The 114,784-nt window shown below is 62.6% G+C and carries 104 protein-coding genes, 1 tRNA gene, 1 other RNA gene and 1 other annotated feature (2 of these 107 only partly in view); of the genes, 46 read left to right on the forward strand and 60 right to left on the reverse strand.

What is annotated here, in order from left to right; all coding sequences use genetic code 11:
• Both H8S62_RS11105 and H8S62_RS11110 read left to right on the forward strand, forming a co-directional pair.
• On the forward strand, positions 1-1,587 hold the 3' portion of the coding sequence (locus H8S62_RS11105; protein WP_186919366.1) for a glutamine--tRNA ligase/YqeY domain fusion protein. 96 nt of this gene lie to the left of the window's left edge; only the last 1,587 of its 1,683 coding nucleotides appear in the window; its start codon lies off the left edge, out of view; the stop codon is at positions 1,585-1,587.
• A 92-nt stretch (positions 1,588-1,679) separates the two neighbouring features.
• Complete coding sequence (locus H8S62_RS11110; protein WP_155149601.1) at positions 1,680-2,726, forward strand: threonine aldolase family protein; 1,047 nt, start codon at positions 1,680-1,682, stop codon at positions 2,724-2,726.
• 89 nt (positions 2,727-2,815) lie between these two features.
• Here H8S62_RS11110 and H8S62_RS11115 read toward each other — a convergent pair whose 3' ends face one another.
• From H8S62_RS11115 to H8S62_RS11130, 4 genes are read right to left on the reverse strand one after another with little or no spacing between them, the layout of a single operon-like run.
• Positions 2,816-3,055, reverse strand: coding sequence for a hypothetical protein (locus H8S62_RS11115; protein ID WP_186919368.1), 240 nt, complete (start codon positions 3,053-3,055; stop codon positions 2,816-2,818).
• Between the two features lie 57 nt (positions 3,056-3,112).
• Positions 3,113-3,454, reverse strand: a complete 342-nt coding sequence (locus H8S62_RS11120; protein ID WP_155149606.1) for a hypothetical protein — start codon at positions 3,452-3,454, stop codon at positions 3,113-3,115.
• 37 nt (positions 3,455-3,491) lie between these two features.
• On the reverse strand, positions 3,492-3,902 hold the full coding sequence (locus tag H8S62_RS11125) for an MmcQ/YjbR family DNA-binding protein (protein ID WP_279287759.1): 411 nt from the start codon (positions 3,900-3,902) through the stop codon (positions 3,492-3,494).
• Positions 3,903-3,941: 39 nt separating this feature from the next.
• Positions 3,942-4,727 carry a hypothetical protein gene (locus tag H8S62_RS11130; protein WP_186919371.1) on the reverse strand — a complete coding sequence of 262 codons (786 nt, stop codon included), beginning with the start codon at positions 4,725-4,727 and terminating at the stop codon, positions 3,942-3,944.
• 479 nt (positions 4,728-5,206) lie between these two features.
• Here H8S62_RS11130 and wsfD point away from each other — a divergent pair, with 479 nt between their 5' ends.
• The 7 genes from wsfD (at position 5,207) to H8S62_RS11165 (ending at position 13,732) form a co-directional block, all read left to right on the forward strand.
• Positions 5,207-7,384: a glycan biosynthesis hexose transferase WsfD gene (wsfD, locus tag H8S62_RS11135; RefSeq protein WP_186919373.1), complete on the forward strand. Its 2,178-nt coding sequence runs from the start codon at positions 5,207-5,209 to the stop codon at positions 7,382-7,384.
• Positions 7,385-7,488: 104 nt separating this feature from the next.
• Positions 7,489-8,031, forward strand: a complete 543-nt coding sequence (locus tag H8S62_RS11140; protein WP_173023930.1) for a sigma-70 family RNA polymerase sigma factor — start codon at positions 7,489-7,491, stop codon at positions 8,029-8,031.
• A complete protein-coding gene (locus tag H8S62_RS11145) occupies positions 8,028-9,446 on the forward strand; it encodes a DUF4179 domain-containing protein (protein ID WP_186919375.1) in 1,419 nt (472 codons plus the stop codon). Before H8S62_RS11140 ends, H8S62_RS11145 begins: the two co-directional genes overlap by 4 nt.
• 157 nt (positions 9,447-9,603) lie before the next feature.
• Positions 9,604-10,158 (forward strand): RNA polymerase sigma factor, encoded by a 555-nt coding sequence (locus H8S62_RS11150; RefSeq protein WP_341481051.1) that lies wholly within the window; start codon positions 9,604-9,606, stop codon positions 10,156-10,158.
• Entirely contained in the window at positions 10,151-11,530 is a 1,380-nt protein-coding gene (locus tag H8S62_RS11155; protein WP_186919376.1) for a copper amine oxidase N-terminal domain-containing protein, read from the forward strand. Before H8S62_RS11150 ends, H8S62_RS11155 begins: the two co-directional genes overlap by 8 nt.
• 205 nt (positions 11,531-11,735) lie before the next feature.
• A complete protein-coding gene (locus H8S62_RS11160; protein ID WP_155149616.1) occupies positions 11,736-12,290 on the forward strand; it encodes an RNA polymerase sigma factor in 555 nt (184 codons plus the stop codon).
• On the forward strand, positions 12,275-13,732 hold the full coding sequence (locus H8S62_RS11165; protein WP_155149618.1) for a hypothetical protein: 1,458 nt from the start codon (positions 12,275-12,277) through the stop codon (positions 13,730-13,732). The genes H8S62_RS11160 and H8S62_RS11165 overlap by 16 nt, the downstream gene beginning before the upstream one ends.
• A 120-nt stretch (positions 13,733-13,852) precedes the next feature.
• Here the strand turns inward: H8S62_RS11165 and rpoD are convergent, their stop codons facing one another.
• The 11 genes from rpoD to H8S62_RS11220 all read right to left on the reverse strand — a co-directional run bounded on the left by rpoD (position 13,853) and on the right by H8S62_RS11220 (position 29,443).
• Entirely contained in the window at positions 13,853-15,178 is a 1,326-nt protein-coding gene (gene rpoD / locus H8S62_RS11170; protein WP_173023590.1) for an RNA polymerase sigma factor RpoD, read from the reverse strand.
• A 4-nt stretch (positions 15,179-15,182) separates the two neighbouring features.
• Entirely contained in the window at positions 15,183-16,985 is a 1,803-nt protein-coding gene (gene dnaG, locus H8S62_RS11175) for a DNA primase (RefSeq protein WP_186919378.1), read from the reverse strand.
• 160 nt (positions 16,986-17,145) lie between these two features.
• Positions 17,146-18,150, reverse strand: coding sequence for a deoxyguanosinetriphosphate triphosphohydrolase (locus H8S62_RS11180; RefSeq protein ID WP_155149620.1), 1,005 nt, complete (start codon positions 18,148-18,150; stop codon positions 17,146-17,148).
• 249 nt (positions 18,151-18,399) lie between these two features.
• Positions 18,400-19,044, reverse strand: coding sequence for a YigZ family protein (locus tag H8S62_RS11185; RefSeq protein WP_155149621.1), 645 nt, complete (start codon positions 19,042-19,044; stop codon positions 18,400-18,402).
• On the reverse strand, positions 19,041-19,625 hold the full coding sequence (locus tag H8S62_RS11190; RefSeq protein ID WP_155149623.1) for a GNAT family N-acetyltransferase: 585 nt from the start codon (positions 19,623-19,625) through the stop codon (positions 19,041-19,043). The genes H8S62_RS11185 and H8S62_RS11190 overlap by 4 nt, the downstream gene beginning before the upstream one ends.
• Before the next feature lie 37 nt (positions 19,626-19,662).
• Entirely contained in the window at positions 19,663-20,934 is a 1,272-nt protein-coding gene (gene hflX / locus H8S62_RS11195) for a GTPase HflX (protein WP_155149624.1), read from the reverse strand.
• Between the two features lie 85 nt (positions 20,935-21,019).
• The gene (locus tag H8S62_RS11200) at positions 21,020-21,526 is read right to left on the reverse strand and encodes a flavin reductase family protein (RefSeq protein ID WP_186919379.1); all 507 of its coding nucleotides are present in this window, start codon (positions 21,524-21,526) and stop codon (positions 21,020-21,022) included.
• A gap of 145 nt (positions 21,527-21,671) precedes the next feature.
• Positions 21,672-21,875, reverse strand: a complete 204-nt coding sequence (gene rpmE / locus H8S62_RS11205) for a 50S ribosomal protein L31 (RefSeq protein WP_155149628.1) — start codon at positions 21,873-21,875, stop codon at positions 21,672-21,674.
• A 126-nt stretch (positions 21,876-22,001) separates the two neighbouring features.
• On the reverse strand, positions 22,002-22,253 hold the full coding sequence (locus H8S62_RS11210; RefSeq protein WP_186919381.1) for a hypothetical protein: 252 nt from the start codon (positions 22,251-22,253) through the stop codon (positions 22,002-22,004).
• Positions 22,254-22,307: 54 nt separating this feature from the next.
• On the reverse strand, positions 22,308-25,961 hold the full coding sequence (gene addA, locus H8S62_RS11215) for a helicase-exonuclease AddAB subunit AddA (RefSeq protein WP_186919383.1): 3,654 nt from the start codon (positions 25,959-25,961) through the stop codon (positions 22,308-22,310).
• Between the two features lie 143 nt (positions 25,962-26,104).
• Positions 26,105-29,443, reverse strand: coding sequence for a PD-(D/E)XK nuclease family protein (locus H8S62_RS11220; protein ID WP_186919385.1), 3,339 nt, complete (start codon positions 29,441-29,443; stop codon positions 26,105-26,107).
• Between the two features lie 101 nt (positions 29,444-29,544).
• On the opposite strand from H8S62_RS11220, the gene H8S62_RS11225 reads away from it, so the two are divergent.
• The gene (locus H8S62_RS11225; RefSeq protein ID WP_186919387.1) at positions 29,545-29,763 is read left to right on the forward strand and encodes an RDAC family protein; all 219 of its coding nucleotides are present in this window, start codon (positions 29,545-29,547) and stop codon (positions 29,761-29,763) included.
• A gap of 52 nt (positions 29,764-29,815) precedes the next feature.
• On the opposite strand, the gene H8S62_RS11230 is transcribed toward H8S62_RS11225, so the two are convergent.
• The 7 genes from H8S62_RS11230 to H8S62_RS11260 form a co-directional block, all read right to left on the reverse strand.
• A complete protein-coding gene (locus H8S62_RS11230; RefSeq protein ID WP_155149638.1) occupies positions 29,816-30,610 on the reverse strand; it encodes a cell wall hydrolase in 795 nt (264 codons plus the stop codon).
• A gap of 528 nt (positions 30,611-31,138) precedes the next feature.
• A complete protein-coding gene (locus tag H8S62_RS11235; RefSeq protein WP_186919389.1) occupies positions 31,139-31,603 on the reverse strand; it encodes a hypothetical protein in 465 nt (154 codons plus the stop codon).
• A gap of 284 nt (positions 31,604-31,887) precedes the next feature.
• Positions 31,888-32,307 (reverse strand): hypothetical protein, encoded by a 420-nt coding sequence (locus tag H8S62_RS11240; RefSeq protein ID WP_186919391.1) that lies wholly within the window; start codon positions 32,305-32,307, stop codon positions 31,888-31,890.
• A gap of 95 nt (positions 32,308-32,402) precedes the next feature.
• Entirely contained in the window at positions 32,403-32,621 is a 219-nt protein-coding gene (locus H8S62_RS11245) for a hypothetical protein (RefSeq protein WP_186919392.1), read from the reverse strand.
• A gap of 180 nt (positions 32,622-32,801) precedes the next feature.
• Positions 32,802-34,277, reverse strand: coding sequence for an IMP dehydrogenase (guaB, locus tag H8S62_RS11250; protein ID WP_155149640.1), 1,476 nt, complete (start codon positions 34,275-34,277; stop codon positions 32,802-32,804).
• Between the two features lie 146 nt (positions 34,278-34,423).
• Complete coding sequence (locus H8S62_RS11255) at positions 34,424-35,179, reverse strand: acyl-[acyl-carrier-protein] thioesterase (RefSeq protein ID WP_207723510.1); 756 nt, start codon at positions 35,177-35,179, stop codon at positions 34,424-34,426.
• 53 nt (positions 35,180-35,232) lie between these two features.
• Positions 35,233-35,838, reverse strand: coding sequence for a hypothetical protein (locus H8S62_RS11260; protein WP_155149644.1), 606 nt, complete (start codon positions 35,836-35,838; stop codon positions 35,233-35,235).
• A gap of 307 nt (positions 35,839-36,145) precedes the next feature.
• Here H8S62_RS11260 and spoVAD point away from each other — a divergent pair, with 307 nt between their 5' ends.
• Positions 36,146-37,159: a stage V sporulation protein AD gene (gene spoVAD, locus H8S62_RS11265; protein ID WP_155149646.1), complete on the forward strand. Its 1,014-nt coding sequence runs from the start codon at positions 36,146-36,148 to the stop codon at positions 37,157-37,159.
• Between the two features lie 38 nt (positions 37,160-37,197).
• A complete protein-coding gene (gene spoVAE, locus H8S62_RS11270) occupies positions 37,198-37,566 on the forward strand; it encodes a stage V sporulation protein AE (protein WP_155149648.1) in 369 nt (122 codons plus the stop codon).
• 174 nt (positions 37,567-37,740) lie between these two features.
• Here spoVAE and H8S62_RS11275 read toward each other — a convergent pair whose 3' ends face one another.
• From H8S62_RS11275 to H8S62_RS11300, 6 genes are all read right to left on the reverse strand, one after another.
• Complete coding sequence (locus H8S62_RS11275; protein WP_186919394.1) at positions 37,741-38,322, reverse strand: DUF6434 domain-containing protein; 582 nt, start codon at positions 38,320-38,322, stop codon at positions 37,741-37,743.
• A gap of 13 nt (positions 38,323-38,335) precedes the next feature.
• Positions 38,336-39,076, reverse strand: coding sequence for a class I SAM-dependent methyltransferase (locus H8S62_RS11280; protein WP_186919396.1), 741 nt, complete (start codon positions 39,074-39,076; stop codon positions 38,336-38,338).
• A 397-nt stretch (positions 39,077-39,473) separates the two neighbouring features.
• Positions 39,474-39,686, reverse strand: coding sequence for a hypothetical protein (locus tag H8S62_RS11285; protein ID WP_155149652.1), 213 nt, complete (start codon positions 39,684-39,686; stop codon positions 39,474-39,476).
• A 181-nt stretch (positions 39,687-39,867) separates the two neighbouring features.
• The gene (locus H8S62_RS11290; RefSeq protein WP_186919397.1) at positions 39,868-41,865 is read right to left on the reverse strand and encodes a bifunctional metallophosphatase/5'-nucleotidase; all 1,998 of its coding nucleotides are present in this window, start codon (positions 41,863-41,865) and stop codon (positions 39,868-39,870) included.
• Between the two features lie 53 nt (positions 41,866-41,918).
• Positions 41,919-45,794 (reverse strand): PAS domain-containing protein, encoded by a 3,876-nt coding sequence (locus H8S62_RS11295; RefSeq protein ID WP_186919399.1) that lies wholly within the window; start codon positions 45,792-45,794, stop codon positions 41,919-41,921.
• Entirely contained in the window at positions 45,794-46,156 is a 363-nt protein-coding gene (locus tag H8S62_RS11300; RefSeq protein ID WP_155149659.1) for an Hpt domain-containing protein, read from the reverse strand. Before H8S62_RS11300 ends, H8S62_RS11295 begins: the two co-directional genes overlap by 1 nt.
• A 352-nt stretch (positions 46,157-46,508) precedes the next feature.
• On the opposite strand from H8S62_RS11300, the gene infC reads away from it, so the two are divergent.
• The 3 genes from infC to rplT are packed head-to-tail and all read left to right on the forward strand — an operon-like array spanning position 46,509 to position 47,712.
• Positions 46,509-47,069: a translation initiation factor IF-3 gene (gene infC, locus H8S62_RS11305; protein ID WP_173023869.1), complete on the forward strand. Its 561-nt coding sequence runs from the start codon at positions 46,509-46,511 to the stop codon at positions 47,067-47,069.
• Positions 47,070-47,111: 42 nt separating this feature from the next.
• Positions 47,112-47,315, forward strand: coding sequence for a 50S ribosomal protein L35 (gene rpmI, locus H8S62_RS11310; RefSeq protein ID WP_155149661.1), 204 nt, complete (start codon positions 47,112-47,114; stop codon positions 47,313-47,315).
• Positions 47,316-47,355: 40 nt separating this feature from the next.
• Positions 47,356-47,712 (forward strand): 50S ribosomal protein L20, encoded by a 357-nt coding sequence (gene rplT / locus H8S62_RS11315; RefSeq protein ID WP_155149663.1) that lies wholly within the window; start codon positions 47,356-47,358, stop codon positions 47,710-47,712.
• 1,036 nt (positions 47,713-48,748) lie between these two features.
• Here the strand turns inward: rplT and H8S62_RS11320 are convergent.
• The 4 genes from H8S62_RS11320 to H8S62_RS11335 form a co-directional block, all read right to left on the reverse strand.
• The gene (locus tag H8S62_RS11320; RefSeq protein ID WP_186919401.1) at positions 48,749-49,261 is read right to left on the reverse strand and encodes a GNAT family N-acetyltransferase; all 513 of its coding nucleotides are present in this window, start codon (positions 49,259-49,261) and stop codon (positions 48,749-48,751) included.
• A 79-nt stretch (positions 49,262-49,340) separates the two neighbouring features.
• A complete protein-coding gene (locus tag H8S62_RS11325; RefSeq protein ID WP_186919402.1) occupies positions 49,341-49,865 on the reverse strand; it encodes a ClbS/DfsB family four-helix bundle protein in 525 nt (174 codons plus the stop codon).
• A gap of 119 nt (positions 49,866-49,984) precedes the next feature.
• Positions 49,985-50,542 carry a GNAT family N-acetyltransferase gene (locus tag H8S62_RS11330; RefSeq protein ID WP_186919404.1) on the reverse strand — a complete coding sequence of 186 codons (558 nt, stop codon included), beginning with the start codon at positions 50,540-50,542 and terminating at the stop codon, positions 49,985-49,987.
• A gap of 193 nt (positions 50,543-50,735) precedes the next feature.
• Positions 50,736-50,993: a hypothetical protein gene (locus tag H8S62_RS11335; protein WP_155149667.1), complete on the reverse strand. Its 258-nt coding sequence runs from the start codon at positions 50,991-50,993 to the stop codon at positions 50,736-50,738.
• Positions 50,994-51,237: 244 nt separating this feature from the next.
• On the opposite strand from H8S62_RS11335, the gene H8S62_RS11340 reads away from it, so the two are divergent.
• The 3 genes from H8S62_RS11340 to H8S62_RS11350 all read left to right on the forward strand — a co-directional run bounded on the left by H8S62_RS11340 (position 51,238) and on the right by H8S62_RS11350 (position 53,150).
• Positions 51,238-52,023: a copper amine oxidase N-terminal domain-containing protein gene (locus H8S62_RS11340; protein WP_173023533.1), complete on the forward strand. Its 786-nt coding sequence runs from the start codon at positions 51,238-51,240 to the stop codon at positions 52,021-52,023.
• Between the two features lie 69 nt (positions 52,024-52,092).
• Complete coding sequence (locus H8S62_RS11345; protein WP_186919406.1) at positions 52,093-52,764, forward strand: RodZ family helix-turn-helix domain-containing protein; 672 nt, start codon at positions 52,093-52,095, stop codon at positions 52,762-52,764.
• Between the two features lie 128 nt (positions 52,765-52,892).
• A complete protein-coding gene (locus tag H8S62_RS11350; RefSeq protein WP_186919407.1) occupies positions 52,893-53,150 on the forward strand; it encodes a hypothetical protein in 258 nt (85 codons plus the stop codon).
• A 128-nt stretch (positions 53,151-53,278) separates the two neighbouring features.
• Here H8S62_RS11350 and H8S62_RS11355 read toward each other — a convergent pair.
• Positions 53,279-53,365: transfer RNA gene (locus H8S62_RS11355), tRNA-Leu, on the reverse strand.
• A 178-nt stretch (positions 53,366-53,543) separates the two neighbouring features.
• Here H8S62_RS11355 and H8S62_RS11360 point away from each other — a divergent pair.
• From H8S62_RS11360 to H8S62_RS11390, 8 genes are all read left to right on the forward strand, one after another.
• A complete protein-coding gene (locus H8S62_RS11360) occupies positions 53,544-53,996 on the forward strand; it encodes an AlbA family DNA-binding domain-containing protein (RefSeq protein WP_186919409.1) in 453 nt (150 codons plus the stop codon).
• Positions 53,997-54,240: 244 nt separating this feature from the next.
• Positions 54,241-54,534, forward strand: a complete 294-nt coding sequence (locus H8S62_RS11365; protein WP_341481052.1) for a hypothetical protein — start codon at positions 54,241-54,243, stop codon at positions 54,532-54,534.
• A 322-nt stretch (positions 54,535-54,856) separates the two neighbouring features.
• Positions 54,857-54,997 carry an ATP-binding protein gene (locus tag H8S62_RS18545; protein ID WP_341481053.1) on the forward strand — a complete coding sequence of 47 codons (141 nt, stop codon included), beginning with the start codon at positions 54,857-54,859 and terminating at the stop codon, positions 54,995-54,997.
• 67 nt (positions 54,998-55,064) lie between these two features.
• A complete protein-coding gene (locus H8S62_RS18550) occupies positions 55,065-55,295 on the forward strand; it encodes a response regulator (RefSeq protein WP_341481054.1) in 231 nt (76 codons plus the stop codon).
• 414 nt (positions 55,296-55,709) lie between these two features.
• A complete protein-coding gene (locus H8S62_RS11375) occupies positions 55,710-57,077 on the forward strand; it encodes a dihydroorotase (RefSeq protein WP_173023532.1) in 1,368 nt (455 codons plus the stop codon).
• A 47-nt stretch (positions 57,078-57,124) separates the two neighbouring features.
• Complete coding sequence (locus tag H8S62_RS11380) at positions 57,125-57,892, forward strand: SDR family NAD(P)-dependent oxidoreductase (RefSeq protein WP_155149677.1); 768 nt, start codon at positions 57,125-57,127, stop codon at positions 57,890-57,892.
• Positions 57,893-57,973: 81 nt separating this feature from the next.
• On the forward strand, positions 57,974-59,254 hold the full coding sequence (locus tag H8S62_RS11385; protein WP_186919411.1) for a cytosine permease: 1,281 nt from the start codon (positions 57,974-57,976) through the stop codon (positions 59,252-59,254).
• 70 nt (positions 59,255-59,324) lie between these two features.
• On the forward strand, positions 59,325-60,161 hold the full coding sequence (locus tag H8S62_RS11390; protein WP_173023530.1) for a nitrilase-related carbon-nitrogen hydrolase: 837 nt from the start codon (positions 59,325-59,327) through the stop codon (positions 60,159-60,161).
• A gap of 167 nt (positions 60,162-60,328) precedes the next feature.
• On the opposite strand, the gene H8S62_RS11395 is transcribed toward H8S62_RS11390, so the two are convergent.
• The 8 genes from H8S62_RS11395 to H8S62_RS11430 form a co-directional block, all read right to left on the reverse strand.
• Positions 60,329-60,652: a hypothetical protein gene (locus H8S62_RS11395; protein WP_186919412.1), complete on the reverse strand. Its 324-nt coding sequence runs from the start codon at positions 60,650-60,652 to the stop codon at positions 60,329-60,331.
• 3 nt (positions 60,653-60,655) lie between these two features.
• A complete protein-coding gene (locus tag H8S62_RS11400; RefSeq protein WP_186919414.1) occupies positions 60,656-63,499 on the reverse strand; it encodes a glycoside hydrolase family 3 N-terminal domain-containing protein in 2,844 nt (947 codons plus the stop codon).
• A 12-nt stretch (positions 63,500-63,511) separates the two neighbouring features.
• Positions 63,512-64,651 (reverse strand): hypothetical protein, encoded by a 1,140-nt coding sequence (locus tag H8S62_RS11405; RefSeq protein WP_186919416.1) that lies wholly within the window; start codon positions 64,649-64,651, stop codon positions 63,512-63,514.
• Positions 64,652-64,907: 256 nt separating this feature from the next.
• Entirely contained in the window at positions 64,908-65,969 is a 1,062-nt protein-coding gene (locus tag H8S62_RS11410; protein ID WP_186919418.1) for a sensor histidine kinase, read from the reverse strand.
• 253 nt (positions 65,970-66,222) lie between these two features.
• The gene (locus H8S62_RS11415; protein WP_186919420.1) at positions 66,223-66,924 is read right to left on the reverse strand and encodes a LytR/AlgR family response regulator transcription factor; all 702 of its coding nucleotides are present in this window, start codon (positions 66,922-66,924) and stop codon (positions 66,223-66,225) included.
• Positions 66,925-67,046: 122 nt separating this feature from the next.
• Positions 67,047-67,331 carry a metalloregulator ArsR/SmtB family transcription factor gene (locus H8S62_RS11420; protein WP_186919422.1) on the reverse strand — a complete coding sequence of 95 codons (285 nt, stop codon included), beginning with the start codon at positions 67,329-67,331 and terminating at the stop codon, positions 67,047-67,049.
• A complete protein-coding gene (locus H8S62_RS11425; protein WP_186919423.1) occupies positions 67,279-67,908 on the reverse strand; it encodes a 4Fe-4S binding protein in 630 nt (209 codons plus the stop codon). The genes H8S62_RS11420 and H8S62_RS11425 overlap by 53 nt, the downstream gene beginning before the upstream one ends.
• Positions 67,905-68,111, reverse strand: coding sequence for a 4Fe-4S dicluster domain-containing protein (locus H8S62_RS11430; RefSeq protein WP_186919425.1), 207 nt, complete (start codon positions 68,109-68,111; stop codon positions 67,905-67,907). The genes H8S62_RS11425 and H8S62_RS11430 overlap by 4 nt, the downstream gene beginning before the upstream one ends.
• A 632-nt stretch (positions 68,112-68,743) precedes the next feature.
• Between H8S62_RS11430 and H8S62_RS11435 the strand changes: the two genes are divergently transcribed.
• On the forward strand, positions 68,744-69,787 hold the full coding sequence (locus H8S62_RS11435) for a DMT family transporter (protein ID WP_186919426.1): 1,044 nt from the start codon (positions 68,744-68,746) through the stop codon (positions 69,785-69,787).
• A 114-nt stretch (positions 69,788-69,901) separates the two neighbouring features.
• Positions 69,902-72,724: a molybdopterin-dependent oxidoreductase gene (locus H8S62_RS11440; protein WP_186919427.1), complete on the forward strand. Its 2,823-nt coding sequence runs from the start codon at positions 69,902-69,904 to the stop codon at positions 72,722-72,724.
• Positions 72,725-72,778: 54 nt separating this feature from the next.
• Here the strand turns inward: H8S62_RS11440 and H8S62_RS11445 are convergent, their stop codons facing one another.
• The 7 genes from H8S62_RS11445 to H8S62_RS11475 all read right to left on the reverse strand — a co-directional run bounded on the left by H8S62_RS11445 (position 72,779) and on the right by H8S62_RS11475 (position 88,950).
• The gene (locus H8S62_RS11445; RefSeq protein ID WP_155149699.1) at positions 72,779-73,858 is read right to left on the reverse strand and encodes a tetratricopeptide repeat-containing glycosyltransferase family 2 protein; all 1,080 of its coding nucleotides are present in this window, start codon (positions 73,856-73,858) and stop codon (positions 72,779-72,781) included.
• Between the two features lie 117 nt (positions 73,859-73,975).
• Entirely contained in the window at positions 73,976-75,610 is a 1,635-nt protein-coding gene (locus tag H8S62_RS18770) for a BclA C-terminal domain-containing protein (RefSeq protein WP_480175898.1), read from the reverse strand.
• Positions 75,611-76,198: 588 nt separating this feature from the next.
• Entirely contained in the window at positions 76,199-85,432 is a 9,234-nt protein-coding gene (gene pbp4b / locus H8S62_RS11455; protein WP_186919430.1) for a penicillin binding protein PBP4B, read from the reverse strand.
• A gap of 181 nt (positions 85,433-85,613) precedes the next feature.
• Positions 85,614-86,486 carry a MurR/RpiR family transcriptional regulator gene (locus tag H8S62_RS11460; RefSeq protein ID WP_155150736.1) on the reverse strand — a complete coding sequence of 291 codons (873 nt, stop codon included), beginning with the start codon at positions 86,484-86,486 and terminating at the stop codon, positions 85,614-85,616.
• Positions 86,487-86,512: 26 nt separating this feature from the next.
• The gene (gene ptsP / locus H8S62_RS11465) at positions 86,513-88,132 is read right to left on the reverse strand and encodes a phosphoenolpyruvate--protein phosphotransferase (protein WP_186919432.1); all 1,620 of its coding nucleotides are present in this window, start codon (positions 88,130-88,132) and stop codon (positions 86,513-86,515) included.
• 16 nt (positions 88,133-88,148) lie between these two features.
• Positions 88,149-88,406 carry an HPr family phosphocarrier protein gene (locus tag H8S62_RS11470; RefSeq protein WP_155150742.1) on the reverse strand — a complete coding sequence of 86 codons (258 nt, stop codon included), beginning with the start codon at positions 88,404-88,406 and terminating at the stop codon, positions 88,149-88,151.
• A gap of 19 nt (positions 88,407-88,425) precedes the next feature.
• Positions 88,426-88,950 (reverse strand): PTS sugar transporter subunit IIA, encoded by a 525-nt coding sequence (locus H8S62_RS11475; protein ID WP_186919434.1) that lies wholly within the window; start codon positions 88,948-88,950, stop codon positions 88,426-88,428.
• A 486-nt stretch (positions 88,951-89,436) separates the two neighbouring features.
• Between H8S62_RS11475 and murQ the strand changes: the two genes are divergently transcribed.
• From murQ to H8S62_RS11495, 4 genes are all read left to right on the forward strand, one after another.
• Complete coding sequence (gene murQ / locus H8S62_RS11480) at positions 89,437-90,333, forward strand: N-acetylmuramic acid 6-phosphate etherase (protein WP_279233758.1); 897 nt, start codon at positions 89,437-89,439, stop codon at positions 90,331-90,333.
• A gap of 118 nt (positions 90,334-90,451) precedes the next feature.
• Entirely contained in the window at positions 90,452-91,876 is a 1,425-nt protein-coding gene (locus H8S62_RS11485) for a PTS transporter subunit EIIC (protein ID WP_155150748.1), read from the forward strand.
• Positions 91,869-92,915 (forward strand): MupG family TIM beta-alpha barrel fold protein, encoded by a 1,047-nt coding sequence (locus H8S62_RS11490; RefSeq protein WP_243255614.1) that lies wholly within the window; start codon positions 91,869-91,871, stop codon positions 92,913-92,915. The genes H8S62_RS11485 and H8S62_RS11490 overlap by 8 nt, the downstream gene beginning before the upstream one ends.
• A 148-nt stretch (positions 92,916-93,063) precedes the next feature.
• Positions 93,064-93,906 (forward strand): HAD family hydrolase, encoded by an 843-nt coding sequence (locus H8S62_RS11495; protein ID WP_186919437.1) that lies wholly within the window; start codon positions 93,064-93,066, stop codon positions 93,904-93,906.
• Positions 93,907-93,975: 69 nt separating this feature from the next.
• On the opposite strand, the gene H8S62_RS11500 is transcribed toward H8S62_RS11495, so the two are convergent.
• The 6 genes from H8S62_RS11500 to H8S62_RS11525 all read right to left on the reverse strand — a co-directional run bounded on the left by H8S62_RS11500 (position 93,976) and on the right by H8S62_RS11525 (position 99,374).
• Complete coding sequence (locus tag H8S62_RS11500) at positions 93,976-94,170, reverse strand: YwbE family protein (RefSeq protein ID WP_155150755.1); 195 nt, start codon at positions 94,168-94,170, stop codon at positions 93,976-93,978.
• A 147-nt stretch (positions 94,171-94,317) separates the two neighbouring features.
• Entirely contained in the window at positions 94,318-94,599 is a 282-nt protein-coding gene (locus tag H8S62_RS11505) for a DUF503 domain-containing protein (RefSeq protein ID WP_155150757.1), read from the reverse strand.
• 73 nt (positions 94,600-94,672) lie between these two features.
• Positions 94,673-96,031, reverse strand: coding sequence for an MATE family efflux transporter (locus H8S62_RS11510; RefSeq protein ID WP_186919439.1), 1,359 nt, complete (start codon positions 96,029-96,031; stop codon positions 94,673-94,675).
• 207 nt (positions 96,032-96,238) lie between these two features.
• Positions 96,239-97,465 carry an aspartate kinase gene (locus H8S62_RS11515; protein WP_155150761.1) on the reverse strand — a complete coding sequence of 409 codons (1,227 nt, stop codon included), beginning with the start codon at positions 97,463-97,465 and terminating at the stop codon, positions 96,239-96,241.
• A gap of 169 nt (positions 97,466-97,634) precedes the next feature.
• Complete coding sequence (locus H8S62_RS11520) at positions 97,635-98,846, reverse strand: homoserine dehydrogenase (RefSeq protein WP_155150764.1); 1,212 nt, start codon at positions 98,844-98,846, stop codon at positions 97,635-97,637.
• 87 nt (positions 98,847-98,933) lie between these two features.
• Positions 98,934-99,374 (reverse strand): ACT domain-containing protein, encoded by a 441-nt coding sequence (locus tag H8S62_RS11525; protein ID WP_155150767.1) that lies wholly within the window; start codon positions 99,372-99,374, stop codon positions 98,934-98,936.
• A gap of 185 nt (positions 99,375-99,559) precedes the next feature.
• Between H8S62_RS11525 and ytvI the strand changes: the two genes are divergently transcribed.
• Positions 99,560-100,630, forward strand: coding sequence for a sporulation integral membrane protein YtvI (ytvI, locus tag H8S62_RS11530; RefSeq protein ID WP_155150770.1), 1,071 nt, complete (start codon positions 99,560-99,562; stop codon positions 100,628-100,630).
• 232 nt (positions 100,631-100,862) lie between these two features.
• On the opposite strand, the gene H8S62_RS11535 is transcribed toward ytvI, so the two are convergent.
• On the reverse strand, positions 100,863-103,697 hold the full coding sequence (locus H8S62_RS11535) for a transglycosylase domain-containing protein (protein WP_243141872.1): 2,835 nt from the start codon (positions 103,695-103,697) through the stop codon (positions 100,863-100,865).
• Between the two features lie 201 nt (positions 103,698-103,898).
• Between H8S62_RS11535 and H8S62_RS11540 the strand changes: the two genes are divergently transcribed.
• From H8S62_RS11540 to H8S62_RS11565, 6 genes are all read left to right on the forward strand, one after another.
• The gene (locus H8S62_RS11540; RefSeq protein WP_243255616.1) at positions 103,899-104,237 is read left to right on the forward strand and encodes a DUF1292 domain-containing protein; all 339 of its coding nucleotides are present in this window, start codon (positions 103,899-103,901) and stop codon (positions 104,235-104,237) included.
• A 142-nt stretch (positions 104,238-104,379) separates the two neighbouring features.
• Positions 104,380-104,571: non-coding RNA, 6S RNA (ssrS, locus tag H8S62_RS11545), on the forward strand.
• Between the two features lie 273 nt (positions 104,572-104,844).
• On the forward strand, positions 104,845-106,488 hold the full coding sequence (locus H8S62_RS11550; RefSeq protein WP_186919441.1) for a peptidylprolyl isomerase: 1,644 nt from the start codon (positions 104,845-104,847) through the stop codon (positions 106,486-106,488).
• A gap of 242 nt (positions 106,489-106,730) precedes the next feature.
• Positions 106,731-107,450 carry a tRNA threonylcarbamoyladenosine dehydratase gene (locus H8S62_RS11555; RefSeq protein WP_186919442.1) on the forward strand — a complete coding sequence of 240 codons (720 nt, stop codon included), beginning with the start codon at positions 106,731-106,733 and terminating at the stop codon, positions 107,448-107,450.
• A 54-nt stretch (positions 107,451-107,504) separates the two neighbouring features.
• A complete protein-coding gene (locus H8S62_RS11560; protein ID WP_243141870.1) occupies positions 107,505-107,867 on the forward strand; it encodes a sulfite exporter TauE/SafE family protein in 363 nt (120 codons plus the stop codon).
• Positions 107,867-108,238, forward strand: coding sequence for a sulfite exporter TauE/SafE family protein (locus H8S62_RS11565; RefSeq protein ID WP_186919444.1), 372 nt, complete (start codon positions 107,867-107,869; stop codon positions 108,236-108,238). The genes H8S62_RS11560 and H8S62_RS11565 overlap by 1 nt, the downstream gene beginning before the upstream one ends.
• A gap of 171 nt (positions 108,239-108,409) precedes the next feature.
• Here the strand turns inward: H8S62_RS11565 and ruvX are convergent, their stop codons facing one another.
• The gene (gene ruvX, locus H8S62_RS11570; protein WP_186919446.1) at positions 108,410-108,829 is read right to left on the reverse strand and encodes a Holliday junction resolvase RuvX; all 420 of its coding nucleotides are present in this window, start codon (positions 108,827-108,829) and stop codon (positions 108,410-108,412) included.
• A complete protein-coding gene (locus tag H8S62_RS11575; protein ID WP_186919447.1) occupies positions 108,810-109,184 on the reverse strand; it encodes an autorepressor SdpR family transcription factor in 375 nt (124 codons plus the stop codon). Before H8S62_RS11575 ends, ruvX begins: the two co-directional genes overlap by 20 nt.
• A 360-nt stretch (positions 109,185-109,544) precedes the next feature.
• Here H8S62_RS11575 and rpmG point away from each other — a divergent pair, with 360 nt between their 5' ends.
• The 7 genes from rpmG (at position 109,545) to rplL (ending at position 113,269) form a co-directional block, all read left to right on the forward strand.
• Positions 109,545-109,709 carry a 50S ribosomal protein L33 gene (rpmG, locus tag H8S62_RS11580; protein ID WP_173023872.1) on the forward strand — a complete coding sequence of 55 codons (165 nt, stop codon included), beginning with the start codon at positions 109,545-109,547 and terminating at the stop codon, positions 109,707-109,709.
• Positions 109,710-109,756: 47 nt separating this feature from the next.
• Positions 109,757-110,083: a preprotein translocase subunit SecE gene (gene secE, locus H8S62_RS11585; protein WP_155150790.1), complete on the forward strand. Its 327-nt coding sequence runs from the start codon at positions 109,757-109,759 to the stop codon at positions 110,081-110,083.
• Between the two features lie 10 nt (positions 110,084-110,093).
• Positions 110,094-110,618, forward strand: coding sequence for a transcription termination/antitermination protein NusG (nusG, locus tag H8S62_RS11590; protein ID WP_155150793.1), 525 nt, complete (start codon positions 110,094-110,096; stop codon positions 110,616-110,618).
• Between the two features lie 190 nt (positions 110,619-110,808).
• Positions 110,809-111,234, forward strand: coding sequence for a 50S ribosomal protein L11 (rplK, locus tag H8S62_RS11595; RefSeq protein WP_155150796.1), 426 nt, complete (start codon positions 110,809-110,811; stop codon positions 111,232-111,234).
• Positions 111,235-111,253: 19 nt separating this feature from the next.
• Entirely contained in the window at positions 111,254-111,946 is a 693-nt protein-coding gene (gene rplA, locus H8S62_RS11600; RefSeq protein WP_155150799.1) for a 50S ribosomal protein L1, read from the forward strand.
• 145 nt (positions 111,947-112,091) lie between these two features.
• Positions 112,092-112,222 (forward strand) — a sequence feature (ribosomal protein L10 leader region).
• A gap of 74 nt (positions 112,223-112,296) precedes the next feature.
• Positions 112,297-112,842, forward strand: a complete 546-nt coding sequence (gene rplJ, locus H8S62_RS11605) for a 50S ribosomal protein L10 (protein WP_186919449.1) — start codon at positions 112,297-112,299, stop codon at positions 112,840-112,842.
• Between the two features lie 55 nt (positions 112,843-112,897).
• Positions 112,898-113,269 carry a 50S ribosomal protein L7/L12 gene (gene rplL, locus H8S62_RS11610; protein WP_155150804.1) on the forward strand — a complete coding sequence of 124 codons (372 nt, stop codon included), beginning with the start codon at positions 112,898-112,900 and terminating at the stop codon, positions 113,267-113,269.
• Between the two features lie 84 nt (positions 113,270-113,353).
• On the opposite strand, the gene H8S62_RS11615 is transcribed toward rplL, so the two are convergent.
• From H8S62_RS11615 to H8S62_RS11625, 3 genes are all read right to left on the reverse strand, one after another.
• The gene (locus tag H8S62_RS11615; protein ID WP_186919450.1) at positions 113,354-113,971 is read right to left on the reverse strand and encodes a class I SAM-dependent DNA methyltransferase; all 618 of its coding nucleotides are present in this window, start codon (positions 113,969-113,971) and stop codon (positions 113,354-113,356) included.
• Positions 113,961-114,527, reverse strand: a complete 567-nt coding sequence (locus tag H8S62_RS11620; protein ID WP_155150810.1) for a phosphatase PAP2 family protein — start codon at positions 114,525-114,527, stop codon at positions 113,961-113,963. Before H8S62_RS11620 ends, H8S62_RS11615 begins: the two co-directional genes overlap by 11 nt.
• A 168-nt stretch (positions 114,528-114,695) precedes the next feature.
• Positions 114,696-114,784: the end of a DUF4330 domain-containing protein gene (locus H8S62_RS11625; protein WP_155150813.1), read on the reverse strand. 460 nt of this gene lie beyond the right edge of the window; 89 of the gene's 549 nt are visible here — the last part of the coding sequence; its start codon lies off the right edge, out of view; the stop codon is at positions 114,696-114,698.

Consider the following 114,784-nt stretch of genomic DNA (forward strand, 5'->3'; position numbering starts at 1 on the left):
GTTCACACCCGGTTCCCGCCCGAGCCCAACGGGTATCTCCACATCGGCCACTGCAAGGCCCTCATCATCGACTTCGGCACCGCCGAGAAGTACGGCGGGCTGTGCAACCTCCGCATGGACGACACCAACCCCACCAAGGAGGACGTGGAGTACGTGGAGGCCATCAAGGAGGACATCCACTGGCTGGGCTTCGACTGGGGCGACCGCTTCTACTTCGCCTCCGACTATTTTGATAAGATGTACGAGTACGCCGTGGAGCTCATCAAAAAGGGCCTGGCCTACGTCTGCGAGCTGACCCCCGAGGAGTTCAGGGCCCACCGGGGCGACGTGGGCACCCCCGCCACCTCCCCCTACCGGGACCGGCCCGTGGAGGAGTCCCTGGACCTCTTCGAGCGGATGAAAAACGGCGAGTTTGAGAACGGGCGCATGACCCTGCGGGCCAAAATCGACCTCGCCAGCGGCAACTTCAATATGCGCGACCCGGTCATCTACCGCATCAACCATATGCACCACCACCGCCAGGGGGACAAGTGGTGCATCTACCCCATGTACGACTTCGCCCATCCCCTGGAGGACGCGCTGGAGGGCATCACCCACTCCCTCTGCTCCCTGGAGTTTGAGGACCACCGCCCCCTCTACGACTGGGTCATCCAGAACTGCCCTGTGCCCGCCAAGCCCCGGCAGATCGAGTTCGCCCGGCTGGGCATCAACTATACCGTCATGAGCAAGCGCAAGCTGCGCCAGCTTGTGGAGGAGGGGCGTGTCTCCGGGTGGGACGACCCCCGTATGCCCACCCTCTGCGGCCTGCGCCGCCGGGGCTACACCCCCGCGTCCATCCGCAATTTCTCCGAGCGCAACGGCGTGGCCAAGGCCGCCTCCACCGTGGAGTTCGGCTTTCTGGAGCACTGCCTGCGGGAGGATTTGAACGAGACCGCCCGGCGCGTCATGGCGGTGCTGCGGCCCATTAAGCTCACCGTCACCAACTACCCGGAGGGCCAGAGCGAGACCTTCACCGTTGAGAACAACCCCAACCGTCCCGAGGACGGCACCCGGGAGATTACCTTCTCCCGCACCCTCTATATTGAGGCGGACGACTTCCTGGAGACCCCGGTGCCCAAGTTCAAGCGGCTCTACCCCGGCGGCCCCGAGTGCCGCCTCAAGGGGGCCTACCTCGTCACCTGCACCGGCTGCGTGAAGGACGCGGACGGCAACGTGACCGAGGTGCTGTGCACCTACGACCCCGACTCCCGCGGCGGCGACCCCTCCGACGGCCGCAAGGTGAAGGGGGCCACCATCCACTGGGTGGACGCCGCCACCGCCGTGGACGCGGAGGTCCGGCTGTACGACAACCTCTTTGCCGACCCGGAGCCCGACGGGGGCGACAAGAACTTCCTGGACTGCCTCAACCCCGCCTCCCTGGAGGTCCTCACCGGGGCCAAGGTGGAGGCCGGCCTGGCCGGCGCGCAGGCCCCCGCCTCCTTTCAGTTCATGCGGCTGGGGTACTTCTGCGTGGACAGCAGGGACTCCCGGCCCGGGCAGCTGGTCTTCAACCGGTCGGTATCGCTGAAGGATTCCTTTAAATTCTAAGTCATACGCGGCAAGCCGTGTCCCCGCGCTCCGTTTCGGCCCGCGCGGGGACACGGCTTGTTTGACGTGCACTTTTATATGGGGTGAACATCATGTACAACTTCCGCAACGACTACTCCGAGAGCGCCCATCCCGACGTGCTCGCGGCGGTATGCGCCACCGCCGGGGCCCATGTCACCGGCTACGGGGCCGACGAGTACTGCGCGCGCTGCGCCGACCTCATCCGGGAGCAGTGCGCCTGCCCCCGGGCCGACGTGCAGTTCATGGTGGGGGGCACCCAGGCCAATTTCACCGCCGTTGCCGCCTTTCTCCGCCCCTGGGAGGCCGTGATCTGCGCCCGGTCCGGCCACCTGAACGGCCACGAGGGCGGTGCGGTGGAGGCCGCGGGACACAAGCTCCTCCTGGCCCGGACCGGCCCCGACGGCAAGCTGACTCCCGCCCATGTCCTCCCCATCGTGGAGGAGGGCGGAAACGACCACGTGACCCTCCCCCGGCTGGTCTACGTCTCCGACGCCACCGAGACCGGCGGCGTGTATACCAAAGCGGAGCTGACCGCCCTCTCCGAGTGCTGCAGGGCCAACGGCCTTTACCTCTTTTTGGACGGCGCCCGGCTGGCCGCCGCCTTCGGCTCCGGGGAAAACGACCTCACGCTGCCGGACCTGGCCCGGCTGTGCGACGTGTTCTACATCGGCGGCACCAAGAACGGCGCGCTGATGGGCGAGGCGCTGGTCATCGTGAATCCTCAGCTCCAGCCCTATTTCTTCCGGGTGAAGAAGCAGCGCGGCGCGGTGCTGGCCAAGGGCTGGCTGCTGGGCGTGCAGTTCGACGCGCTGCTGCGCGGCGGCCTCTACTGGGAGCTGGGCCGCAATTCCACCGCCATGGCCCAGCGGCTCCAGGCGGGGCTGGCCGGGCTGGGCGTTCCCATGCTCTCCCCCTCCCCCTCCAACCAGATTTTCCCTCTGGTGCCCGACGGGCTTCTCCCCGCGCTGGACCGCCTGTGCACCTATGAGTTCTGGAGCAAGCCCGACGCACACCATACCGCCGTCCGCCTCGTCACCTCCTTCGCCACCACCCAGGCCGACGTGGACGGCTTCCTGGCGCAGCTGCAAAAGGTCCTGCAGCGCCCGGAGCTTGGCTGAACGACGAAAGAATCCCTGCACCTTTCCGGTGCAGGGATTCTTTTCTGCTTCCATGGCATGATACCAAGAAGGTGAACGATGCAAAGTACTCATAATATACAATCAATGATGATATGCTCCCATATCTCATTGATATTAACCTTTTGTAGCATCGTATTTTTAATCAATTCCTGCGGAGAAGAAAAATGCTGGGTATATTTTTCTTCTTCACAATAGATAAACCAATCAGTTTCGGTGCGTCTGCTTTCAAAATAATGCTGACCACAGTAGCTGAATTCAATTTCTCTCCCCATAAAAACCGCATCTATAAATTCCTGCTTAATATTCATGGGAGCACCTCTCGTTAGACAAATAATCTGTTGTCCGCCTTTTCCGCCTCATGCGTATCAGTCCAATAAGGCGCAGTCGTTGATAAAATCAAAAACAGAATGGTTTTGTGTACCGTCTGGTGAGAACACAGAAAATGTAGTTTCAGATTTCCATTGGCAATGAGATGGCCCGCTACCTAGATAATGCCACTGTGAAAACAATGAGTTTTCCCTTACATAATAATTACCACTATACCCAAAGCCGCCTTTGTCTGTCAACCAACCCAATATTTGATAATCCCCGCCGGGAGAATCGATATGCCAAAATGTTGTTCGCAAACAGAATAGCAAAGCAACCGTCATAAACAGTATAATAAAAGCAATGATTACAGTTTTAAAACGTATCTTTGCCTTTTTCATACCTGTCTCTCCCTATTTACCGCTGCTCACGCTGCTTTTATGTCCTCGCCCACTGCCTATCAGTCCCGTAAGGCGTACTTAAACCGGCCCGCTGAACTGCAACGTAGCGTACAATCTTTTTCTTCCCTTTTGCCGCAGCAGCGGCAAAGCTCATTTCCAACAGCATTTTGATGTTCTCATCCGATACCCTGCCGTCCAATGCGGTGGTAATCCAGCTCTCCTTGTTCATGGCAGGAAAAAAGCCCGGCTCGGTATGCACGGCGCCTATGAGAACCCGGTCGCACTTCACGTTGACAGCATCCAGGGTATCCTCCTCTTGCAGGCCCAGCTTGGGTTTCGGAACACTCATAACCAGAGCAAACCACTTCTTGCTCGCGTAATGGCGAAATACCTCATATTCCGGATATTTCATCCACGGATGGTCCGACTCCGCACGATAGGTCTCCAGAACGCTGCGCGCCGGGTTATCGCGCCCTGCGGTGTGCTGTCATTCGGAACGGGTGCGCACACCGGGGCCCGAGGGGTCCCAGATCTGTCCGTCCAGTCCATCCACCATATCGATCTGTACGATCACATCCTCTTTTGTGAGGAATAGGATCGAGCGGTCATTACCTTCGGGTGCATAGACATAGCAGCTGTCGTGAGTCGCATTGCCGTAGTCCGGATCATTGTCCGTCCAATACCCCTCGTGCTTCTGAAGTTCCGGATAGGCCTCCTTCAGCTCCGTCAGCGTGTTGCCCGGGTGAATGCCCCGCGGCGTTTCACAGTCAGGCTGGGTGGTGGAAATATAGTATGTGACGCTGTATCCCGGCTCGTCCGGCCGGTCACCGTAAAAGTCAGTGAAAACCGTGGTTGAAAATCCGTCGAAGTAGCGGTGCTCAACCGTTCCAAAACTCAGCGCCGCCAGATCCTGCGCCGGTTCGGAGACATAATCAACGCCCTCATAGGGTACGCCGAGCGTTGCCTCGTAAGCGTCGCCCAAACCCACATGCCAAAAATCCCCGCTCACCTCGCGCCATGGCATCGTCATGGCCCATTGCGCATCATACGCCCAGGCTTTCTTGATGCTTTCTATTTCCTCCGGCGACAATTTGGGCGCAGCGTCCGGGGACGCGGAAGGCTCGGGGCCTGGGGTCGCCGCAGGAGGAGCGGGGGGCGTCGTGACCGGCGGCGGAGCTGTTGGGGCAGACGGCTGCGCCGGCTGGGGCGCGCAGGCTGTCAGCATCAGCAGACATACACACAGCAGCAGCGGCAGACGACCTTTTCTTTTCATATAATACGCCTCATTCCATATTAAGCAATTCACATCAAATATGAGCAGTCCCTTGCGCGCCTTTCCCGCCGATTGCGTAACCGTCTAACAAGGCGCGCTTGACTCATCCTGAACGCGAGGTTGAACGTTACGCAAACTCAACAAGGTTTGCTAAACGCTCTGGAACTTTATTTTTACTGCTTAATTCAAAATCACCATAGGGCGTGACAAGGGTATTAGGCGCCAAAGCATCAAAAAACGGCTGTTCCAAGTTCTTTAATCTGGGGAAAATTCAATGTACACAAGGGATTTCACAGTCCGGGGCTTTTTGACACAGCAAATTCAAATACCACTATTGATATACTAACACACCGCACTGTTCTTCTCAAGTCCGTCCGCCGCCCTCGCCTATCCCCCCGGGGCGCCTCCGGTCTCCCTTGAAAAACGGCGCTTTTCATAGTAGAATGGTTAAAAATCATCATGGAAACGGAGCTGTCGTAATGCAGGAAACGCCGCAAACCGCGCCGCCGGCGCGCTTTTATGAAAAGCACGGGGCGCTCTGCCTCGCCCTGGCGGCGGCCGTCCTTATGGGACTGGTCCTCTTCGCCGGGGACGGAGTCGGCCTCTCCAACAACGGGGACTACGGCCGGGTGATGTCCACCAACTCCCTGACCTACGCCGATTCCACCGGCTCCTTCGTCTATGAGGACACCTTTCGCATGGTCTTCGAGGGCCCCTCCGCGGTGGGCAAGCTCTGCCGCCTCCTCTTCTCCCTGGAGAACACCGGGGCCTACCCCTCCGTCCACCTGGTCTTCGTCCGGGCCTCCCTGGCGGGGAACCTGGCGCTCAACCTGCTGACGGGCCGCCCGCTGGATACCTACCATATCCAGGTGCTGGGCCTCATCTATCTCCTGTGCTATGCCGGCCTGCTCTTCCTCCTCTTCCGCTCCTTCCGGCTGCAAAGGCCCTGGATGGACCTGCTCGTCAAGCTGCTGATGGTGGCGGTCCTCTGCGACGAGGGGTACATCGCCTACTTTAACTCCCTCTACAGCGAGAGCGTGCAAATACTGGGCCTGCTGGCCATGGCGGTCTTCGCCCTGCGGTGCCTCACGGGCCGGGGGCGGCTCGTGGTGAACGCCCCCCTCTTCTTCCTCTCCTGCGTGGTGTACGGCTGGAGCAAGTTCATCAACATCCCCGTGGCCGTTCTGTGCATTCTGGGCCTGGGGGCGGTGCTCCTCCTCCGCTCCGGCGGGCGGCGGCGGAGGTGGCTTGTCGTCAGCGGCGTGCTCTGCATCGCCGTTCTGGGCGCGGTCTATCTCTCCCTGCCCGGCTGGATGGACTACGAGACCAACTACAACTCCGTCTTTTACGGCGTGCTGAAGGATGCCTCCCCCGAACAGCGGGAGGAGTACCTCGCCGACCTGGGCCTTCCGGCGTACATGGTGGAGTACGCGGACTCCAACTACTATATGGACCGGGCGGCCTCCGCCCGGGAGAGCGCCGAGTTCCGCGCTGACTTCTCCCAGATCTCCAAGTTCGACCTTCTCTTCTTCTACCTGAGGCACCCCGGCCGCTTCCTCCAAAAGCTGGACGTGGCCATGGCCCACAGCGGGTTTATCCGGCCCTACTACCTCTCCAACCTGGACGCCGGCCACCCCCGGCTCACCTTCGCAAACCGCTTCGGCGGCTGGTCCTACGTCCGGGGGCAGCTCCCCTTCAACACCTGGGCCTTCAGCGGCCTCGTCACGCTCGCCGGGTGCCTCTGCCTCTGGCGGCTGCTGAAGGGCGGCAGAGGGGACAAAAAGCGCGGGCTCCAGGCGGCCGTTCTGGTGCTCACCCTCCTGGGCTCCATGGCCTACCAGTTCCTCATGCCCATCGTCACCAACGGCGAGGGGGATCTGGCCAAGCATATGTTCGCCTTCGCCCAATTTATCGATCTGCTGCTCCTGCTCCTGCTGGTCCGGCTGGGGGCGGCGCTGTGCCGCATGAAGCGGCTCAAATACCCCACCCCCGTCCTGGCGGGCGGACTGGCCGCCGTGCTGTGCCTGGGCCTGCTGGTCCCCGCCGTGCTGGGCGCCGCCAGGACCGGCGAGACGGTGGTCCTGGGCAGCTGGGAGGGGACGCCCATCACCTGGCAGGTGGTCTCCCGCGGGGATGGGAGGGCCGCCCTTCTGGCCGACCGCCCCGTGGCCCTTCTCCCCTTTTCGGAGGGCGGCGGCGACGGCCTGGGCAGCAACCTCTGGTCGGACTCCTCCCTGCGCGCATGGCTCAACGGGGAATTTCTGGAGGAGGCCTTCACCGCCGACGAACGCGCCCTCCTCCTCAGCGTTGAACACCGGGTCCTCCTCTCGGGGGCCAACAAGGCCCTGGCGGACAGCGGCTATAACGACTTCTTCGCCTTCCACGTCCCGGCGTACAGCGACCGGGGCACGGACGCCGCCCTGGCCGAGACGGTCTCCGACGCGGTGCGCCTGCCCGATATCGGCCTCATGGCGGATCTCTCCCGTTCCGGGCGGCTGGGCGGGGCCCCCTGCTGGATGGAGACCCCCTACTACAACAACGCCTCCATGCTCCGCATCCTGGGGAGCGACGGGTACTTCTATATGCACGACGCCGCCGACGCCTGGGGCGTGCGCCCTGTGATTGTGGTGGAGGAGGCCGCCCTCGCGCCCTCCTGAAGCCGCCGCCTGAAAACGGCCCGCTGTGCGGGCCGTTTTTTCTGCCACCTTTTTTCGGCTGAGCCGTATATACCGGTAGAAGCGCTTCGAGAGGGGGGCCGCCCGTGGACGAAAAAAAGCTGATACAGCGCCTGCAAAAGCGCAGCCGTGCCGCACTGGAGCAGGCCATCGAGCAGTATACGCCCTATGTGAGCACGGTGGTGTGGCGGACGGCGGGGAGCGCCGCCGCCCGGGAGGACCTGGAGGAGGCGGTCTCCGACGTGTTTCTGGCCCTCTGGACCCACGCGGGGGAGCTGGACCCTGAAAAGGGCCTGCGGCCCTGGCTGGGGACGGTCGCCCGGAACAAGGCCGTGGACCGCCTGCGCCGTGCAGGGGCGTCCCTGCCCCTCCCGGAGGAGGCGCCCGCCCCCGGCCCCGGCCCCCAGGAGGCGGCGGAGCGGATGGAACAGGCGGAGGTACTCTGGCGGGCGGTGGAGGCCCTGGGCGAGCCGGACAGCGCCCTCTTTCTCCGCCACTACTGGTACGGCGAGAAGCTGGGGGACGCGGCCCGCGCCCTGGGCCTGAGCACCGTGGCGGCCAAGACCCGCCTCTCACGGGGCCGGAAGAAGCTCAAGGACATTTTGACGAGAGGAGGGGAGCGGATATGAGCACACAGTTGAGCGCCCTCTGGGACGAGCTGGATCTGGGCGGCGGATGCCCCCTGCCCGACGCGGCGGCGGTCAAGCGCAGGGTAAACGCCGCCCTCAACGCCGACCCCTCGGAAAGGAAGCTGTATATGAGACAGAAAATCCGGTTTGCGGCAATCCTCATCGCCGCGGTCACGGCCCTCGCGGGCACCGCCCTGGCGGTGGGGAGCAACTGGGACGCGGTGGTGAAGGCCCTGGGGGCCTACGCGCCCTACGCCCAGGAGGTGACGGGGGTCTCCGTCACGGACCGGGGCGTCAAGGTCACGGTGGAGGCCGTGCTGGCCGACGAGGGCAGGGCCGTCGCCTACGTCTCGGTGGCCGACCTCACCGGCGACCGGCTGGACGAAAACACCGTCCTCAACGGGAAGTCTGCCGCGAAATGCATCAGTTACGACCCAGACTCCCGTACCGCCCTGTTCGCCATTACCGTCCGGGAGCAAAACTACAATGAGGACGACACCATTACACTGAGCATCAGCAGCATCCAGCCCGGCACGCAGGAGCTCTACGGCCTGGGCTTCCCCCAGCAGCTGCTGACCGACCGGACGCTGGAGACCCGGACGCTGCCCGCCGGCGAATTCGAGCGCGGCGGCCGGCAGGATGACGCCCCCGCCGTGGTGCTCCTCCCGGACCAGACTCCCGCCCCCCTGGAGGGGACCGACCTTGTGTGGGTCTCCTCTGCGGGCTTTGACAAGGAGGGCGTCTTCCACATACTATATGAGATGGCCGAGGGCGTAAATTGTTACCTGTGGCCCTACTTCCAGACCATCGAGTTTGACGACAGGGAGAGTCCAAGCTCCTATTTCTTTTCTGAGGTCCGGTTCGGCGGCGGAAAATATATCGACATTAGCTATCCGGCTTACAGCGACGACTATGGAAACAACGATCCCGCCCTCGTCACCCGGGAGAATGTCTCCCACCTGACTCTTACCGACGCCCAGACCATCCTCTATACCCGGCCCGAGATTGCGGGCGACTGGTCGGTTTCCTTCTCAACCGGCGCCCTGCCCCAGCGGACCCTCGCCGTCGAGGACACTCTGAGCGGGATGCACCTCACCGCCTGGACCCTCTCCCCCATGACCGTGCGCCTCGCCGTGGACAGCAGCGGCGGAACCCCCGCCTATTATCCCCTCAGCCTCCATCTGGCCGACGGGACCACCGTCTCCGTTCCCCACCGCGGCCTCATCGAGATGAAGGAGCCCTCCGCCATCTCAACCGACGGCAGGCACCGCTACGATTTCGTGATCACCTGGACCCTGGACGCCCCCATCGACCCGGAGCAGGTGACCGGCGTCTCCCTGGGCTACCGGATGTACCCCGTGGACGGCACATCCGCCGGGCCGGGGTATTGGCTGGACAAGCTGCCGGGGGAGTAGGACCCCGGCCCTCAAACCCGCTGATTTGCGGCCCGGACCTCCGGGCCGCAAATTTTTTTGCCGGAATCTGAAACCCTTTCCGTTTTTTCGTGTATCCTTAGATAGAAACACATCGCGCGGTGGTTTCCGATATGGAAGAGAAGAGTGGTGAGGGCCGGTGGCGGACGACTCCAAGCTGATACGCCGGATGCGCAGGGGCAGCACAGCCGCCCTGGAGCAGCTGATCACGCGCTACACGGCCTATGTGAGCGCGGCGGCCTACCGCGTCCTGGGCCCCTCCGTCCCCAGGGAGGATCTGGAGGAGGTGGTGGCGGACGTGTTCGTGGCCCTCTGGCGCAGCGCCGCGGAACTGGACCCGGAGCGGGACTCCCTGCGTCCCTGGCTGGGCACGGTGGCGGCCAACAAGGCCAAGAACGTCCTGCGGTCCCTCTCGCCCACCCTGCCCCTCAGCGAGGACGCCGCCGCCCCGGACGACCCCGCCAGCCAGACGGAGCGGCGGGACGCGGCCCGGACCCTGTGGGAGGCGGTGGACGGTCTGGACGAGCCGGACCGCACCCTTTTTCTCCGCTACTACTACGAGGGCGACAAGCTGCGGGATGTCGCCGCCGCCCTGAATATGAACCTCTCCACCGCCAAGACCCGCCTGTTTCGCGGCAGGAAAGTCCTGGCCGCGCGGCTGGGCGGAGAGATGGGAGGGATGGCGCATGAATAGAAGACTGGACCGGCTGAGCCGGGACCTGGGCCTGCCCCCCGCCCCGCCCCCCTTCCCGGCGGACGCGGAGGAGGTCTGCCGCGGGGTACGCGCCGCCCTGACGGCCCACGAGAGAGAAAGGAAGCTCTATATGAGACAAAAACTGCGTTTCGCGGCGGTACTCGCCGCAGTGCTCATCGCCCTTTGCGGTACCGCCCTGGCGGTGGGGAGCAACTGGGACGTGCTCCACGCCTGGTTCGAGGGGGACACCTCCCCCGCCGACTCCCTGGTGGACCGCGAGGTCCGCTCGGTCAGTGACAAGAACTATACCTTTACAGTGGACAGCTCGGTCTCCGACGGGCAGACCGCCTTCCTGCTCATCCGTGTCGACGCCCTCAGCGAGGCGGGCAAAGCCCGGCTCTTCGCGCCGGACTTTGAGGGCATCGACACCTTCAGCATCTACCCCCTGGTGGAGGAGCCGGAGACCGGCGATCTGGTCCACCCCAGCAGCAGCTCCACCGGGATGCGGGAGATGAAGGAGGTCCGCACCGAGACCTCCCGCACCTGGCGGGTGGACGTGAGCCTCCCCAAGACGGAAAAAGCCGTGGCCATCCACGCCCGCCTGGGCTACATGGACAAGGGGCTGTCGGTAGAGGTCCCCCTCGCCCCCGCCGAGGCGATTGAGGTCGCCATCGGGGCCACGGGCCGGGGCTACCCAAACCTGCATAACACCTACGGCAGCTCCGCCACCCTGGAGCGGGCCGTGGTCAGTCCCTTCACCCTGGCGCTGGACATCTCCTGGCCCGAGGACCAGGATGATCCCCCCATCCTGCCCGTGGTCTTCCGCATGACGGACGGCACCCTGCGCAGCTTCTGTCAGCTCACCGACGGGATCTCCCGGGGCGGCGGCTGGTCGGGCAGCGTCAGGCGCAGCACCTTTACCTACAATTTCCGGGAGGTGCAGGACCTCAAGACCCTCTCCGGCATCGTGGTCTGGGGGAAGGAGTACCCTCTGGACGGCGGCGCGCCCAGGGACGTGGAGGTGGACGAGCACCTGCTCCCCTTTATGATCTCCCTCATGCCCGGCCTCAGCGACGACAACCCCAACTCCATGTCAGTCCGGGAGCTCTGCGACGGTCTGGGGGCCTCCTGCGTGTGGGACAACGCCGCCAAAACCGCCACCCTTACCTACCGGGACAGCACCGTGGTCCTGACCTGGGGCAGCAAGACCGCCCTGGTGGACGGCGAGGCCGTCGAGCTGCGCAACGCCCCCGACGCAAGGGACGGCAAGCTCTGCTACGACGGCTCCATCCACGATCTGTGGAACCTCTACACGCTCGCCCCCTTCAACGAGGACCGCACCGACCGCATCGGCTTTTTGGTGATCCCCTGAGCAGAGCCCTCTTGCCTCCCTTGGTAAGGGAGGCACCCCAGTGCGCACACTGGGGCGGAGGGATTTCCCCCGTCCCAGTAAAAACCCGCGCGCCCATTCCGGGCGCGCGGGAACTTTTTTTCCGCCAATGTCACACTTTTCCCGTTCCATCGTATATCCTGATAGAAGCGCTTCGACAGACCTGACAAAAAAGGGGGTGCGGCCCATGGAGGAGAAAAAGCTGGTCGAGCGGCTGCAAAAGCGCAGCCGCTCCGCGCTGGAGCGCGCCATCGACCGGTATACGCCCTACGTGGGGGTGACGGTCTGGCGGGTCCTGGGCGGCACGGCCAGCCGGGAGGATTTGGAGGAGGTGGTCTCCGACGTGTTCCTCTCCCTCTGGCTCCACGCCGGCGAGCTGGACGCGGACCAGGGTCTGCGGCCCTGGCTGGGGACGGTGGCCCGGAACAGGGCCATCGACCGCCTGCGCGCCCGCCCCGCGCCCCTGCCCCTCTCGGAGGCCGACGCCGCCCCCGGCCCAAGCCCGGAGGAGGCCGCCTGCGACCGGGACCAGGCGGAGCAGCTCTGGCGTGCGGTGGAGGCCCTGGGCGAGCCGGATACCACCCTCTTTCTCCGCTACTACTACTATGGCGACAAGCTGGGCGACATCGCCGCCGCCCTGGGCCTCAAGCTGCCCGCCGCCCGTGCGCGGCTCTCCCGGGGCCGCAAAAAGCTGAAATTACTATTGACGGAAGGAGGGGACGCGCTATGGACGCAAGGATGAGACGTCTGCAAACGGAATTGGCGCTGGACCGGGCCGCGCCCGCGCTGGACGCCTCCGCCATCCGGCGGCGGGTCAACGCCGGTCTCAACGCCGACCCCTCGGAAAGGAAGACCTATATGAGACAGAAAATCCGATTTGCGGCGGTCCTGATTGCCGCCATTTTGGCCCTCACCGGCGCCGCCCTGGCGGTAGGCGGCAATTGGGACGCGGTGGTCAGGGCCCTGGGCAGCTTCACGCCCTACGCCCAGGAGGTGGCGGGGGTATCCGCCACCGACGGCGGCCTGCGGGTCAGCGTGGAGGCCGCGCTCTCGGACAAGGGATACACCACTGCCTACGTCTCCGTCACCGACCTCACGGGGGACCGGCTGAGCGAGGGGACCGTCTACAATGGCTATATCGGCAACGAATGCGTCAGCTACGACCCGGAGACCCGCACCGCCCTCTTCGCCATCCCCCTCTGGCAGCGGGACTTCAACGACGACGGGACGGTCACCCTGGTCTTCAGGAGCTTCCAGCCGGGCATTAAAAAGCTGTTCGGCCTGGGTCTGTCGGATGACGCCCTCTCCGGCGAGACGCGGGAGAGCCGCTTCCTCACCGAGGCCGAGCGGGAGGGCAACCGCTGGAACAGCGGCACCGAACCCGTGGTGCTCCTCCCGGACCAGAACCCCTCGGCCCTGGAGGGGACCGACCTCATCTGGATCTCCTCCTCCGGCTTTGACGGAAACGGCGTCTACCACGTCCTCTTCGAGACCGCCGACGGCATGACCTGTGAGAGCAGCCCCATGCCCTATCTCAGCTTTGACGACCGGGAGGCCCCCAGCAGCTATCATGTCAACACCCTCCGCTTCGGGGACGGCAGATACCTGGACGTGAGCTATCCCGACCGCGTCACACGGGAGAACTTCCCCCATCTGGTGCTGAATAAAAAGGAAACGCCGGACAGCGGGCATGTAGACGCCCTGCTGTATACCGTCGGCCCCATCCAGGGCGACTGGACCCTGACCTTCACCCCCGAAACCCTGCCCGAGCGGTCCCTCGCCATCTCCGACACCCTCAGCGGCATGGAGCTGACGAGGGTGGGCCTCACCTCCATCAGCCTCCGCCTGGAGCTCACCAGCGCCGGCGGCACCCCCGCCTATTACCCCATGAGCGTCTTCCTGGCCGACGGCTCCCGGATCGACTTCACCGGCTGGGCCGATATTGAGGACGTCGACTCCGAGCGGAGCATGGAGAAGGTCGTCCTGGAGGACGGCAGCGTGATGTACCGCGTGGACGCCAGTAAAGAAGAGCCGGTCCGGCGGCACTTCGCCGTCACCTGGTCCTTCCCCGCCCCCATCGACCCGGAGCAGGTCGTCGGCTTCTCCCTGGGCTACCGGATGTACCCCATCAGCGGAGATTCCGCCGGGCCCGGCTCCTGGCTGGACAAGCTGCCCACCGAGTAGGGATCGCATCCATGCGCGACCCGTGTCCCTTGGCCCCCTTAACTACGGGGGCTTCTTCGACAAGCTGAAATACCCCCCGGCCCGTGCTTCCGCACCGGGCCGGGGGGTATTTATCACTGTTTAATTCAAAAAGTCCTTGAGCTTCTTGGAGCGGGAGGGGTGGCGCAGCTTGCGCAGGGCCTTGGCCTCGATTTGGCGGATGCGCTCGCGGGTGACGTTGAACTCCTTGCCCACCTCTTCCAGGGTGCGGGTGCGGCCGTCCTCGATGCCGAAGCGGAGCTTGAGCACCTTCTCCTCGCGGGGGGTCAGGGTCCCCAGCACGTCCACAAGCTGCTCCTTCAAAAGCGTGAAGCTGGCGGCCTCGGACGGCTCGGAGGCGTCCTCATCTGGGATGAAGTCGCCCAGGTGGGAGTCCTCCTCCTCGCCGATGGGGGTCTCCAGGCTGACGGGCTCCTGGGCAATCTTCAAAATCTCCCGCACCTTGTCCACGGGCATGTTCATCTCCTCGGAGATCTCCTCCGGGGAGGGGTCGTGGCCCAGCTCCTGGAGGAGCTGCCGGGAGACGCGGATGACCTTGTTGATGGTCTCCACCATATGAACGGGGATGCGGATGGTGCGGGCCTGGTCGGCGATGGCCCGGGTGATGGCCTGGCGAATCCACCAGGTGGCGTAGGTGGAGAACTTGTAGCCCTTGGTGTAGTCGAACTTCTCCACGGCCTTAATGAGGCCCAGATTGCCCTCCTGGATGAGGTCCAGGAAGAGCATGCCCCGGCCCACGTACCGCTTGGCGATGGACACCACCAGCCGCAAATTCGCCTCGGCAAGGCGCTGCTTGGCGTGCTCGCCCCGGCGCATGTCCCTCTTGAGCTCCTGCTCCTCCTCGGGGGTCAGCTCGACGATCTCGCCCTCCCTGCGGGCGTTCTCAATCTCCTCCATCCGGGCCTTGGCCGCGTCGCCCAGACCCATGTCCTGGGCCAGCTGAACCTCCTCGTCGGGAGTGAGCAGGTTCACCTTGCCGATCTCCTTGAGGTACATCCGCACCGGGTCGTCGATGCCGAAGGAGTCCACCAGGGTGTTGGGGTCCACGATCTCCTCCTCGGGGATCTCCTCCAGCTCCTCCAGGGGGGGCACGGTGTCGTCGGCCAGCTCGGGCAGATAGTCGTCGCCCACGGTGTCGATGCCCAGGTTCTCCAGGGTATCGTAGATTTTATCCATCTGCTCGCTGTCCAGGTCCATATTTTCCAGGACGTCGGTCAGCTCGGAGGCCGACAGATTGCCCTTCTTTTTACCGCGCTCGATGAGGTCGCCCAGCTTATCCGCGCCGGTGACCCCTTCCACCACCTTGAGGACCTCGGCCTTGCCCTGCTCCATTTTCTCCTCGTTGGAGAGCTGGGGCTTGGTCTCCTCCTTGATGTTCACGGCGGCGGTCACTTTCTTCTCACTCATGCGGTCATCCTCCATATGCTTTCTTCTGTCTGTATTTCTCCTGGGCCGCCAGCAGGGGGTCCACGCCCTCCATCCGTTTTGCCGCCTCAGTCTCGATGATATCTATGTAGTCCGCCATGGCCTTTTGGCTGTGGGCGGGTGATTCCGGTTCGTTCAAAACCCCGGCCAGGTGGCTCACCTGCTCGGCGGTCAGATTTTCCCCCAGGCTGTCCGGGTCCAGGCTCAGCCCCCCGCCGTGCCGCTCCCGCAGGAGGGCGTACACCTGAGCCAGGAAGGGAGAGGAGAAGGACCCGGCGCTCAGCCCCTCCGTCATGGGGAAGAGGCTGGCGTCCCGGACCAGGAGGCGGATAACCCCCTCCTCCGCCCGGGCGGAGCGGACGTTCTCGTACCGGATGCTGCGGTCCCTGGGCTGGAGCTGGGCGGCGGGCATCAGGTCCTTCTTCTCCTGCCTGCGCTTCTCCCGACGGAAGCGATCCCTGCGGAAGCGCTCCACCTCCTGGGCGAAGGCCTCGCCCGAGATCCCGGCGGCGGCGGCGGCCTTGTTGCCGAAAATCTCCCGCTCAATGGGACTCTGGAGGGCGGCCACGGTCTCCACCGCCCTCTTCAGGTACGCCAGCCGCTGGTCCTCGTCGGTGAGGTCGAACTCCCCCTGGAGGGCGTCCAGCCGGTAGTCGTTCTGTCCGGCGCTGCCGCTGAGATACTTCTCAAAGGCGGCGGGGCCGAAGCGCTTGATGAAGTCGTCCGGGTCCTGCTTCATGGGCTGGCCCTTCTCGTCCAGCAGCACCCTGCCCGCGGCGTCGGCGGCGTTGGGGAGCTGGAGCACCCGGACGTTTACGTCCACGTTCCTCAGCTCCCGCAGCGCGCCCTCGATGGCCTTTTTGCCCGCGGCGTCGTTGTCGTAGCAGATCACCAGCTCATGGGTGGCGCCGCCCAGGATGCGGGCGTGGTCGGCGGTAAAGGCGGTGCCCATGGCGGCCACGGCGTTGTCGAACCCCGCCTGGTGCAGGGAGATGACGTCGATATTGCCCTCCACCAGTATGAGGTTGGGCCGCTTGGTCCGCCGGGCGATGTTCAGGCCGTAGACCAGCCTGCTCTTTTTAAAGACCACCGTCTCGGGGCTGTTGAGGTACTTCGGCCCGTCGTCCCCGGGCAGGATGCGGCTGGTGAAGCCGGGCACGCTGCCGTTGGTGTCGATGACGGGGAGCATGAGGCGGCTGCGAAACTTGTCGTAGACGCCGCCGTTCTTGCCGGCGGCGGCAAGGCCCGCGTCGATGAGCTCCATCTTGGTAAAGCCCTTGTCCGTCAGGAATCTGGTCAGCGCGTCCCACTCCGCCGGGGCCGCCCCCAGGCCGAAGCGGGTGACAATCTGGTGGGAGAGCCGCCGCTGCTGGACATACTCCCGCACCCGCGAAGCGCCGGGGCTCTTCATCAGGTAATCGTGGTAGAACCGGGCGGCCGCCTTGTTGGCGTCCAGCGCCCGGGCCTTCCGGCGCAGGGCGTCCCGGTCCTCGCCGGTCTCGGGCATCTGCATCCCGGCCCGCTGGGCCAGCAGCTTTACCGCGTCAACAAACTCCAGATTCTCAATCTCCCGGATGAAGTTGATGACCCCGCCGCCCTTGTGGCAGCCGAAGCAGTAGCACATCTGCTTCTCCGGCGAGACGGAAAAGGACGGGGACTTCTCGTTGTGGAAGGGGCAAAGCCCCCAGTAGTTGCTCCCCTTCTGGGTCAGGTGCACGTAGGAGCCCACCACGTCCACGATATCGCTTCTGGCTTTCAGCTCCTCCAGAAATTGTTCCGGTATGGCCACGGCGGCGCCCCCCTTCGGTCTAGTTTTGACGAAATTTCAAACCAACATACCTTTGTGCGTGAAAAATGAGAGGCAATGCGTGATCAGGCGGTGAAAATGCCGCCTCCCGCCCTGTCTTGGACGCCTGCGGCCCATTCGCCGCCGCTTTGCCGCGCGGGCCCTACTTCACGCTCCACGCCATGGGGATAAAGAGCTCCCCGAACTTCTCCACCGCGTACTTGTCCGTCATGCCCGCGATGTAGTCGCAGACGGCGCGCTCCACGCCCTCCTTCACCCGGATGTCCTGGAACTCGTCGGGGAGCTCGTCCGGTTCTTTCTGATAATATGCAAAGAGGCGGCGCAGCATATCCTGGGCCTTGACCTCCTCCCCCTTGGCACGGGGGTTGGTGTAGACGAAGTCGAACATAAAGGCCCGCAGCTCCAGCATTGCGTCCCGGCAGGCGGGGGACTGGACAATCTCATTCCTGCCCGCGCTCTGCGCGATGACGTCCACCGTGAGGGTGTTGATCCGCTCCGAGTGGGTGAAGCCCAGCACCTGGGAGATGGCGATGGGGATGTCGGTGGGGAAGATGATCTGGCCCCGCATGGCGTCGTCGATATCGTGGTTGATGTAGGCGATCTTGTCCGCCAGGCGGACAATCTGCCCCTCCAGGGTCTCGGCCCGGTCGGGCCCGGTGTGGCAGAGGATGCCCCGCCGGACCTCGTAGGTGAGGTTCAGCCCCTCGCCGTCCTTCTCCAGCGCGTCCACCACCCGCAGGGACTGGACGTTGTGCTCAAAGCCCGCCGGCATCAGCTCGTTCAAAACCCGCTCCCCGGCGTGGCCGAAGGGTGTGTGCCCCAGGTCGTGGCCGAAGCAGGCCGCCTCGGTCAAATCCTCGTTGAGCCGCAGGCCCCGGGCGATGGTCCGGGCAATGCGGGAGACCTCAATCGTGTGGGTCATGCGGGTGCGGTAGTGGTCCCCCTCCGGCTGGAGGAAGACCTGGGTCTTGTGCTTGAGGCGGCGAAACGCCTTGGAGTGGACGATGCGGTCCAAATCCCGCTGGAAGCAGGTGCGCACCGGGCACTCCTCCATGGGCCGCGCCCGGCCCCGGGACTCCGCGGCGGGGCAGGCATAGGGTGAGAGTATCTGCCGCTCAATCGCTTCCGTCTGTTCCCGAATGGTCATTGCCGCCGCCTCCCAGAGCCAGTCTCGTTTATCTGTAAACTATATACACTTTCTAAATTAAAAATCCTGCAAAAAGTAAAAAATTTTTTGTCGTTTTCCCTATTCGACAGAAGCGCCGGGGCAGGGGCTCCCGTTTTTCGGCAAAAGCGACAACGCCCGCCCACGAAAGCCGCCTGTCCCGGCGGTGTTTGAGGAATGCACGATATACAAGGAGGCCGCGGGCCGTGCTTGCCATTTACCAGGCAAGGACTAGGTCCCGTTTTCTTCCCGCCTCGGCGCGGCCCGACAGCACTCCCCCAGCACCAGCACCTCCGTCCCCCCGGAGGTGAGCTCGGTCATGCGGTGGGTAAAGTCCTCCACCTTGTCCTCCGGCAAAAGGGCGTGGACGGTCACGTCGGCGGCGTACTCCACCTCGCCCAGGACGCCGCCCTGAGCCTCCACCTCCAGCTTCACCCGCTCAAGAAAGGAGTAGGGGCAGGGCACGGCGGCCTCCACCCAGCGGCGGACCACCGAGATTCCCGCCCCGTCCAGGGCATCCTTGGCGGCCTGGGTGTAGGCCCGGACCAGCCCCCCGGCCCCCAGCAGAATCCCCCCGAAATACCGGGTGACCACGCAGCACACGTTCTGCACGCCCTCCCGCTGGAAGACGTTCAGCATGGGCTGGCCCGCCGTGCCCTGGGGCTCGCCGTCGTCGGAGCAGCGCTCCACGCCCCCCTCCCGCAGCCGAAAGCACCAGCAGTGGTGCCGGGCGTCGTAGTGCTTTTTCCGCACCGACTCGATGCACGCCCTGGCCTGCGCCTCGCAGGTCACGGGGAAGACATGGCCGATGAAGCGGGAGCGCTTTTCCACCAGCTCGGCCTCGTTCTCGCCGGTGGGGACGAAATAAGTCGTCATGGGAAGGCGTACCTCCTCATTCTATCAATTTCCCCCGCGGGAGTCGGGGCGGCGGCCGCCCACTCCGCCCGGGTGAGGGCATAGTGAAGCTCCGTGCGGCGCTCCCCCAGCAGGGGCACGTCCGCCTGCTCAGTGAAGCGGTAGCGGAAGCCGCACTTCTCCACCACCCGGCGGGACCTGGCGTTGAAGTCGTAATGCCCGCACCAGATCGTCTCCAGGCCCAGGTCCTCAAACCCGCAGCGCAGCAGCTCCCGCACCGCCTCTGGCGCCAGCCCCCTGCCCCAGCAGGCCGGGTTCAGGGCGTAGCCGATCTCGTCGTCCGGACCGGGCAGAAGGTCGTAGTGCCGGTCCACCAGCCCGGCGGAGCCTATCATCTTCCCGCTCTCCTTCAGCACCAGTCCAAAGGTGTTGGGCGCGCTGAAGACCGAGGCGATGATCTCCCTGCTCTCCTCCAGGCTCTTGTGGATGCTCCAGCCCGCGTCGGGCCCCACCCTGGGGTCCCGGGCGTACTCGTACAGATCCTCCGCGTCCCCCGCCGTCATGGGGCGGAGAATCAGGCGGGGCGTCTCCAGCATGGTCATTGCCACTCTCCTCACCGCGGCGGGAACTGCCGCCGCCCTATACGATATAGTCCGAGACCTGCCCCAGAACCTTCGGCGTGCACACGGCGGTGATCTCGATGGTGTCGGCGTACTTCACCGCCTCCACCCTGGCCTCCCGGTAGAGCATGTCCAGCACGCCGCCCCTGTCGTAGGGCAGGTGCAGCGTGACCTTGTGGGCGCCGTTGTCCAGGCGTGCGCCGATCATCTCCAGGAGCCTGTCCAGCCCCCGGCCGGTTTTGGCCGAGATGGAGACGATCTCCTCCCCGTGGGGCATGATGTCCCCCGCGTAGAGGTCGGACTTGTTGAACACGTCAATTCGGGGCGTCTCCGCCGCCCCCAGCTCGGAGATGAGCTTCTCCACCACCGCGGCCTGGCTGCGCCATTCGGGGTTGGACGCATCGATGACGTGGAGCACCAGGTCCGCGAAGGTCAGCTCCTCCAGCGTGGCCTTAAAGGCCTCCACCAGGTGGTGGGGCAGCTTGGCGATAAAGCCCACCGTGTCGCTGAGAAGCACCGTGCACGTATCGGAGATCTCCAGCGTCCGGGTGGTGGTGTCCAGGGTGTCGAAGAGGCGGTTGTTGGCCGGAATGTCCGCCCCGGTGAGGGCGTTTAAAAGCGTGGACTTGCCCGCGTTGGTGTACCCCACGATGGCCACCACCGGGACCTCGTTTTTGATGCGCCGCTCCCGCTGGGTGGCCCGGACCCGCCGAACCTGGGTCAGGTCCTCCTCCAGCTTGGCGATTTTCTTTCGGATGTGCCGCCGGTCGGTCTCCAGCTGGGTCTCGCCGGGGCCGCGGGTCCCGATGGGCGACTTGCCGCCCGAGGCGGTCTGCCGGACCAGGTGGCCCCACATGCCGGTCAGGCGGGGCAGCAGATACTTGTACTGGGCCAGCTCCACCTGGAGGCGGCCCTCCCTGGTCCTGGCCCGCTGGGCGAAGATGTCCAGGATGAGGGCGGAGCGGTCCAGCACCTGGACGCCCAGCTCCTCGGTGAGCACCCGCTGCTGGGAGGGGGACAGTGAGTTGTCGAAGATGACCATGTCGGCCTCCTCGGCCTCCACCAGGGCCCTGATCTCCTCCAGCTTGCCCTCGCCGATAAAGGTGCGGGGGTCGGGGGCGTCCCTGTTTTGGAGGGCCATGCCCACGCTCACGCCCCCCGCCGTCTCCAGCAGGGCGGAGAGCTCCTCCATGGAGCTCTCCGTGGCGTTCTCCTCCGCCCCCAGACAATAGGCCGACAGGCCCGCAAGCACCGCCCGGTTGATTTTTTCTTCCGTTGACTTTTCCACCATAGATGATCCCATGGGCCCCCCTGTCCGCCGGGGTTCCCCTTATCCTTTTCCTAATTTTGCCCCAGGGTCTTTTCGCAGGCGGACCCTAGCCCTTTTTGAGGCACTCCACGATTTCGCCCACATACATGATGTGGAAGTCGCCGCCGGGGTAGTTCTTTTCAATCAGGCTCCCGTCCAGGAAGCAGCCGGGCTCCATGGGCTGCCGGTAGAGCTTTCTGCACACCAGCACCAGCCCGGCCTCCTCAAAATAGGGCGCGCCGCTCTCGCCGGCGGTCACGGTAAAGCCGCACTCCTTAACCTTGTCCACGTCCCTGCCGCTGTTGGCCCCGCAGTAGGCCAGGGCCTTGCGGTGCTCCTCCCCGAAGAAGGCCAGGGTGAAGCAGTCCTCCGCCTCCATAAACTCCCGGGTGTACCGCTGGGGGCGGATGTAGCAGGTGGCCACGCATCTGTTCCACAGGATGCCCAGGCCCCCCCAGCTGGCGGTCATGGTGTTGCACCTGTCCGCCGTCCCGGCGCTCACCAGCATCCACTTGTCGTGGATGAGGGAAAAGACGTTTTCGTCCAGGGTTTTCGGATCGATTTTTTGAAACATTGCGATACCTCCCATATGTCGTTGCCCCTATTATATGTGATTTTCCTCCGGAATGGAACGGGGGAACGCAAAACTTCACGCGCAGGCCCTGCGCATAGAAAAAGCCCGTACCGAAACCGGTACGGGCTTTCCAAACAAATCCAGCTTACTTGTCCAGACCAAACTTCTTGTTGAAGCGGCTGACACGTCCGCCGGTATCCACCATCTTCTGCTTCCCGGTGAAAAAGGGGTGGCACTTGGAGCAGACTTCGACGCGGATGTCCTGCTTGGTAGAGCCGGTTTCAATGACGTTACCGCAGGCACACTTGATAGTCGTCTGCTTGTAGTCGGGATGGATGCCTTCCTTCATACTGTTTCACCTCTTTCTCGTTCAGGGTAAAGCGGCGCAGCAAACCTCCACGCCTTATAAACGCATTTGATATAATAGCACGCCCGGAGCGAAAATGCAACAGTTTTTTCTAAAAACCTGGCCGGCTCATTTGGTGGTCGTCATCTCATGCCTGCGAAAGGCGCTCTCCAGGTTTTCCACCCACTGGGCCACATAGTTGGTCCCGCCCTGGCTCTCTTCCACGGAGACCTTGAGCAGCCGGATGTCCGTCTGCATCGTATCAAGACGCTCGTCCATCGCCCCAAGGCGCATGTCCACCGTGTCCAGCCCATCGCAGACCGGCTGGAGCTTTGCGTCCATCATTCGGTCCATGGCCTGCAGCAGTTCCCGATCCGTCATCTCAACGCCCCCGGCTGAATTTCTTTTGAGTATAGTCAAGGCCCGAGCGGACCCCTATACCTCCACCGCGGTGCCCGTGGCGAAGAACCACAGGCACCGGCGGACCACCTTTTTTCCCGTAACGGCCTCCAGCGCCCGGGAGTAGGCCGCGAGCTGGGGGCGGTACTCCTCCGCCCGGTCCCGGACGGTCTCCGGCGTCACCCGGTCGGTCTTGAAGTCCACCACCGTAATCCCCTCCAGTGTCTCGAAGCAGCAGTCCACCACGCCCTGGAGGAGCACCTGCTCCCCCTCCCCGGCGGCGGCGTAATAGTCCGACGCGCTCACCAGGATGGAGAACTTGAACTCCCGCCGCAGGCTGGCCGAGGCCATCAGCTCCCGCCCCAGGGGCGATGCGAAGAAGGCGTGAATCCGTGCCGGGTCCACCGCCTCCCCCTGCTCCCTGGTGATGAACTGCCGCGCCGTCAGGCGGGCGATCTCCTCCGCCACCTGCTCCACGGTGTCGGTCCGCTCAAAGTCGATATACTGCATTACCAGATGGAGGGCCGTCCCCTTCTGGGCCGGGGTGAGGCCGAACTCCTCCTCGGCGAAGCGGGGACGGCGGATAGAGGGCGCAAGCTGTCCGGGCGCGGCCGCCGGGGCCGGGGCGGCCTGGGCCACCTCCGCGTCGATATCCCGGCCCTTGAGCTGGGTGGCCGTCAGCTTGGAGGGGATGTCCACGTCCCCGGCTCGGGGATAGGTCCAGAGGAGCCGCTCCAGAACCTCCGGGTCGAACGCCTCCTGCGGCGCCTCCGCCGCCGCGGCGCGGGCGCGGCCTTTGGGCGCCTGCCCGCAGGCCGCGCCGTCAATCCAGCGCACGTCCCAGGCGGGACCGTAGTCCGCCGCCGGGACGAAGAGATCGGCCTGGGCCGCCACCCGCAGGGGCAGGGCCTCCGGGCGGCAGAGGGCGCTGAGCAGCACCCACTGCCCCACCGACGCACAGGCGGCCAGGGCCTGGGGGTCCACGGGGCAGTCCGCGTCCTCCGCCAGCTTCTTCAGCTCCGCCGCCCCCCTTGTGAGGGCGCAGGAGAGTATCAGCTTCTCCCGCGCCCGGGTCATGGCCACGTAGAGCAGGCGCAGCTCCTCCGCCATCATCTCATACTCCAGCTGCCGGGCCACCGCCCGACGGGCCAGGGTGGGGTACTCGATCATCCGCTCGGTGTCCAGCCGCTTGGGGCCCACGCCCAGCTTGGGGTGGAAGAGGATGGGCCGCTGCATGTCGTCCCGGTTGAGCCGGCGGGTCAGGCCCGCCAGCAGCACCACCGGGAACTCCAGCCCCTTGGACTTGTGGATGGACATGATCCTCACGCCGCCCCCCTCCCGGCCGGGGGTGGGGACTGCCGGCATGCCGCCGTTCTCCCGCAGGCGGCTCAGGTAGGAGAGGAAGCCGAAGAGCCCCTTGTGCCCCGCCCCCTCAAACCGCCGGGCCAGCTCGCACAGGGCGAGCAGGTTCCCCTGCCGGGTCTCAGCGTCGTCCATGGCCCCGAAAATACCCGGCAGGTTGGTCCGGTCGTAGATGTGCCAGATGAGCTGGTGGCTGTTCATGTCCCCCGCGCAGCTTCTCAGCTCTGAGAGCTCCCGCAGGAAACCGGCGCAGTCCTCTCCGCCGTCCGCCGCCCCACGCTCCAGCGCGGTATAGAAGTCGGTGCCCGGCGAGGCGGCGCGGAGCTGGGCCAGCCGGTCCGCGGAAAATGCGTACACCGGGGAGCGCAGCGCCGAGATGAGGGCCACGTCCTGCCGGGGGTTGTCCACCACCTCCAGCAGGGAGAGGGCCACGGAGATCTCGGTGGCGGCGAAGAAGTCCCCGCCGCCGTCGGCCTCCCAGGGCACGTCCCGCTCCCCCAGGGCCCGGGCGTACTGGTGGAGCACAGCGCCGGGGGAGCGCAGGAGCACGACGATATCCCCGTACCGGACCGGGCGCGTCCCGCCCTCCCCGTCGGAGACGGGGAATTTCCCGTCCACCAGGTCCCGGATGCGCCCGGCGAGGAAGCGGGCCTCCAGCAGGTCCCGGGCCGTCTTTTCCGCGTCCTCGTCCTCCCCCTCGATCTCTCCGGCCAGGTCCAGCGCGTCCAGCTCCACGGCGTAGGCGCTCAGGCGGCAGCCCCCGCGGGGGCCCGAAGCGCCGTCTCCGGGCGCCGCCTCCCCCTCCTCAGGGTAGACCGCGCCCGGATAGAGGGCCTCGTCGGCGGTGTAGTCCATCTCGCCGAACTCGGTGGACATGATGCTGCGGAAGACGTAGTTGGCCCCCTCCAGCACCGTGGCCCGGGAGCGGAAGTTCCTGCCGAGGATGATGCGCCGGGGCTCCCCCTCCGCCGCCTCGGTGTGGGGCCTGAAGGCGCGGTATTTGCCCAGGAAGATGGTGGGGTCGGCCAGGCGGAAGCGGTAGATGGACTGCTTCACGTCCCCCACCATAAAGAGGTTGGTCCCCTCCCTGGAGAGGGCGGAGAAGATGGCGTTCTGGACCTCGTTGGTATCCTGGTACTCGTCCACCATAATCTCATCGTAGCGGCCGCTCCACTGCCGGGCCAGCCCGGTTGGCTTTCCCCCGGCGTCCACCAGCAGCTTCACCGCCAGATGCTCCAGATCGGAGAAGTCCAGCAGGCCCCTGCGCTCCTTCTCGGCGGCGTAGGCGCGCTCGAAGTCCTTCACCAGGGCGAAGAGGCCCCGGACGGCGGGATGGACCGCCCGCATGTCGGCCAGAAGGCCGGCGCTGTCGTCCTCAAAGCGCTCGCCCAGCCTGTCCAGCCGCTTCTTGCACTTGTTGCGGATGGTCTTGACCTGCTCCGCCGCGTCGGGGTCCATTGTCATCTTCTTCCGCCCCGCGGTGGGGAAGCGAATGGGCAGCGCGGCGGCCGCCGCGTCCCAGCCCTCCGCCGCCGCGGCCAAAAAGGCGCGCAGGCCGTCGATGCTGGCGGAGATGCTGGGGCCGTAATTCGCCTCCAGATTGGCGTCCCGTCCGCACAAATCCAGGGCCCGGGCCAGCTCCCCCAGCCAGTACTCCCCCTGGCGGCGGGCGTCCTCCAGCAGGAGGCGGCCCCAGGGAGTCTCCCCCGCGTCGGCCACGCCCTCCAGGGCAAAGGCCCTCTCCTGCTCGTCCAGCCAGGCGAAGGGGGCGGGGTGCGCCTGGACCCGGCCCCGGATATCCAGGACGATCTGCATGAGGCGGGCGTCGTCCCGCCCGGCGGACATGGTGTCCACCAGAAGGGCAAAATCACTCCCCTCCTCAATGTCCTCATACCGGGCGTCCATCACGTCGTTGAGGGACCGGAGCATGAGCACCCCCGCCTCCCCCTCGTCGCAGAGGCGAAAGTCCGGGTTCAGGTCCAGAAGGTGCCCGCACTCCCGCAGGAGCTGGCCGCAGAAGGCGTGGACGGTGGAGATCTGCGCCTTGTAGACCAGGGTCTGCTGCCGGCGCAGGTGCCTGTCGGCAGGGGCCTCCGCCAGCCGTTGGGACAGCTCCTCCACGATGCGCTGCCGCAACTCGGCGGCGGCGGCCTTGGTGTAGGTGATGACCAGGAAACGGTCGATGTCCAGCCCCTCGCCCTGCACGCGGCCCAGCAGCCGCTCCACCAGCACCCGGGTCTTGCCCGAGCCGGCGGCGGCGGACACCAAAAGGCCGCCGCCGCGGTCGTTGACCACAGCGGCCTGATCAGGAGTCAGCGCAAAGGCCATTGTATCACCTCAATCATCCTATCGTTTCTCGTTCAGCCGGTTTCAAAGCGGAGAGCGGCGCGGGGCCCGGCGGGCATGAAAACTGCCGCGCCTGTACAGGCGCGCAAAGGCCGCCCGCGGCGGCGCGGCAGTCCGTCCCCCGTTCAGTCCCCCTCCCGCTCCTCCAGCTGCGCCCAAAACGCCTCCGCCTTCACCCCCGGCAGCCAGCGGCGGCGGTCGCCGCCCCGGCCCTCCTCAAAGTGGCAGGCCTCGGCGTAGTCGCAGTATTTGCAGGCGTTCTGCTCCGGCCCCCGCCAGTAGGGGTCGGCGGCGATCTTCCCCGCCGCCAGCTCCCCGCCGATGTCCCGCAGGACGGCGCGGATGTGCCGGTCCAGCTTCCCCAGCCGCTCGGCGGAGACCAGGGCCTCGCCGGAGATGGCTCCGGTCTTGGCCGAGACCTTGACGGGCAGGAAGCGGACCCCCTCCCCGCCGGGCCGCTCCATGGCCGCCAGCACGTCCGGGTTGTCCAGCACCAGGCCCTTCCGGCGCAGCTCCCTGTCCACTGCCTTCCGCCGGGCCTCCTCGGTCATGCCGCGGCTGCCCGCGATCACCGCGTCCCGGGCCGGGAGATACAAAACCCCCGCGGGGACAATCTCCTTCCCGCCGAAGAGGGCCTTCCCCTCCCGCTCCAGGGTGAAGAGGTACAGCAGCATCTGAAGCCCCAGGCCGTTCCAGATATCCGTCAGGTCAAAGGACTTACGCCCGGTCTTATAGTCCACCACCCGCAGGTAGAGCCTGCCGTCCTTCTCCCAGCCGTCCACCCGGTCCACAAACCCGGTGACGCTGACGGTGACGCCCCCCTCGGTGAACTCCACCGGGGGCAGCTCCCCACCGCCGCCGAAGCCCAGTTCGAAGGCGATGGGTTTGAAGTCGGACCGTGACAGCTCCTCCGCCACGTTCTCCACCACGGCGTAGACCGATTTCAGCAGCCGCCGGAAGAGGTACCGGAACCGGGGCGTCTCGTGCTCCAGCCCCCCCAGCTCCTCCTCCGCATACCGGTCCACCGCCTGGCGGGTCCACTCCCTGAGGGTCTCCCGCGGGATTGGCTCCTTTTGACCGCGCAGCTCTTCCCTCTGCAGAACGTGCTCCAGCACATAGTGCACAAAGGTCCCGTACTCCGGCGCCTGGAACCCGGCGCTCCTGCGGGGCTCGGCCTTCAGGCCGTACTGCATGAAATAGGAGAAGTGGCAGGACTTGTACTTGTCCATCCTTGAGGCCGACATGGGCACCCGGGCGCCGTAGAGCGCGTCCACCGCGCTTCGGGTAAGGCTCCCCCGCTCCAGCCCTGCCGCGCGCTCCATCCGCGCCACCAGGGGCGCGTAGTCCGGCAGCCTCCGCAGGGCGGCGCCCGCCTCCCGCCGCCGCCCGGCCAGCTCCAGGGCGGGGCGAGGTGCGGCCAGGCGGAAGGTCCCGTCCAGATTTCCCTCCTGAATCAGCTTCGCCCTGGGGAACAGCCGGCGCAGCCTCCCCACGAAAAAGGCGGGCCGCTGCTCCGTTCCCTCTGCTCCCGCCGCCGCCCAGCTCACGCTGAGCCGCTCCGCCGGGAGGGAGAGTGTCTCATAGACGATGGTGTTTTCCCGGTAGAGCTTGTCGGTGAGGGTGGGGGCCAGCTCCAGCCCGTAGGAGGCCAGCAGGCTCCTATCGTCGTCGTTCAAAAGCCCCGGCGAGGGGCTGGCCTGGGGGATGGAGGCGTCGTCCGCACCGAGAAGGAAAAGTACTTTACAGCTTTTGTGCGCAAGCCGTGGCATCTCACCCGCCGTGACCCGGTCCAGGGACACAGGGATGGAGCCCACGTCGTACTGGGAGAGCACCAGCTGGAAGAGCCGTGCAAACTCGTCGGTCTCCAAAGGCTTGTCCCCCAGTATCTGCGCGCATTGCTCCAGGCCGCCGCAGAGGATGTCCCAGAGCTGCTGGTACTCCTCCGCCAGGGCCGGCTCCCCCCGCTCCCGCAGGGCTGCGGTTCGCTCCAGAAGCTGCCCCGGCAGGCCGATCTCCTCCAAAAAGCTGTAAAGGGCTATCGCCTGCCCCCTTCCGGTCCGGTCCGGGTTTCTCCGCAGGGCCTCCAGGGGGGCCACCACCCGGCGGCGCAGGGCGTCCAGCCGCTCCAGCAGCGCCCGGTCCGCGTCCAGGAGGGGCAGTCCGTATCCCCGGGGGTGCATGGTCCAGCCGTTCTTCTGGGTCCAGCGGCTCCCCCGCAGGTCCCACTTGAGGGCGTAGTTCTCCAGCAGATCGCACTCCTCCCAGGTAATGCCCGCAAGGCCGGTCTTCAGGTAGCGGAAGAGGTCGTCGTACTGGTAGTTCCCCGCCGCGGCCGCCAGGGCGGAGGTCACCAGGGCGAAGACCGGCTTCTGGAGCACGTCGCTCATCTTCGTCAGGAAGACGGGCACCCCGTACCGGGCGAAGACGGTCTCGATGAGCTCGCCGTACCCCTCCATGGAGCGGGCGGAGACGGCGATGTCCCGAAAGCGGCAGCCCCCGTCCCGCACCAGGCGAAGAATCTCGGCGGCAGTCCACTCCACCTCCGAGTAGGGGGTATTGGCCTGGAATAGGGAGAGCTCCGGGGCCTCCTCCTCATAGGGGGTCCCGCCCGGCGCAAAGAGCCGCGCCTCCAGCGCGGCCAGGGCGGGCGCCCGGGCGCGGCTGTCCCCCACCGCCGTCTCTATTTCCCAGGTAATCCCATTTTCCTGTGCCATCCGCATCAGGGACCGGGCGGTCCGCCGGGCCGGTGAGAAAATTCCCGCCCCCTCCTCGTCCTCCTCCGCCTTGTCGCAGGTAAGGGCCACGGTGACGCTGCGGGCCTGGGACAGAAGCTGCCGCAGGACCAGCCCCTCCTGGGGCGTGAAGTCGGTGAAGCCGTCCAGGTAGATATCCGCCCCCGCGGCCCAGCGGCTCTCCCTGAGCCCCTCCGCCAGCCGGGTCACCCGGTCTCTGGGGTCGGAGCCCTGCCGGGCCGTCATGGCCTCGTAGGCGCCGTAGATGAGCGACAGGTCCAGCAGCTTGTCCCCCTCCGGGCCGTCAGCCTCCTCCCCCGCCGTCCAGAGGTGCCCCGGGCTGACGCAGCAGCTCTTCAGCTCGTCCACCGTGGCCAGCAGCCCGGCCAGGAACTCCGGCTTTTGGGAGGGTCTGCCGTAGACCCTGAGCTGGCTGGACACCCCCTGGAGGGCGGTATACATCAGCAGCAGACGCCCGCCCGCGTCCAAGGCGGGGGCGGCCAGCCCCCCGGTGACCGAGAAGACCCGCCCCGCCATGCGGGTGAAGGAGAGCACCTCCGCCCAGCCCGAGACCCGGTTGCCCGCGATGGCGCAGAGGCGGCGCTCCATGTCGTGGGAGTGCTGCTCCGGGACCACCAGCACCTGGGGCCGCGCCCCGCCGCTTGCGGCGATGGCGCGCAGTACGGCGGTGGTCTTCCCCGTCCCCGCCCGGCCCAGCAGCAGCTTCAGCATGGCATGGCACTCCCCTCTCTGAATGGATGATTTTATCTATTATAGCATTGGCAGGCCGGCCGGGCAATGTTACAATATAGAAAAACGGGGAGGTGCTTTCCATGCTTCTGACACTGAGCGAGGTCTCCGCCCTCAAGGCCGCCATGGCGGAAAAGGGTATTGCCGTCCATTTCCACAATACCTGCGGCAGCCAGTACTTTACCCTGGATGAGCCCGGCGAAGCCGTTAAGGCCGCGATTGAGGACTACTTTGCCGCCCGGCCCGGCGCCGCGCCGGTCTTCCAGGACGACGGCATGGGCTTCTACGTGCCGGATCGGTAAGCCCGGTAAAAAAGCAGGCGTCCCGGCGGGACGCCTGCTTTTTTCATGTCTGTTAACCGTAAAATGCGTGGCCGCCGATGACGGCGACGGTGGCCTTGTTGCGGGAGGCCCAGCAGGGCTCATCCGCGCCGTTGAACCAGTATGCGCCGGGGACCGCGTTGGCCCCGTCCAGGCAGAGCTTGGCGGCGATGACCGACTCCGCGTTGGGCGTGCAGTCAGTCGCGCCGGGGAACTGGCCCTTCTGGTAGACGACCTCGTACACCGTATCGGGGAAGGAGGGGCTGGCCACCCGGTTGAGGATGACGTTGCCCACGGCGATTTTGCCCAGCAGGGGCTGGTTGCCGCTCTCGTGGCCGATGACGCGGGCGAGGAGGTCCAGGTTCCCGGCGTCGTAGTACTCGTCTCCGGAGGAGAGGGGCGCGCCGGAGGTGGCGTAGGTCACGCCCTTGTCCCAGCCGATCTCCGCGCCCAGGGCGCGGGCCAGGGTGCGGGCGGGCACCAGGGTGTCCCCGGTCTCGTCGCATTTCACCCCGTCGGGGACGTAGAGATAGCGGCCGTTTACCACCATGTAGTTCTGGCCGATCCGGGCGGACATGGTGAAGTCCTCAGCCCGGGCCACAAGCTGGTTGTCCTCCCACGTGACGACCGCGTCGGGGCGGAGGGCCAGGGTCACGCCGTAGAGGGAGGTATAGGTGGTGCCGCCGTAGAGGACGGCTTTAAAATTTGTCATTGGTACGCCGTCGATGATGACGTCGGCGGTAACGTTCGCCTCCTCGGCGGCGGCGTGGACCGTAAGGCCCATCAGCAGTGCCAGGCAGAGGACGGCGCAGGAGATACGCTTCTTCATCGGGTCACTCCTTCTCGTTGTATCCGCTTGGAAACTTTTTGTTACCACATTGTAACCTATCCCGGCGCAAAAATCAAGAGGAACCTTTGTCGAGGACGGGCAGGCGGTTTGAGAGCCGGCCCAATTCTGAATGACTGGTGAACGGGAAACGCTTCACTTCCACGATATTGGTCTGGCCCCCAAATCTTTTTCTCTCCACAGCCCGCCCGCGCAAAAGAGCGCCGCGGGCGGTGTCCACGTCACCAGGAAAACGGTATAATTGACACCAATCTTGTCCCCCTCTCCTCGGGCCCGAGGGGTTGTCCTTGTCACGCGGACAAATCGAATCTTCAGAGCACTATGCAAGGGGGCAGGCCCGCCGTATCGCCGCGCTAAGGCCATCGTATCGCACGTCAGAAAGGGGCTTTACCGCACCGCCGGATCCCCCTCCCCTGTTTGCACGCCTAGGGCAGCCTCAACAGGCGCATAGGGTGGCATTAGACCCACGGGACAGCCTGCCGGGAAAGCGGCTGTGGAGCATCACGGCAGTTATAGCTTCTCTATGAGGCTCAGGTCGATTTGGCCGTCCTTGCCCGGATGGAAGGTCCGTATCCACTTGTTTTCCTGGATTTCGCCCGGGCGTCCCTCTTCTATTCCGGCCAGCATCTTGTTCTCCCTTACGGGAGGAATATACTCCGCAAAAACACACCAGCAGGTACAGTATCCCTGCTCAAAATGTTTTTCCATATAGTCCCACAGCCAATCATTTGACTGCGGGGCCCGCTCACCGCCCCACCAAACAAAACAGCTTCCAGCCAGCCACGTTTGCTTCTCTTCGCAGAGCGGTTCGCTTATCACGACTATCTTCTTTAAGCAGCCTACCTCATATACATTAAGCCCAATATAGTCAAAGCCCTCTTTAGAATCATCTTTGGCGGCTCTGTTGAGCAGCGTACACAGCTTTGTCAGCTGTTCTTTCCCGTCACAGAACAAAAGACTTTCTTGGTGTCCCATCATCTCTTCCTTTCAGCTTTAGGTATTTGGGGTTCTGGTGCTCTCACTTCGGAACTAAGAACCTAATCCATGCGAAAAGCCCCTCCCCTACCACGCGTTATGGTAAAACCTTTATAGGACGTGGAAAAGAATGCTTGCTATTTCGCTCAGGGCACCCCTCTCCTGTTTATGTACTCAAAAGGTGCCCTGACGGGCTCTGGGGCGGCTCAGGAGGCGCTTTGCGCTACGGTTGGTGCTTGGGTCCTCAGAGCAGCGGGAAGGGCTTCCTGCGGCGCTATGGCAGGTCATTTGACGTAGATATGGAGGTAGAAGTTGTAGTCCTTGGGCAAGTCGAGGAAGGTGACCCAGTAGTTGGCCGCTTCCCCCTCCAGGTAGAAGTTGTAGCGGTTCCGGGCGCCGTCCTTCTGGACTGATTCGGGGTAATCGGCACAGAATTTCAGTATGCCGGGGATGCCCTGGACCACCGGCTCCGTCTCCAGGATGTCCGCGGCCAGCCGCTCAAACTCCTCCTTGATGGCATCGGTCATGTACTCCGGATGGACCGGGAAATAGTCATGGTACCAGTGGTGGCCGTCGTGGTCGGCTCGGCAGTACCCTACTTCTTTCACCGGACGCGGAGACGTGCCCAGGAAGGCTGGGCATATTTCTGTCTCCTGCCACACATCTTCAAACGTGCGGGCAGTCGATAGCGTGAACTCTTTCATTCAGGACCCTCCATTATCGTATCTGTCAGCCTCTGTTAGGCGCCACGGTTGGGACTTAGGCCCCCTTTGCGGCCGGGAAAGGGGGCCTGCGGCGGTCAATCCAGCTCCTCGATGTGCCAGACCCAGTGGCCGGTCCCCTCGAAATCTATCTCGGCGTCAAACTCGGTGCATTCGTTCATGGTGGGCTTCATGCCGTCCATCTCATCGCCCAGGACAGCCTTGTACTCGCTGTCCATCTGTTCCTTCGCCTGGAGGTATTCAGGATGCTGGTCTACCTTGAGGGCGCCAGCCTGGTAGCTTACTAATACATACATTTGGGTTTCTCCTTATGATAAATCAAATGACACCACTATCCGCGGTGGTATTGTCTTTCTGTGAGAAACAAAAAAGGGCCCGAGGTACAAGTGAATGTACCTCGGGCCCTCTGAGAGGGTGACAAAATTGGTGTCAATAGGTCTATTTTATTGGTGACGGGAACAGGCGGGCGGCAGGCCTTACTGCGCGCTGATGGTGTAGTTGGGGGCCTCCTTGGTGATGTACACATCGTGGGGATGGCTCTCACGCAGGCCCGCGGAGGTGATCTGAAGGAACTGGGCCTTTTGCTGGAGGGACTCGATGTCCGGGCAGCCGCAGTAGCCCATGCCGGCCCGCAGGCCGCCCATCATCTGATAGATCGTGTCGGAGGTGGCGCCCTTGTAGGGCACGCGGCCCTCCACGCCCTCGGGGACCAGCTTCTTGTTGTTCTCCTGGAAGTAGCGGTCCTTGGAGCCCTTGGCCATGGCGCCCAGGCTGCCCATGCCGCGGTAGACCTTGAACTGTCGGCCCTGGTAGACCTCGGTATCCCCGGGGGACTCCTCGCATCCGGCCAAGAGGCTTCCCAGCATGACCACGGACGCGCCGGCGGCGATGGCCTTGGCGATGTCGCCGGAGTACTTCACGCCGCCGTCGGCGATGATGGGGATGCCGTACTCCGCGGCCACGCAGCACGCGTCGTAGACGGCGGTGATCTGGGGCACGCCGATGCCGGCCACCACGCGGGTGGTGCAGATGGAGCCGGGGCCGATGCCGATCTTCACGCAGTCCGCGCCCGCCTCGATGAGGGCGCGGGTGCCCTCGGCGGTGGCGACGTTCCCGGCGATGAGCTGCACGTCGGGGTAGAGGGCCTTGATGCGCTTGACGCACTCAATGATGTTGTGGCTGTGGCCGTGGGCGCTGTCCAGGGCCAGCACGTCGGCCCCCGCCTCCACCAGGGCGGCCACCCGGTCCAGCACGTCGCTGGTCACGCCGATGGCGGCGCCCACCAGCAGGCGCCCCTTGCCGTCGCGGGCGGAGTTGGGGTACACGGTGGCCTTCTCAATGTCTTTGATGGTGATGAGGCCCTTGAGGCGGAACTCGTCGTCCACGATGGGGAGCTTCTCAATCTTGTGGCGGCGGAGAATCTCCTTGGCCTCCTCCAGGGTGGTGCCCTCCTTGGCGGTGACCAGATGGTCCTTGGTCATCACATTGTCGATGAGCTGGGACATGTCCACCTCGAACTTCATATCCCGGTTGGTGATGATGCCGATGAGCTTGCCGTTGTCGCAGATGGGTACGCCGGAGATGCGGTATTTGGCCATCAGCTCGTCGGCCTCGGCCAGGGTGTGGCCGGGGGCCAGCCAGAAGGGGTTGGTGATGACGCCATTCTCGCTGCGCTTGACCATGTCCACCTGCTCGGCCTGGGCGCCGATGGACATATTCTTGTGGATGATGCCGATGCCGCCCTCACGGGCGATGGCGATGGCCATGCGGTACTCGGTGACGGTGTCCATGGCGGCGCTCATGAGGGGGATGTTCAGGCGGATTTTCCTGGTGAGCTGGGTGTGCAGGTCGATGTCCGCGGGGAGCACGTCGCTCTCCGCCGGAACCAGTAGCACGTCGTCAAAGGTGAGGCCCTGGCCCTTGAACTTGCTGGCGGCGTCGGTATTGACCATATCGCATCTCCTATCTTTCTATTGCGTCCACCCCGCCTGTCCGGCGCTCCCGGCGGGAGCGCCGGACCCGCTCAGCGGCCGGTGGGGTTTTCGGCGTAAAAATAAATTTTTCCTATTCTATTACGATGGCTCATGCTTGTCAAGCCCTATTTCTGTCCGTCCCAGCCAGACACCGTGAGGGCCGCGTCGAAGCGGGCCTTCCCCTCCTCCCCCACGCCGCGGACATAGCGGCAGCCGTCCCGCCCGGCGGTGGACAGCGCGATGCGCTCCCCGGGGCGGCACTCGGCCAGATAGCCCAGCTGGAGCTGGGAGACAAACGCCTCCCGGCCCAGGTTCTCCAGGTGCAGCGCGTCGCAGGCGAAGTCGGCGTACCGGGCGTTGTTGACGTGGCCGTTGATGTCGCAGTCGCTGTAGCGCATAAGCCGCCGCTCGGTCTCGGCAAGCGCCAGCCCCTCGGGCAGCTTGGGCTTATGAAGCAGCTTATCTTTACACAGTTCCCCGCCGTCGGTGCCCTCGAACTGCGCCACGCCCGACAGGCGGAAGAGCTTGCGGGTGTCCATATCCGCCAGGACCCAGGTGGAGACCGCCTCGCCCACGCGAACGCCGTCCACCCTGAGGTCGAAATCCCGGTACATGGCCGCGCCCCGGCCGCCCCGGTGCCAGGTGCGCACCTCCACCTTCTCGCTCCAGCGGAGGGGCCGGTCCAGGGCGTACCAGATCCGGGCCAGCATCCAGAAGACGTTGTAGCGCTCGATCATCTCCGCCCGGGAGACGTGGAGCGCCACCGCCGCGGAGGTGGCCGCCTCCTGCAGAATTCCCAGCACGGCGGACGGACGGCAGTGGTTGGAGGGGTCCACGTCCCGCGAGTCCACAAGGTAGGTATTTTCGTAAAAGACGCTCAAATTATCAGTCCTTTTCCCGCCGCCGCACGGCGCGGCTGAGTCTTTCTCACGGCCTATTTGCCGTGAATGACCATCGTGTTCCTGCAGCAGATATCGTCGATGTCCGACGCGGTGGCGGCGGGGATGCGCATGGCCGCGCCGCAGTCGGCGCAGAAGAGGTCGATGGAGCTGTAGTTCACCTGGAGCTTCCACTTCCGGGACCCGCAGGCGCAGGAAATTCCGTCCCGCTGGGCGATTTCCTTCAGTTCGGAGAGAACCTCGTGCATGACGAGCTCGTCCAGAAAGGCCCCCTTCTCCCCCGCGTCCCGCTCCAGCTTGTCCACCGCCTCCTCCAGCCGCTTCATGGCGGCGAAGACCGGGGCCTCCTCGCCCGCGTAGCAGCAGTCCAGGCCGGAGGCCGCGCAGGCGAAGGCCAGCGTCTTCTCGTGGAGAAACGCCTTGGAGGAACAGGCCACGGTGTGGTCGCTCTCGCAGAACAGGCAGGGCACGGTGAGCTTCACCCGGTCGCCCATCATCTCCACCCGGAGGGCGGATTTGCCGCAGGGGCAGGGGATGGCGTTGGCGGAGGCCGCCAGCTGGAACACGCTGCGCTCGGCGATGACCGCCTGACGGCAGGACGGGCAGATATAGGCGAGGGTACGTTTTGATTCTTCTACCATAAATACCTCTCCTGAGCGGAAAATGAAACGTGAAAAGTGAAAAAGCGTGCCCTGCCCGGCGGCCCGCCGGCCTCTCAAAGCGTCCCGCCGGCAGCACGTCCAGCCGCTTTTTCATTTTTCACGTTTCACTTTCTGAATTTCTGTGCTTTATTATACCTCAAATGTCTCATTTTGACCAGCCTGACGGCCCACAAAAAGCGCGCTCATATTTCCGCCGAATTTGTTCAAACTAAGGGACGATTCCATTTTTAGATATCTTTCACCGAAAATTACAAGCGCCGTTTCGCGCACGGACACGGAGGTTATTATGACCACAAAAAAGAAAGGCAAACAGACCGTCGCCTTTGCCAATCCCCCCTCCATCGCCGGCCACGCCTGTGTGGTGGGCAAGAAGGAGGGCGACGGCCCCCTGGCCGGCAGCTTCGATCTCATCGAGCAGGACGACACCTTCGGCGAGGCCAGCTGGGAAAAGGCCGAGAGCGCCATGCAGAAGATGGCCCTGACCGCCGCGCTGGACAAGGCCAAGCAGGCGGCCAGCACCATGGACTACCTCTTCGGCGGCGACCTTTTGAACCAGTGCATCGGCACCGGCTTCGCCGTCCGGGGGCAGGACATCCCCTTCTACGGCATCTACGGGGCCTGCTCCAACATGGCGGAGTCTCTCTCCCTGGCGGCCATGATGCTGGACGGCGGCTTCGGCGAGTGGGCGGCGGCCGTCACCTCCTCCCACTTCTGCTCCGCCGAGCGGCAGTACCGCACCCCTCTGGAGTACGGCGGCCAGCGCACCCCCACCGCCCAGTGGACCGTCACCGGCGCCGGCGCGACCGTACTGGCCCGGGAGGGGGACGGCCCCTACGTGACCCACGTCACCACCGGCAAAATTGTGGACAAGGGCATCAAGGACGCCAACAACATGGGCGGAGCTATGGCGCCGGCGGCATACCAAACGATTAAGGCCCACCTTGAGGACCTCAACCGCAAGCCCTCCTACTACGACCTCATCGTCACCGGCGACCTGGGCAGGCTGGGCAAGGAGATTGTGCTGGACTTCTTCCACAGGGACGGCATGGACCTGGCCAACTTCGACGACTGCGGCACCCTGGTCTACGACCTGGAGAACCAGGACGTCCACTGCGGCGGCTCGGGCTGCGGCTGCAGCGCCGTGGTGCTCAACGGCTATCTGCTCAACGGGATGCGTGCGGGCAGGTGGAATAAAATTCTCTTCTGCGGCACCGGGGCCCTCCTCTCCCCCACCTCCACCCAGCAGGGGGAGAGCATCCCCTGCATCTGCCACGCGGTGGCCGTGGAGACAAAAAAATAAAGGAACTGTTTCGGTTCACCCAACAAAGGAGTCTGTTTATGGAAATTTTCTGGGAATATGCCCGCGCATTCCTCTGCGGCGGCATTCTCTGTCTGATCGGGCAGGTATTGATCGACAAGACCCCCCTCACCCCGGCCAAAATCCTGGTGATTTACGTGGTGTCCGGCGTGGTGCTGGGCGGCCTGGGCGTCTACAAATACGTGGTGGAGTTCGGCGGGGCGGGGGCCACCGTGCCCCTCACCGGCTTCGGCTACCTCCTCGCCAAGGGTGTGGAGAAGGCCGTCCGGGAGCAGGGTATTCTGGGCGCGCTCACCGGCGGCATCACCGCCGCGGCGGGCGGCATTGCGGCGGCCATCTTCTTCGGCTATTTGGTGGCGCTGATCTTCAAGCCCAAATCCAAGAGCTGAATTTCCCGGTAAAAAGTGCGGCGGACAATAGTCCGCCGCACTTTTTGTACCTTTTGAAAGCCCCTCCGCAGAGAACGCCCCCCAGAGCCGCGCCGTCCACGGACGACGGAATAAGGTGAATATCCGCCGTGCGGCTTTCTCTCGAACAAGTCCGGCCGGACTTGTTCGAGAGCCCTACTCCAGAGCCGCCAAATCCGCGTCCTCATAGCGGTTGTGCCCCGGCAGGCTCTTCTTGCGCCTCCAGCAGCGGATCGCCTCGTCCAGCGGCCTTCCGGGGTTGGCCTCAAAAAAGGCCCGGATATAGGCGTTGTATTCAAATTGGCGGCCGATTGCCGTCTTGTCCCGCTTCTTCTCCTCCTGAATCCGGCGGTAGGCCTCCACAGCCTCCCCGTAGGTCCTGCCGGCATTGGCCTTCAGCCACTTCTGGAAGGCCACGTTGAAGGAGAAGCCCCTGCCGAGCTGCGCCCGGAAGAACGCCCGGTGGACCTCGGAACAGACGAAATCCGGCTCGATGCGCCGCTCGGGCGTCAGCTCCCCCGCCGCCGCCGGGCAACGCCCGTGTCTGGCGGGCGCCGGCTCCTCCGGGGCCTCGCCGTGGTCCAGAAACCAGGCGATACGCTCGGTCAGCTCCGCCTTTCCGCCCGTGGCCCGCAGCCCGCTGGCCCGGCAGAAGGCCGTCAGCTCCTCTTTCAGATAGTAATAGCTGCGAAATACGCCGCTTGTCAGACGGGTGCTGAGCTCCGGCCGCTCTTCCACGGTACGCCCCCTCTCAAATTCGGTCCGGCTTCTTTGCCGAGACCAGCAGCATCATGGGCCGGCGCAGCTCGTCCGCCATGCCCGGCACGTCCATCAGCCGCGGGTCGGGCCGGGGCTCCACCAGCCCGGTGAGGACGAAGCCGGCCTTCAGCAGGGTGTTCACGTAGGTGGTGACGGTTTTGTGGTATTTGGTCACGTCGCAGCCCAGGAAGTGGGCCGTGCGCGCCCCCTCCATGAAGTAGTGGTCCACAGGCCAGTGAAGTATTTCTCCTTTACTGTCGCAGTACCAGTCCTGGCTGCCCTCGGCGGTGAAGACCGGATGCTCGCAGGAGAAAACGAAGTCCCCGCTGGGGGCGAGGCAGTCGAAAACCTTGCCGCACACCGCGGGGAAGTCCTCCACATAGTGAAAAGCTAAACTACTTAACACGATGTCGAAGGACTCCGGGGGGTAGCCGATGTCCTCCATGGCTGTCTGTTCGTAGAAAATGTTCGCTCCGCCGTTGCGCGCGCGGGCGCCCTCCAGCATTTTTGCGGAGATGTCGGCGCCCACCACCCGGGACGCGCCGTGCTCGGCGGCGTACCTGCAGTGCCAGCCGAAGCCGCAGCCCAAATCCAGCACCCGCCTGCCCCGGAAGTCGGGGAGCAGCCGCTCCAGCTCGTGCCACTCGCCGGCGGCCCGGAGGCCCTCCATGGAGCGGGGGAAGCGGCTGTAGGCCTCAAAAAATCGCTCGTCGTCGTATTTGTTCTCTCTCATATCTGAAAACACTCCTGATGTTTGTAATTCCTTTGCCCAAAAGGCACAGAAAAAAGCCGCGGACGAGGCGCCATCCGCGGCTTCCATCCCTCCCGGAGGCAGCAACAGGCCGGGGCATGGGATTCCATGTCCGTCCGGCGCCATATGCCTCCGATGAGGGCGGGCAGACGCTCTGCCCGATTTCGCTCCGCGCAGTGTCTCACCGATTGTCCAGCTGTGCGGAGCCGAACTTCCTTCGCATTTCCAGCGTACGGATGATGCACATGGCCGTCACGCCTCCCTTTGCACCCAGCATACTACAAACCCCTTTCCGCTGTCAATCCAATTGCGGACGGACGGAAAAGGGGGCGGCAGCATAAATGCCGACCCCTTTTCTCATCCGGTCCTCCGGCCCGGGCTATTCCGGCCCGTCCTCCCGGCGCTCCAGCTCCTCCGCGGAGTACCAGCCCGTCTTTCCGTCCCTGAGGCGCACGCGGTACATCGCGTTTTCGTTGACTGCCACCACAATGCCCTCCGGCGACTCCACGGGGCGGCAGTTGACGCTCCCCTGCCCCCGCAGCGTCACGCGATCGAACACCCTGAACGTCCGGCCTGTCTTCTTCTTCCGCATCGCAAGCACTCCCTTCCGCGCGCAGCCTGTCTCCGCCTTCCCTTCCTCGGTTTTATTTTACCACCTTTGCGCCCCTGGCGCTATGATTTTCATCTCCTTTTCCCCCCTTCCTTCGCACCCGCCCGGGCGGGAGAAAAAGGGAGCGGGCCGCCCTGACGGGGCGGCCCGCTCCGGGCGGTTCCTATTTTCCACGGTAGCTGCGGTAGCTCCGCCCGCCCTGGCGCTGGCTCCTTCTGAGCCGGCGGCGCTTGCGGGTGGCCACCCGGTAGACGATGAAAACCACCAGGGCGATCAGGAACACCGCCACCGCCAGCACCAGCAGCGTGACCCAGTTGGGCTGCCGGAGCAGGGCCACGGGGCTCCAGCTCTCCACGCTCACCTTCCGTCCCTCGGGGCCGGCATACCGGGCGGGGACCTGGGGCACGCCGCCCTCCGACGGGAAGGAGGCCAGATAGGTGGCCAGGGCGTACCACTCCTTCAGCTCGGAGCCGTTGTCCAGGTGGATGATGTGGGCCTCATAGTCGGTGATGGGGTTGCCCTGGGCGTCCTTGGGCGTGACCTTCAGGATGCCGAAGGACTTCTCCGTCACCAGACCCAGCATCTGGCTGGAGTAGAGGTTGGTGACGATGCGGTAGAGCTTGTTGTCGTCCAGGGGCGTCTTGGTGCCGTCGGAGGCCATAAGGGAGGGGTCGGTCATGCGGTTGAAGATCATGCGGTTCATATTGAACTGGTAGCTCACGCCGGAGGCGTAGAGCTGCGCGCCGGAGAAGATGGGGCCCACCGAGGGGTCCACCTCCAGGACGTTTTTGATCTCCCTGCCGGTGAGCCACACGTCGATGAGGGGATAGCCGGGGGTGCCGTCCGCCCCGGAGCCGATGGAGCTAACGTCGAAGGCGTTGGAGACGGTGATGTCCCCCTTGGAGAAGGTGGCCCGGATGACGCCGGAGTTGACGAAGGCGGCGGTAATCGGGGTGCCGCTTGTCCCCTCCACCTGCTTCACGGCGTAGATGTAGGCGTCGGTGATGAGGTTGCCCAGACTGTCCTCCTCCTGCTCCCGGGCGAATTGGGAGAGGGGCGTGAAGTCAAAGGAGGTGTGGGCCAGGACCTGGTCATAGGTCATGCCGAACTGGGAGAGGTACTCGGACTCCACAAGCTGCTTGTACCCCGCCACGGTCTTTGCCATCGCGGGGTCCTCTTTCACATTCTCATCAATGGGGATGAGCTGGTAGTCCAGGACGGTGTTATTGCCCTTCCCGTCCTTTTGGATGGTCACCTTGCCCAGGTTGGCGCAGTACTCGCCCACGCAGCCGATGACGGTGTTATTGACAATTTTGGGCTCCTCCAGGGTGGAGTGGGTGTGCCCGGAGACGATGAAGTCGATGCCGTCCACCGCCTTCGCCAGCTGCTCGTCCTCCGACTTCTTGGGGTCGGGATTGGTGCCCGAGTGGGAGCAGCAGAGGATGAAGTCGTAGTCCTCGTTGGCCTTGATCTCGTCCACCACCCGCTGGGCGGCCTGGGCGATGGGCTCCAGCACCATGCCGGACATGGGCGCGCAGTCGTCGGCGTCCTGGCCCAGCACGCCGAACACCGCGAAGCGGACGCCGTCCTTCTCCACCATGGTGTAGTCGGTGACGCCGTAGTCGTCCAGCGCCCTCCACACGGCGGCGGAGGCCTCGTCGTAGCCCTCCTCCCCCTCCCTGGGGGGCAGATAGTTGGCCTGGACAATCCTGGGCAGGGGGTCGCCGCTTCTGAGCGCCGCCTCCAGCATCAGGGCGATGCCCTCGGCACGGTACTCGTACTCGTGGTTGCCGAAGGTGGTCACATCGAAGCCCATGGCCCCCAGGCTGCGCAGCTCGGTGGCCTCGGAGGTGTAGACCGTCTGAAAGAGGGAGCCCATGGCGAAGTCGCCGCCGTCGATGGTGATGGAGGGGATGCCGGCGGCCCTGGCGGCGTCCCGCTCCCCGGTGAGGGCGGTCATCAGGCGGGCGAAGCCGCCGTACTCGCCGCCGCCCTCCCTGGGGGCGGGCAGCAGATGGGAGTGCATATCGTGGGTAAAGAGGATGGTCGCGGTCTTGCCTGCGCCCGGAATCTCCGCGGCGCTCGCTCCCAGGGCCAGCGCGCCCATCAGCAGCAGGCAGGCCAGCAGGAGCGCGGCGCCCCGTTTCAGCAGTCGTCTCATGTGTTACCTCCCGAATCAGAAGGGGCGGCCGCCCCTCCGCTCTATTGCCACCATTATGACACAAATCCCTTCTGAATGGAAGAGGGATTTGCACGAATTGCACAAACCCGGAAAGCCCAATCCAAAAACCGGGGGCGCGGCCCCCCGCCCCGCCCCCCGGGGGGGCACTCCTCCAGCCGGCTTTTCTTGTAGCAGGTAATATCGTGGCAGGTCAGCAGGCAGGCCTCCCGGCCCTCCCAGCGGATCAGCGCCGCGTCGGCGGAGGACCAGACGTTAAGAATCCGGTTGTAGATCTCCATGGTGCGGTTCACCGACGTGCGGATATTGCGGGCCGGGCACTGCTCGCAGGGCCCGCTGCGGCCGAAGAACGCCCTGTAGCAGCACATCCCCACCTCGGCCTCCGGCGCGATGGCCCGGGTTTTGGCGTTGATGAAGAGCATCTCGTAGGTATCCGGGTCGACGACGTAAATCCAGGAGTTCTGGTTGTCCAGCGCCATCAGCAGACCTTGGGCGGCGGTCTCGGTCTTCTCCTGGGCCCGCATCTTCAGCAGGAAGACGGACAGCAGCTCGGCCACGAAGGTCAGCGCGTCAATCTGGTCCTTGGTCCAGAGGCGGTTTTCGCCGTTCTCGTCGAACCCCACCCAGCCCCGGAACCGCCCGTTGTCCCGGATGGCGCACTGGAGCATGGATTTGATTCCCTGGGGGACCAGTATGTCCTGCTGCGCCTGGGGCAGCTCGGAGATGTCGGGACAGTAAAAGATACCGTTCTCGTTGAAATTCTCCATGTATCCGCCGCCCAGGTCCTCAAAGCTCACGCTCTGGAGCTTGTCGATCTGGGGCTCAATCCCCGTATTGCACCACTCAAAGGTATTGGTGCTGTGCCGGTTCTCCCCGTCGTTTTCAAAGATGTAGGCCCGGCTCACGTCGAACTGACGGCCCGCCATCTCCAGGATGGACTCCACCGCCTCCTCCACATTGCCCGCCCTGTATAATATCTGGAAGACATACTGGATGAAGCCGGAAGTCTTGGTGGCGCCCCGCTCGTCGGAGTCGATGCGGGCGCCCAGCGCGCTCCCCGCCGGGGCCAGGTCCTCAAAGCTCTGGTCCATCCACCTGCCGTCGTAGGCCACGAAGCAGTTCTTTCCCTGGCTCTTGGCCTGGTAGAGCGCCCGGTCCGCCCGCTGGAACAGGTCCTGATAGCACAGTCCGTCCTCCGGGGCGTAGGCGATGCCGATGGAGCAGGAGAGCGGGCACTTGTCCAGCTCCCCCTCGAAGAGCTCCCGGAAGCTCTCCACCAGCAGGCCGGCCCGGTTCTCCGCCACCTCCCGGTTGGGCAGCCGGGGCAGGAAGACCATAAACTCGTCGCCGCCGATGCGGCCGATGATGTCCCCGCCCCGGAAGAGCTCCCGGATGCGGTCTGAGATCTGGGTGAGCACCGCGTCGCCGAACATATGGCCGTAGCTGTCGTTGATCAGCTTAAAATTGTCCACGTCCAGAATGAGCATGGCCCCGATCTCGCCGCTCTCCCGCTGCTCCAGGTACTGCTCCACCCGGCGGTGCATGGCGGCCTTGTTGCACAGGCCCGTGAGGGCGTCCATCTCCGCCTTGGCCTGGAGGGCGCGGGTGCGGCTCTTCTCGCTGTCCACGTCCAGAATCACGCCCACCGCCTTGATGGGTCTGCCGTTCTCATCGTACTGGGCCGAGGCCCGGGTGCGGCACCAGAGGTACCGCCCGTCGGCGGCGGCGATGCGGTACTCCGCCTGGGCGTAGGACGTGCCGGCGGCCAGCTTGTCGATGAGCTCCTCCAGCGCGGGCCGGTCGTCGGGGTAGATGTGGGAGGAGGAGGCCATACCCATGGCGCTGCGCTCCCCGGCGGGGGGATAGCCGAATTTTTTCTCCCAGTTCTGGGAGTAGCTGATCTGGTCGGTGAGCATGTCCCACTCGAAGATGATGTCGTCGGTCTGGTCCATGATAATCTGGTGGCGCTCCAGGGAGAGGCGCAGCTCCTCCCGGGCGCGCTTGTCCCGGGTCACGTCCACAAGCACACAGTAGAGGTATTCGTCGCCGTCCTCCTCCACCACCTGGCCCTTGTCCAGAACCCAGACGGTGGAGCCGTCCTTGCGGCGGACGCGGTACTCAAGCTCTACGGCGTTGCCCGCCTGAAGCTGTTCGCGCACCTGAGCCGCCGCCTGGGCCCGGTCGTCGGGGTGGAGCATGGCGAGCAGGCGGTTCTGGAACCGCTGGGCGATCTCCTCCTCGTTGTAGCCGAACATGGCGGTGAGGCCCGCGCCGGCGCGGACCATCGTAAGCTGGCTGTCGTTCCGGCACTGAACGATGCCGCCGGGGATGTTCCGGGCCAGCGCCACCACGCCCTGCTCCGTCTTTTCTCCGTCCTCGCTGCGCCGGAGGGACAGCTCCCCGCCGATATCCCGCCAGATCATCATGGCCCGGTGGCGGTGGGGGTCCTCGGTATCGATGCGCAGGAGCGTGGCCCGATACCAGTGGTAGTCCCCGGTGCTGCGGCGGAAGACCCGGTACTCCCGGGAGCGCTTCATCAGCCCTTCCTCAAAGAAGGTGCCCAGGTAGTTCTCCATGGTCTCCTCCACCCGGCGGCGGTCGTCGGGGTGGACGCTGCTCTGGACGAAGGCGTGGAAGCACTGGCGGAAGCTGCCGCCGGAGCGGAGCTGGTCGAAGTCGTCGTTGGGGGCGTAGACCATGTGGTAGATGTCCGCGTCCAGGTCCACCTCCAGCACGGGCACGTTGAGGTAGCGCAGCACGGTAAAGTACTTGGTCTGGGTGAGCTGGGCGGTATCCACCTCGTGGAGGAACTCCGCCTCCGGCCGCGGCTGGAAATCCGCGCTTGGGGAGCGGCCGTCGGCGTACTCCCGGGCCAGCACGCGAAACTGCTCGCCCACGTTTTTCAGGCACTCCAGCAGCTTGGGCGAGAAAGCGCCGCATTCCCCGTTGAGAATCATGTTCATGGCCTTCTCGTGGGAGTAGGCCTTCTTGTAGACCCGGTCGGTGGTCAGCGCGTCGTAGCAGTCGGCGATGCCCGCCACCTGGGCGCAGATGGGGATGTTGTCCCCCTTGAGCTTGTCCGGGTAGCCCCTGCCGTCCCAGCGCTCATGGTGGTAGCGGCAGATGTTGTAGGCGTAGCGCAGGTACTCCTGATCCCCCAGCCGGGAGAGTCCGTCCAGCATGGCGCAGCCCTTGGTGGTGTGGGTCTTCATGATCTCGAACTCCCCGTCAGTGAGGCGTCCGGGCTTGTTGAGGATGGAGTCCGGGATGGCGATCTTGCCCACGTCGTGCATGGCGGCGGCCCGGGTGATGCTCTCGATCTTCCGCTCGTCCAGACCGTACTCCCGGCAGTTGCAGGCCACGTCGTGGAGCAGAATTTTGGTAAACATGCGGATGCGCAGGATGTGCTGGCCCGACTCCATGCTCCTGTACTCGATGACGGAGGAGAGGGCGTCGGTAATAATCTCGTTGGACTCCCGCAGGCTCTGCGCCTGCTCCTCCACCAGGTCCTCCAGGTGGAGCTTGTGGAGGTTGAGCTCGATGATGTTCTGCACCCGCCGCCGGATGACGTGGGGCTCAAAGGGCTTCATCACGATATCCGAGGCCCCCAGGTCGAAGGCCCGGACCTCGCTCTCAGCGGAGCCCTCCGCCGTAACCATCACCACGGGGATCTGGTCCAGGAAGCCCCGGGCGCTCATCTCCTTGAGCACCTCGTAGCCGTTCTTCACCGGCATCACCACGTCCAGCAGCATGACGGCGATGGCGCTGCGGTACTGCTCCACCAGGAGCATGGCCTGCTCGCCGTTCTCCGCCTCCAGGATGTGGTACTCGTCCTCCAGCACGCCCCGGAGGATGGCGCGGTTGATCTCCATGTCATCCACGATCAGAATGACATTTCTCTTCCCGCTCATCAATTCCCGCCCCCGGCCAGCAAAGCCGTCACGGCGCGGTAGGCCGCCTCCGCCGGCGCATAGGACGCCCTGGCGCCGTCCAGGTCCCCGGCGCGCAGGAATTCCACCAGCACGCACACCGCTTCGTAGAGGGCGGTGAACCCCAGGTTCCCCGCGATCCCCTTCAGGGTGTGGGCGGCCATAAAGCCCCCCTCCGCGTCCCCCGCCTCCAGGGCGGGGGCGATGGCGTCGAAGGTCTTGTCGTCCATGAATTTCAGGAGGAAGCGCTCGTAAAACGCCTCGTTGTTCATAAAGCGCCTCAGCGCGCCCTCCGTGTCCGCCCCCAGCTCCGTCAGAGCGTCAATCAGTCTGCTGTTGCTCATATCCCCCACGTCCTTCCACGGCGGCAAATTTCCCAGCGCGCGTCGGCCCCTGTCAAAACAAAGTCCATATTGATTTAAGTATATCGCGTCCGGCGTAAACAGTCAAACAAAACCGCCCGTTACCGCCGGATTTTCTCCCACGTACCGCACCCGCAGTTTTAAATTAATGCTTGACATCCGCGTTTTATGCTGATATACTATCACAGCACAATAAAGCAGGAACGGTACCTTCCGTCCTCACCTCCCGCCAGCGGCGCAGGGGTCAACATGGAGTCAGGTCGCACCGGCAGCGGTGCGCTCTGTCGTGTTGGACGCGGGTACCGATTCGGTAGCCGTTTTTTTTGCGGTTAAAGTGAATTGGAGGTGCTTTCGTATCAGCAACAAGGGTCATCAGCTCAATGAGGAGATTCGGGACCGCGAGGTCCGTCTGGTCGCCGAGGACGGCGAGCAGCTTGGCATCATGTCCGCCCGGGACGCTTTGGAAAAAGCCATGGACCAGGGTCTGGACCTGGTGAAGATCTCCCCCACCGCCAATCCCCCCGTATGCAAGCTCATGGACTACGGTAAGTTCAAGTTCGAGCAGCAGAAGCGGGATAAGGAGGCGCGCAAGAACCAGCACGTGGTCGAAATCAAGGAAGTGCGTATGTCTCCTGGCATCGACGTCAACGACTTCAACGTCAAGCTCCGCAACGCCCAGAAGTTCCTCTCCGAAGGCGACCGGGTCAAGGTCACCGTCCGCTTCCGCGGCCGTGAAATGGCCCACACCAGCATCGGCCGGGACCTTCTGCTCAAGTTTGCCGAGCAGTGCGCCGAGGTGGCTACGCTTGACAAGGACCCCAAGCTGGACGGACGGCATATGTCCATCTTCCTGTCCTCCAAAATCAGCAAGGACGCCAAGGACGGCAAGAAATAAACGATTCCTTCGCGGAATGAAACAGTAAAGGAGAACACTACAATGCCGAAGCTCAAGACTCACAGCGGCGCCAAGAAGCGCTTTAATCTCACCAAGAGCGGCAAGGTCAAGCGCGCCCAGACCAAGAAGCGTCATCTGCTCAACGGCCATGGCAAGACCACCAAGCTCAAGCGCTCCCTGCGCGGCGCCACCTATGCCGACAAGACCAACGAGCCCGCCATCAAGCGCATGATTCCTTACAAATAAGAATCTTTCTTTCACTCACAACATAGGAGGCTAATCTACAATGGCTAGAGTTAAAGGCGCGATGATGACGCGCAAGAGAAGAAATAAAATCCTCAAGCTCGCGAAGGGCTACTGGGGCGCCAAGAGCAAGCACTTCAAGATGGCCAACGAGCAGGTCATGAAGTCCCTCAAGTACGCCTACACCGGCCGCCGCCTGAAGAAGCGCGACTTCCGTTCCCTGTGGATCACCCGCATCAGCGCCGCCTGCAAGATGAACGGCATGAACTACTCCACCTTCATGAACGGCCTGAAGAAGTCCGGCATCGAGATCAACCGCAAGATGCTGGCCGAGATGGCCGTCAACGACAAGGCCGCCTTCACCCAGCTCACCGAGATGGCGAAGGCCAAGCTGGCCTGACGCCCGCCGCCGCGGACAGAAAACTCCCCCCGCTATGATATGCTCCCTTCATGAGAGACAGTGAAGCTTAGAACTGTCATCATGGAGGGAGCATTGTCATGTCAGGAAGAGAGAAATGATGCCCGAAAAAAAGATGGAGACAGTTCTCAGACGCCTCAGCGGAGAAAGCAGTATAAGCGGAGTACCTCAACACGGCGAAATCGATATGAGGAAGATGCGGACCTGCTGTGCGTGGCCATACTGGCTTTGCCGGGCGAAGCACTGAGACTCCCCCGCCGCAATCATATGGCGGATCAGTCTCTTTTCTAAGTTCTGTACAGCCGATAGGTACAGTATGATTGCGTCTCCGGCTGTCCTTCAGGATATACCGAAATAAACTTTACGGAAAAAATATTACAGGTGGTTTCCACGCCGGTACACGGGTCACGAAGTACAAAATAGCTGGGTCCGACATTAGCGAGAAAACCAGACATCGTCTTTACTGACTGTGTGCCGATCAGAAAATCGCATATTACAAATCGTCCCTTAGCGGTATATAAAAGCTCCTGCAAAGAGCGCTTATCAATAGGAGAAGCTACAGTTTTATGAAGCTGAGGGACTTGAACTTCATATGGCTCCCAGTTGGGATTCGGTATCGCAGCCATATCATGACTCATCATTTCACCTCCACAGGCGGCATTGGCTTGTTTTCAGGCCGCCTATATCATTATTCTCCTTATCGAAAAACGTCACATGAGCGTGTAAGATAGAGCCATGTGTGACTGGCAGCGCCTGCGGCCGGGGGTTCCGTCTGCATTAAACGCCCAGCACAAGCTGCTGGACAGGAAAAACTATTCTCCCTTTTAAGTTAATTGTGGCTGGTGCTTAATTCCCTAAATTTGGTGTAAGTTTATCCATTAGGGGACATAAAAAGCGGCCAGAGGTGGCGTTCCTCTGGCCGCTTCTCTCTTAATGTAGTTTACTTATAGGGTGATAAATCAGCAAGTGCGACTTATACCCAATAAGGCGTAGCTAAATCAGCCCAGTAGACTGGAAACTATATTTCTGTTTTCAGTAGTGAATACATCTTCATGTCGATAACTTCGCCGTTCTTTACAGCGTTACTTCTTAATGTACCTTCGTATTGAAACCCTGCTTTTTCAAGCACACGGCAGGAAGCGGCATTGTATGCAAACGGTTCTGCATAAATGCGGATTATATCGCTCTTGTCAAAAACATACATGCAGATTTGTCTTACGGCTTCAGTCATAATTCCTTTGCCCCAATATTCTTCTGCAATGTAATATCCCAATTCGGCAGTCTGCCTGTGAATGTTTCCTTGACGAAAAACACCAATACTACCAATTACTTTTCCGTCTACCGTAATAGCAAATGCAAACGTTTCGTTTTCATCTGCGGAGAGCATAGCAGAAATAAAATCCACTCCGTCTTGCTCTGTGTAAGGGTAAGGTAATCCGTCCCGAAGATTATCCTGTATTTTTGTATTGGAAAGAGCCGATGCTACAGCTTTTGCGTCCGATAACTTCCATTCCCTTATTTTGCAAGTCATTTTACACATATCTCCTCGCTAACTTCCGATTTGTTGAGTTCGCCTTTTCCGCCTAAGACGTTCTTTACTAAAAAGAGGGTCATGTCGAAATAGTTGCACGGAGCTTTTTCCACTTGCGAATTTTGCTTCTAAAGGTCTTAAAGGGTGCAGCTGTATTGATGTGAACCCATTTCCAGATTGGCCAATTAGACGGAGTAGACTGCGCCCACTTTCGTCCTCCCGGCTGAAAAAGCTCGTCAGCAGAAAAACCTTGTAGCCAGTCAATCAAGCTGGAAACGGCTTCTTTATACAGTTGCTTTAGCTCTGAAAGGCTCTGCGTGTTGTAGGTGGCATAAAAGCCCTCATAAATCGCACCCATTTGGTTCCACTTATATCCGGGCGCGGGCGTAATCACTTCTTTCCCGGCCAGTTCATCGCTATCCCAGCCGCGAATGAGACCCATCCATCCAAGCTGATAGGCAATCATCTCACGGGGCGTTCTGTCCACGCCCTCTAATCTTAAATCAATATCCTTATCCGCTACATCATCAAATTCCACAATAAATAGAGTAGCTGTCTTATTTATTTCCTCGGCAAGCGCCTCTTTACTTGTGTATTCCTGCATGATACACCTCCATTTTTTCTTTAATTATACCAATATAATATGACAACTGCTTGTCAGCTTTTAGACGGAATATCCGCCAAGTGCGTAACTTACCAAATAAGACGTACTGGAACTAGAATCTATGAAACCGCATAGGTAAATACATTCAAATCTACAATTTCTTTACCGCCCCAGTGCTTCTCTTGAACAGTATCGGGATCTTTTATAAAACCATTTTTTATCAGTACTTTTTCAGAAAATACATTTTCAGGCATGACAAATGCTTTCAACTTTTGAACGCCCAAATCATTACAGAGGTAATCCATTATAAGCCTTACTGTATCAGTCGCAATCCCTCTGTGCCAATACGATTCGTTTATGCGGTAGCCAATCGTTATTTGGTTCATTCTTTTTTTATAATCAAACAGCTCTGCAAGTCCTATGAGCTTATCAGGTTCATCGCACAGATAAATACCTGCAATAATCAGTTTCTTTTTATCGAAATCTCTCCCGCCGAGGTTTCTAATTGCAGCTAGCAAACTTCCCTTGCTTTTTCTATACAGGAATGGAGGTACATATTGATAGACGTTAGGATTGTTCGTAATTTCCATAAGGTCGTCCACGTCACCTTCAACCATTTTCCTGATGATAATATGGTCATTTCTTAGGTATGGAAATGTTTCAAACAGCTCTGCCATTGTATCACCGCCTTCGTTCGTCTTATCCGCCAAAGGCGGCACTCAATTTTTATTGTATAATACCATAGCGGCTTGTTACTCGCAACGCCGTCTGGTGAAATCGACGGAGTTTTTTACATACACACTTATCTACAACAGGGACTGTATTTATTCGATGATTATTCCAGACACATTTAGCTTGAACAGGGAGAAACTATTTAAACTGAAACTGCTTTATGATGCCTGCCGCCATGAAAGTAATCTCATATTGAGCGGGTTGAGTATCCAGCTCGTGTCCTATGCCGTCTACGCTGGCCGCATCAAAAAGAAAAACCTGCATATACATGAACGCCCAAAATATTTTGCTTCCCCATGAATCTATACAAGCTCTAAACAGAAAAAATTGCCTCTCGGTAAATGTGTACTCATCGTTGAGCATCAGGCGGTCTTGCTTCCAGTTTAATGATGTCAATTTCTTTCTCCTGACAGGGCGCAGAAATCTGAGAAGAAATCAAAAAATGCCCCCCTCCGTCAGAAAATTTAGAGAAAGTATTGATACATGTTAGAGAATCATCTAAAATATGAACTACCATGATTCGGCCCAGGATCCAGGGTCCCTTTTGGAGCTTGCAGCGCGGTTGCTCCGCGGTAAGGTTATCGCTGCTTAAAGCACCCACAGCCGTCGGATGACGGTAATTATAAGAGGAGGAAAAAATATGAAGCAATGGAAGGGGTTCATAACCGGTATCCTGGTTACTCTCCTGGTCCTCGGATTGGGCGGGGCTGCTTTTGCCGCAGTCGCTCAGAAGCAAGCTACGCTTGATTACAACGACATCAAAATCACACTGAACGGCAGCGCAGTCACCCCCACTGACGCCAACGGGGCCGCCGTGGAGCCCTTCGCCATTGACGGCACCACCTATCTGCCCGTTCGCGCCGTCGCAAACGCGCTCGGCCTTGGTGTCGAATGGGACGGCGCCACAAAGACCGTTAAGCTCACCAGCGAAGGAGCCGCCGCTCCAGCCGCGCCCTCTATTCCCGGAGCGTACAGCCGCACGAACCCCGCCCCGATTGGGACGGCGCAGAGCGTCAGCCTTGAATCCTATTCTTACGGCAAGTACAGTGTGACTGCGGTCATAGAGGAATCTATCCGGGGCGATGCTGCCTGGAAAAAGATTCAGGCTGCCAACCAGTTCAACAGCCCCGCCCCGGAAGGGCAGGAATATGTACTCGTAAAACTCAAGGTCACCCTTGATTCCTCTGAACAGGATAAAGCTGTAAGCTTTTCCGACTTTAGTTTTGTGCCATACAGCTCTACCAGTGCCGAATATAAAGATGTTGTTGTCGTTTCCCCGGACCCTGGTTTCGGTGGCTCCGTATACGCAGGCGGAACACTTGAAGGATATGCAGTCTATTGCGTAGACAAGACCGACACGGCCCCTAAGCTAGTGCTTGGCGCCGGATATGACGGTTCGGGCGGTATTTGGTTCTCTATGGTATAATTATGAAGCAGTCTTGTGATGCCGCACCCAAACCGCCGGAGGGCGGAAAACAAGAGGAGAGGGTCTGAAATGAAAAGAAAAGTAATCTCTGCAATGCTATCCCTGGCGATAGTCGTGTCACTCGCCGCCTGCTCCAACGGTGAAGCTCCCAGTTCGCCAACGCCGGCCGATTCTACACCTGCAAGCCCTGCACCGACAGCTACCACGCCGGTAGAGCCCGCCCCAACCAACAGCGCGCCCGCAGAAACGCCCAGTGGCGGAGTAGAGGTGGACGAAGGTCTGCTGTCGGTAGAAATTACCCTTCCCGCCTCTCTCTTCGAGGGAACGGACATGACCGCCTTTGACCCGGATAATTACGCGCAGGAGCAGGGCTTTGCCGCAGCTGTACTCAACGATGACGGGTCCGTTACAGTTAAAATGAGCAAGGCGAAACACAGCGAGCTTTTAGCCGAGATGTCAAAGCAGTATGATGAATCCTTTGCCGCCATGGTAGAGGCAGAAGACAGCCCATATATTAAGTCCATTACCCATACAGACGACTTCAGCGCCATCACAGCTCAGGTAGACCGCACGGCCTATGAAGCCGAGGTCATCAACCTTACGCCATTTGTATTGGGTATGTCCGGAATGATGTACCAAGCCTTTACCGCCGGCACCCCCCGGGTCGAGGTAATCATCGAAGACGCCGACACTGGTGATATCGTGACCTCCTATGTTTTCCCCGATGATATGAATGGATAAATAAAAACCCGCCCCCAGGTCCAGCACACCTGAGCGCGGCAGTAGCCAAGGCCCCCGAATCATCAAGGCGCCTCTATGCCCTTTGATTGTAATCGGCAGGGCATGGAACTGTAATAGGAGAAGGGGTGATGCCGCCCAAAGGCGGCGAAACCCAAAAAAGAAGCCGGTGCATCACCCGCCGCAAGTGCGGCGTCCCAAGCATTTTTGCCTTCGGCAAAGATCTTGATGCCGGGCGGATTCACTCCGCCCGAGCAGATAAAATAAACCCGGTATCCAAAAAAATGACCACACCTTTCGGTGTGGTCATTTTTTTGACAAGGAGAGTCAAACCCGAAGTCGGAGAAAAAATCCGCCGCGAGTGCGGCGTGTCAAGCATTTTTGCATAGCAAAAATTTTGATGCCGGGCGGATTTATTCCGCCCGAGCAGATAAAATAAATAGGGTGGAGCCGCCCAAAGGCGGCGGAACCCCAAAAAGAAGGACAGGAAAGATAAAATCTTTCCTGTCCTTCTTTTTGGTGCGGATGGCGGGACTCGAACCCGCACGTCCAATTGGACACTAGCACCTCAAGCTAGCCAGTCTACCAGTTCCAGCACATCCGCAAAAGTGCGGCCTAACGAAAGACCGCTTGATTATTATAGCGGGACAGGCCGCATTTGTCAACTGGATTTTTCGCTTTTTTCCCACCGGTTCCAAAATTGTCATTTGGGCCCCCTCTGCCTTGTATCTGTCCCGCTTTTTTTGTATAATAGGTGGCAACAAAGGGGCTGGAGGCGCGTCATGCTGGACATCACCAAAATCGGCACATACCGGGAGAACAACCGCCTGGAGGCCAAGCTGGCCACCGGCGGCCTGCCCGAGAGCCTCTGGGAGACCTATTCCGCCTTTGCCAACACCTATGGAGGCGTCATTTTGCTGGGGGTGGAGGAGCTGCCGGACAAATCTCTGCGGATTCAGGGTCTGCTGGACGCGGAGGAGATGGCCGCCCGGCTGCGCACCATGCTGGACGACCCGAGCGTCGCCAGCGAAAACCTGCTCTCGCCCGGCCAGCTCCGGGTTGTGGACACGGATTCGGGGCGGATTATCGTCATGGAGGTGCCCCGGGCAGACCAGCGCCTGCGCCCGGTCTATGTGGGCGGCGGGCTCTACACCGGCTCCTACCGCCGCTGCGGCGACGGCGATTACCGCCTCACCCGCGCCGAGGTGGACGCCATGCTGGCCGCGCGCCGTTAGGCCGCGCCAAAATAAAGCGGGCCTCGGACGGAGAGGCAGACAGTACACAATTAAAAACGGAGGAGGAACCGGCGTATGGATCATTTTTTTTGAAGCGCTGGCAAGCGGGGAGAGACATCAGGCCCTGCCCGAAGAGTATGACTATTTTGGAAAGCTGATTGGCAGCTGGAACATCGACTATGTCGACAGCCGCGATTCCCGCGTGCTGAAAGGCGAGTGGCATTTTTCACGGGTTCTGGAGGGGATGGCGGTACAGGATGTGATTGTTCTGCCCGGATTTGAATACGGGACCACCCTGCGCGTCTACAACCCGGGCACCCACACCTGGGACATCGCCTACTGTTACACAGGACGCATTATGCGGTTTGAGGCGAGAAAGCAGGGCGACATCATCGTCCTTACGGGTGTTGAGGACGAGAGGAGAAAATGGGTCTTCGCCAAGATCGAGGACGATTATTTTCACTGGCAGGATGTCACTGTAACAGACGACGGGGAATGGGAGGTCCGCTTTGACCTGCACGCCCGGCGCATGGGATAAGGACTTTTCCGCCTGCCCGGTCTGTGCAGGCGGTATGCTCTGAAGCGCCTGCTTTTCCGGGCGGCAGGCGGTGGAATTTTTGCTGCCCCCGCCCCCGGACACGAATGAGAAGCGACCCAGGTATGGCAGTGGAACCGTTAAAAACGCGTTTTTAACGGTTCCACTGCCATACCTGGTTTTTTTGTCTATGAGCTCATCCAGGGCGCTCCTGCATTCTTTTGTATTTCGCAATGTCAATGCAGCTTCAACCTGGAGCGTGTGGCGGAGTCCATCTCCTCCATCATCTATCCCCGGGCCACGGAGAAGGGGGATCGGCTCCACCATGCCCCTGGCGGGCCTCACCGATACCGTACTGGCGGGCGACTCCCTGCGGCTGAGTCAGGTGCTGCGGAATCTGCTGTCCAACGCCCTCAAATTCACCCCCTCCGGCGGCTCTATCCGGCTGGAGATCCGCCAGCTTTAGAAGAAGAACGGCCGGGTGCGCCTGCGCTTCACGCTCATCGGCATGAGCGGGGAGATGTGTGGAGGCGGTGCTGGCTTCCCACACAACCGGCGAGGATTACGACGTGTGCCTCGTCGACTGGAAGATGCCGGACATGGACGGCATTGAGGTAACCCGCAGGGTCAAGGAGTACGTGGGGCCGGACGCCACCATCGCGGCCATGACGGCCGACGCCGTCCACGAGGACGTGGTCAGGGCCGGCGAAGCCGGTATGAACGTCCACCTGGCCAAGCCCATTGACCCCGAACATCTGTTTTAGATGATAGAGACATCCGTCGCCGGAGCAGCGCCAGCAGCCTGCGCCGGTTGAAAACACGGCCTGCCGCCAAAAAAAGCTGCGGGTCGTCCGTACACGCATTATAGTTAAAATTCGGCTTTTGTTCATCTCAGATTTGCATAGAGCGTCACAACACGGGAATTGTGTCCCAAGAAAGCAGGCGTCCTCCGGTCCTCGCTCCGTTTGAAAAAGCCTCCGGCCGCGGCGCCCGGCGTCGGACAGACCGCGCCCTCCCCCGCTACAATATGATTGTTGTGGATGAGGCTCGCTTTAACTGTTTTACTAATTTTTTGGTCCTTTATATAATAAACGCATCGGTTACAGACGATTTTATGTATGTGATGACCGAAAAAACAAAGCAGTTTGCGGATGGACCGAAAAGGAGGGGTCTCAGCTATGAGCGTAGATCTATTGCTGAAAAACGGAATCATTGTAACGCCTTCAAAATCCTTCAGAGGAAACATTGCGGTGAAAGACGGCAGGATAGCCGGTATCGGCGGCGAGGAATTTTCCGTGGAGGCGGACGAGGTCGCCGATCTGGGCGGCAAGCATATCCTGCCCGGCGTAATCGATCCCCATGTCCATATCGGCTGGCCGAGCTGGGATTGGGAGGAGGACTGCATCTGTACCACCAGAACGGCTGCCGTTGGCGGCGTCACCACGGTGATTCACTTCCTGAATGAGCCGCTGCCGCTCCATGAGGAGCTCTCCATCGGCATTGAGCGTTTTGAGCGCAATGCCTATGTGGACGGCTCCTTCCACGAGGGCATTTTCACCCAGGGACAAATTGATGAGATCCCGGATATGGTGGAGACCCGGGGCGTGAATACCTTTAAATTTTATCTGCCCTATAAGGGCGCCGAGGCCGTGCCGCCTCTTGTCGGGATCGACGACGGAATTATTTACGCGGGTTTTAAGGAGATCGGTAAGCTGAAAGAGAAGGCGCGCGCGCTCATCCACGCGGAAAACATCGAAATCTTTTATAAAATCAAGGAGCAGATGCAGGCGAGCGGCGAAGACGCCTCGGCCTACTGGACGGATACCAGGCCAAACTGGGTCGAGGTGGAGAGCATCCGCAAGGTTGTCGCCTTCGCCAAGGGGACCGGCTGTCCCCTGTATCTGGTACATCTCACCACAAAGGAGGCGAAGGAGGAAATCCTGCGGGCCCGGGCCGAGGGCGTGGACGTGATCGGCGAGACCTGCCCCCAGTACCTGGTTCTCAACGTGGAGAATACGGACCGGGTAAAGAGCAAAGTCAATCCCCCCCTGCGGCACAGGGAGGATAACGAGGCCATGTGGCAGGCGATTCAGGAGGGCGTGATTACCTGTATCGGCACGGACCACGCCAGCGTGGCCCTGAAGGATAAGCAGGATTTCTGGGATGGCATCGTGGGCTTCGCCGGCCTGGAGACCACCCTGCCCGTGCTCCTGAGCGAGGGCGTCAACAAGGGGCGTATTTCCATTGAAAAGGTGGCCGAGATTACCAGTTACAATGTGGCGAAAACCTTTGGCCTGTACCCCCAGAAGGGCAGCATCGAGGTGGGGGCCGACGCTGATTTCGCAGTGGTGGACCTGGAAATGGAGAAGGCGTACTCCGTCAGGGAATCCCCCAATATTACCGACTACTCCCCCTATGACGGCATGGTCTTCAAGGGCTGGCCGATCCAGACCTACCTCCGGGGCAGGCTGATCTTCGACCACGGCACGATTTTAGGCGAAAAGGGAGCCGGTAAATTCATTCCCCGGTTTTCCGCTCAAAAATAGCGGCCGGGCTCTCATGGGCGGATATAAATATGATAGGAGGAAGAAACATGGGTAAGTTGGACGGAAAGGTAGCGGTCGTGACAGGCGGCTGCCGGGGAATCGGTATGTACATCTCCCTGGACTGCGCCAGGGCGGGCGCAAAGGTCTGCGTGAACTACACCTCTGCCGGCAGCAGGGAAAAGGCCGACGCGGTGGTGGCGGAAATCGAAAAGGCCGGCGGGCATGCTTTCGCATATCGCGCGGATGTCACCGACCCCGCACAGGTCCGGGCCATGTATGAGGAGACGGTGTCCAGATATGGCCAGCTGGATATTCTGGTCAATAACGCCGGCATCCTTCTCCAGGGACTCTTGATTGAGCAGGCCTATGAGGATATCCAGGAGATGCTGCGGGTCGACCTGTTCGGCTGCTTCGTTGCAATTAAGGAGGCCTTCCCCTATCTGGTGAAGGCCAAAAGCGGCCGGGTGATCAATATCGCCTCCCAGCTCGGCCAGAAGGGCGGACCGGAGCTGTCCGCCTACTCCGCTGCAAAGGGCGGCGTGATTGCCCTGACGAAGGCCCTGGCCCTGGAGTTTGGGGCACTGGGTATGAAGACCAATATCCTGGTGAATGCCGTGGCCCCCGGACCGGTGGACTGCGGTGTGACGGAGCATGTCTCAAAGGAGTGGCGGGCCGCCAAGGAGCTGACGCTGCCCCTGGGGCGCTACTGCGACGGCAGCGAGGTCTCTCCCGCCGTGGTATTCCTGGCCAGCGACGACGGCAGCGCCTTTATCGGGCAGACCATCAGCCCCAACTGCGGAGACACCATGCTGTGATATTAGCAGCATAAGACAGGAAGGCTCGCCCGCCGTATGCGGCGGCGGACCGGATAAAACGAAAGGGATCGGAGGATGGGCATGGAAAAAAACAACAAAACGGCTAACTCCAGCGATTTTGAGGTAACCGCAGTCCCTCAAAGCGGCAGAAAATCCCTGTGGACACTTGCGTTCATCTTCGCCGGCTGGGGTTTGAACTCTTCCGAGATTATCTCCGGGGGCACCATCGCGGCGCCGCTGGGCCTGACGAAGGGCGTCGTCGCGATTATCATTGCCACCGCGGTAAACTGTGCGCTGGCGGTTCTTCTGGCGGTTCCGGGCGCGAAAAAGGGCCTCGGCTTTGCCCTGATGACCCGGCATACCTACGGCAATATCGGTTCCAAAATCCCCTCTGTCGTCATTTCCGTCGTGCACTTCGGCTGGTACGGCATCCTGACCGCGCTCCTGGCAAACGTGGCCATTCAGGTGATGCCGTCCCTGAACTTTAAAATCGTGGCAATCGTTGCCGGGCTGGCGATTGCGGTGGTGGCGGCGGTTGGAATCAAGGCCACGGCAATCATCGGCTATCTGGCGGTTCCGTGTGTGCTGATTGTCGGTCTGATCGGCGTCTTCAAGCTCACCGGCAGCGCGTCAACCTTTATGCCGGGCACAGGCGGCTCGACCATCCCCATGGGCATCTCCCAGGGCGTGGGCGCCTTCGCGGTGGGCTCTCTTCTGGCCTGTGATATCGCGCGTTTTTCACGGACGAAGGGTCAGGCGGCGCTGGGCGTCTGCATCGGTCTGTTTATCGGCCTGGGATTTGTGCGTGTTCTGGGCGCGATGAGCGTCCTGACCACCGGCCAGCCGGATATCGTCCTGGCGTTCGCGGCGCTGGGCATGGCGGGCGCCGCGTTCCTGTTCCTGTTTTTAAACATTGTCTCCACAACGGACAATATTTTGTACTCCACCGGCTTATCGCTTTCAAACATCTTTCGCTGGAACCGGGTATATTTGACGCTGATTGCAGGCGTTTTGGGCACCGTCGTGGCAGTTATGGGTCTGGACAAGTTCTTTGGAGCGTGGCTGAACTTCCTGGCCTCCATTATACCGCCCATGGGCGGCGTGGTAATCGCGGATTACTACTTTGTCAAGAGGAGGGACTTCTGCGAGCTCGAAGATATCAAACGTCCCTTCAACGTCTTCGCCCTAATCGCATGGGCCTGCGGCATCGCGGCGGCCATGCTGAACATCTGGTGTCCGGCTATCGACGGCCTGATCGCCTCCATCCTGGTGTACGTGATTCTGATGTATGCGGTGAAGAAAAGCAGGCCTGAGTATTACTGCAGGCTGACAAATACTCAGGCGAAGATTTCTGCGCAGTAAAATGATGCAGAGAAGGGCGGCGGGCGCTCACCCTTCTCTGCGGCACTGCGGTAGAAAGGAGAGATCTGGTGTGCTCAACAGCGTGAAGGTTGCGGCGGCTCAATTTGACGTCCATATCCTCGACAAGGCATATAACCTGGACAAAATGGAGGAGATGTCCAGACGGGCCAAAATGCTGTACGGCGCCGATCTGGTGGCTTTTCCCGAGGCGTCGCTTGCGGGCTACTGCTTTGAAAGCCGGGAAGAGGCCCTGTCCGCCGCGGAGGCGTTCGACGGGCCCTCTGTCCGCCGGATGAGCCGCCTGAGCGGAGCACTGGGCATGACCATTGTCTTTGGGACGGCGGAAACAGCCGGGGACCGGCTCTATAATTCCGCCGTATGCTGCCTGCCCGACGGACAGGTGCGGTGCTACCGAAAGACTCATCTGCCTCTTTTGGGTCTGGATCGTTTTGCCGACCCGGGGGACGCGCTCTGTGTTGTAAATGCGCCCTTTGGCAAGCTGGGGCTGCTTGTCTGTTACGATCTGCGTTTCCCGGAGCCAATGAGGGAGGAGGCGCTGCGGGGAGCGGAGCTGGTGGTCCACATTACGAACCTCCCCCCTGCCGGGAATGCCTACCCCGACTTTTTTAGCCGGGCCAGAGCCTGTGAGAACCGGGTTTTCCTGTTGTCCTCAAACCGCATCGGTACGGAACGGGGCTTTCAGTTTATCGGCCGTTCTCAGATCCTCGATCCCACGGGCGCCGTCCTGGCCGAACTGACGGACTGCGAGGGCATAATTGCCGCGGATATCAACCTTCGGCAGGCCGGGGAAAAGGACATCATCGTAAGGCCGGGCGTGCATGAGATGCATCTGTTCCGTGATCGCCGGCCCGAGCTGTACGGGAACATCGGTGCAGCCATCCTGTAAACAGCCTATGGCAGACATGACAGCCTCCGGGAATCGGCAGATTTTAAAATGGGGAGACCACAGCTTAATGTGGTCTCCCCATTTTTTCTTCGCCGGCGGCGGCGTCATGTTTCTGCAAAAGGAGTGTTTGGCCCGACGCCTCCCCCTCCGCGTGAGCGCCCGCGCCCTCAGCCGTTGGCCGGGAAAAGCACCGGGAATGTGATGCTGCACACCAGCAGAATAACGGCAAAGAACATCGCAACGATCATCAGGATCGCCTCGGCGTCCAGGGCGATGCTGCTGATGCCCAGCCTTTTGGACATTGCTTTCAGGGGAAAGTGGGCAATAAAGCCCGCGGCGATCATGGCGATCCCCACATACAGGACGGCAGGCAGGCTGAAATTGAAGCCGATGGCTGTGGTCCTTGACATCACGGCGCCCACGGATTCCACTATCATGCCGAGCGCAATGACGGACATGACGATGATACACGGCAGTTCCTTCTTCTTCATCGCTTAAGCCTCCTTCTTCTTCATGTTCCTGACGGTCCTGCGGATATTGAGCGCCAGTCCCGCCAGAGCCCCGCCGATGACCGCCACATTGGCCGCAACAAGCCACATCACCCAGGGAGGCGTGATATTCACGATGCGGGTGCTGTTGGAGATGCCGTTCATGCCGTTGGAGTTGGCTGTGACATACAGGATGTGATGAGCCGCCTCCCGCAGCTCATTCATCATGGTGGGGCTGCCGCGGACCTCGGTCTCGTCCAGAGTCTGGGCGCTCAGGAACATATCCGTACCGGCCCAGACCGCGGTGTCGTTGATATCGGCGCCGAAATTGCCCTGGGTGTCGGTGTTGATCATGCCCTCGAAGCCCCACTCACCCCGGACGATGTTGTCCAGCAGGTTTCTGTGGTGGCCCACCCAGGTCATGCCGATGCAGTTCATGGAGAGCATCATGGTGTTGCAGCCGTAATCCCGGACCGCAATCTCAAAGGGCCGCAGATAGATCTGTCTGGCCGCCTGTTCGTTGGAGAAGGTGTTGATTTTCACCCGGTTGGTCTCCTGGTCGTTGAGGGCGAAGTGCTTCAGATAGCAGTAGACACCCTTTCCGCCGGCGCCGGCCACCACCGTGCCGGCAAATACGCCGGAGAGGAGGCTGTCCTCGGAGTAGTACTCAAAGTTCCGGCCGGAGAATGCGGATCGGTGGATGTTGCAGGCCGGGGCATACCAGCCGGAGACCATGGTAAACAGGGAGTCCTCCCCCACCAGCTCGCCCTGGCGCCTGGCGAGGTCCTTGTTCCAGGTGGAGGCCAGCAGGACCTCCACGCCGTATCCGTAGCCCTTGGCGCCCACGCCCAGGCTTGCGGTGATTCCGGCGGGGCCGTCGCTGTCGGTGAGGGCGGGCTTCATGACGGAGCCGACGGCGGCGTTGCTGAAGTTTGCCGTCAGAAGTCCGGTCATCTCCTGGAAGGTCAGCTGGTCCAGCAGGGTCTCCCACAGGGGATGGCCGTACTCCAGGCCCCGCATATCCACCAGGGCCAGGCCGTTGGCGGCCCCCATGGCGGGCATCACGGCGTCCGGGTCGGACTCGGGGTCGGGCACTGCGTTGTCGGTGAGCATCTGGTCGGTCACGGTCAGCTCATAGGTCCCGGTGGGAACGGTGCCCGCCCAGTCCTTCCGGGTCATGTAGACAAAGGCGGGGTCGTAGTTCTGGATGTTGATATCGCCCAGCTCGTTGATGATGGCGAAATCATCCTCGCCAACCGCGTAGGCCGCGGTATCCAGGGCGGCCTGGGTAATGCTGCCGGCCAGCGCCGCGCTGCCCTCTGCGGTCATGCCGTCGGCGGCGGTATACCCCTGGGCAGCCAGGATATTGTTCAGGGCGTCATGGGCGCTCTTTCCAACGGCAAAGTAATAGTCGCCCGCGTCGACGACGTAGGTCCCCGCGCCGTTGGCGTCATAGGCGCGCATATACTCCTTGGGAACAGTCATCTCCACCGTCTCGGAGGCGCCGGGCTCCAGCATCCCCGTCTTGGAGAAGCCCGCCAGCTGAACCGCCTCTTTCTCGATATCGTTGTCCCGGTCATACTGGGTGTAGGGGGACTGCATATAGAGCTGCACCGCCTCCCTGCCCGCCGCGCCGCCGCTGTTGGTGACTTTCACGGAGACGGTCACGCTGTCCTCCGCCTCGGTCAGGCGGTAATCCGAGTAGTCAAAGGCGGTGTACGAAAGGCCATAGCCGAAGGGATAGGTGACGACGCTCTGATAGTCGTAATTCCCTGCGTTGGCGGCGCCCGTCACCACGTCGGCATACCGGGTTTCATAGTACCGGTAGCCCACATAGATGCCCTCCTGATAGACCACGTAGGTGCCGGTGGCGTCGCCGGAGCTCCAGCGCATATCGCCCTGGTTCTTTACCGCGGGGTCGTTCTCCAGCATGTCGTTCACCCAGGTGTCCACCAGGCGGCCGGAGGGGTTGACCGCGCCGTTCAGCAGGGCGGGGATGGCCTGCGCGCCCTCCTCGCCCGCGCCGCCGACCCAGAGGATGCCCAGATTCTCATAGCCCAGCACGCTCTCCAGCTCAATGGCCTGCATGGTGTTCAGCAGCAGGACCACCTGGCCGAAGCCGGCCTCCTCGCAGGCGAAGCGGATGAGGTCCAGCTCGTTCTGAGAGAGTTCCAGGAAGGACTTGTCCGGGTCCTCCTCGGTGGTGGTGGGCATGTCGGTGCCCTCCGCACCGGGGCGGCTGACGACCACAATGCCGATATCGCCGTACCCGCTCACATCCCGCAGGCCCGCGGGCATGCTGCTCAGGGGCTGCTCGCCGATCCGCTTGTTGCCCAGTGAGCGGGTCCCGACGCCCGCGCCGTTGTTGTAATAGTCCCACATGGCGGGGTTCACGGCGTATCCGGCCTGCTCAAAAATCTCCTTCAGGTTCAGGGCGTTGACAGTGCTGATACCCCCTGATCCTCCGCCGCCGTACAAGAATCCCATTTCATTGTTGTCTGCGCAGCCCGCGCCCAGCAGGGTCACGCCGCCGCCGGAGGCGATGGGCAGTCCGCCCTGCTTCAGCAGAACCGCGCCCTCCCCCTGTACCTGGAGCGCAAATTCCCGCTGGGCCGCCCGCAGGGCCCGCTGGTCGTAGTCAAACTCGGACTTATAGTACTGGGCGTCCACCGCCTCGCCGCCGGGCGCCTCCTCCACCTTGTAGGTGATCTGACCCAGATTGTTGGAGATCACCAGATAGAAGGCGCCGGCCACCGCGTCGCCCGCCGCCATGATGACCACCAGCAGGATGCAGGCGATGCTGATGACGATGTGCTTGGCCAGGTTGACGCGCTTTGCTGTTTTGCTCATATTGTCTCCTCCTTACGCTTCCGGGTTATAGACGCCCTGCGCCAGGCTGTATTTGCCGTTGCATACCGACCAGGTGAGGCTGTAGTCGCCGGTAACCGGGTCGTACGCGGTGGCGCACTCGGGCAGGAAGTTCAGTGAGCCGTCGTCCATCACATAGTAGCAGACGTCGGGCAGGCTCTTATAGTCGTCGGGGTTGTTGCCCCGGCTCAGGCCGCTGACCAATTCCTCCAGATTCGGCAGGTCTTTCACGCTGATGTCATAACGTCCAGTCTCCGCATCATAGGTACAGCCAGACTTGTAGGGCTCGTTCAGCGGGATGGCGCTCTCTTTAGAGATGGGGAGATCAAAACACACTGGGTCCGCCGCTGTGAGATAGCAAAATTGACGCTCATTAGATGTCGAACCATCATCTACTTTATTAAAGCCGCAGTATCTGCCCTGTCCATCGGCCTCGTTGCCTTCAAAAGCCAAATTATACGAAGTGTCGGGGGCAAAATGGAAAAGGTATTGGTCGGCAGATTCGTCGTAGTCCCAGGTTCCGGAGCGAGAGCCGGTATATTTGCTGGTGCTGCTTGTGGTAAATGTGCCGTCCTCACCGCACACCAGGGTAACCGTTCCGCTGCCGACACCCCCTACCGTGCCGGTGAAGGTGGGCGGCGTGCGGCCCAGGCCCTCGCCGTCATACTCGGCCGCAAACGCCTCGTCCTGACAGGTAAACGCAATCCGTGCGCTGCCCAGGGAGCCCGCGTCCAGCGTGTACTTGAAGGTGAACGCGTTGTCCTCCGGCTGGAACCGGGTATACACAAAGGCGGAGGAGGCGTCCTCGAAGTAGAGCTTGTAGCCCTTGCCCTCCACGAAAACGTAGTGCCCCTCAATCAGAATCTGAGGGAACTCCACCACCCGGAGCTCAAGGGAGCAGGCCTCGTCCCTGAGCCCGCAGATACTGACGTTCATGGTCCTTCCTCCCTCAAAGTCAGAGGAAGCGCCCGTGAACACAAATTCGTACTCGGAATTATCCGCCGCTTGCGCAGTGGTGGGCGTGGGGGCGGAAACGCCGCCGACCGGCTCCTGGGAGGTACAGCCGCCCAAAACCAGGGTCAGTGCCAGAGACAGCGCCAATGCGATGGTTCTCACATAATGTTTGGACCTCATAAATATCCTCCTTGCTTTTTTGAATCTGCGGTTTTCAGGCTGAGACGCCGTCGGTCCCCCTCTCCCCTCGTGTGGCTTCAGGTTTCGTCCTGAGTGGCTCCATTATAGCGTGCCCGGGCCCGCTCGCCGCTTTTTTTGCTTATTTCATCTGAAACTGCGGCAGTCTATCAATCTATGCAAAAAAACAGCCAAATTACGCAATGCCAGAGCATAAAAAAGCTTCCGCCGATGGCGGAAGCTTTTTTATGCGCGGCCCCTATGCGGCCTGTGTGTGATTGGATAAAAACATGATATTCAGAGAAAAGCGGCCCTCCGACTGGGAGATTTCCATCGTTCCGCCGTATTTCTCTACGATATAGCGGATGCTTTTGACGCCGAAGCCGTGGCGCTCCGCGTCCTCCTTGGTGGTAAGGGGGAGGCCGTCCCGGAATGCGGCGGCGCGGGCGCAGGAGTTTTCCAGGCTGATACTGGTGAGGTTGCCGCGCCGTGCGATGTTGAGGCAGATGACCCGGCCGGTGCTCAGTGGGACCTGCTGGGCGGCCTCGATGGCGTTGTCCAGCGCGTTGCCGAACAGCGTATAAATGTCCAGCGCACTGATGCCGCTCAGGCCGCCGGCGTCCGCCAGCACAGTCAGGGCAATATCCTTCTGCACGCAAAGAGTCTGCTTTTCGGCCAGCAGCACGTCCAACGTGTCGTTTCCGGTCTTGTAGAGCCGCTCAAAGGTGTGGACGGTCTCCTCCAACTCCCGGATATAGTCCTCCCGCTGATCCTCCGGCGCCAGGCGCAGGGCCGCAATCTGGTGCTTGAGGTCATGGCATTTGCGGTCCAGGCTCTCCGCGTTCTCCATGGCCGCCCGGTGCTTAGATTCCGACTCCGCGATGATCCGCTCCAGCATATAGGCCTCTGACCGGAGCTGAGCCCGTGAGAATACGCCGTACAAAATCATCAGGAGAAAGAGGCTGGCGGCAATGTCGTAAAAATAAATAGCCAGATTTAAATAATCGTTCGTCGACGTGTAGTTGTAAAGAAAATTGATCATAAGCTGCGCAAATACGGAGAAGATCAGCAGGAACCTGTCGCCTGTCAGCGTCCTCCGTTTCTCAAAGTATCGAGCGAGTCCGAAATAGGTGGCCAGCATCATCCCATCCGCGAGGAAAAAGCGGATGACGTTTGCAATATGTATCTCATACTCCCATTCAAAGACCATACAGAGCAGCAGCATGATGCTGGACCAGATATGCTGCATGGTGTGGGCGACAATGCCCACAAACAGCGTCTCATTCCATCGGATTTCAAATCCCACGCACAAAATCAGCATGGACAGCAGCCACATAAAGAAAAAGCCAAACGTCACATTGCCGAAAAACACGAAACCCGGGAGGCTGTGAAAATCCGGTATCATGCGCGGAATTACCACATAGGCGGCAGACAGCAGGAGAAACAGAGGGAACCACCGTTTTCTCAGGCGGAAGCAGCGGATACAGAACAAGACCTCACACGCCAATATGAAGGTCTCAAAAAATCCCCAGCACTGCACAATGAGCGCCCAAACCTCTCGCACAGCCGTCACCTCACCTCTTCATGTACTGCATCATCGCGTGGTAGAATCCCTTTTTTCTGGGGCCGCTGATACGCAGGCGGTCGCCCCGGACCACGGCGCTGTCCTCCTCCACGGCGGAGACATAACGCAGATTGATGAGATAGCAGGAATTGCAGCGGTAAAATCCGTCGTGCTCCAGCCGGCGCTCGGCCTCGGACAGGGCGCCCCAGACGGACAGGACGCCCCGGGCGGTGTGGTACCGAAGCTCGTGCCCCGTCACCTCTATATAGTAGATATCCTGAACGTCCAGATACACAAAGCCGTCTCTGGTCTTGACCGACAGACTCTTGGACTCGTTCAGGGCCACCCGCTCCAGGACGCGCTTCATCTTGAAGGCGAACACCTCATACGTCACCGGCTTCACCACATAGTCCATGGCGTCCACCTCGTACCCGGCGATGGCGTACTGCGCCATATTGGTGATAAACACCAGCGCGCAGACGCTGTTGCTCTGCCGCAGGTTCCTGGCCGTCTCAATCCCGTTCATGTACGGCATCTCCACATCCAGGAAGACGATGTCAAAGTTCAACTGCTCCTCATTCAATAGGGCGATGCCGTTTTTAAAGGACCGGACAAAAAAGTCCACCCCGCAGCCCTTCCCGTACTGCCTGAGATACTGCTCCAGCTCGGCCCTGACCTGCGCTTCATCGTCAACAATTGCAACGCGAATCATGCATACTCCCCCCATCGGCAGCCCCGCCGTCGCTTTTTTCGACAAATTCAGTATAGCCGAGGTTGGTTCAGCCGTCAACAGCCGGGCGCTGCTACACGCCCGGCTGCGGCCGCTCTCCTATATCATCCCGGGCAGTAGTGTTCCTTTATCGCGCCTATCAGCGCCGCAGCCCGCTGGTCCCGAATGCTGTAAACGACGTTCATGCCCCGCCGTTCCGACTCCAGAATACCCGCATGCTTCAGCTGGTTCAGATGCTGGGAGAGGGCGGACAGCGTGATATTCGGCGTATAGGTATGGAGCTCTCCCACTGTGAGCGGCCCCTTCATCAGCGCGCAGAGCACCAGCAGGCGGTGCTCATTGGCCAATATTTTTAAAAGCTCCGCAATTTTCTTCGCCTGTTCTTCCACAGCCGGCACATCCCTTTCCCTGTTTCAGTCGACAAATTCCCTGGGTCATCGTCCCCATGGGACAGTACACACACCACGACCGGGGCCGGAACAGCACCATCGTGGTAAGCCCCAGCACGGTGGACGTCAGCATCACGCCGAAAAAGCCGAAGGCGAACTGCGCTGCCCAGGGCGCCGCCATATCCACCCGCGCCCACTGCCACGGCAGCTTGAACACCCACAGAAGAGTGACGGTCTGCCGCAGCGGCGCGCCGGTAAACACCTGATAAGTGCTGAACACCATCAGCGCAAACATGGTCATAAAAAACGCCAGAAAGCCGTACCGGAACCAGCGGCTGCGCAAAAACCGCGGGGGCGGCACATTGCGCGAGAGCTTCAGCCTGCCCCCCAGAAGTCCCAGCAGCTGCCCCCGCCCGCAAAAGCGGTTGCAGTACGCCTTACTGCCCCCGATCACCGCCACCAGCAGCGGAATGGCGAAGAAGAGCATCCCCAGCCAGGCAAAGAGAATATTGCACAGGCCCAGCGCCAGATAGAGCAGCTCCGCAACCCACAGGTAATCATACCACCTCTTTTTCATACCGCAGCCTCCCGCACCGTGAGGCTGATGACGGCGGCCGGACATGCCTTGGCGCACTTCCCGCAGCCGACGCATAGTTCGCCGTCCACCCGGGCGGTCACGCCGGAGTCAATCCTCACGGCGCCCATGGGACAGGCCGCCGTGCAGCACCCGCAGGCCACGCACTCCCTCCCGATTTGAGCAAGCTTCCGCGCTTTGTTCATAAAGACCTCCATAATAAGTAATTAAGGTATATCTAATATACTTTATTCTATTGTGCTTGTCAATGTGCAGGCTTTTTATCAGGTCGGTAACGGAGCTTTCCATACGGCGGGTGAGGACATGGTAAAGAGCATCCGCCGGTTCACCGCTTCCTCATCACATAATAATTCCATTTTTAAACCGAAAGTTACCAAACGGATTTTTTCGTTACTGCAACTGTATAATTTGGAATTTATTTGATTTTGTAATTACCAAAACAGTCCAGCAAACTTCTATATTGTCAGCAGAATATATACTATAATGTTATTGTAATCACATTATATTGTGCATTTTGACGACATAATGTCGCCTTTTCTAATATCAGGGGATTCTTCCCTCTGGATGGCCCACTTCCCCCCGCAGAGCTCAATGAAATCTTTATTGCGCGCGCGTAATTGAACAATACAATGAAATCGTCTCTTGCGTTTGATCAGCGGCAACCCGCCGGTGGTCTGTTTAAGTGCACCCTTTTTACCCGAATCATCCCCACTTTGCCGGCAAATGCAGCGCACATCACCGATGATTTCCCCGCACCGACTCACGACGCCGGAACGGCTGACCGTTTCGACCACACTACAGTTCAAGGAGGCCATATATGAACGAAACGACTGACCGCATCTCCAGCAAAACCGGTAAGCAAGCGTTTCTGCTGGGACTTCTAGGCGCAGTCTTTTTCTCCTTCGCCTACATATTCAACAACCTCATGTCCAACCAGGGCGGAAGCTGGGTCTGGACCGCATGTCTCCGGTATCTCCTGATATTCCCCATTCTGCTGGTCGTCGTGCTGGTCCGCCGCACTCTTGGCAAGACCCTGGCGGTATTGAAGAAAAGCCCCGGAAAGTGGGTCCTGTGGAGCACGGTGGGTTTCGGCGGCTTCTTTGTCCCCATCACCTTCGCCAGCGCCTACGGTCCCTCCTGGCTGGTCTCGGGCACCTATCAGTTTACCATCTTTGCCGGAGCCCTGCTCACGCCGCTGTTCTGGGTGGTTAAGCAGACGCCCCAGGGGCCCGTCCGTGAGCGGGGGAAAATCCCGCTCCGTCTGTTCCCCGCGTTTGCGGTCATTTTGATCGGTATATTCCTCCTGCAGATTGAGCATGCACAGAATACCGACCTCTCCTCCGTCTTCCTCTTCTCCCTCCCCGTCCTCATTTCGGCCTTTGCCTATCCGCTGGGCAACCGCAAGCTGATGGAGCTGTGCGGGGATCAGCTCTCCGTGATTGAGCGCGTCTTCGCCATGTCCCTGTGCTCCCTCCCGTTTTTCATCATCATCGGCATCATTGCGGGCGCCACCACCGGCGCGCCCCAGATGGGGCAGATTGTCCAGTCCCTCATCGTGGCGGTCGCCTCGGGCATCGGCGGCTCGCTGGTGTTCTTCAAGGCCACCCAGCTGGTCCGCCGCTCCCCCCACTGGCTGGCCTTTGTGGAGTCCACCCAGAGCGCCGAAATCCCGGTCTGCCTGGTGGCGGGCGTCCTCCTGCTGGGCAACCCCCTCCCCGGCGCCATGGGTGCCGTGGGGCTGGTGCTCATCATCGTCGGAATGGTCTTCAACAGCATCCTGCAGAGCAGGCTCTCAGGCGGCGCGGAGGCGCCGCAGAAGCCTCCCGTCTTGAGTGAGGACGCCACCCAGGGCGCCCCTTGAGTCCAATGCACTCCCGACTCCCGGCTTCGCAATTGAGCCGCCCCGCCCCCATTGAATCCGGGCGCGGCAGCGGCAGATGCCGCAAACCGCGGCATTCAGAAAGGAGCATGATTTATGATCCAATTTAAGGTGAACGGAAACAGCGTCAGCTGCCCTGACGAAAAAGGCGCCCGCCTGCTGCTGAACTTCCTGCGGGAGGATTTGAAACTGACCGGCACAAAATGCGGCTGCGAGGAAAAGGCCTGCGGCGCCTGCACCGTGCTCATAGACGGCAAGGCGGTCCGCTCCTGCGCGACAGCCCTCAAGGATCTGGAGGGCAGGAACGTGGTGACCGTGGAGGGGCTGGGCAAAGACGGCGGGTTGGACCCCGTGCAGCAGGCTTATATGGAATATAACGCCGTTCAATGCGGCTTTTGCACTCCGGGGCTGCTCATGGCCACCCACGGGCTGCTGAATGAGAATCCAAACCCCACGGAGGCGGAGATCAAAAAAGCCCTGCGGCTGAACCTGTGCCGCTGCGGCACCTATCCCCGGGTCATCGCGGCGGTGCAGAAGGCCGCCGCCGTCCTCCGGGGGGATGAGGCCCCCAGCTACCACCCACTGGACCTCTCCCAGCCCGGCAGCTTTATCGGCAAGTCCATCCCCCGGCGGGACGTGCCGGATAAGCTGACCGGCAGGACCAAGTTCTACGCCGATTACGACTTCCCCGGCATGATGTACGGCAAGGCGGTCTACAGCCCCCACTCCCACGCCAGGGTGCTCAATGTGGACACCGACCCCGCCTACCGGGTGCCCGGGGTCCAGATTGTCATCACCGCCAGGGACATCCCCGGCCAGAACATCCACGGCGTCCTGGCCAAGGACCAGCCCGTCCTCTGCGACAAGCGGGTGAAGTACATCGGCGACGCGGTGGCGGTGGTCTTCGCCGACACCCAGGAGGCCGCCAACCAGGGCGCGGAGGCCGTCAGGGTGGACTACGAGGTGCTGCCCGCGGTCTTCACCATCGAGGACGCGCTGAAGCCCGGCGCCCCCCTGATCCCCAGCCCAGAGAACGGCCCCAACTGGAACGCCTACATGGCGGGCGAGAAGGGCAACATCTGCAAGGAGACGGCGCTGAGGCGGGGCGATGTGGAGAAGGGCTTTGCCGAGAGCGACGTCATTGTGGAGGCCGACTTTACCACCAAGCCTGAGGAGCACGCCTGGATCGAGGTGGACGGCGCGCTCTCCGCCTACGACGAGCACCACAAACTGACTATCTACGCCCCCAACCAGAGCCCCTTTGCCGACCGGGACCAGCTGGCCGTGGTCCTGGGCATGGCCCCGGAGGAATTCCGCATCGTCCATCTGCCCGCGGGCGGCGCCTTCGGCGGCAAGACCGAGCTGACGGTCCACGCCTTCGTGGCCATTGCCACCATGAAGACCGGCAGGCCGGCCAAGATGGTGCTCAGCCGCAAGGACTCCCTGCGCACCCACCCCAAGCGCCACCCCTACCATATGCACTACAAGGTGGGCGCGTCAAAGGACGGCAAGCTGAAGGCCATGCAGATGCAGATTCTGGCCGACGGAGGCCCCTACCTCTCCTGGACGCCCCGGGTCCTGGAGCAGGGCATCTCCTACAGCACGGGCCCCTACTTTATCCCCAACCTGGACCTGAAGGCCACCGGCGTCTACACCAACAATCTGGTCTACGGCGCGATGCGGGGCTTCGGCGCGGGCCAGACCCATTTCGGCGCGGAGAGCGTGATGGATATGGTGGCCGGCAAGCTGGGCATCGACCCCATCACCTTCCGGGAGATCAACGGCCTGGAGCGGGGTCTCCCCATGACCACCGGACAAATTCTGACCGACAAAATCGGCATTGACTACAAGAATACCCTCAAGGCCGTCCGTAAGGTGGCGGACGAGAAGCTGCGGCCCATGAAGGCCCGGGGCAAATATGTCGGCATCGGCTTCGCCAGCGGCTGGCGGAGCGTGGCAGGCGGCCTTGGGCCCGACGAAAACGCCGGGGCCACACTGGAGCTTCTGCCCAACGGCCGGGTCTCCTACCGGATCGCCTGCACCGAGATGGGCCAGGGCTCCCACACCTCCCTGTGCCAGATCGCCTCCGAGATCACCGGCGTGGCTCTGGACGACTACGACATCGTGGCGGGCGATACGGACCGGGTGCTGTTTGGGGGCGGCGTCATGGCCTCCCGTGGCGTCTTCCTCTGGGGCCACCCCACCATGCATGTGGCGGAGAAGTTCCGCGACCTGCTGCTGATAAAGGCCGGTGAAAAGCTGGGCGCCGCCCCAGACAGCCTGGTCATCCGGGAGAGCCGCATACTCGACAAAAAGAGCGAAAGTGTCCTGCTGACGCTGGCGGAATTGGCCGCCGTCCAGAAGGAGCCCCTGCTGGTGGAGGAGGACTTCATGCTCCCCAAGACCTGTCCCGTCTCCCCCAACACCAACGAGGACGGCGCCATCGACCCCAAGGAGTACCGCCCCCACCACACCGTGGCCTACAACACCACGGCGGCGGTGGTGGAGGTAGACCCGGCCACCGGCAAGGTCCGGGTTCTGAACGTCACAGAGGTCTGCGACGGCGGCCAGATCATCAATCCCGACGCCGCCGCCACCCAGATTGAGGGCGCAATCATCATGGGCACGGCCTACGGCCTGACCAACGACTTTAAGGTGGTGGACGGCGTCAACGTCAACGACACCCTGGGCAAATGCAAGGTCCCCCGTATCGACTGCGATCCCCAGACCATGGAGGTCGTCTTCGCCGAGGCGGAGGACCCCACCGGCCCCTTCGGCGCCAAGGGCGTGGCGGAGATCGGCGTGCTGACGCCCGCCCCCGCCATCTGCAACGCGATTTACGACGCGGTGGGCGTGCGGATTTACGATCTCCCGGTGGTGGATCACCAGGAGGAGATCAAAAAGGCGCTCCAGCGCTGACCGTATCGCATAAAAAGAGCGGGAGACCTCCGGGCCTCCCGCTCTTTTTCCATCTCACCGGCCATCCGCTTGATTTTGAAAATACGCCCGGTTATAGAGAACGCCTTTGTCCTCCGGCTTGCAGAGGCCCGCTTTTTCGTTGTATGCGATTGCCCGTGCCCGGTCGCCCAGCCTGTCATAGCAGACGCACATCTGCATATAGGGGATATACCCGTAGCAGTCCGGCAGGCAGAAGCCGCCGCTTTTCTCGTCCGGCGACCGCCCCGCCGCCGTCTCGTACCAAAAGACGGCGGTCCCGTACTGTCCCAGGTCAAAAAAGTGCCTGCCGATTTCGCAGCAGATCTCCGCCCGGGGCGCGTCGTACGCGAAGCTGCGAAAGAGGGTGCCCAGCGCGGCCGCTGCGTCGCCCAGATGTGCCTGGCAGTACGCCAAATCCTTGCAGGCGCTGATGTTGTTCTCCACCCAGCCCTGCCCCTCGTCCAGGAATGCGGTGAACTGCCGGACCGCCTCGGGGTAGCGGCCGTTGTACATCAGCTCCCGGGCGTAATAAAATTTTTGGCGGGGGTCCAGCTGTTTTCCGTCCGCGAGCATCTTTTCAAAAATACGCAGGTTCCGCCCCCGCTCGGTGGGGTGGAGCTTCCGGTGCTGAATGCTGATCTCGCGGTACTCCGCCACGCCGCGCTGAGGGATGACCTCGTGGATCTCCCCCACCCACCGATATCCCATCGAAGCTTTGAACATCCTCTCCCGGTAGTAGGAGAGGGTCGGGTTGTCCTGCTCGTCGAAGGCCACGTCATACCGCAGAAACACCATGTCCACCGCGGGGGACAGCGTCTCCTTGAGCCGGAGGATTTTAGCCCGGTTTTCTGCGTCAATCACATCGTCTGCGTCCAGCCACATGACATAATCCATCGCGGCCTTGGAAAAGGAAAAATTCCGCGCCGCCGCGAAGTCGTCGCACCACGGGAAGTCATATACCTGCGGCGTGAAGCCCCGGGCAATCTCTTTGGTATCGTCGGTGGAGCCCGTATCCACCACTATCAGCTCGTCGGCAATCTCCGCGGCGCAGGCGAGGCACCTGGCCAGCACATCCGATTCATTTTTGACAATCATACAGACGCTCAATGTCATCAACGCCTTTTCCTCCTGTCAGATTATTAAGATGGCGTGGGTCCGCCGCCTGCTTTGGAGGCCGCCGGACGAATCCGGCGGCCTCCGACTGTGGATGTTCTCTTTGGCTGTGTTTGGACCTCAGGCGAGCCGTATCACGGTCAGCGTCGCGCCGTTGCCCCCCTGCAGGACCGCCGCGCCTGCCAGCCCGAAGAGCTGGAGCTGGAGCGTATCCCCTGCCGTAAGGGTGGAAAAGGTGGTGGCCATCAGCGAGCTGACAGATGCAACAGGCGCAAAGGTAGAGCCCGCCAGCGCCGTGCCGTTGCGGAGCACGCGGGCGGAAAGGAGCAGCGCCACCGTGGTGGAAACCCGGTAGGTGACGAGGTAGGTGCCCGTCACGGGGACGGTAAAGGTGGTGTTTCCCGCGTCCACGGTGAAGCTGTCCAGAACCTGGCTGTTGGGCAGCGGCACCGGAGTGCCGCCCAAAATTACGGTAATGGTGGCACCGGTGGTATTGGCGGCGTTCATGCTGTTGACGGTGGTGGAGGTGCCAGTGGCACCGGTGGGTCCGGTCGCGCCGACAGTTCCGGCTGCGCCGGTGGGTCCGGTCGCGCCGACAGTTCCGGCTGCGCCGGTGGGTCCGGTCGCACCGGTGGGTCCGGTCGCACCGGTGGGTCCGGTTGCGCCGACAGTTCCGGCTGCGCCGGTGGGTCCGGTCGCACCGGTGGGTCCGGTTGCGCCGGCTGCGCCGGTAGGGCCGGTGGCGCCGTCCGCCCCGGTGTTGCCCGTGGCGCCGGTAGGGCCGGTCGCGCCGTCCGCCCCGGTGTTGCCCGTGGCGCCGGTAGGGCCGGTCGCGCCGTCCGCGCCGTCAGGGCCCGTGCTGCCCGTAGCGCCAGTGGGTCCGGTGGCGCCGTCCGCCCCGGTGTTGCCCGTGGCGCCGGTGGGTCCGGTCGCGCCGTCCGCCCCGGTATTGCCCGTGGCGCCGGTGGGGCCGGTGGCACCGTCCGCGCCGTCAGGGCCTGTGTTGCCCGTGGCCCCGGTGGGTCCGGTCGCGCCGTTCGCGCCGGTAGGGCCGGTGGCTCCGGTGGGACCGGTTGCGCCGGTTACGCCGGCAGCCCCCGCCGCGCCCGTGGGGCCGGTCGCGCCGTCCGCCCCGTCAGGGCCCGTGTTGCCCGTGGCCCCGGTGGGTCCGGTCGCGCCCGTGACGCCCGTAGGACCGGTGACGCCGTTGGCTCCGGCCGCGCCGGTCGGCCCGGTGGGGCCAATCAGACCAGCTGCACCTGTGGGGCCGGTGGCGCCCGTAGGACCGGTGACACCGTTGGCTCCGGCCGCGCCGGTCGGCCCGGTGACGCCGTTGGCTCCGGCCGCGCCGGTCGGCCCGGTGGGGCCAATCAGGCCAGCTGCACCTGTGGGGCCGGTGGCGCCCGTGACGCCTGTAGGGCCGGTGACGCCGTTGGCTCCGGCCGCGCCAGTCGGCCCGGTGGGGCCAATCAGACCAGCTGCACCTGTGGGGCCGGTGACACCTGTGGGGCCGGTGGCACCCGTGGCTCCCGTCGCGCCGGTAGCGCCTGTTGCGCCACCCGCCTGGCCGGTGGCGCCTGTGGCACCCGTGGCTCCCGTCGCGCCCGCCGCACCGGCGGGGCCGGTGGGACCCGCCGGAATGGTAAAGAGAAGCTGTGCTCCCTCAGGTGTAAAAGTCTCGTCGACCCCCGCCTGGGTACCGGGGTCTCCGGTCACGGTACCCGCTACCGTGACGACGGGGGTTGTGCCCGGCATACCGGTGGCCCCGGTAGCACCGGCAGCGCCTGTGGCGCCCGCAGCACCGGTCGCTCCGGTCGCGCCGTTAAGGCCCGCCGGACCGGCGGGGCCGGTTGCGCCCCGAGGAATATTGAAGTCCAGCACATGGTTGGGACCGCCGGTGACATCCACCACGGCGGCGGCGCTGCCGGGCTCGGTGGTATTGGTATAGCGAACTGCTATGGTCTCGGCCACGCCGGCCGCACCGGTGGCGCCCGTCGCGCCCGTGGGGCCGGTGGGGCCGTAACAGCAGCAGCAGTAGGACCATGGCTTGCCGCATTTCGGGCAGGTATATCCCTGACCGTAAGCACTATAGGTCACTCACATACACTCCTAATTGAGAATCTGTCGAAAGATACATAAGCCAATACATATCTTCATCTACAGTATATTCCCCCGCCATGCCGCAGGTGCGCGGCGGCACGGGGCGGGCCACGGCAGGAACAGCAAGAGCAGGAGGCCCTGCGCATTAGCGCAGAGCCTCCTGCTCTGATTGGCCCGTGGGCCGGAAGGAAGAAGAAAAAAGCAGCGGAAATGAAAACGCTTGATTCGGACGGACGGGAATTTTTAGCTGTTGATAAAACGCATGAGGATGAGTGCCACCTCGGCGCGGGTGGCGGAGTCGGACGGGGCCAGGAGATTGCCCGGCTTGCCGGTCAGCAGCCCCTGCCGGACCGCCCAGCCCATGGCCTCAGCCGCCCAGGGGCTGACGGCGGCGCTGTCGGCGTATCCATTCGCCGCATCTCCGTCCGCCTCCGTCACCGTACCGCAGTACTTGGCATACTGGTAGAGGATTACGGCAATCTGCTCCCGCGTGACGTTGCCGCTGGGGTCGAACAGTCCGCCGCCCGTCCCCTTGACGATGCCGTTCGCGGCGGCCCACCTGACAGCGCCGGTGTACCACTGGCCGTCGGCCACGTCGGCAAAGGACGCGCTGCCCGCCTGGGGCTCGTTCTCCAGGCGGTGGAGCACGGTGACCAGCATAGCCCGGGACATGGGGACAGCGGGGGCAAACGCATTCTCCCCGATGCCCTGGAACAGCTCGCGGCCGGTTACAAAGCTTACGGCATCGGCGGCCCAGTCGCCGGCGGGGACGTCGGCAAAGCGCTTGCCGTTGTCCGCAATCTCCAGCCTGGCGGACCCGCTCAGGGGAACGTATACACATCCGTCGCCCACGGCGGTTTTACGTACCAGCTCCCTGGTGCCGTCGTCCTTCACCAGATAGGCCACGGTACCGGGACCCGCGTCCTTCACGGGGATGGTCACCACGGCGGATTTGTCCTTGGGCAGGGTAACGGCGGCGGTGGTCTTGCCCGCCGGAGTGGTGACGGTCTCGCTCTTTACATTGTCCTTGGTCTGGATGGTGGTGGTCACGGTCCCGTCCTTCCTGGTCTCGACAACGGTTTTGGCGCCGTCGGGATAGGTGGTAGTGGCCGTCACCGTGCCGGTGGTCTTGTTGGTCACCGTCACCGTGGTGGATCCGTCGGGATTCCTGACCGTGACCGTCTCCTTGTTGCTGCTTGCGGGCGGGATATAGGGGGGCGCTTCGGTTTCGAAATTCGCCTCAATCTCAACCGGCTGATCCCCCATTGTAAAGGTGGTGACCTTCTCCCCGGCGTTTGCCAGGGTCACTCCGCCGGACAGCACCGTCCAGCCGGTAAAGGTCTGGTTGGGGCCCTCCTCGGCGGTGATGGTCACGGTTGTGCCTCTTGTGGCAGCCGCCGGATCGGCCGTGCCGCCGGTCACGGTAACGGCCCGCTCCTGGGGATCGCCGTGGACCAGCAGGTCGGCCACCACCGGCCGGTGGTCGGACGCCTGGGAGTCAATCCGGAATGCGTTCACCACGTCAATCATGGACGCTGTGGTGAAGATGTAGTCGATTCTCCCGGCGGGGACATCCGAGGGATAGGAGCCCCCGTCGCCAATGCCCTTTTCCGCCCAGGCGTCGGCGAAGTGCTCCAGCAGCGGGTCAAACACCTCTGCGGCGTCGGGATTGGCGGCGTCCGCGTTCATGTCGCCCGTCAGGATGGCCGGGGCGGTCGTCGTGTCCATGATCTCCAGCATATCCCGGACCTGATCCAGCCGGATCGTATGGGGATAGCCCTCCGGCGGCGCGCCGCGATAGTCCAGGTGCGTGTTGTAGGCACGGAACTTCAGGCCGTCGATGTCCACAACGATTTCGCCGAAGCCCGGCTTCATGCCCGGGAAGCCCTCCTCGCCCGGCTGGGGATCGCCCGGCTGGGTGCTCCATCTGGTAATCTCGTGGTTGGCGGAGGTCTCGATGGGATATCTGCTGAGGAAGGCCACCCCGAACCGCTCGTTGGGGTATTCGGGTCCCCGCTTGGACGGCACGTCGTAGATATACGCATGGAAGGATTCCATACCGGTCATCTCCGCGAGGATGGCCAGGGTGTCGTCGTACTCGCTGCGCTCACCCCAGTTGACATCCACTTCCTGGAGGCAGACCACGTCCGCCTCCGAGGCGCTGATGACATCGGCAATGGACTGCAGGTCGTATTGGTCGTCATTGTTGTGGCCGTACCGGATGTTATAGGTCATAACGCGCACCAGCCTGTCGCCCGGCACCTCCTCCGTAACCTGGACGTAGATGGTGGTGTCCTGCGTGATGGCGTCGCCGAAATTCCAGGGCGCGGTGTAATCGCTGTCCGCATAGAACTTGGCCGCGCCCCCCATGTACCAGCCGATGAAGTCTCTGGGGTCGCTCACGCTCTGGCCGTCGGCCACCTTCACCTGCTCGGCGCTGTCCCCGGAGCGGAAGGTGACGGTCCACTTTCCATCCTCCGACTGCTCCACCAGCCCCTGCAGCCGCCGGTCCAGCTCGGCCAGCGCGTTGTCGATGTCGGCCTGGGTGGCGGCGCTGTCGGCGCTCACCTTTTTGGCCGCCTCCAGCGCCTGGGCAAAGGGCGCCCAGCTCTCCGGGGTATAGCGCTCCTCGGCCTTCTCCTCCGCGGACTGAATCAGGGCGTCCAGCTCGGACTTGTCCGCGCCGTAGAGCAGATAGTCTTCGCGCAGGGCGCGGAATTCCTCCAGGCCCGCCTGGAACCCGGCGCGGAGCTCGGCGGCGCTCTTGCCCCCCTTGATGGCGCCGGCCATCCAGGTATTGCCCACAATCTGGTCAAATTCAGCGGTGAACATCCCGGCCGCGTTCTCCGGGAACAGCTCCTGGAGGGTGGTGAGAATGGCCAGCGCCGTGTCCACGGGGGAGTAGGCGTACTCGTCATAGACGTGCATCTGCACGCCGTAGCAAGCGGTGTTGGGGAACTTGATGGCCGCGCCCTCGGTGGCGTTGTTCCAGGGCGTCATGGCCGCCATGCGGAAGCGCACACCGGGGAGCCCGCAGTCGTTGAGGGCCTGTGCAAATTCCACCATCCTGGGCTGGATAAAGGGGGCGCCGAAGAACTCATAGGTCTTTGTGGTGCCCCAGCCGCTGCTGACACCCTTCTGATCCGCGGCGGAGTCCGTCCATTGGCCGGTCCCCTCCAGCCAGCCCAGGGCGGCGTAGGTCAGAGCGGTTTTTGCGGTGGGGATTTTGCGGTCTGCCATCACGTACTGCAGGCCCGTCTCATCGTAGTACATATCCCTGGACCAGCCCTCCATGGGTACAACCGTCAGGTCCAGGTTTTCCAGGGCCTCCCGCTCGAACTCGCCCTTGAGCATGAGGGCCAGCTCGCCCAGCGTCATGCCGTAGCGGGTGGGGATGGGATAGCCGCCCGTCTCCTCCACCGGCCCGTCCGCCTCGGTGCCGCCCAGGGGGTCGGGCCGGTCCAGCAGGACGAACGCGACGCCGTTCTCCGCGCAGGCGCGCATGCAGTCGGCCATCAGCCCCGCGGAGGAATTGGCGCGTGTGCCGGAGTCCTGCATGTCGAACAGGAGCACTTCCACATTTGCAAGCTGCTCCGCAGTGGGAGCGGTGCCATAGAGCCTGTGGACGGGCAGGCCTGTGCCGCTCCCCGTCACGTTGTCCTCGTAGTCGCCCGCAGCCGGGGTCTGGAACTCGCCGCGCAGGCCGCAGCCGCCGCTGAACAGCGTGGTGAGCTCCACGCCCACGGTCCCGTCCAGCACATCGGCCAGGTGGTTCAGGTCCTTATCCACGCCGGTCTGATTGGTGACCAGACCCACCTTTTTACCCTCCAGCAGGTCCATCCGGTCGGCGAGGAGCGCCTCATAGCCCAGGCTGATCACCGGCTCGGGCGTGTTGACAAGTTCCTTGTCGGCGGGGGTGTTGTAGGCCCGCATCAGATACTTGTCCCGGATGGCCAGGTAATCCTGCATCTCGTCGTCCATCCGCGCCATCATCTCGGCCGTCTTGTCCAGAATTTGTTCCCTTCCCGCGCCCACGGGGAAGGCGTTCACAGCCTCCCGCACCCAGGTGCTGCCGGTCCGCTGGTCCACAGAGGCGGGCATGTTGAAATGGTCGTCCCCCGCTCCGCCGTACATGGCCCGGAGCGTCAGGAAGAGGGCCGTCTGCATCTCGACGGGTGAGAACGCGCGCTTGTCGGTGATATGAATCTGCACGCCGTGGGACAGGATGTTTGCATAGTTGCCGGGGGTCTGGTTTTTGATATACGGGGTGATGGAGGCCGCGCGGAAGCGCACGCCGGGCAGCTCCAGCTCGTTCATGCGCTGCGCCAGGGCGATGGGGTCGATATAGGGCGCGCTGATGAGCTCGAAGGGCTTAGTGGTGCCCCGGCCCTCGTTTATGGTGGGACCCTCAAACCAGACGGTGCCCGTGTAGATGAGCGCCGCCTCCCAGGTGGGCATATTGGGGGATGGCAGGATGAACTGGAGGTCTGTCTCGTCCCAGTACATATCCCGGGTATAGCCCTGACAGGGGACGACCGTCAGCCTGCAGTCCGCCAGGGAGATCTTGTTCTCCATGGCGGGGTCGTCCCAGTTCCAGTCCGCCGGAGCGGCCGTGGTGCCGCCGTACTCGTTGGCGTCGCTCCCCGGGGCGCCCTTGGTCCAGTAGTTCTTATAGCCCTCTCCCTGGTACAGCCTCGCAAGTTCGCCCATGGTCAGGCCGTAGCGGGAGGGCAGCGGATAGCGGCTGATGCCGCTGGCGTTGCCGGGCTGCGTCATGGTCCCCTCCACCACGTCGCTGCTGATGGTGCTGGGGCGGTCGAGGACAATGAACTCCACGTCCCGGCCGGCCAGGTTCCTGGCCTCCACGCAGGCCATCATACAGTCGGCCAGTGTGTACATATAGGTCCAGGTCTTGCTGCCGATCTCCTGGAGATCGAAGAGAATCACATCCACCGGCTCGTACCACTGGCCGTTATTGCCGGTGAGCATCGCCATGGTGGGCCGGTTGGGATTCTTGGGGTTGGCGAGGTCTTCGGCAAGAGGTGCGAGCCCCAGCGCCGCCGTGTCGATGGTGCCGCCGTTGTAGAGGCTCCAGACCGGCAGCCCGGTGGTCGGGTCCATGGCGTGGGGTACCGCCGCGCCCGCCTGATAGGCGCCGCGCAGCCCGTGCTCGCCGCCGAACATACACACCAGATTGATGTCCGGGTCGGCGGCCAGCCGGTCGGCCAGGTGCTCCATGTCCTTATCCACGCAGACCTGGTTGGTGAAAAGAGCCACGTTTTTGCCCTTCAGGTGTTCCTTCCACGCCTCGCTCTCCAGGAGCACCTCCGCTCCTATCTTCACGGTGTCGGAGGGGGGGACGGTGGGATCCAGCAGCTCCAGCCTGGCCCGGAGCTGTCTCACCTTCTCCGCGTCGCGGTTTGCGTCCAGGGCGTCGACGACGGCCCCGGCGGCGCGGATATTCTGCTCGGTGGGGCGGGCCTGGGCCGCGTCAAACACCGCGTCGGCCAGCGAGTAGGCGGCTTTGACGATGGGGTGGCCGGCGTCGGCCGTGCCCTCCCCGTCCACCAGGCGCAGCTTGTCGATGGCCATATCCCCCATCAGCGCGTCCAGCGCGGGCTGGATATTGCCGCTGGCGTCGTGACTGTCCAGGCCCTGGTAGAGGATGTTGGCCACAAAGCCCAGTGTGGAGGCGGTATACCAGTTGCCGTCGAACTGGTTGGCGCTTACCGTGTTGTCGGTGACGGGGGAGTTGATCTTATTGGTGAGGTACACCACCACCAAATCCTCGGCGGGGTCAATCATGGTAAGAGTGCCGGTCCAGCCCTGGTGGCCGATGGTGCCGCGGGAGGCCTGCACGCCGAAGTACCAGGGGCGGCCGCAGTCGCCCTGCCGCCACCAGCCCTGTCCCCAGGTGGCGGAGGAATCCTTGCGGGAGACAAAATACTCGTTTACGTTGGCGCCGAAGAGCCGGTGGGTGCCGTAGCCGGTGGGATTGAGCATCGTCTGGGCCAGTCTGGCCAGATCCTCCGCGTTGGAGAAGAGCCCCGCGTGACCGGAGACGCCGCCCATGGCGTAGTAGGCCTTCTCATCGTGGACGGTGCCCTGGATGGTCCCCTCCCGGATGCCGTCGAAGTCGATGGCTCCGTCCCGGCTGTTGCCGTTGAGCTCGGTGGCGGCTATCTCACTGGCGGTGAAGCCGTGGTCCAGGGGGTTATAGGTGATGCGGCTCAGCCCCAGCGGGGTATAGAAGGTCTCCTTCAGGAAGGTGTCCAGGTCCTTGCCCGTCACCTGCTCCACGATGAGGCCCAGGAGCATATAGTCCACGTCGGAGTAGACCGTCTTGGTGCCCGGCTCGTAGACCAGCGGCGCCTTGCAGATGGCGGCGGCCACATTGTCCTTCCCGATGGCGTAGAGCACATTGTCGGTGCCGGGCTCCGGCTTCTGGGTGGCCTGGTTGAACTGGTTGTTGTGGAACTGGGGATCGGGGGCGAAGCCTGCCTGGTGCTGGAGGATGTCGGCCACGGTGAGCTGCGCCTTCCACGCCCTGGCGGTCTCCAGATCGGGCGCGCCGGTCCCCTGGCTGACGGCGTAGCGTATTTCAATCGTGTCGCTGGCAAAATTGGGGAAGTACTTGGTGATGGGGTCCGTCAGCGCCATTTTCTTTTGCTGCACCAGGTACTGCACCGCGTAGTTGGTGCAGTACATCTTGGTGTTGGACGCCAGATCGTACAGGGTGTCGGTGGTGACGGGGGCGCTGTCGGTCTTGGGCGTGCCGTCGGGGTTGTAGGCGTTGACGGTGCCCCAGGCGTTGGAGTAGACCAGCCTGCCGTCCTTCACCACGGCCATCTGCGCGGAGGTGAAGCCGTTGTCCACGTCGTTTTGGACGATGGAGTCGATCATGTCCAGCGCCCTGGCGTCCAGCCCCACCTGGCTGGGGGCACCCTCCACAACCGTGGGGTTGGCGACGGCGATCCGGGTGCTGGTTCTGGCCGTCTCGTTGATGTTGGGAATGGTAACCTGGATGCTGTTGCGGCCGTTCCGGGCCACGCCGGAGACGTCGATGGCAAAGATGCCGGTCTGTCCAGTCAGGTTGGAGTTATCCACCTCGACGCCGTTGACAAAAATGCGGATACCGCCGTCGACGGTAAGCGCCTTCCCCAGATAGAGATAGAGGGTGCCCTGGCCCTCGTAGCCGTCGAACCAGGTGCCGGTGTTGTAGTAGACGGTGGAGGTGCTCCCCGTGGGGGAGTAGGGCCGGGGGAAATAAACGTAGTTCATATCGCCGCCGTTGAAGGGACTGCCCTCAAAGTCCGTGTCCGTAACCGCCCCGGTGTACTCCGCCATCAGCCCGGGGGCGGCGGGGGCGGAGCCATTGGTCACAATGGCGTCGATGCGCGCCTGCATATCGGCGGCCCAGGCGGCAGCGTTGTCTTTGTTCTCCTGCCGGACAATGTAAATCGCCACGAAGTCCTTCAGGTTTTTGAGGGCCAGGGCGGCGTTCGCCCTGGTCACCTCGCTCTTTCGCTCCTCGGCGCGGGTGACGGCCAAGTCCACCAGGGCGAAGGCGTCGTTCATATGGACGCCCTCGTCATACTTGTCCTCGTGGCTCATCATCAGGCGGATGCGGTCATGGGCCATCTGCAGGACGGTGGAGTCCATGGCGTCGCCGCTGGAGCGCAGGGCGTCGTACACCATGCCTACCACGCCGCCCAGCGCGCCCAGCACCATGTTGTCGGAGTAAAAGTCGTTGGCGTCCACCGTATTGTCGATGACGGGGGAGTTCTTCTTGTTGGTCAGCACGACCACCACCAGGTCCTCCTCAGGGTCGACGACGGTCAAGGTGCCCGTCCAGCCCTGGTGGCCGATGGCGGCGTTGGAGGCCTGGGTGCTGAAATAGCTGGTGCGGCCCAGCTCGGCCTGACGGTACCAGCCCAGGCCCCAGGTGGGATAGTCCATGCTCTTGGGCTTGATGAACTCGTCGATGGTATTGGGGGAGAAGAACCTGTGCCCTCCGTAGCCGCCGGTCAGCATGACGCTGGCCAGCTTGGCCAGATCCTCCGCGTTGGAGAAGAGCCCGGCGTGGCCGGAGACGCCCTCCATGGCGTAGTAGGCCTTCTCGTCGTGGACCTCGCCCCATACGGTGTCGGTGCGGACGTTGCGGAAGCTGATCCTCTGCCCGTGCTGGTCCTCGCCCCGGGTGTTGCCCTGGAGCTCCGTGGCGGCGGTCTGCTCCTTGGTAAAACCGTTCTCCAGCGGATTATAGGTCATGTGGGTGAGGCCCATGGGGTCCCAGAAGGTCTCCTTCAGGAATTCATCCAGCCCCTTGCCCACGACCTGCTCCACGATGAAGCAGAGGAGCATATAGTCCACGTCGGAGTAGACGGTCTTCGTGCCCGGCTGATAGGTCAGCGGAGAGGCCAGGACCTTCTCCAGCGTGGTCTCCCGGTTTTGAGAGAACAGCGGGTTATCCACGGCGGGGTCCGGCTGCTGGGTGGCCTGGTTGAATTTGTCGTTGTGGTACTGCGGGTCGGGGTCGAAGCCGGCCTGGTGCATGAGAATGTCCCGGACCCTGAGCTGGGATTTCCACTGGAGGATATTTTCCTTCTGCGCGTCGGTGGTCCCCTCTTTGAAGACGGTCTTGCCCGCGTCGTCAAAGGTGGGGAAGAAATCGGTGATATGGGCGTCCAGGTCGATTTGCTGCCGGTCCACCAGATACTGAATGGCGTAGTTCACCGAGTACATCTTGGTGTTGGACGCCAGGTCGTACAGGGTGTCGGTGGTGACTGGGACATAGTTTTCGTCGCCCGGCTGAATGCGGCTTCCGTCCGGATTATAGCCGTTGGCGGCGCCCCACGCCTCGCTGATCACCAGCCTGCCGTCCTTCACCACGGCGAGCTGGGCGCCGGAGAAGCCGTACTTCACCTCCGCCTCAATGAAGTCGCCAATCAGCCCGACGACGTCCTCGTCCATCCCCACGTCGGCGGGCGCGCCGGGAAGAACCACAGGGTACGGCACGTGAACGGTCACGGCGTCGGCCAGGTCGGCGGGGGTGATGTTGGTCACCTGAACGGTATTCGTGCCGTCCAGGGCCAGCTCGGAGATGTCGACCTTCCAGGTCTTCCCCGCGGCCATGGGCGCGGTGTCAATCTCCGCGTTGTTCACGAACAGCCTGAAGCCGGTCACCCCCGCCGCGGGGGTGACGTACAGCTCCCCCTGGCCGGAAAACATGGTGAAGCTGTAGAGGCTGTTCATTGCCAGGGTGTCGTCCACATAGTTCTGCCAGTCCGGGAAGGCCGCCGTCCCCTGCCAGTCCCGGTCCGGCAGCTCCGCCTGGCTGACAGTGTTCATTATGGGAGCAACTTTGTTGCTCCCATAACCGGAAGGGGCCCCTTCCGCCGCCGCCGGTCCCGCGATGGAGATCGCCAGCGCGACTGTGAGAAGCATTGCCATGAGTCTCTTATGTATTTGCTTCATGTTCTTCTCTCCTTTTCCATTTTTCTCTTTCCCTTGGGTACGCCTGTCTGAGGCTGCGCCGGTCCCCTCAAGATACCCAAATTCTATCATCCTGCACAAACTCATTCAATATTTTCCATTCTTCTTGGTATATTGTACCTGCTTCTGACACAATTACAGACTTTTGTCCGAAAAAATGAAACTACTTTGCCTCCGACATTGGCTTGCGCAGAGAGGCGGGCTTGCGGATATGCGTCCTGGACAGCTGCTCCAGGCAGTACTCGTACTCGCTGTTTGCAAAGGCGGTGTAGAGGATGTCGATGATATTGAGCTGAGAGATGCGGGAGGACATCGCCCCGCTGCGGAAGGTGGACTCGTTGGCCGTGGTGTAGAGCTTGTAATCCGCCAGCTCCGCCACCGGGGAGGCGACGCAGCGGGTGATGGCGATGATGGGGGTGCCGTTCTCCCGCATGGCCTTCATGCACTCAATGACCTCCACCGTCTCCCCGGAATAGGACACCACGATGCCCAAATCCCGGCCGGTGGAGTTGCGGGCCTGGAGAAACTGGGAGTGCCAGTCGTCATTGATGACGCAGGGCTTGTTGAGCCTCAGGAATTTGAGGTAGGCGTCCCTGGCCGCGCACAGGGACGCGCCCATGCCGAAGAGGAGGACGGTCTGACACCCCCGTACCAGATCCACGCACTTCTGGAGGGTCTCGGCGTCCAACAGGTTCTTGGTGTCCTCCAGGGACATGATATTTTTGTAGGTAATCTTTTCAATGATGTCGTCGATGCTGTCCGAGCGGGTGATCTCCTTCTGCTCGTCCTCCTCGCTCTTCTTGCGGATGGCCATCTCATAGGTCACCGCCCGGCGGAACTCCTTGTACCCCTCAAAGCCGATGCGGTGGCACATGCGGATGATGGTGGAGGGGGAGGAGAAGGTTCTCTCCGCCAAATCGTGGATGCTCAGCTCCATGGCCTCCTCCGGATGTCCCAGCAGGTAGTCCGCGATGGAGCCCTCCGTGGCACTGATGGAGTCCCTCGCCTCCCGCAATCTGACCAGTGCGCTTTTCATAGGCCTCTCCTCCCCCTTCCGCCTCTTCAACGGTCCAGAATCCTGGCTTTAATCTCCAGGATGCTCCCCGGCGTCATGGACAGCTCATCCACGCCCATGTCCAAAAATATGTCCGTCAGTGCTGCGTCTGCGGCCAGCTCGCCGCAGATACCCGCCCAGATGCCCGCCCCATGGGCGTTCTCCACCGTGGTGCGGATGAGGCGCAGAACGGCCTCGTGGTGCCGGTCGCAGAAGGGCTCGATAGCCGCGTTCTGCCGGTCCGCCGCCAGGGTGTACTGGGTAAGGTCGTTGGTGCCGATGCTGAAAAAGTCCACCTCCCGGGCCAGCAGATCGCTGATGACCGCCGCCGCCGGAGTCTCGATCATGATGCCCAGCTCCGCGTGCCCGTCAAAGGGCTTCCCCTCCGCCTCCAGCTCCCGGCGCGCCTGAGCGCAGATTTCCTTGATGCGGCGCACCTCGGCCACAGAGGTAATCATGGGGAACATGATGGCCAGCTTCCCGTGGGCGGAGGCCCGGTACAGGGCCCTGAGCTGGGTGAGGAACACCTGGGGCCTGGTCAGGCAGATGCGGATGGCCCGCATTCCCATGGCGGGGTTCTCCTCCCGGGGAAGCCGGAAGTAGTCCGCCTGCTTATCCGCGCCGATGTCCAGGGTACGCACCACCACCGTACGGCCTCCCATGGCCTCCACGGCCTCCCGGTAGGCCCGGTACTGGTCCTCCTCGGACGGGAAGTCGTCCCGGCCCAGGTAGAGGAACTCGCTGCGGAAGAGGCCCACCCCGTCGGCGTCGCCGGTCAGGGCGGCCCCCAGGTCCGCCGGGGAGCCGATATTGGCGCAGACCAGAACCCGCCGCCCATCGGGCGCGGCGGCCTCGCGGCCGCGGAACCGCTCCAGGTAGCTTCGGCGCTCATCCTCCGCCGCCCGCCGGCGCTGCAGCCCGGCCACGGTCTCCGCGTCCGGCTCCACATAGACCTCGCCGCTGGTTCCGTCCACAAAGACCTCCCTGCCGCTGTACGCCTCCAGCAGGCTGTCCCCCAGTCCCACCACCGCCGGGATGCCCATGGTGCGGGCAAAGATGGCTGTGTGGGAGCTGGCGGAGCCCTTGGCGGTGATGAAGGCCAGCACCCGCTCCCGGTCCAGCCGGGCGGTCTCGCTGGGCGCCAGGTCGTCGGCGGCGATGATGGCGGGCTCCGCCTCCATCAGCGCGTCGTCCTCCCGGCCGGTGAGCAGGCGGATCACCCGCCGGGACACATCCAGCACGTCGGCCGCCCGCTCCCTCATGTATCTGTCGTCCATCTGCGTGAACATGGCTGAGAACTGCGCCGCAGCCTGGTCCACCGCGTATTCCGCGCACACCTTTTCGCTGCGGATCAGTCCCGTCACCGTCTCCCGGTAGTCCAAATCCTCCAGCATCATCTGGTGGATTTTAAACAGCAGGGACTGCTCCTCCCCCAGCCTGGCCCTGGTCTCCACATAGAGCTGAGCCAGCTGGACGATGGCCTCCCCCCTCGCCTTGTCAAACCGGGCCGCCTCCGCTTCGGGGTCGGCGGCCTCCCGCCTCGGCTGGGCCTGGGCGTTCCGGCTGAGGAAGCGGAGCTTCCCGGAGGCCACGCCCCGGGATACCCCCTCGCCGTGCAGTACCGTCATAGTCCACCCCGCCTTTCTAAAAATGCGCCTGGAAGAACGCCTCCAGTGCCTGTACGGCGGCGGTCTCGTCGTCTCCCTGCGCCGTTACCTCCACGGTCTCGCCGCACTTGACGTTCATTCCCATGACGGCGAAGAGCCGCTTCAGGTCGGCGCTCTTCTCCCCCCGGGCCAGCTTTACTGCGCAGCCGAACTTCTGCGCCTCCTGTACCAGCAGTCCGGCAGGGCGGGCATGGAGGCCGGCGGGGTCCTTGATTGTATACTGAAACCGCTTCATCTGCTCTCGCTTCCTTTCGTCATTCGTCCTTTGGCAGGAGCCTGAAGAGTACGCCGCCGGGGGAGACCGCGCCGGGGGCGCTCTTCTCCATCACAAACCGGGCGCTGTTGCTCACCACCACGGGTGTGGCCAGATCAAAGCCCTCCTCCAGGAGGGCCTCCCGGTCAAACTCCAGCAGCAGCTGACCCCGCCGCACCTGCTCCCCCTCCCGCACATGGGCGGTAAAATGCCTGCCGTTGAGGGTGACGGTGTCCCGTCCCACATGGATCAGCAGCTCCGCGCCCCCGGCGGAGAGGATGCACAGGGCGTGCCGGGAATCGAGAAGGTTCTCCACCGTGCCGTCCACCGGCGCGTAGAGCTTGTCGCCGGTGGGTATCACCGCCATGCCGTCCCCCAGAATCTTGTCGGCAAAGGTCTTGTCGGCCACGGCGGTGATGTCGGCGGATTCGCCGTCCAGAGGGCTTGCGACGATCTCGCTCCCGTCCGGGTCCGGCGCATTCTCCCTGCCCAGCAGGCGGGAGAAAAGGGAAGTCTTTTCGCTCATATTGGCTGTCACTCCTTATCTTGCTGATACAGCGGATGCAGACAAAAAACGCCCGCACCGAAAGAACCCCTCCTCCATGGGCGCAAAAATCCCCGGAGGCGAAAGCTGATTCGGTTCGGACGTTGGACGCGGCGGACACAGGCATTCCTTTGCTTGTTTGCAGTCGCAGTATACCAACCTTATTTTCATCTGTCAAGAGAAAACAGTAAACTTTGTTTGAACTCTCTGTGCATTTACCACAATACATCCGGCCGCCTTTTCTTTTGTTCCATCATTTTGCCCAAATCCTTGGAAAAAGAACCAGTTCGCGAAACAATGTGCCATAAGCCGGCCAAATAATTGACATCAAAATAAAGATTCATTAGGATGAAAGCGCAGCGGAAGCTGATGCTTGCAGCGGACAAAGCCGCTCCCCGCTTTCGGACGGGCGGGGGCGGACGGCACCAAGGACGTGCCGCACTCAGGCAACGGAAGGAGAATCACGTATTGAAGCTGAATCTGGACCAAATGACGACGGAAAAACGGAACCAGAGCACCATGGACCTGGATACCATGACCCCTCTTGAGGTGGTCACGGCCATGAACCGCGAGGACGCAAAGGTCCCCCTGGCCATTGAGCCGCTTCTCCCCCGGATCGCCCAGGCTGTGGAGTGGGCCATCCGCTCCCTGGAGCAGGGCGGCCGTGTGTTCTACATGGGCGCCGGCACCAGCGGGCGCCTGGGCGTGTTGGACGCCGCCGAGTGCCCGCCCACCTTCGGCGTCTCCCCCGATCTCATCGTGGGGCTGATCGCCGGCGGGGAGAGCGCATTCATCAAGGCGGTGGAGGGCGCAGAGGACAGCCGTGAGATGGGCAGGGCGGATCTGGAAAACCGCTCCCTCAACGCCCGGGACCTGGTCATCGGCGTCGCGGCCAGCGGCCGCACCCCCTATGTGCTGGGCGGCCTGGACTACGCCAGGGAGACCGGCTGCCACACGGTGGCAGTCTCCTGCAACGAGGGCTCGGCCGTGGGCGAAGCCGCGGAGCTCGCCATCGAGGCGGTGGTGGGGCCCGAGGTGCTCACCGGCTCCACCCGGCTCAAGGCCGGCACCGCCCAAAAGCTCATCCTCAACATGATCTCCACCGCAGCCATGGTGGGGGTCGGCAAGGCCTATCAGAATCTGATGGTGGATGTGATGCAGACCAACGAGAAGCTCCATGTACGGGCCGAGAACATCGTCATGGAGGCCACCGGCGTGGACCGTGAGACCGCCAGGGAGAAGATCTCCGCCGCTGACGGCAGCGTCAAGACCGCCATTACCATGATCCTGGCGGACTGCTGCGTGGAGGAGGCCGCCGCCCGTCTGGAGCGCGCCCGCGGACATGTCCGCGAGGCCATCCGTTAGCCCCGGCCCGTCTGCCGGAACCTTACATTGACAAAAACAGCCGCCGGCTGTTTTTGTGTTCCGTCCCGGGACGGAACCGTTCGTGTGTGCCCCATTCGAGAAAAAGGAGAGGTGTAACATGACAAATCAGGAACTTTCCCGCAAGATACTGGAGCTGGTGGGCGGCAAGAGCAATGTCCACAGCGCCACAAGCTGCATGACCCGCCTGCGGCTCCAGCTCAAGGACCCCGCTCTGGCGGACATCGACGCCCTGAAACAGACCGAGGGCGTGCTGGGCGTGGTGGAGGACGCCACCCTTCAGGTGGTTCTGGGCCCCGGTAAGGCCCGCAAGGTCTGCGATCTCTTCGTGGTGGACGCCGGCATCCCCGGCGGCATGTCCACCGACAACAACTGGCAGGAGAACAAAGCGGCGATGAAGTCCGGCCAGAAGGACAGCCCCATGAAGAAGGCCCTGCGCACCATCGCCAATATCTTCATCCCCATGATCCCCGCCATCATCGCCGCCGGCCTGTTTAACGGCATCGCCAGCCTGATGGGCCAGCTCTTCCCCGAGGCCATCGCCTCGGGCACGGGCGTGGTCTTTATCATCCAGACCCTGTGCTCCCTGTTCGGCGCGTCCTTCCTCAGCTATTTCGCCATCTACACCGGCGTGAACGCCGCCAAGCAGTTCGGCGCCACCCCCGCCCTGGGCGGCATGATCGGCGGCATCTCCATCGGCGCCCAGATCGTGACCATCTCCACCCTGCTGGGCCTTTACAATGTGGAGGTTCCCCTGAACTCCATCCTGACCACGGGCAAGGGCGGCATCATCGGCGTTATTGTGGGCGTCTGGCTCCTCTCCAAGGTGGAGAAATTCGTCCGCAAGCACACCCCCGACGTGCTGGATCTCATCGTGACCCCCCTCATCTCCCTGATCGTCGTCGGCACCCTTTACGTCTTTGTCCTCATGCCCGTCACCGGCTTCATCTCCGACGGGCTGGTGTGGCTGCTCTCCCTGCTGGTCAACTCCACCAACCCCGTGGTGTCCGTCATCTCCGGCTACGTGCTGGCCGCCGTATTCCTGCCCATGGTGCTGCTGGGACTGCACCACGGCCTTATCCCCATCTACTCCGTGCAGCTTGAGGCCATGGGCGGTGTTTCCCTCTTCCCCGTGCTGGCCATGGCCGGCGCCGGCCAGGTGGGCGCGGCACTCGCCATCCTCATCAAGGCCCGCAAGGTCCGTAACCTGCGCATGGAGAAGACCATCATCGGCGCCCTGCCCGCCGGCCTGCTCGGCGTGGGCGAGCCTCTTATCTACGGCGTCACCCTCCCCATGGGCAAGCCCTTCGTCACCGCCGGCCTGGGCGCCGGCTTCGGCGGCGCCTTCGTCATGCTGATGGGCGTCATGTCCATTGCCTGGGGCCCCTCCGGCCTGGTGGCCATCCCCCTGATGAAGACACCCATGATGATGCTGTACTTCTTCCTGGGGCTCGTCATCTCCTACATCATGGGCTTCATCATCACCTGGTTTGGCATTAAGGCGGAAGATGTCGCCAATGCCTGATTCTCTGGGCTTCTCCGTCTATCTCTCGTCCTTCGACCGCGCCCGCCGCGCCCTGGAGCGCGGCGCCGGGAGCGCTGCCGCGGTGTTCCTCTCCCTCCACATCAGCGAGGAGTTTTCACCCGACTACTGCGCCCGGGCGGAGGCAGCCTGCCGCTGGCTGGCGCAGGCCGGTTACCGGGTGGTGGCAGACGTATCGGTCAAGACCCTTTCCCAGTTTGGCGAGTCAAATCTTGTCCGTCTGGCCGGGCGGCTTGGGCTCTGGGCGCTGCGGGTGGACTACGGCTTCTCCGAAAGGGAGATAGCCGCACTGGCCCGGGAGATGCCCGTGGTCCTCAACGCCTCCACCATCAATGCCGCAGCGGCGGCGCGCATCGCGGAGGCGGGCGGCCTCGTCATGGCGATGCACAATTTCTATCCCCGGCCTGAGACCGGGCTGGACGACGCCTTTCTCCTGGAGAGCACCCGCTCCCTCCAGGCGGCGGGTATCAAGGTTCTGGCCTTCATCCCCGGCGACGAGGAGCTGCGCGGCCCGCTTCGCGAGGGCCTCCCCACCCTGGAGCGCCACAGGGGCCTTCCTGTCTCGGCCTGCTTCGCGGACCTGGCAGTCCGCTTCGGCGTGGACGGCGTCTTTGCCGGCGACCCCGGCGTGAGCGAGGGCGAGCAGGCGCACATCCGCCGCTTTTGCACCGACGGCGTGCTGGAGATTCCGGCGGAGCTGGACGCGCAGCGGAGGGAGCTCTACGGGCGTGTCTTCACCTGCCGGGCCGACTCCCCCTCCCGCCTGATCCGCTTTGCCGAGTCGAGGGAGTACTCCTGCTTCGGCTCCCGGGTTCCGCCGGGGGGATGCGCGCCCCGGGTCCGGGGCAGCATCACGCTGGACAACGGCAACTACGGCCGTTACTCCGGCGAGCTTCAGCTCGTCCGTTCCGACCTCCCGGCGGATGGGCGCGTCAACGTCATCGGCCGGGTGAAGGAGCCCTATCTCCTCCTGGCGGACTGTGTCCGCAACGGCAGCCGGTTCACGCTGGTTCCCGGCTGACCCCTTCCCACTCTCTGCGGACAGGCCGCGAGATCCCCCACGGGACCTCGCGGCCTGTCCGCGTCTCTTGTGCTCTGCGCAATACGGTGTTATCCTAATCATAACCGGCGGAAAGCTTCCCCCACTCTATCCTGAAAGGACTGCTTCCATGGAGTTTTCTCTCATCGCCCTGGACCTGGACGGCACTGCCCTCCAGGCCGACCACGTCTCCTTCTCCCCCCGGCTCAGCGCCGCCCTGCTGGCCGCCCACAGGCGCGGGGTGGCCGTGGTGCCCATCACCGGGCGGCAGTTCGCCATGCTGCCCCCAGCCGTTCCCACCGGCGCGGAGTGGGAGGAGCTGTGCGTCCTCTGCAACGGCAGCGAGGTGCGCCGCCTCGCCGACGGCGCCCTGCTGGATTCCCACTACATGGCCGCCCCCCTCATCCTGGCGCTCATAGACCTGGCCTGGCGTCTGGACCTGCCGGTGGAGCTCTCGGCCGGCGGGCGCCTCTACCTGACCGGGACGGATTGGGAGCGCCTGCGGGGAATCGGAGGGCCTCTCGCCTTCCATCTGAATACCATTCTGAGCGCCCGGGGCAGGGCGGTGCCCGACCTGACGGCCCTCTGCCGGGAGGAGCGCCTCTGCTTCGACAAGGTCAACCTGCCCTACCTCCCCACGGAACGGCGTGCGGAGGTTGAGGCCGCCCTGAGCGCCCTCCCCCTCTCCTTTGCCTGGTCCAGCCCACGGAGCATTGAGATTACCCACCGTGAGGCCACCAAAGCCCAGGGGCTGCTCCGCGTGTGCTCCCTCCTGGGCGTGGACAGCGCCCGCACCCTGGCCATCGGGGACAGCGGGAACGACATCCCCATGCTCCGCGCCGCGGGTCTGGGGGTCGCCATGGGGAACGCCCCGCAGGAGGTCAGGGACGCCGCCGGGGCCGTCACCCTCTCCAACGCTGAGGACGGCGCCGCAGCGGCTGTCGAGCGGTATGTCCTCAAAGAGACGCGGTAAAGGGGCGGGACTTTATGTCCCGCCCCTTTACCGCGCCGCTCCGTCTGCGCAAAGCGAGCGCCGCAAGAGCTACTCCAGAATCTCCTGCACGCGCCCCACCTGCCCGTCCTCCAGCATGACCTTGATTCCGTGGGGGTGAAAGCTGCTCCTGGTCAGCAGCCGCATCACCACGCCCTCGGTGAGTCTTCCGGTGGGCTGGTCGGCCTTCCGTACCACTTGAACCCGCGCGCCCACTTTCACGTCGGCCCGGTTTTGTCCGTTCATCTCTCAGCACCTCCCCGCTGCGCAGTCTGCAAGCGCATCCTTTCCGCTATTGTCTCCAGCCGCGGGGGCGGCAGCTCAGCCGGAAGCGCGGCGATATACACGTCGGCCGCAGCCGGGACCTTCTTTCCCCCGCCCATACCCCTGCTCCTACAAAAATTCAGTTTCCGCGGAGGTAATTTCCGCCTCGGTGTGCGCCGCCGCAAAGTCCTGGATGTGGGCCAGGATGCTGTCGGCCTGGGCGGTCCCGGCGGCGAGCGCCGCCACGGCCAGTACGATTACCTGATGGGTGTCCTGCTCCTCCGCCTCAATGGCGGAGACGTTGAACTGGTTTTGAATCCGGGTAAGCAGGCTCTTTACCTCCATCCTCTTCTCCTTGAGGGAGTGGACCCACGGGGCGTAGAGCCTCAGCGTCAGCAGTGCGACCGTCATTCTTCTCCACCTCTCCTCCGGTTTAGTCTGCCCTTCCGGCACAGATTGTAACACACAGCCGCCCCGCCGGCCATCATGAATTCAAAAGGCGCTTCTCCGCCCATTTCCGGCTGTGCCAGCGCCAGAGGAAGAGCCCCGCCCGGATACACTCGTCGCAGGCCATGGCGATCCACAGCCCCTTGAGCCCCATGCCGAAGACCATGCCCAGCAGGATGCTCCCGCCCACGCCCACCAGCCAGGCGTCGATGACGCAGATGACGATGGGGAAGCGGATGTCCCCGCAGGCCTGGAGGGCGCGGCACATGGTCATATTCACCGCCCGGCCCAGCTCCAGAGGAATTTCAATGAGCATAATGGCCTGGGCCAGCTCCAGCACCTGGGGGTCCCGGGTGAAGAGGCTGTAGAGCGGCCGGCAGAAAATTGCCAGCAGGACGGACACCGCCCCCGAGATGGCGATGGAGGAGACCAGCGTCAGCTTTACCCGCCTGTCCGTCCCCTCAACGTCCCCCGCGCCCATAAGCCGGGCAGCCACCACCTGGGCGGCCTGAGAGATGGCCGAGCCGAACATATAGGTGATGTTGGCGAACATATTGGCGTACACCCTTGTGTTGACCACAAAGGAGGCAAAGTTGTTGCAGACGGTCTGGATGCAGATCTGGGACATGTTGTAGGAGAGGGACTCGCCCCCGGTGGGCACGCCGATGCGCAGAAGGCGGCGCAGCTGGTGGCTGGGGAAGGGCCTCAGCTCCCGGAGCCGGACCACACGCCCGAATTTCTTCACAAAGAGCACGGCGATGATCACCACGCCCACCACCCGGGACACGCCGCTGGACACCGCTGCACCGGCCACGCCCATGGCGGGCAGAGGGCCAGCGCCGTTGATCAGCAGGTAGTTGCCGCCGATGTTCAGCAGATTCATGACGACCGATACCAGCATGGTCTCCTTCATCATCTGGCTGGAGCGGAAGAAGGCGGTAAAGGTCAGGTAGACTGCCTGGAAGGCCATGCCCGCGCCGATAATCCGCATATAGAGGCAGGTCTTGGCAAAAATCTCCTCATGGACTCCCATGAGCCGGAAGATGGGCCCGCAGCCCAGGATGAGGACGAGGCTCACAGCCAGGCCGAAAATCAGGTTCGTGAAGAGGGAGACGCTATAGGTCTGGCTGACGCTCCGCCCGTCCCGGGCCCCGATATACTGGGAGATTAGTATCATGGAGGCGGTGCAGATTACCGAGAAGACCAGCAGCAGAAGATTGGTCACCTGGTTGGCGTTGCCGATGGCCCCCACGCCGTTGGGGTCCACCCAGCCCACCATAATCTGGTCCGCGTTGCCCACCAGCATCTGGAGCAGGAGCTCTATAAAAATAGGCCAGGTAAGCCGCAGGACATTGTTCTCCTGCTTCTTCAGCGGCACGGCGCTTGTGCTTGTCATGGGGCATCCGCCCTTTCTGTGAGATTCAAAGGTTTTGACATCTCATTATAAGGCAGCCACGGCCAATTTCAATTGTGAGTATTTACGCAAATTGGAGGCCGCGGGGGTGGATGTTCATCAAGGCGACGAAGGCCCGGGCGCGGCTCTCCAAAAAAGAGGGGCCGGGAAAATTCCCGGCCCCTCGGCTGCGCCTATTTCATTATCGAATCAGTTTCCGCCGCCAAACTCGGAAAAGAACTTGTCGTGGATGACCTGGACGGCCCGGTCGGTGTCGCTGATGTCCACCAGGACGGAGACCTTGATCTCGCTGGTGGAGATCATGTTGATGTTGACGCCCGCGTTGTAGAGGGCCTCGAACATGGTGGCGGCCACGCCGGGGTTGTTGATCATCCCCGCGCCCACGATGGAGACCTTGGCAATATTGTCGCTCACGTCGATGTGGTCGAAGCCCAGGTATTCCTTGTTGTCCTCCAGCACCCTCTTGGCCAGCTCCTTGTCGCCCTTGTGGACGGTGAAGCTGATATCCTTGGTATCGTTTCGTCCGATGGACTGGAGGATAATGTCCACGTTGACCTTTTCCTTCGCCAGCAGGGAGAATATTTTGAAGGCGATGCCCGGAGTATCCTGCAGGCCCACCAGGGCCAGGCGGGCGATATCCTTGTCCTTGGCCACGCCGCTCACATGCGTCTTTTCCACGTTCTTTACGACCTCCTTGACTTTGGTCCCGGGCTTGCCCGAGAAACTGGAGATGACCTCCATGTTGACGTTGTATCTCTTCGCCATCTCGACGGAGCGGTTGTGCAGCACCTGGGCGCCGAGGGTCGCCAGCTCCAGCATCTCGTCGAAGGTGATCTCGTCCAGCTTTTTCGCGCCCTGGACGTTGCGGGGATCGGCGGTGTACACGCCGTCCACGTCGGTGTAGATCTGGCACAGGTCGGCATGGAGGGCGGCCGCCAGCGCCACCGCCGAGGTGTCCGATCCGCCCCGGCCCAGGGTGGTGACGTCGTCGTAGCGGTTGATGCCCTGGAAGCCGGTGACGATGACGATGCATTTCTTGTCCAGCTCCGAGAGCAGCCGCTCGGTCTCAATACGCTTGATGCGGGCGTTGGAGTAGCCGGTGTTGGTCCTGACCCCCGCCTGCCAGCCCGTGAGGGAGACCACCGGATAGCCCATTGCCTCAATGGCCATGGCGCACAGGGAGCAGGAGATCTGCTCGCCGGTGCTCAGGAGCATATCCATCTCCCGCTTGGATGCGTGGGGATTGATCTCCGCAGCCTTGGCAATCAGGTCGTCGGTGGTGTCGCCCTGGGCGGAGAGGACCGCCACCACATTGTGCCCCTTGCGGTAGGTCTCGGTGATGATCCGGGCGACGTTGCGTATCTTATCCGCGTCGGCCACCGAGCTGCCGCCGAATTTTTGTACGATGAGTCCCATGTATATGTACCCCCAATAAGGTGAATCTGAAAGAACGTGCAGGGACCTGGCGGCTCTGTCGGGGCTAACTGCCCGGCATGACGGACAAAGCGGTCACGTCCCTGCTCCGGTATATGGCCTCCGCGCAGGCGGAGCCCCAACTCATACTATGCCGCTGCGCCCGCTGCCGTTAGTCCAGGATCCGGATGACGGACAGCGCTTTCATCCCGGCCAGCTTCCCATCCAGCGCGGGGCGGGTCATGGCGGCCGTCAGGAAGGCGGTCTCCCCCGCAGGCGCGCCGGAGCGGGCCAGGAAATCCACCTCGCCGAAGGCGGCGCGGACCGCGTCGGTCCCCGCCTCGGCCCGGACGTACCAGGCGCTCTCCAGGCCGTCGGGGGGGGTGGTCACGTCGTCTCCGCCGGGACCCCAGCTCATATACTTACGGGTCTTCAGGTGTTTGGCGGCGTCCATCACGTCGGCCACCACAGCGCTGGCGGTGGGCAGCTTGCCCGCGCCGGGGCCGTAGAACATCACATCCCCGATGGCGTCGCCCTTGACCGTGATGGCGTTGAAGACCGCCTCCACGCTGGCCAGGGGGGCGGAGCCGTCCACCAGATGGGGGGCCACATAGGCCATGACCCTGCCGTCCTCCCGCCGGATGGCCCGGCCCAGGAGCTTCACCTTCCGGCCGCAGGCGTCGGCGTAGGCCACATCGGCCAGGGTCACCCTGGTGATGCCCTCGGTGGGCACCTGGCCGGGGTAGATGTGCCGCCCGAAGGCCAGAGAGCCCAGAATGCAGATCTTCCGGCAGGCGTCGTGACCCTCGATGTCGGCGGTGGGGTCCTGCTCGGCGTAGCCGTTTTGCTGGGCCTCCTTGAGCGCGGCGTCAAAGGAGAGTCCGGCCTTAATCATCCGGGTGAGGATATAGTTGGTGGTGCCGTTGAGAATGCCGCAGATCTCGGTAAGCTCGTTGGCCGCCAGGCACTGGCTCAGGGGGCGGATGATGGGGATGCCGCCGCCCACGCTGGCCTCGAAAAGGTAGCTCACGTCGTGCTCCTTGGCAAGCTGCATCAGGTCGTAGCCGTGGGTCGCCACCAGCTCCTTGTTGGACGTCACCACGCTCTTCCCCGCCCTGAGGGCCCGCTCGGTGAACTCCTTGGCAATCCGCGCGCCGCCGATGGTCTCCACCACCACGTTGATCTCGGGGTCGTTCTCAATCAGGGCAAAATCGTGGATGATCTTATCGCCGAAGGGGCTGTCGGGGAAATCCCGCACGTCCAGGATATACTTGAGCTGGACGCTGTTGTGGACCTTCTCCTCAATGTGGGCGTTGTTCTTGGTCAGAACCTCGGCCACGCCGGAGCCCACCGTGCCGAAGCCCAGGATCGCTACCTTAACCATGTTCCTCTCTCCTCTGTCAAACCGCCGCAGGCGATTTTAAATTAGATTCGTTTAAAGGGCGCATGAGCCGCCCCCCGGAGTCGGGCCTCAGCCCGCCAGGATCTCGCAGCGGACCACGCCCTCCTGGGCGGCCACCCGGTTCATCAGATCCTCCACCGGCTCCTCCAGCCCGGAGGTCTCCGCGCCGATGGTCACAGCGGCGCAGCCGCTGGTGGGAATGCCCTGGTTGATGGTGAGAATATTCCCACCCGTCCGGGCAAAGATATTCAGGACCGAGGAGAGCACCCCCGGCTCATCCTTCAGCATGATCTGGAAGGTCACGATGCGCCCGTGGAGCATATCGTTGAAGGGGCGCACCGCATCCTTATATTTATAAAAGGCGCTGCGGCTGATCCCCGCCACCTTCGTGGCCTGGTTCACCGTGGACGCCTCGCCGGTCTCCAGCATACGCTTGGCCTCGGCCACCTTGAGGAAGACCTCCGGCAGGGCCTCGGCCTCCACGATAAAGTATTTAGGTTTCTTTGACATTCTATTCACTCCCTCTCCGGCTTGTGTCTCTCTTACGAAGCCATTTGTATTTGTGTTGGAGTATATTTTAGCATAGTAAAGTTGGCGGCGCAAGCCCCAATCCGACAGGTAATGTCACGGTTTTTCCGCCGCAGGCGGACAAATTCCCGTCGATTTGTACAAGAATGTGGAGGGGGAAGTTTTTTTTGCCTGAGAACAAGCACGCGCGTCTCCTGCTCCGGCTCATCTATCTGGCCCTGGGACTGCTGGGGCTGTGGCTCTTCCTGGCCTTTCTCCTCCCCTGGCTCCTCCCCTTCCTCATCGCCCTGGCCCTGGCCTGGGCCATCGAGCCCGCAGTGCGCCTGCTGGAGCGGAAACTGCATCTGCGGCGGTGGCTGGCCTCTGCCGCGTGTACGATGGCGCTGATACTGGTCCTCTGCGGGCTGCTGGGTCTCATCCTTTGGCGGGCGGGGTACGAGGTGGCCCTCCTGCTGGGCCGCCTGCCCACCCTTCTCTCCGGCCTGCCCACCCTGGGCGGGCATCTGGAGGACTGGGCCTACCGCTTCACGGTGGCCCTGCCCGTCCAGTTTCAGGACTTCTTTCAGGAGGCCCTCTCCGGCCTCATCAGCCAGGGCATCTCCCTGCCCAACCGCTTCTACGACGCGCTGGCCGGGCTGGTGACCCGCTGCGCCGCCGCCCTGCCGGATGGAATGCTGTTTCTCTTTACAACCGCTCTGGCCACATACTTCTCCAGCGCCGGCCGTGCCAGGCTTCTGGCGTTTCTGCGCCGACAGGCGCCCCAGTCCTGGCAGGGGCGTCTGGAGGAGTCCAGGGTCATTCTAAAAGGCGCCTTCGGCGGCTGGCTGAGGGCCCAGGGGATTCTCATGCTGGTGACCTTCGGGGAGCTTGCGGTGGGCTTTCTCCTCCTCAGGGTGGACCTCTTTCTCCTGCTGGCCGCGCTGGTGGCGCTGGTGGACGCCCTGCCCGTATTCGGAACGGGGACGGTCCTTCTCCCCTGGGCGCTGGTGACCTTTCTCTCCGGGGACTGGAAGCTGGCGCTGGGCCTTCTCGCCCTCTACGGTCTGGTCTCCCTGGTGCGCAGCCTGCTGGAGCCCAAGCTGGTGGGGGATAAAGTCGGCCTCCCGCCTCTGGCCGCCCTCTTCGCCATGTACCTCGGCTTTAAAGCCCTTGGCGTGCCGGGCATGATTCTGGCCCCCCTGGCCGCCATCTTCGTCAAGCGGCTCCACGACAGCGGGGTCATCAAGCTCTGGCGCTAGAGCGTTTCGCGGATAAAAGGTTTCTTTCCACCCTCTTTTTCAGTCATCCCGGCCCACTTACCCTCCCGTATTGAGCGCAAAACAGCGGACTTCCAGACGGAAGTCCGCTGTTTTGCTTGATAAAGAAGTCCCGAGGGGTTTCCTTGACAGAACGCTGCATAACGGATACTTATTTGATTCCGCCGTCCGCGAACGGCGGAACTCTGCGAGGCTTTCTCTGCGGAGGGTTTTGTCACGCCGCCGGTACGAAGGGCTCGTCCGGGGGCGTATCCGGTTCGTCGGTGGGCACCGCGGGGGGCGTCGGCTCCACGCCGCCGGGCTCGCTGGGCTCAGGGGCCGGCGTGTCCGTGGGCGGGGTCTGGGTCGTGGAGGGCCAGGTGAGGGGGTTACTGATATCAAACCCCGGCCACTGCTCCTGGGTGGGCCAGGTGGAGGGTTCAAACTGGTCGAAGGTGTTGGGATCGTAAGCCGTGGGCGGCACGAAATTCGGCCAGGTGACCATGTCCTCGGGGTCGAAGCCGGGCCACTGCTGCTCGGTGGGCCAGGTGGAGGTGTCGTCCGGGTTGAAGGTGCCGGGGTCGTAGGGGATGGGCTCGGTGTGGACGGTGCAGTAGGCGCCCTCTCCCGCGTTGACCAGATACTCCTTGGTGAAGATATCGTCGCCGATGCTGTAGCTGTCGCTCACACGCTGGCGCTCAAAGTCCAGAACGGAGACGGTGGAGCAGCGGTCCTCCGGGCAGAATTCCCCGGCCAGATGGTACATCCCCGTGGGGTTGCCCTTGGCGTCCAGGAAGGGGTCGTCCAGACAGACCTTGACCAGTCCGCCCTCCGGGAAGGGCGTCTGATTGTGCATGGTGCAGTACTGGGTGGGCGCGTCGCCGGGGAAGTAGTACTCGGTGTCCACCTGCACCCCTCTGGGGTCCATATAGCACGCGTCGGAGAGAAGCATTCCGCTCTCGGCGCAGGTCTTGACCGCCACCAGGCCGTCCGGCTTGGGGAAGTCCTTGTTCTCCAGGCCCTCGTGGACCTGGCTCATCACCTTTTTCCACATGACTGCGGCGGGATTGGAGCCGCTCTCCGTCTTAACCCGCTCCTGCTGGTCGTAGCCGGTCCAGACCGCGGCGGTGTAATAGGGGGTGTAGCCCACGAACCAGCGGTCCTTGTTCTGATCGGTGGAGCCGGTCTTGCCGGCCACGGTCATGTTGTCCAGAACCGCCTGATAGCCGGTGGCAATGCTGCCGTTCACCCGTTTGGTGCTCACCACGTCCTTGAGCATGGAATTCATATACCATGCCGTCGTATCCTTCATGGCGGTGGTGGGCATCCGGTCGGTGTTGTCCAGAATGACGTTGCCCTTGTTGTCCAGCACCCGGGTATAGGTCCGGGAGTCCAGATAGGTGCCGCCCCGGGGGAAGGTGGAGTAGGCCGTCGCCATCTCCCGGACGGACACGCCCTTGGTGAGGCCGCCCATGGAGAGGGGGGCCAGGGCGATATCGGTGGAAATTTTGCCGTTGGAGTGGACCTGCTCCCGGATGAGGCTCTCCCCCTCCGTAAACCCGAGCTGGGTGGTGAGGTAGTTGAAGGACTCGTCTGGGGTCAGCTCAGCCAGGACCTTAATCGCCACCGTGTTGGACGAGATGGTGAGGGCGTCCCGGACGGTCATGCGTCCGTAGTACCGGAGATAGGAGTTGCTGGGATAGGACGGCGCCTGATAGGGGGAGTCGTCGTAGACGCTGCCGGGCGAGATGAGTCCGATGTCGATGGCCCTGGCGTAGACCGACAGGGGCTTGAACGACGAGCCGGGGGCGCGCTTGGTGTCCGTGGCCCGGCTCCAGACCCGGCTGCTCTCCTTCTCCCCCATGCCGCCGGACAGCGCCACGATGTTGCCGCTGGGGTCCACGATGACGATGGCGGACTGGAGCTGCTGGCCGGAGCCGGAGATATAGGGCAGGTTGTCGAAATTCTGATAGACCTCGTCCACAATGGCCTGGATTTCGGGGTCGATGCAGGTCTCGATCTTCAGGCCGCCGTAATAGATGAGGTCGGTGGCCATCTTCTCGGAGTAGTCCTTCTGCTCCATCAGGTCGCGGATGACGTCGGAGATGACCTGATCCTCGTACCAAGTGTACACGGTCTCCTCCCGCTCCTCGTCCTGACCGCGGACGTAGTTCAGCCCGGCATCCAGCTCCGCCTTGGCCTGGTCATACTCCTCCTGGCTGATCATCTCTTCCTCCAGCATGCGGCCGATGGTCAGCTTGGCCCGGAAGGTGTTGTTGTCCCTGCCCCAGGTGGGCTTGTCCGGCCGGGTGGCGTAGGGGTTGTACACCGAGGGGTTGTTGGTGATGCTGATGAGGCTGGCGCACTCCGCCAGGGAGAGCTGCGAAACATCCTTGCCGAAATAGGCGTAGGACGCGGTATAGACGCCGTTGCAGTGCTCGCCCAGGTAGATGTAGTTGAGGTACCACTCCAGGATGGTGTTCTTGTCGTACTTCTTCTCAAACTCCAGCGCCCGGAAGATCTCCAGGATTTTGCGCTGGACGGTGACCTCGTCGTCGTCGGTCAGGTTTTTGATGAGCTGCTGGGTAATGGTGGAGCCGCCCTGAATATCCCCGCCGGTGAACATGGAGAGGATGCCCTTGGCGGTGCGAATCCAGTCCACGCCGTGGTGGCTGCGGAAACGGTGATCCTCAATGGCGATGGTGGCGTTCACCAAGTTCTGGGGCAGGTCCTCGTATTTCACCCACACCCGGTTCTCCGTGCCGTAGATGCTGCGCAGCTCCACCGGACTTCCGGTGCTCTTGTCCGTGTAGTACATCGTGCTGCTCAGGGACATATCCACGGAGAAATCATAGAGATTCAAATCTGCCTTGGGGACGATGACCTGATTGATGTAGGTCACGGCGAAGCAGGCCATAATCGCTCCCGTGGTGACTCCAATCAGCAGCAGGGTCCCCAGGACCTTGCCGATGACGGCCAGCACATGGAGCACCGGATTGCGCTTTTTGCGCTTCTTGCGCCTGGGCGCGGGCTGCTGCGCGCCCGTATGCGTCTGGTTCGTATTTGCCAAAACGACACCTCCGAATTTGTCGTAACACATCGCTTTTGTTGGAATGGGTACAAAATGCCAGTTTGAGCGTATAGGGTATTATACCATAATTCGTGAACTTGTCCACCCTAAAAAATTACATTTATTGGATAACATGCCTGCCGGTCAAAAAATTCCCCCGTCCCATACTTGCATTTTTCCATGGCAGCGGGTAAAATAGCATTGAAGAAACGAAAGGACACGGTGGATACTATGGGCGAAGAATACGGCGGAGATTTTATCTCCATAACCGACGAGGACGGCAACGAATTCGAGCTGGAGCATCTGGACACCATCGAGTATAACGGCCAAACCTACATGGCCTTCTTCCCCGCCGTCGAGGAGGAAAAAGAGGTTGAGGACATCGACCTGGACGAGGAGTACGGACTCATTATTCTCAAGGTAGTGGAGGAGAACGGCGAGGAGCAGCTCTCCACCCTGGACAGCGAGGAGGAGCTGGAGCTGGTGTACCAGCAGTTTATGGACGCTCTGTTTGACGAGGAGGAGGGCGGCACGGAGTAAGCCGCCGCGCCCTGTGCGCCTCCCCGTCGAACCTCAAATCAATCATCCCGTCCCTCTCCCTCACACAGCGGGGGGATGTTCGCAGCAGTGTGCATGCCGCTGCGTATCCGTCCGGCGCGATGCTTTCGCCGGACGATGAGCCTCACCCCTGCTCGGTGCGTGATGGACCTTATTTAAACCCACATCTCTGAAACGGGACGCCCCCTCATGGCGCGGATCGCAGGCCTCCCGGCCCACCGGGCCGGAAGTTGGAAGCGGAGAAACGTCATGGAGGCAACCCACCTGCCATTCGTGCAGGTTTTAAATGGGTCCACACGGCCAGAGCGGGGATACTGAATGACTGCGGGGCGCCTCCCCACCCGGGGAGGCGCCCTCTTTCCGGTTAAAACAGCCGCATACGGTAAAAACTATCCCTTAATTATATAGCGCGGCGCCATGTCGGCCGGCCGGCCGCTTCTGTGCGCTTGCGCCCGCACTTCGCGGAGCGCGGGACCGTGGGATTTTAGACTTGCAAGTTTCGCCATTTTCCTGTATAATGCAACGATGTGTAAGCGGGCGGGGCATCGCTCCCCCGCCTTCGTATTACGACGAGAGGACTGAGACATTCATGAGCGCATCCAGAGAAAAGAAGCAGCGCCTAAGCAGCGGTGAGGCCCTGACTCAAAAGGAACTCAAGGAGCGTAAGGAGGCGGAAGCCGCCAAGCGCAAGACCATCACCTACTGGATTGTCGGCATTGTGGTCGTGATTCTGGTGGCCGCCCTGCTGATTTGGGACTCCGGCCTGATCCAGCGGAACATGACGGCCGCCACCATCGGCGGGGAGAATCTCTCCGTTGCCGAGATGCAGTACTACTACAATTCCGCCCGTCAGTCTGAGATTCAGCAGCAGCAGATGTACTCCCAGTACGGCATCAGCATCCTCAGCGATCCCTATGTGATGTACGACTCCAGCTCCGCCCTAGGCGACGAGCAGGTCTACAACACCGAGTCCGGCCAGACCTACGCCGATCACTTCAAGGAGTCCGCCCTCAACAACGCCCGGCGGGTCATCGCCCTGAACCAGGCCGCCAAGGCCGAGGGGTACACCCTCTCCGCCGACGGCAAGGCCTCCGTCGATGAGAGCATTGCCAGCCTGAAGGAGGGCGTGAAGTCCAGCAACTGGTCCAGCCTGGGCGCCTACCTCTCTGCGGCCTACGGCAGCTACGTCAGCGAGAGCCTCTACGTGAAGCAGGTCACCGCCTCCACGCTGGCCAACGAGTACGCCACCCATCATCAGGATTCTCTCACCTATGACGACGCCGCCCTGAACGACTACGCCGCCGAGAATCCCGCCACCGTCTACAGCTACGACTACCGCGTGGCCTATGTCGACGGCTCCGTGCCCACCACCGACGCCGAGGGCAACACCGTGGAGGTCACCGACGACCAGAAGGCCGCCGCGCTGGGCGCCGCCAAGACCAAGGCCGACGTGCTGGCCGAGGGCGTGAAGAAGGCCTCCGACAAGTCCGGCGCCTTTGACGAGCTGGTAACCTCCGCCGTCGGCGAGGACTCCACCTACGCCAGCGCCGACAACAACCTCAAGACCGCCGTCCTGGGCAGCGCGCTCTCCCAGGACTACACCGCCAACGCCTACTACGACTGGCTGACCAGCGCCGACCGCAAGGCCGGTGATGTGGAAGTCATCGAGTCCACCAGCGGCTACTATGTGGTTCTCCTGACGGACCGCTACCTGAACGACGCGGCCACCGTAGACGTGCGCCACATCCTCGCCAAGGCCGAGCTCACTCCCGCCGACGAGGAGGCCGGCACTCCCGCCGCCACCGAGCCCACCCAGGAGCAGATGGACGCCGCAAAGGCCAGGGCTCAGGAGGCTCTGGACAGATATCTGGCCGGCGAGCAGACCGCCGAGGCCTTCGGCGCCCTGGCCAACGAGCTGTCCGACGATACCGGCTCCAACACCAAGGGCGGCCTCTATACCTACGTGGAAGAGGGCTCCATGGTCAAGGGCTTCAACGACTGGATCTTCGACCCCGCCCGGCAGAGCGGCGACACCGGTCTGGTGGAGCAGAACGAAGCGGGCGGCAATTACTTCGGCTGGCACGTGGTCTACTTCCAGGGCGTGAACGGCCCCAAGTGGCACGAGGTCGCCGAGAGTGCGCTGAAGTCCGCCGATATGACCGCCTGGCTGGAGGGTCTGGACGAGGCCTGCGCCATTACCGAGTCCGGCAGCATGTCCCTGGCGCTGAAGTAAGCACCAATCCTTCCCGCAGGGGCATCTCCCCTGCGGGAAGTTTTCTTTCCGGGCATGGGCCCCCTGTCCGCCGGGGTCGGCGCCGCCGAATGGGAAGTGCGGACAGCGGCTGGCGGCGCGCGCTCATAGAGTCCTCAGCGCCGGGAGTCCTGTCCCCCGCAGCTCCCTCAGCTGGCCCGCCGTTCGGTGCGGATTTCCAGGGACCGGCCTTACAGATTGTATCCACCACACAGGAGGCTGCTATGCACGAACAATTTCTCCGCACGGAAATGGTTCTGGGCCCCCGGGCCATGGAGCGTCTGGCCGCCGCCCATGTGGCCGTGCTGGGCCTGGGCGGCGTGGGCAGCTGGGCCGCGGAGGCCCTGGCCCGGGCGGGAGTTGGCGAGCTGACCCTTGCCGACCACGACGAGGTGGGCGTCACCAACATCAACCGCCAGATTGAAGCCCTCTGGTCCACCCTGGGCCGTCCCAAGGCCGAAGCCCTGGCCGAGCGCGTACTGGACATCAATCCGAACTGTAGGGTTCATCCGCTTGTCATCCGCTATGACCAGGGCACCCGTGAGGAATTCTTTGCCCCGCGCTACGACTACATCGTGGACGCCATCGATACCGTCTCCAGCAAGCTGGATCTGATAGAGACCGCACGGGAGCGCGGCGTCCCTGTCGTCTCGGCACTGGGCACCGGCAACAAGCTGGACCCTGCGCAGTTTCGCATTACCGATATCTCCAAAACCGAGGGCTGTCCCCTGGCCCGGGTGATCCGCAAGGAGCTGAGAAGCCGGGGCATCGTGCACCACCGCGTCCTCTTCTCTCCCGAGCCGCCCCACCGGGCCGAGCAGCGCGAGGCCCCGCCACCCGGCCGGCGGAGCGTCCCGGCCAGTGTGCCCTGGGTGCCGCCGGTGGCGGGACTGATGCTGGCCGGGGATGTGGTCATGACCCTGGCCGGCCTGAACGAGGGCTGAGCGCGTATAAAAATCCCTCCCGCTGGCAAACTATCGCCAATGGGAGGGATTTTTTTGCGGATTCCTGAAAAAGTGCGCTTTGCCGTGGCCGGGGCGGGGGCGGGGATTGCCAACGGCTTCTTCGGCGGAGGGGGCGGCATGATACTGGTCCCCCTGCTCACCCGCTGGTGCGGCCTGGACCAGCGGCGGGCCTTCGCCACCTCGGTGGCGATCATTCTGCCCCTCTGCGTGTGCTCGTCCGTCATCTACCTCTTTCGGGGCGGGCTGGATTTCATGCTGGCGCTCCCCTATCTGGCCGGAGGACTGATCGGGGGCTTTGTGGGCGGCAAGGTCTTCAAAAAGGTGAACATGGTCTGGCTGCGCCGCGTCTTCGCGCTGTTTATCCTCTACGGCGGCGTGAAGGCCCTCTTTTTCTGATGGGGTGGCTGATACCGGCCCTCGCCGGGGCGGTTACCGGCGTGCTCTCCGGCTTCGGCGTGGGGGGCGGCACCCTGCTGCTCATCTATATGACCGCCTTCGCCGGCGTGCCCCAGAATCTGGCCCAGGGGGTCAATCTGCTCTACTTCCTCCCCACCGCAGCCACCGCCCTGCCCGCCCACGTCAAAAACGGATACGTTGAAAAAAAAGCCCTGTTACCCTCCGTCCTGGCCGGACTCCTGGGCACGGGCCTTGCCGCCTGGGTGGCCACCGCCCTGGATGTGGCGCTGCTCCACAAATGCTTTGGCGCCTTCCTGATCTATATCGGCGTGTCCGAGCTGCTGCGCAGGGACGCGCCCGGGGATTCTTAGCGTCCCTTCCCATCCAGCCCAGGCTGGATGGGAGCCCTTTTCTTTTTCACCCTCGGGACAACTAAATTGTCCCTGCGGCAAGGTTTTGCCCCTGCCCCAGGGGCAAAACGCTTGTACGGCGCAACGCGCCGCCCCACGCTGTGGGGCCCCGACGCGGACGCCTCCACTGTGTCAGCACCCCATCCGCTTTCTTGTCAAATATCCCTCCAAAATCAGCGTGGCCGCTACGGCGTCCACGTTTTTTTTATGGTCCTTCATCTTTTTCCCCGAGGTATGGAGAATGGCGTGGGCCTCCACGGTGGTCCTGCGCTCGTCCCAGAGGACGGGTGTCAGACCGGCGGCCTCCGCTACCCGTGCCGCGAACGCCCTGTACAGCTCCGCCCTGGGCCCCTCCGTGCCGTCCATGTTCCGCGGAAAGCCCATCACCAGCTCCTCTACCGCGTGTGTCTTTGCCAGCCGGGCGATCTCCGCCGCCACGGCCTCGCTCTTCCGGCTCTGAATGACGGTGGTATACCCCGCCAGAAGGCCCGTGGGGTCGGAGATGGCGATGCCGGTCCGGGCGTCGCCATAGTCAATTGCCATAATCCGCATAAATTTGTTTACTCCTCATCTTAGTTTCAGGTACGGCGCCGGCGGCAGGAACATCGGGTCGTAGAAGAGCGCCCTCGTCCGCTTCATCTCCGCTCCCCTCCTTAAATTGTCCCAGCCACAGCAGCAGTTCTTCCAAAACTGAGGTATTCAGTCCATAATAGATAAAATTCTTATATCTCTCCTCATAAACAAGCCCCGCCTTCTTGAGCTGGTTCAGATGGTAGGAGATCGCCGCACCCGTCAGTGCAAAGTGCCCCGCAATCTCTCCCGCCGGCAGCTTTTCCTCCCGAAGCAGGAGCAGAATCTCCCGCCGGACCGGGTCCGACAGGGCGCGAAAGCTCTCAGCAAACCCCATCGTTTCACCTCCCGGCGTCTATTTAAATATTTCTTTAAATAGATGGTAGCATATCCGCCTCTCCTTTGCAAGCTGAATTTCTAAGCCGATAATGCTTGACTTTTCCATTTTCCTGTGATAACCTATTAGTACCTATGAACAGGGCTCTTTTTTTGTGCGCATTTTTACGGTGTGATGACGTGCAAAACCCTGCACCGCTCAGACGGACATAGGGAGGCAGACCATGCCGGATCCGCACCGTGACGTTTTGGGGACATGCCATGGGCATATTCTCTGCGTTGCTGGATTCGGCCTATTGGGCCGCATCCGGCTTTTTTTATGCCCCGATGCGTCCCGGAATCATAAAGGAGGTGCCGACAAGTGGCAAAGGCAGGCAACCGGGTAAAGATCACCCTGCGCTGCTCCGAGTGCAAGCAGCGTAACTACAACACGTTCAAAAACAAGAAAAATACCCCCGACCGTCTGGAACTGAATAAGTACTGCCCCTTCTGCAGGAAGCATACGGTCCACAACGAGACCAAGTAATGAGCTTTACGAATCATATGGCTCACAAGAAAGAAGGGTGTATCTGAATGTCTGAATATGATAAGCTCGACCAGAACGAGCTGGAGGAAGAGGTCGTAGAGGCCCCCGCCGCCCCTGAAAAAGCCGAGAAGAAGAGCAAGGACACGGACAAGAAGGCTGACAAGAAGGCCAAGCCCGGTTTCTTTGCCCGCGTCGGCAAGTGGTTCAAGGAAATGAAGAGCGAGCTGAAGAAAGTTCAGTGGCCCACCAAAAAGACCGTCGTAAAGAACACCGGCGTGGTTATCGCCTGCGTCATTGTGGTCGGCGTCTTCATCTGGGTGTTCGACCTCCTGGCCAACTCGGTGGTAGGCGCTCTTCTGAGACTCTTCGGTTAAGGGGCGCATCATGGCTGATAGTGCAAAGTGGTATGTCGTGCATACCTACTCCGGCTATGAGAACACCGTCGCCGCCTCCATTGAGAAGGCGGTGGAAAACCGTGGGATGCACGAGCTCATTCAGGAGGTCAGCATCCCTCTGGAGACCGTCACCGAGATTACCGACAACGGCCCCAAGACCGTGGAGCGCAAGGTCTTTCCCGGGTATGTGCTGGTGAAGATGGTGATGACCGACGAGACCTGGCATCTGGTGCGCAACGTCCGCGGCGCCACCGGCTTCGTCGGCTCCGGCAACAAGGCCATCCCCCTCTCCGAGGCCGAGATCGCAGCCCTGGGCGTTGAGAAGCGCGAGGTTGTGGTCGGCTACGAGGTGGGCGACAACGTCAAGATCACCGACGGCGCGCTGGAGTCCTTCCTGGGCGTGGTCGACGAGATCGACATTGAGCGCAGCAAGGTCCGCGTGGTTGTATCCATGTTCGGCCGGGAGACTCCCGTCGAGCTGGAGCTGGACCAGGTGGAGCCCGTAGAGATGTAAGCACACCCGTTCCCCACCCCCGTCCACCCCACAGGGCGGAGGGGCATCCGGGGGAACCGGCGCCCCCGGATGGCACGGCGGAGGGCGCCAGAGCGGCTTATTGTTCCCGCAGGAGCAATCCGTGTCTTAGTGGGAGACACGCCCACGGCGTGTCGTCCAACCACATTTATCGTAGGAGGTGCTGTTTCAAATGGCACAGAAAGTTACTGGTTACGTGAAGCTGCAGATTCCCGCCGGCAAGGCGACTCCGGCCCCCCCGGTCGGCCCCGCCCTCGGCCAGCACGGCATCAACATCGCCGCCTTCACCAAGGAATTCAACGAGCGCACCAAGAATGACGCCGGCCTCATCATCCCCGTCGTCATCACCGTCTATGCCGACCGTTCCTTCTCCTTTATTACCAAGACTCCCCCCGCGGCCGTTCTGATCAAGAAGGCCTGCAACATCGAGTCCGGCTCCGGCGTCCCCAACAAGACCAAGGTAGCCACCATCAGCAAAGAGGACGTCCGCAAGATCGCTGAAACCAAGATGCCCGACCTCAACGCCGCCAGCGTCGAGGCCGCTATGAGCATGATCGCCGGCACGGCGCGCTCCATGGGCATCGTGGTGGGCGACTAAGGCGAAGGAGGTATAGGAAATGTTTAGAGGCAAGAAATATCAGGAGAGCGCCAAGCAGATCGACAAGGCCGCTCTGTACGATACCGCTGAGGCGATGGAGCTGGTCGTGAAGACCGCCCCCGCCAAGTTTGACGAGACCGTCGAGCTCCACGTGAAGCTGGGCGTCGACTCCCGCCACGCCGACCAGCAGGTCCGCGGCGCCATCGTCCTCCCCCACGGCACCGGCAAGACCGCCCGCGTGCTGGTCTTTGCCAAGGGCGACAAGGCCGACGCCGCCCGTGAGGCCGGCGCCGACTTCGTCGGCGAGATGGACATGGTCGAGAAGATCCAGAAGGAAAACTGGTTCGACTACGACGTGGTCGTGGCCTCCCCCGACATGATGGGTGTGGTCGGCCGTCTTGGTAAGGTCCTGGGCCCCAAGGGTCTCATGCCCTCCCCCAAGGCCGGCACCGTCACCCCCGACGTAGCCAAGGCCGTCAAGGAGATCAAGGCCGGTAAGGTCGAGTACCGCCTGGACAAGACCAACATCATCCACTGCCCCATCGGCAAGGTCTCCTTCGGCCCCGAGAAGCTCGCTCAGAACTTCAACGCTCTGATGGGCGCCATCATTAAGGCGAAGCCCTCCGCCGCCAAGGGCCAGTATGTGCGCAGCTGTGTCTGCGCCTCCACCATGGGCCCCGGCGTGAAGATCAACGCCGCCAAGCTGGTGTAAATCAGCTCCCGGCGCATCCAACGCCCCGGGTCCGGGGTGTAATTCTCCTTCCGCCGGCGCGGAAACTCTGCGAGGCTTAGCAGGCGGGGGCGAGCCCCCGCCTGGCCTTGCGAAACTTTGTAGTTGACAGCCTGTCCGCAGGGTGTTATACTATATTTCGTGTTCAGAGACAGCAGGTGGCTCTATGCCGTAAGTCCTGCCGAGAATGCAGTATAAACGTCTGTTTTGTGCTGTTTTGTGTCTTTGGATACGAAGCGGCACTTTTTCTTTATCCCAGCGCGCGGCCGCGCAGGCGGCCGCATGCGCGAACAATCGCGCACAGCGCAATTTTTACTGGAGGTGAATCCCAAATGCCTAACGCAAAGGTTCTGAGCGAGAAGCAGGCCATCGTGGCCGAGCTGACCGAGAAGATCAAGGGCGCCGCCAGCGGCGTTCTGGTGGACTACAAGGGCATCACTGTGGCGGAGGACACCGCTCTGCGCGCCGAGCTGCGCAAGAACGACGTGGACTATGCCGTGGTCAAGAACACCCTGCTCCGCTTCGCCGCCAACAACTGCGGCATGGAGGCCCTGGATGAAACCCTGAACGGCACCACTTCCCTGGCTGTCAGCGCGGGCGATCCCATTGCCCCCATGCGTGTCGTCAACAACTTCGCCAAGAAGTTCAACGGCGCCAAGTTCACCATCAAGGCCGGCTTTATGGACGGCAAGGTCCTCTCCCTTGAGGAGATCAGCGCCCTGGCTGAGCTGCCCTCCAAGGAGGCTCTGCTGGGCCAGGTCCTGGGCACCATGCTGGCCCCCATCACCAGCCTGGCCATCGTCCTGAAGGCCATCGCCGAGAAGCAGGGCGGCGACCTCGAGGAGGCCGTGGCTGCCGAGGCTCCCGCCGCCGAGTAAGCGGCCGCACAACCCCACTTATTTTAAAACAACATTTATTAGGAGGTAACATATCATGGCTTCTGAGAAGATTACTGCCCTCATCGAAGAGGTTAAGGGCCTGACCGTTCTGGAGCTCTCCGAGCTCGTCCACGCCCTGGAGGAGGAGTTCGGCGTCTCCGCCGCCGCCATGGCCGCTCCCGCCGCCGCCGCTGCCGCTCCCGCTGCTGAGGAGAAGACCGAGTTCGACGTGGTCCTCGCCGAGATCGGCGCCGAGAAGATCAAGGTCATCAAGGTCGTCCGCGAGATCACCGGCCTGGGCCTGGGCGAGGCCAAGGCGCTCGTCGAGGCTGCCCCCAAGGCTGTCAAGGAAGGCGTCAGCAAGGACGAGGCCGAGGAGCTGAAGAAGAAGATCGAGGAAGTCGGCGCCAAGGTCGAGCTGAAGTAAGAACTTCTTTTAACCCATTGAAAATGTCCCCCCGTCGTAAGACGGGGGGACATTTTTTGCTCGGCGGAACTTATACCCGCCGCCTTATGGCTTCTCCCCCCGCATGAGAAAGAGCGAGTAGGGCACGTCCTCGTCGGTCAGCCGCTTCACGCCTGTGAAAGCGGTGCGGACGCTCACTTCCCGGAGTCCGGCCCGCTCCAGCTCAGCGGCCATCCAGGCGCGGTCAAAGCCGTTGTAGCCGTCAAAGCCCTTGTCCTCCCTGTGGAAGCGCCCGTCCTCGGCGTCCAGATCGATGAGGAGGAACGTCCCCCCCTTTTTGAGCAGGGGGGCAACAAGGGCAAGCTCCCCGGCAATATCCCGGATGTGGTGGAAGACCATGGAGCTGTAGATAAGGTCAAATTTCCCCCGGTACGCCTCCCCCTCCAGGTCCTTTACCTCAATTGGGCGCACATTTTTTATCCCCGCCCCCGCCAGCTTCTCCCCCAGCGCCTTCTGCATGGCAGCCGCGGTGTCCGCCGTACAGATCTCCATGAAGTACGGGCACAGGCCAAAGGTCAGCAGGCCCGTGCCGCTGCCTATTTCCAGCGCGGTCTTCCCCCGGGCGTCCCCGATCTCCCTCCGTATCTCCTCCACCAGGGCCGCAGCCCGCCTCGTCCGCTCGGGCGTGTCCCAGCCGGCCGCCTTCTCGTCGCTAAAGTACATTGCGCTTCCCCCTGTTCTCTCTCAGCCGGAGCAGCCGCCCCAGCAGCTTCCATGCCAGCCACCCGCATATGAGCCCAATTGCCATCCCCACCAACACGTCAGAGGGGAAATGGACCCCCACATAGAGCCGGGAGAGTCCCATGAGCGCCGCCAAAATCACGGCGGTCACGCCCATCCACTTTTTCGGCAGGGCTCTTGCCCAGGCCGACGCCGCGGCAAAGGCCGCGCAGGTGTGGCCCGAGGGGAAGGAATTGGGATCGTTCTCCACCACAAGGTGGAAAAGCCCCTCCACCGTGAGCCAGGGCCGCGGGCGGGCCACCAGATGCTTGAGAACCACATTCGTGCACAGCGCCCCCAGTATCAGCGCCAGAATCCCCGCAGCTCCCGCCTTGCGGGTCTTTTTGAAGAAGAGCATCCCCAGGGAGAGCACAATCCACATCAGGCCCGCATCCCCCAGCTTGGTGTAGAAGCTCACGATGGGCGTGAGCAGATCGCTGCGGACAAACTCCTGAATCCACAGGAGGGCGCCGCCGTCCAGTTGTATCAGCCAGTCCATAGTGGCCTCCAAATTCAAATAGAGTAAGCAGGAGAAAACGCCGGACAGGTCTTACATCCGGCAGAGGCCGCGGCTCCCCGGAGCCGCACAGCCCGATTCCCCATCCGTCTTCCTTTTTCGCCAAAAACCAGGGCGGGAGCTCGCGCTCCCGCCCTGGTTCTATTTCTCTTAAGCTGCGGGAGCAGTCGTAACAGGCTCGCAGGTGAGGATGATGCCGTTGACCAGCTCGAAGGTCTTGGTCTTAATGATATGGCTCT

The sequence above is a fragment of the Lawsonibacter faecis genome, assembly GCF_014287675.1.
GTDB classification, from domain to species: Bacteria; Bacillota; Clostridia; order Oscillospirales; family Oscillospiraceae; genus Pseudoflavonifractor; species Pseudoflavonifractor faecis.

Coding starts and splice junctions, on each gene's coding strand:
- H8S62_RS11110 (WP_155149601.1), top strand. CDS start 1,680: ATGTACAACTTCCGCAACGACTACTCCGAGAGCGCCCATCCCGACGTG.
- H8S62_RS11115 (WP_186919368.1), bottom strand. CDS start 3,055: ATGAATATTAAGCAGGAATTTATAGATGCGGTTTTTATGGGGAGAGAA.
- H8S62_RS11120 (WP_155149606.1), bottom strand. CDS start 3,454: ATGAAAAAGGCAAAGATACGTTTTAAAACTGTAATCATTGCTTTTATT.
- H8S62_RS11130 (WP_186919371.1), bottom strand. CDS start 4,727: ATGAAAAGAAAAGGTCGTCTGCCGCTGCTGCTGTGTGTATGTCTGCTG.
- wsfD (WP_186919373.1), top strand. CDS start 5,207: ATGCAGGAAACGCCGCAAACCGCGCCGCCGGCGCGCTTTTATGAAAAG.
- H8S62_RS11145 (WP_186919375.1), top strand. CDS start 8,028: ATGAGCACACAGTTGAGCGCCCTCTGGGACGAGCTGGATCTGGGCGGC.
- H8S62_RS11155 (WP_186919376.1), top strand. CDS start 10,151: ATGAATAGAAGACTGGACCGGCTGAGCCGGGACCTGGGCCTGCCCCCC.
- H8S62_RS11160 (WP_155149616.1), top strand. CDS start 11,736: ATGGAGGAGAAAAAGCTGGTCGAGCGGCTGCAAAAGCGCAGCCGCTCC.
- H8S62_RS11165 (WP_155149618.1), top strand. CDS start 12,275: ATGGACGCAAGGATGAGACGTCTGCAAACGGAATTGGCGCTGGACCGG.
- rpoD (WP_173023590.1), bottom strand. CDS start 15,178: ATGAGTGAGAAGAAAGTGACCGCCGCCGTGAACATCAAGGAGGAGACC.
- H8S62_RS11180 (WP_155149620.1), bottom strand. CDS start 18,150: ATGACCATTCGGGAACAGACGGAAGCGATTGAGCGGCAGATACTCTCA.
- H8S62_RS11185 (WP_155149621.1), bottom strand. CDS start 19,044: ATGACGACTTATTTCGTCCCCACCGGCGAGAACGAGGCCGAGCTGGTG.
- H8S62_RS11190 (WP_155149623.1), bottom strand. CDS start 19,625: ATGACCATGCTGGAGACGCCCCGCCTGATTCTCCGCCCCATGACGGCG.
- hflX (WP_155149624.1), bottom strand. CDS start 20,934: ATGGTGGAAAAGTCAACGGAAGAAAAAATCAACCGGGCGGTGCTTGCG.
- H8S62_RS11200 (WP_186919379.1), bottom strand. CDS start 21,526: ATGTTTCAAAAAATCGATCCGAAAACCCTGGACGAAAACGTCTTTTCC.
- rpmE (WP_155149628.1), bottom strand. CDS start 21,875: ATGAAGGAAGGCATCCATCCCGACTACAAGCAGACGACTATCAAGTGT.
- H8S62_RS11210 (WP_186919381.1), bottom strand. CDS start 22,253: ATGACGGATCGGGAACTGCTGCAGGCCATGGACCGAATGATGGACGCA.
- addA (WP_186919383.1), bottom strand. CDS start 25,961: ATGGCCTTTGCGCTGACTCCTGATCAGGCCGCTGTGGTCAACGACCGC.
- H8S62_RS11220 (WP_186919385.1), bottom strand. CDS start 29,443: ATGCTGAAGCTGCTGCTGGGCCGGGCGGGGACGGGGAAGACCACCGCC.
- H8S62_RS11225 (WP_186919387.1), top strand. CDS start 29,545: ATGCTTCTGACACTGAGCGAGGTCTCCGCCCTCAAGGCCGCCATGGCG.
- H8S62_RS11230 (WP_155149638.1), bottom strand. CDS start 30,610: ATGAAGAAGCGTATCTCCTGCGCCGTCCTCTGCCTGGCACTGCTGATG.
- H8S62_RS11235 (WP_186919389.1), bottom strand. CDS start 31,603: ATGGGACACCAAGAAAGTCTTTTGTTCTGTGACGGGAAAGAACAGCTG.
- H8S62_RS11240 (WP_186919391.1), bottom strand. CDS start 32,307: ATGAAAGAGTTCACGCTATCGACTGCCCGCACGTTTGAAGATGTGTGG.
- H8S62_RS11245 (WP_186919392.1), bottom strand. CDS start 32,621: ATGTATGTATTAGTAAGCTACCAGGCTGGCGCCCTCAAGGTAGACCAG.
- guaB (WP_155149640.1), bottom strand. CDS start 34,277: ATGGTCAATACCGACGCCGCCAGCAAGTTCAAGGGCCAGGGCCTCACC.
- H8S62_RS11260 (WP_155149644.1), bottom strand. CDS start 35,838: ATGGTAGAAGAATCAAAACGTACCCTCGCCTATATCTGCCCGTCCTGC.
- spoVAD (WP_155149646.1), top strand. CDS start 36,146: ATGACCACAAAAAAGAAAGGCAAACAGACCGTCGCCTTTGCCAATCCC.
- spoVAE (WP_155149648.1), top strand. CDS start 37,198: ATGGAAATTTTCTGGGAATATGCCCGCGCATTCCTCTGCGGCGGCATT.
- H8S62_RS11280 (WP_186919396.1), bottom strand. CDS start 39,076: ATGAGAGAGAACAAATACGACGACGAGCGATTTTTTGAGGCCTACAGC.
- H8S62_RS11285 (WP_155149652.1), bottom strand. CDS start 39,686: ATGCGGAAGAAGAAGACAGGCCGGACGTTCAGGGTGTTCGATCGCGTG.
- H8S62_RS11290 (WP_186919397.1), bottom strand. CDS start 41,865: ATGAGACGACTGCTGAAACGGGGCGCCGCGCTCCTGCTGGCCTGCCTG.
- H8S62_RS11295 (WP_186919399.1), bottom strand. CDS start 45,794: ATGAGCGGGAAGAGAAATGTCATTCTGATCGTGGATGACATGGAGATC.
- H8S62_RS11300 (WP_155149659.1), bottom strand. CDS start 46,156: ATGAGCAACAGCAGACTGATTGACGCTCTGACGGAGCTGGGGGCGGAC.
- rpmI (WP_155149661.1), top strand. CDS start 47,112: ATGCCGAAGCTCAAGACTCACAGCGGCGCCAAGAAGCGCTTTAATCTC.
- rplT (WP_155149663.1), top strand. CDS start 47,356: ATGGCTAGAGTTAAAGGCGCGATGATGACGCGCAAGAGAAGAAATAAA.
- H8S62_RS11320 (WP_186919401.1), bottom strand. CDS start 49,261: ATGACTTGCAAAATAAGGGAATGGAAGTTATCGGACGCAAAAGCTGTA.
- H8S62_RS11325 (WP_186919402.1), bottom strand. CDS start 49,865: ATGCAGGAATACACAAGTAAAGAGGCGCTTGCCGAGGAAATAAATAAG.
- H8S62_RS11330 (WP_186919404.1), bottom strand. CDS start 50,542: ATGGCAGAGCTGTTTGAAACATTTCCATACCTAAGAAATGACCATATT.
- H8S62_RS11340 (WP_173023533.1), top strand. CDS start 51,238: ATGAAGCAATGGAAGGGGTTCATAACCGGTATCCTGGTTACTCTCCTG.
- H8S62_RS11345 (WP_186919406.1), top strand. CDS start 52,093: ATGAAAAGAAAAGTAATCTCTGCAATGCTATCCCTGGCGATAGTCGTG.
- H8S62_RS11350 (WP_186919407.1), top strand. CDS start 52,893: ATGCCGCCCAAAGGCGGCGAAACCCAAAAAAGAAGCCGGTGCATCACC.
- H8S62_RS11360 (WP_186919409.1), top strand. CDS start 53,544: ATGCTGGACATCACCAAAATCGGCACATACCGGGAGAACAACCGCCTG.
- H8S62_RS11365 (WP_341481052.1), top strand. CDS start 54,241: ATGGCGGTACAGGATGTGATTGTTCTGCCCGGATTTGAATACGGGACC.
- H8S62_RS18545 (WP_341481053.1), top strand. CDS start 54,857: ATGCCCCTGGCGGGCCTCACCGATACCGTACTGGCGGGCGACTCCCTG.
- H8S62_RS11375 (WP_173023532.1), top strand. CDS start 55,710: ATGAGCGTAGATCTATTGCTGAAAAACGGAATCATTGTAACGCCTTCA.
- H8S62_RS11380 (WP_155149677.1), top strand. CDS start 57,125: ATGGGTAAGTTGGACGGAAAGGTAGCGGTCGTGACAGGCGGCTGCCGG.
- H8S62_RS11385 (WP_186919411.1), top strand. CDS start 57,974: ATGGAAAAAAACAACAAAACGGCTAACTCCAGCGATTTTGAGGTAACC.
- H8S62_RS11395 (WP_186919412.1), bottom strand. CDS start 60,652: ATGAAGAAGAAGGAACTGCCGTGTATCATCGTCATGTCCGTCATTGCG.
- H8S62_RS11400 (WP_186919414.1), bottom strand. CDS start 63,499: ATGAGCAAAACAGCAAAGCGCGTCAACCTGGCCAAGCACATCGTCATC.
- H8S62_RS11405 (WP_186919416.1), bottom strand. CDS start 64,651: ATGAGGTCCAAACATTATGTGAGAACCATCGCATTGGCGCTGTCTCTG.
- H8S62_RS11410 (WP_186919418.1), bottom strand. CDS start 65,969: ATGCTGATTTTGTGCGTGGGATTTGAAATCCGATGGAATGAGACGCTG.
- H8S62_RS11415 (WP_186919420.1), bottom strand. CDS start 66,924: ATGATTCGCGTTGCAATTGTTGACGATGAAGCGCAGGTCAGGGCCGAG.
- H8S62_RS11425 (WP_186919423.1), bottom strand. CDS start 67,908: ATGAAAAAGAGGTGGTATGATTACCTGTGGGTTGCGGAGCTGCTCTAT.
- H8S62_RS11430 (WP_186919425.1), bottom strand. CDS start 68,111: ATGAACAAAGCGCGGAAGCTTGCTCAAATCGGGAGGGAGTGCGTGGCC.
- H8S62_RS11435 (WP_186919426.1), top strand. CDS start 68,744: ATGAACGAAACGACTGACCGCATCTCCAGCAAAACCGGTAAGCAAGCG.
- H8S62_RS11440 (WP_186919427.1), top strand. CDS start 69,902: ATGATCCAATTTAAGGTGAACGGAAACAGCGTCAGCTGCCCTGACGAA.
- H8S62_RS18770 (WP_480175898.1), bottom strand. CDS start 75,610: ATGCCGGGCACAACCCCCGTCGTCACGGTAGCGGGTACCGTGACCGGA.
- pbp4b (WP_186919430.1), bottom strand. CDS start 85,432: ATGAAGCAAATACATAAGAGACTCATGGCAATGCTTCTCACAGTCGCG.
- H8S62_RS11460 (WP_155150736.1), bottom strand. CDS start 86,486: ATGAAAAGCGCACTGGTCAGATTGCGGGAGGCGAGGGACTCCATCAGT.
- ptsP (WP_186919432.1), bottom strand. CDS start 88,132: ATGACGGTACTGCACGGCGAGGGGGTATCCCGGGGCGTGGCCTCCGGG.
- H8S62_RS11470 (WP_155150742.1), bottom strand. CDS start 88,406: ATGAAGCGGTTTCAGTATACAATCAAGGACCCCGCCGGCCTCCATGCC.
- H8S62_RS11475 (WP_186919434.1), bottom strand. CDS start 88,950: ATGAGCGAAAAGACTTCCCTTTTCTCCCGCCTGCTGGGCAGGGAGAAT.
- H8S62_RS11485 (WP_155150748.1), top strand. CDS start 90,452: ATGACAAATCAGGAACTTTCCCGCAAGATACTGGAGCTGGTGGGCGGC.
- H8S62_RS11490 (WP_243255614.1), top strand. CDS start 91,869: ATGCCTGATTCTCTGGGCTTCTCCGTCTATCTCTCGTCCTTCGACCGC.
- H8S62_RS11495 (WP_186919437.1), top strand. CDS start 93,064: ATGGAGTTTTCTCTCATCGCCCTGGACCTGGACGGCACTGCCCTCCAG.
- H8S62_RS11500 (WP_155150755.1), bottom strand. CDS start 94,170: ATGAACGGACAAAACCGGGCCGACGTGAAAGTGGGCGCGCGGGTTCAA.
- H8S62_RS11505 (WP_155150757.1), bottom strand. CDS start 94,599: ATGACGGTCGCACTGCTGACGCTGAGGCTCTACGCCCCGTGGGTCCAC.
- H8S62_RS11510 (WP_186919439.1), bottom strand. CDS start 96,031: ATGACAAGCACAAGCGCCGTGCCGCTGAAGAAGCAGGAGAACAATGTC.
- H8S62_RS11515 (WP_155150761.1), bottom strand. CDS start 97,465: ATGGGACTCATCGTACAAAAATTCGGCGGCAGCTCGGTGGCCGACGCG.
- H8S62_RS11520 (WP_155150764.1), bottom strand. CDS start 98,846: ATGGTTAAGGTAGCGATCCTGGGCTTCGGCACGGTGGGCTCCGGCGTG.
- H8S62_RS11525 (WP_155150767.1), bottom strand. CDS start 99,374: ATGTCAAAGAAACCTAAATACTTTATCGTGGAGGCCGAGGCCCTGCCG.
- H8S62_RS11550 (WP_186919441.1), top strand. CDS start 104,845: ATGAGCGCATCCAGAGAAAAGAAGCAGCGCCTAAGCAGCGGTGAGGCC.
- H8S62_RS11555 (WP_186919442.1), top strand. CDS start 106,731: ATGCACGAACAATTTCTCCGCACGGAAATGGTTCTGGGCCCCCGGGCC.
- H8S62_RS11565 (WP_186919444.1), top strand. CDS start 107,867: ATGGGGTGGCTGATACCGGCCCTCGCCGGGGCGGTTACCGGCGTGCTC.
- ruvX (WP_186919446.1), bottom strand. CDS start 108,829: ATGCGGATTATGGCAATTGACTATGGCGACGCCCGGACCGGCATCGCC.
- H8S62_RS11575 (WP_186919447.1), bottom strand. CDS start 109,184: ATGGGGTTTGCTGAGAGCTTTCGCGCCCTGTCGGACCCGGTCCGGCGG.
- secE (WP_155150790.1), top strand. CDS start 109,757: ATGTCTGAATATGATAAGCTCGACCAGAACGAGCTGGAGGAAGAGGTC.
- nusG (WP_155150793.1), top strand. CDS start 110,094: ATGGCTGATAGTGCAAAGTGGTATGTCGTGCATACCTACTCCGGCTAT.
- rplK (WP_155150796.1), top strand. CDS start 110,809: ATGGCACAGAAAGTTACTGGTTACGTGAAGCTGCAGATTCCCGCCGGC.
- rplA (WP_155150799.1), top strand. CDS start 111,254: ATGTTTAGAGGCAAGAAATATCAGGAGAGCGCCAAGCAGATCGACAAG.
- rplJ (WP_186919449.1), top strand. CDS start 112,297: ATGCCTAACGCAAAGGTTCTGAGCGAGAAGCAGGCCATCGTGGCCGAG.
- rplL (WP_155150804.1), top strand. CDS start 112,898: ATGGCTTCTGAGAAGATTACTGCCCTCATCGAAGAGGTTAAGGGCCTG.
- H8S62_RS11615 (WP_186919450.1), bottom strand. CDS start 113,971: ATGTACTTTAGCGACGAGAAGGCGGCCGGCTGGGACACGCCCGAGCGG.
- H8S62_RS11620 (WP_155150810.1), bottom strand. CDS start 114,527: ATGGACTGGCTGATACAACTGGACGGCGGCGCCCTCCTGTGGATTCAG.